We start from the raw sequence: 115,343 nt of genomic DNA on the forward strand, positions 1-115,343 counted from the left end.
GAGAATAAATTATTAGGCGTTGGCTACTAAACAAAAAAGCTGTGCATTGCACAGCTTTTTTGTTTTTTATTATTAAGGGATTGTGCATTGCACAATCCCTGTTTCTGTAAACTTAGACATCGCGACGACGGAAACGACCACGACGCTTAGCATTTTCGGCTTTACGCTTACGTTTTTCGCCTGCTGTTTCATGATACTGACAGCGACGAATATCTGCTAGTAAGCCAGCTTTTTGGATTTTTTTCTTAAATCGGCGTAGTGCCGACTCAATCCCTTCATTTTCACCAACGATTATTTGAGTCATGCTTATTTTGGGAGCAAAGTATTGTTCTTATTATGCTTTAGTTTGGCGCATTTTAATTTAGGCGGCGACTATCTAGGTTAGCAAATCTAAGCCTATGTTGTAAAGTTTATTTTTGTATAGCGGCGATCGCCTACTTACATCTAGAGAAACCCAAAAGATTAGAGTCGGCACAAAGTGCCGACTCTAATCTTTTGGGTTTCTCAAAAAAGATTGCTCTCGCACGATCATTTTCAGTCAAGATATTTAGTTGCTAAGGTTATCCAGCAAAAGGTTTTTCAAGAAACATGAGTCCCCATCCTTCTACAGAAGTTTACGATGCGATCGTAGTTGGCTCTGGAGCCAATGGCGGCGTGGCTGCCAAGGAATTAAGCGAACGTGGTTTAAAAGTCCTTGTCTTAGAAGCAGGTCGGACTCCCGCAGCAACTGATCTCGGAAATCAGGCAAGGGATATGGCAAAGCGAGTATATAACCTTGCGATCGCGAAGCGTCAGTCCTATCAGTCCATGCATCCTGGATATTGGAAGGCAAATCCTGACCTGTTTATTGATGAAAAAGACAATCCTTATACTACGCCACCCGATCAGCCCTTTTATTGGATTCGGGGTCGTCAGGTGGGCGGCAAAAGCTTAACTTGGGGCGGGATCACTTTACGCTTATCCGATTATGAATTTAAGGCAGCGAGTCGTGATGGACATGAGCAGGACTGGCCGATCGCCTATAACGATCTCGCGCCCTACTACAGTAAGTTAGAAAAATTCTTTCAGGTGCGGGGTAGCCAAGAAGGTTTAGCGCAATTGCCCGATGGTGACTATCAGCCAACTTTGCCGCTAACGCCTGCGGAGGAGCATCTCAAGCAAATAGTCGAAAGTAAATGGTCAGATCGGCGGCTGATCCCTTCACGGGGTTTTGGGTTGCATCGACGCACACCAGAACAGCCTTGGCCCGCGTATTCCAGTTTGGGTTCTTCGCTAAAGGCGGCGATCGCGACGGGAAATGTGACTTTGCGATCGGATGCAATGGTGAGCCATGTGATTTTTGATCCTGACACCCATCTGGCGCGTGGGGTGGGCTATATCGATCGCCAGACCAATCAAGCCTATGAAGCCTTCGGGCGGACAGTGGTTTTATGCGCCTCCACGATTGAATCGGTGCGGATTTTATTGCACTCTACTGAGAAATATCAAACTGCGGGCTTAACTAATCCTTCGGGAATGCTCGGTAGATTTTTGATGGATCATGTGTCCACCTCGACATTCTTTTTGTTACCTCAGATCAAGCAAACTAAAACCTTTGATCTTTCAGGATGTGACAGCTTTTTCATCCCTTGCTTCTGCAATTTAGAATCGCAACAGGAGAAATTTTTGCGCGGCTATGGTATCTGGGGCGGCGTACAGCGCTTTGATTTGCCCCATATTTTACGAAAAGTTGGCGATGGCTCAATTGGTTTCCTAATTGCCCACGGTGAGGTTTTGCCCCGCTATGACAATCGCGTGCAACTTAGTCAGGATGTTGTAGATGCGTGGGGGCTACCTGTACCGCACATTGAATGTGCATGGTCAGAGAATGAACATCTGATGCTCGATCATATGCACCGACAGATTGATGAAATCATCAAACTCGCAGGGGGCAAGAATATGCAATTGACAGAGATGTTCCATGTACCTGTGTTTTCAGAATTTGTCAGTCGCATGGAGGAAACCATGTCATATTCTGCGCCCCCCGGCTATTACATCCATGAAGTCGGTGGTGCGAGAATGGGCAACTCCCCCGATCATTCAGTTGTCAATGCCCATAACCAAATATGGGAAGCGCCAAATCTCTTTGTCACCGATGGGGCTTGTTGGACTTCCTCTGGTTGGCAAAGTCCGACCTTAACGGAGATGGCGATTACGGCGAGAGCTAGTGAGTTTATTGCCGAAGAAATGCGAAAAGGTAATTTGTAATTAAAAGCCATTGCTTCGCAATGGCTTTTAATTACATGACAAAGGTAGCTTTTAACATGCCTTCATCGGGATCGGGTTGGAGTTTGAATCCTAATCTGCGACAAATGCTTTGCATGGGGTCATTGCTATTGAGGATATAGCCAACGATCGCTTCTAGATTTTGTTCCTTACCAATTTCTAAAATGCGGCGTAGTAGCTCAGTGCCTAGTCCCTGATGATGATAGCGATCGCTCACAATCAGCGCAAATTCGGCTTCGTTAGTGCCATGTAACTTACTCAGCCTTGCTACGCCTAAAATCTCATGTTCAGAGGTTTCAGGATTTTTGTAATCGGCGGCTAAGACCATTTCGCGATCGTAATCAATAAAGCAAATGCGGGTCAAACGTTCATGGGCGATCCGCTTTGTCAATTTCACCGTATGGGCATAACGCAAATAGACGCTCTCTTCCGAGAGACTCTGATGGAACTGCACCATTAATGGTTCATCTTCAGGGCGAATGGGGCGAATGGTAACGCGATCGCCTTTAAGCGATTGCCAGCACTGCACATATTTGGTGGGATAGGGCGTAATCGCAGGGATCGGACGTTGCGCGATATCTTCATCCGTATGTAATACAACTCTGGCATCAAGGGCGATCATGCCATCTGCCGAAACTAGCAAAGGATTAATATCGATTTCGCGAATTTGGGGCTGCTCAACCACTAGCTGACTGAAGTTCACCAGTAATTGCTCAAGTTTTGCCATATCGATCGCTTTTCGACCTCGGACTCCCTGCAAGGCTTTGTAAATGCGGGTTTGTTCCATCATCCGCCTTGCAAGGGTTGTATTGAGTGGTGGTAAGGCAAGCGCCCGATCTTTAAATACTTCCACCAATTGACCACCCATCCCAAAGAGCATCACTTCTCCAAATTGCGGATCAAGACTACTGCCGAGAATCAGTTCATAACCTTCCATTTTCACCATTGGCTGTACCGTGACACCCAAAAAGGCTTCAGGATCAATGGCGCGAACTTTGGCTGCGATCGCCATAAAAGCACGGGTAACGGCCGCCGCATCTTCTAAATTCAAACGCACACCACCCACATCGGTTTTATGGGTGATCTTTTCCGAATGCAGTTTGAGAACTACGGGATAGCCAAAGCGATCGGCGATTTCTACGGCTTCAATATCACTAGTAGCGATTTCGGTCGGGACGGTGGGAATACCATAGGCGGCGAGTAAATTTTTCGATTCGTATTCAGTCAAGAGATTGCGATCGCTTTTTGTGGCTTGGGCGAGAATGCGTTCGGCTAACTGGCGATCGGGCGCATGTAAATCTGAATCCACAGGCAGGGAAGGCGTTTCATAGATTCCCTTCAGATTGTAGGTATACCGCCACATGTAGTTAAACAAGCGCACAGCCGTATCGGGATAGGGAAATGTGGGAATCTTCGCTTGATTGAGAATTTCCGTTCCTGCGGCGATTTCCGCGCCACCCATCCAACTCGATAAAATGGGCTTGCCTAATTTGCTGTAGGACTTGAGCTTCTCTGCGGTTTGGGTGGGATTGGTCATCGCCTGTGGAGTCAAGATCACCAACATCGCGTCACTATTGGGATCATCAGCAACTACTTCAAGGGTTTGGGCATAGCGATCGCTGCTGGCATCGCCGAGAATATCAATAGGATTGTGATGACTCCATTGCGCGGGTAAAAACTGATTTAATTTCTGGACTGTCTCTGGTGCGAGTTCCGACAATGCACCACCACCACTGATCAGCGCATCGGTAGCGATCGCCCCAGGACCTCCCGCATTGGTGACAATCGAGAGACGATTGCCCTTGGGTCTCGGTTGTTTTGCTAGAGTTTCCGCCATATCAAATAGATCGGAAATGGTATGTACTCGCAATACCCCACAGCGCCGAAAAGCCGCGTTTAAAACTTCATCACTACCCGTCAAAGCTCCTGTATGTGAAGCCGCCGCCTTTGCTGCTGCCTCCGTATGTCCAACTTTCAAGACAATAATCGGTTTATCCATCGCGACCTCGCGGGCTGCCGAGAGAAAAGCATGGGCATCACCAATGGATTCCATATAGAGAACGATGCTGTGGGTATGGGGATCATCCCCAAGATATTCAATCAAATCACCCCAACCCACATCTAGCATCGAACCAATGGAGACGAAGGCACTAAAGCCAACATTCTCACCTAAGCTCCAATCTAAAATCGAAGTACAGAGCGCTCCACTTTGACTGATGAACGCAACATTGCCAGACCGAGCACTTGTACCCGCAAAAGTGGCATTTAGTCCTGCAAGGGGATTCATTAAACCTAAACAATTGGGACCAATAATTCGCATTCCCCCCTTACGTGCTTCTGCTAAAACTTCCTTCTCTAGTGCTGCCCCCTGTTCTCCAATTTCCTTAAAGCCTGCGGAAATAATAATTGCCCCCTTTACTCCTGCGGCTACACATTCACGAATTACCTGTGGAACGGTTGCCGCAGGAGTAGCTATCACTGCTAAATCCACTACATCAGGGACGCTCGCAATATCAGCATAGGACTTAATTCCTAAGACGCTATGGCGCTGGGGATTGACGGGAAAGACAGTACCACCAAAGGGACTACGAATCAAGTTCCACAATAATGTGCGTCCGACACTTCCTTCTCTTTCGCTTGCGCCAATCACAGCAACAGAACGTGGACGAAAAATGCAATCAAGAGGATGACGTTGCTTTTTCCAAATATCATGGGCGGGATCGCTAGCACACACTTGGTTTATGAGAATTTTCTCCATGCTAACCTCCTGTTCTAAGCCACCAATTTTTATATCTTGTATGGTGTATTAACTTCCACAGTAACTCTTTCTCCGTTGATAGCTGCAAAATTTAATCTAATTAAACTTAATTTAAGGAATATTCTTCTCAAATAAATAATGCGGCAATACAGCGCTTTGCGCTGTAAAGGAATATTCAAGATCATTACCTCAATCTACAAGATGAAGCTTTGCTTCATCTTGTAGATTGAGGTACAGCGCGTTGCGCTGTATTAAAAACCAGAGAAATTTTTGAAAGCGCGGCGAATCCGCGCTTTCAAAAATTTCTCTGTACTACTTTAAGCTGCAACAGGCTCTATAAGTGAACCTAAAGCCCAAATTGTTGTTTTGCAGGCTATGCGTGCAAAACAACAATTTGGGCTTGGTTGATAACTATGCTGATCTACTTAGTTTTAAGATGTTAAATTTAAATCCACAAAAATATTTGACGATTATACTTATTTAAAGTTATTATAGTGAGTTCGGAATTCTAAAACTGTAAAGCCATGCCGCTACCGATTGTTGCCGTTGTCGGTCGCCCCAATGTGGGCAAATCTACCCTTGTAAACCGCCTATCAGGAGAACAATATGCGATCGTCTACGATCAACCAGGTGTAACCCGCGATCGCGTTTATCGCGAATGTTTTTGGGGAGCCCATGAATTTCAAGTTGTGGATACAGGCGGATTAGTATTTGACGACGAGACTGAGTTTTTACCGATGATTCGTGAACAGGCTGAGATTGCCATCCGTGAATCGGCAGCAGTAATTTTTGTAGTGGATGGACAGGCAGGAATCACCGATGCTGATGAGCAACTAGGTGGCTGGTTACGTCGGCAAAATATTCCCGTGCTATTGGCAGTGAACAAATGTGAAGGTTCCAAATATGGACTCTCCTTGGCAGCAGAATTTTGGAATTTGGGGCTAGGCGAGCCAATCCCCATGTCTGGCATTCATGGTAACGGCACAGGCGAATTACTTGATGAGTTGATCAAACATTTGCCACCTCCTGACGAAGTAGTTAAGGAAAGCGACGAAATTAAAGTGGCGATTATTGGTCGTCCCAACGTTGGCAAGTCCAGCTTACTCAATTCTTTCATTGGTGAAAATCGGAGCATTGTTAGTCCAATTTCTGGGACAACTCGTGATGCGATTGATATGTCGGTGGAACGCGATGGCAAGAAATATCGATTGATTGATACCGCAGGAGTCCGTCGTAAAAAAAATATTGATTACGGCATCGAATTTTTTAGTATTAACCGTGCTTTTAAAGCGATCGGACGTTCTGATGTCGTTTTGTTAGTAATTGATGCCCTTGATGGTGTTACCGATCAAGATCAAAAGCTTGCGGGTCGCATCAATGATGAAGGCAAAGCTTGTGTAATCGTGGTCAATAAGTGGGATGCGATCGAAAAAGATTCCTACACCATCTATGACTACACCGCAGAAGTAAAAAGTCGCTTGATGTTTGTGGAATATGCGCCAATTATTTTTGTCAGTGCATTGACTGGTCAGCGGGTCACTCAAATTCTCGATCGCGTCGATATTGCTGCCGAGCAGCATAAACGTCGCGTCCCCACGGCAGTACTGAATGAAGCCCTCACGGAAGCAGTCACATGGCACGCACCACCGACCAGTCGTGGGGGTAAACAGGGCAAGGTTTATTACTGCACTCAAATTTCCGATAGCCCTCCAACCATCATTTTGTTCGTCAATGATCCTCATCGCTTTAACGATAACTACAAGCGTTATATCGAAAATCAATTCCGTAAGAGCCTTGGCTTTGAAGGTACTCCCGTAAGGTTTATCTTCCGAGGCAAAAAAGACCGCGAAGTTGAAAAATCAAAAAATTCAGCCCTTAGATAAATTTATATCTGTCGCCAGTCTTGTTAGGACACAAAACCAGAAGACGAGTGGCGGCGCGAAGCGCCGCCACTCGTCTTCTGGTTTTGATTTTAATGCAAGTGACTACAGATATAAATTTATCTAAGCCTGATGACGGTTGCTATGATGACTTTGCTATTTGGTACGATTGAATAATTTAAGTAGCATGAAGCTCTTACTGAAGCGCGATCGCTTGCTACCAAAACTATGACAGCCTTAGAAGAAAACAAATTTGAGACTTACACCCTTGGGGCTGCTACTTTTGACTTAAGTGGACTGCCCAAGGAATACTACACCCTTGTTGACGGTAGCAAGAGCATTATCTGGGTACAGCCAATTTTCCAATCGTTGGGCTTAAAATCTTTGCTAGCAGCTTCTTTACCTGTGGAAAATTTTACCCATGCTGTTATTCATGGAAGTGACTATACTGCCATAGTGATCAAGCAGCAGGGCAACTATCTGGCACTATTGATCGATCCTAAAAGTGAAATTCTGAGCGAGAAATTTTTAAGCTGGGCGCAATCCTTTGATGCCACATCTCTCAGGAATAATCCGAAATTCCAAGTAATTTAATAAAAATAGAGGGATGCTTTGCATCCCTCTATTTTTTAGGTAAGGATAGTCTGCGCTGTAGGCAGACTGTCCTTACTGATGTATGGGAATACTCTATTTTTTTGTAGTAAATCGCGATCGCTCAAAATTTTATGCAAGACTTTAAAGCAAGACTTTACGCAAAACTTTAATAAATACTTAACAAGCCCATTTTTATGAAACGTATTACTCTGCTTGGCTCTACTGGCTCAATTGGTACACAGACCCTCGATATTGTTGCGGAATATCCTGAAAAATTTCAAGTCGTAGGTATGACCGCAGGAGGAAATATTGAGCTTTTTGCCCAGCAGATCCGTAAGTTTCAGCCCGAAATTGTGGCGATCGCTAGTGAAACTAAACTTGCCGACCTAAAAGAGGCGATCGCCGATCTTGCCGTCAAGCCGATCATGTTAGCAGGAGCCGAAGGTGTAGAAACTGTCGCTGCCTATGGAGATTCGGAAGCAGTGGTCACAGGGATTGTTGGTTGTGCGGGACTATTGCCCACCATCGCCGCCATCAAAGCAGGAAAAAATATTGCCCTAGCCAACAAAGAAACCCTGATAGCTGGTGGTGAAGTAGTCGTGCCATTGGTGAAAAAGCATGGCGTGAAATTATTGCCAGCCGATTCGGAACATTCCGCAATTTTCCAATGTTTGCAAGGAGTTCCCGAAGGCGGACTACGGCGGATTATTCTCACGGCTTCGGGTGGTGCTTTTCGCGATCGCCCCACGGAGGAACTCGCCTCTGTCACTGTCGCCGATGCCTTAAAACATCCCAATTGGGCGATGGGTAAAAAGATTACGATTGATTCCGCCACCTTAATGAATAAGGGATTAGAAGTAATCGAAGCCCATTATCTCTTTGGTGTGGATTACGACAAAATCGAAATCGTCATTCATCCCCAAAGTATCATCCATTCACTCATTGAATTAGAAGATACTTCCGTATTAGCGCAACTGGGAATTCCCGATATGCGTTTGCCTCTGCTCTATTCCCTCTCCTATCCCGATCGCATTCCCACCCAATGGGAACGCCTCGATCTCGTCAAGTGTGGCACACTCACCTTCCGCGCCCCCGATCATCAGAAATATCCCTGTATGGAACTAGCCTATGCCGCGGGTCGCGCAGGTGGCACTATGCCTGCGGTGCTGAATGCTGCTAATGAGCAAGTAGTAGAACTATTCCTCCAAGAGCGTGTGCGGTATGTGCAGATTGCCGATCTGATTAAGCACGTATGCGATCGGCACAATCTCATCTCGAAGCCAGAACTCGAAGATATTCTCGAAGCCGATAAATGGGCAAGAAATGCAGTGATTGAGCAAGTTATGGCTACAATTTAGCTATTAAAAATCATGTAGGAGATGGCAATGATTAACAATTTAACGGCTGAAGAAGAAGATATTCTTGATAGTTATGAGCGTGGTGAGTGGCAATCAATTGATAATCTTCAGGAAGAACTGAATGCTTATCGGCAAGCTGCTGCTACTTGGATGAAAAAAATCATACAATTAGTTTGACTTTGCCTGAGCAGGAGTTTGAGCAGTTTCAAGAGAAAGCACTCAGCACAGGAGCATCTTCGCAAACGGTCTTGATCAATTTAATTCGGCAATTTATTGCTTCCTAAAAAAGAGACTCGCTTAGCGAGTCTCTTTTTGGTTTGAGATTATTTGGCGATCGCTGGAGGCATGATTACCTTTGTTGCTAAGCCCAAAGCTCTGAGTACTTGAATCGCCCACCAAGTCACATCAACTTCCCACCAACGCCAGCCCGCCTTTGCCACATTAGGATAAGCATGGTGATTATTGTGCCAACCTTCGCCATAGGTAACGATTGCTGCCCACCAAAGATTGCGCGAATTATCATTAGTCTCAAAGGTGCGATAGCCCCACATATGGGTAACAGAATTAATAAACCAAGTGCTATGCCATAAAAATACTGAACGTACACACATTCCCCAAATGACGTAAGACCAACCGCCCAGCAAATATAAACCAACACCTACAGGAATTTGCAGTAAGAGAAAGTACTTATCTAACCAAAGATAGAAGGGGTCACGCGCCAAATCAGGAGCATATCTGAAATACTTATCCGCATCGAAAAAGTCTGATTTAGGGTAAAGAATCCACAACATGTGACTCCACCAAAAACCTTTACGTGCCGAGTAGGGATCTTTCTCTTCATCTTCAGTATGGGCATGATGTAAGCGGTGTCCTGCAATCCAAAAGATGGGACCTCCTTGTAAAGCTGCCGCACCAATCAAGGCAATCATATATTCCAACCACTTTGGCACTTGGAAACTGCGATGACTCAGCAAGCGATGGTAGCCCAAGCAAATACCAATGCTGCCTAAAAACCAATGCAGTAGGATTGTGATTCCTAAAGCTGACCATGAAAAGAACCAAGGGGCTAAAAGGGCTAGAGCATGAACAATAGTAAAGAAACCTACCGATACCCAACTCAGTTTTAGTTGTTCAGGTTGAGGATCAGGAATGATATCTGAAAATAGTCTTGTCATATTTTAAGCGTCTATATCTAAATGGCAGTGCTAAAGGTTTTGAGAAGAAGAGAAGAATCGCTAATTCTCAATCTAAAAATTTGGATAAGTTTGTGATCAAAAATTGTAAGCACAACCCTTTCCCATCATGCTCAGGAAGGATATCCAGCACAAAGCGCCGCCTATCCTATGCAAAACTTGCGTTAGCAAATGATGGCTATTTGAATTTGATGAACTTATGAAATTATTTTTTAGTGAGCTATAAATACAAGGCTAGCCACTGAGCGATCGCCTATGAAACCTTAACCCGCAGAGGCTCAGTGGTGTGTGAAGTAAAAACTGCCAATCAATTCACAGCTAAAACCTGTTCTTCAGATTTAGCAAGCCCTTGCCAAGAACTACAAGCTTTCTGAAAGTCATGACGAGGATCATCTGATACTGCGCAAGATTCTTTGGGACTGGAACAATCTTGGCACTCAATATTTTGATGACAGTGATTAATGAGGGGATGAAGTTCATCCAGTAAGATTTGTAGTTGCTGAATGGTTTCCTCGATCGCTCTTGCTTTTTTTGACAAACAATCATGCACTGTTTGACAAGTCGGCGATTTGCTATCCTTAGCAGCCAAGATTTCTCTGATGTCATCTAAGCTCAATCCCATCGATTTGGTATGGGTAATGAAAGATAGACGATCTACATCTTCTTGACTAAACAAGCGATAGCCAGATTCAGTCCTATGAGGAGGAGGAATTAGCCCAATCCGCTCATAAAAATAAAGTGTCTGAGGATTAAGACCTAATTTGCGAGAGACTTCACCAACTTGCAGCATTGCCATCTTTGTTTTCACATCCAACAATTACAAGCTTAGACCTTATACTATGGTATAAGGTCAAGGGTTTTAGTCAAGTTTCTGGATTGTAAAGAGTTTTCTGTAAATAAAATTCACATATAAAGTTTTGAAAGCGTGGCTTTGCCGCGCTTTCAAAACTTTATAGCGCAACGCACTGAAGGCGATCGCTATATCATTAAGATCATGAAGATATTAACTAAGAGGGCGTTATGGTAACGACAACGAAACTCGCTGCAATATCTACACCAGCAAAATATCGCCTTTCGGTGGAGCAGTATTACAAAATGGCAGAGGCGGGCATTTTGGGAATAGAACAGCGTACAGAATTAATCGAAGGAGAAATCATTGAAATGTCGGCAATTGGCACAAAACATGCGATTTGTGTTTCTAATCTTGCAGAATTACTGACTGTCCAAACTATCCAAATTGCCCATGTGCGCCAGCAAAATCCTATACATTTAAGCGATCGCTCTGAGCCACAACCTGACATTGTTCTAGTGAAACGCCCTAGTAGTCGCTATGCTGATTGCCATCCCCAACCTGAAGATATCTTTTTATTGATCGAGGTATCCGATTCCACATTGAAATACGATCGCGAGGTTAAACTTCCCCTGTATGCCAAGGCTGGAATTGCTGAAGTATGGATTGTGAATATCGACGAGCAAGTATTTGAAGTTTATAGATCGCCTAATCAAGACAGATATGAGCAGGTCAAGATTTATGGCAAAGGTGAATTGGTTCAGATTAAAAATTTAGGAGTATCAATCCTTGTTAATGAAGTTTTTCAAATTTAAGATCAATACAGTCCATTGAGGGATTAAGTAGTACAGTAACAACACTTAGTAAACCAATTTTTGAAGAAATCTTTTTCTAACAAGTAAGGGAAAACGTTGATTAAATGCTGAAGTAGTTTTTGAGAATGAGGTCTAAGCAATCTAATAAAATATTTGAGAACCGACCACATCATCTCAATTGGATTAAAATCAGGAGAATAGGTGGGTAAGTACAAAATCTTAGCACCTGTCGCTGTAATTGCTTTTGCGACCCCCTCAACTTTATGGCAGTTGAGGTTATCCATGATGATCCTATGCTCAGGACGTAATTTAGGTACTAGGTCATCTTGGACAAAGGTGAGAAAATCTGCTCCTTTCATAGAACCCTGAATCGTTTTCAGGCAAACAATCCCATCAACTGAAATAGCGCCAATTATTGTGTATTTCTGACCTTTGTAAAAGGGACGAAGACTGAATACTCTTTTGCCACATTCACTTCTTGCCACAGAGCGTTCCATCCCCTGCCATACTCCCGTTTCATCAATACAAATCAGATCTTCAGCTTTCACTTCATTCAATGCTTCCCAAAATTCACATCTTTGCTGTTGTACTGCCTCACTTTTTACCTTTTCATGGCGATAGGTCTTTTTTTTAGAGTGATGTTATGCCTCTGGAAAAATCGGCACATGCTGCCTGTGGTCACTGATACTCCTGTTTGTTCTGCTACTTCTTCACAGTACTGCCATAGTGTCCAATCTGGATGCTCTGAGACAATTTCGAGGATTTTCTCCTGATGCGCTTCGAGGGGACTTTTGATTGGACTACCTAATGGTTTGTGGTTTAGTTCTCCTGTCTCTCGGTATTGATTCAGTAGTTTTTGCACTGTTTTCGTCGCGACTTGAAATTGCTTCGCTACTTCCCGAATCGATGTATTTCCTGCTTCGTAGTTTGCTACGATCTTTTCTCTGAGATCTAGTGAGTAAGGTGCCATTTTTTACTCTCTTTTGGGTTTTGCTATCCTAGCTTATCTTGTACTACTCTTTCCCTCAATAGGCTGTAATCGTAATTGTGTACATAAATATATAAACTGTATTTTTAGATAATTCCTAAAAATTATATGTAATTTTCTTGGATTGATCTAAGGATATTTTTTTGTCGCTGATTAACTGTTGATAAATTTTATTAACTACAGGTGTTAAATCTTTTAGCCCGAGCTGCGATTTAATATGATTTTTTAAGGATTCTTCTGATTTAGGTCTTTTGATCTTGTTGACGACAGTAAGCTTTTTAATTACTAAGTCGTACTGATTAATTTGTTTGTTTTTAGATTGTGATTCTTTATCTTTTGCTGTGGAAGATTGATTGACTGAAGAAGGATTTGATTGAGGGATTAGTCCACTTTGCAAGCTTGTTTGTATAGCTTCTATGAGTAATACAATATCATCGCTACGCTTACAGAATATTTTCTGAGATTTCATATAACTAATCAAGGGATCATATCCTGTATCTTTAGAAATTATATGAAAAAATGATTTTGTCTCTTTCCCAACTAACTTGCCTAATTCAAAGGCAATATGAAAATCAAGAGCATTTTTACCATTACCATTAATTTGAATCCATTCAATTTGACTACCTAGTTTTTGAGATTTGATAACTAAGTCAGTTGGTATATTATTTTGCTTACTACCAATAAACATTTTAATGTAAATATTTTTATCCTTGATACAGGTGAGATCTATATTTTGGATGTTTTCATAATCTACTAGGATGTAATTGGTTAGCATTTATAAATAGATATACTTAAAGTGATTTGAAAGCGAGTATTTCGCGTAACAGATAAATTAGCACTACTGTGAAGAAAAGCAAAGTAACTTGCTATATCTCCGCCATGAATCATAAATTAAGTTGAATTATCGAAAGATTTGGCGATCGCAAGGATTAAGATCTGATGTATACAAACTGATATAGCGAGTTTGAGCTTACCAATGGCAAGTTTGAGCTTGATGTAGCTACTCAGGAATGGAGAAAAGATCATGGCGATCGCATCAATAAATCCTGTAACAGGAGAAGTGTTAAAGACCTTTGAGCCTTTGACGGATGAGCAACTTGAACATAAGCTAGCACTCGCCGATCGCACCTTTGTCACCTATAAACATACGAGTTTTCGCGATCGCGCCCAATGGATGCACCAAGCCGCCGATATTCTGGAAGCGAAGAAAACCGAATTCGGGATTATTATGACCCTTGAGATGGGGAAAACGCTCAAAAGTGCGATCGCCGAAATTGAGAAGTGCGCCAATCTTTGCCGTTTTTACGCCGAACATGCACCGAGTTTTTTAGCCGATACCCCTGCTCAAACCGATGCTAGTCGCACGATTATTTGCTATCAACCTTTAGGAATTATCCTCGCAGTCATGCCTTGGAACTTTCCTTTTTGGCAGGTGTTTCGCTTTGCTGTCCCTGCACTCATGGCAGGGAATGTGGGACTACTAAAGCACGCCTCAAATGTGCCGCAATGTGCCTTAGCGATCGCTGAAGTCTTCCATGCCGCAGGCATACCTGAAGGTGCATTTCAAACCCTTTTAGTGGGGGCGGATCGCGTAGCAGGAATAGTTGCCGACTCAAGGGTAAAAGCTGCCACATTGACGGGAAGTGAACCTGCGGGACAAAGCCTAGCTGCGATCGCAGGGCATCATCTCAAAAAAGTAGTATTGGAACTTGGGGGTAGCGATCCGTTTATTGTGCTTAAAAGTGCGGATTTGGAATTGGCTGTAAATACTGCGGTAACGGCGCGAGTCATGAACAATGGGCAGACCTGTATCGCAGCAAAGAGATTTATTATTGAAGAAGCGATCGCGGATCAGTTCATTTCTAAATTTGTTGATAAGTTCAAAGCATTGAAAGTAGGAGATCCGATGCAGCCTGAAACTGATGTGGGGCCTCTTGCCACGCCGCAAATCTTAAATGAACTGGATGCACAGGTAAAAACAACAGTGGATTTAGGGGCTAAGGTTTTAGTCGGGGGCTATCGACTCAAGGAAAAAGGGAATTTTTATGCACCAACGATTCTTGATCAGATTCCGCTTGGTGCGCCACCCTATCAAGAAGAATTTTTTGGTCCCGTGGCTTCAGTATTTCGGGTGCAGAATCTTGATGAGGCGATCGCGCTTGCAAATAGTACTAGTTTTGGTTTAGGGGCAAGCTTTTGGAGCAATGATCCACAGGAAATCGAACAGGCGATCGAACAAATTGAGGCGGGAGCAGTCTTTGTAAATGGGATGGTCAAATCCGATCCGCGTGTTCCCTTTGGTGGCATCAAGCGATCGGGCTTTGGACGTGAATTGGGAATTGAAGGTATTCGTGAATTCGTGAATATCAAAACTATTTGGATTAAGTAAACCCTGTTTGTCATCATCAGTGTAGTTTACGATTACAAGCTTATTTGTGAGGACTCTATGAACACCGCAGAACTATTAGTCAAATGTCTAGAGAATGAAGGAGTCGAATATATTTTCGGGCTTCCGGGGGAAGAGAATATGGCAGTTCTCAATGCCCTTGAGAATTCATCGATCAAATTTATTACCACTCGCCATGAGCAAGGGGCAGCCTTCATGGCAGATGTCTATGGTAGACTCACAGGCAAACCGGGCGTATGCCTCTCCACGCTAGGACCGGGAGCCACAAATTTAATGACAGGTGTTGCTGATGCGAACTTGGACTGCGCTCCCTTAATCGCGATCACAGGACAGGTGGGAACTGATCGAATGCACACTAATTCCCATCAATATCTCGATCTAGTTGCTATGTTTGAGCCTGTGACTAAATGGAATGCTCAAGTAGTCCGTCCTAGTATTACACCTGAAATTGTGCGTAAAGCCTTCAAACTGGCTAAGTCGGAGAAACCGGGGGCAGTACATATTGACCTACCCGAAAATATTGCTGATATGGAAGTTGATGCAAAACCCTTATTGATTAAGGACGATCGCCATCCCATGTATGCTTCCTATCGCAGTCTTTCCGAAGCTGCTATTCTCATTGCACAGGCAAAAAATCCTTTGATTTTAGTAGGTAATGGTGCAATTCGTTCCCATGCTAGCCAAGCTGTAACCGACTTTGCAACACGCTTAAATATCCCTGTCGCCAATACCTTCATGGGTAAAGGTGTCATTCCCTACCGCCATCCTCTAGCGCTGTGGTCATTGGGATTACAGCAAAGAGATATTATTAACTGTGCCTTTGATGAAACGGATTTGGTAATAGCTGTTGGCTATGACCTCATCGAATATTCGCCGAAGAAATGGAATCCCAATAGTACAATTCCCATTATTCACATTGCCGAATTATCGGCGGAAGTGGATAGTAGCTATATGCCACAGGTAGAAATCGTTGGCGATATTTCTGACTCGCTAGTGGAAATTATGCACCGTTGCGATCGCACAGGAATGCCCGACCCTCACGCGATCGCCTTACGTCCACAGATTCTAGCCGCCTATGAGCAGTATGCTCATGATGAAGGCTTCCCCATTAAACCGCAAAAGATCGTCTATGACCTGCGCCAAGTGATGGGAGCAGAGGATGTGGTGATTTCCGATGTGGGCGCACATAAAATGTGGATGGCGCGGCATTATCACTGCGATCGCCCCAATACCTGTATCATTTCCAATGGTTTCGCTGCGATGGGTATCGCGATTCCGGGGGCGATCGCGGCAAAATTAGTCAATCCTGATCGCAAGATTGTCGCGGTGACAGGCGATGGCGGCTTCATGATGAATATGCAGGAACTAGAAACGGCTACCCGCATTGGTACAAACTTTGTCACCTTGATCTTCAATGATGGCGGCTATGGACTCATCGAATGGAAACAACAAATCCATTACGGAAAATCCTCATTTATTAAATTTGGCAATCCTGACTTTGTGAAACTTGCCGAGAGTATGGGTCTAAAAGGCTATCGAGTTAATTCAGCGATCGATCTCATGCCAACACTTAAGGAGGCTCTCGAACAAAATGTTCCTGCTGTTATCGATTGTCTCGTTGATTACCGCGAAAATATGCGCTTCTCCCGCAAGGTTGGCGAATTATCTTGTCCCCTTTAAACAGAAAGAGGTCGCATAGCGACCTCTTTCTGTTTGGTGTCTGAAAAACACAAAATAGCAACGCTATTTTGTGTTTTGGTATTACTAGTCTTTAACGGATTGGTAATATACTCCAGTACCTGAATCGGGTACAAAAATACATTCCTTTTGAGAAGTAAAGAAAGCTTTCCAGATTGGCACATTAGACACTCGGTAATATTTACCTAAAACTGGTTTAATTGCTTCCGTAGCAGTTTTGAGGTGATAGTGAGGAATGCCAATAAAGATGTGATGGGCAACGTGAGTACCGATATTGTGATGAATATCGTTGAAAATGCCATAATCACGATCAATCGTCGAAAGCGCTCCCTTCAAGAAATACCAATCTTTGCCGCGATACCAAGGAATATCAGCTTCAGTGTGATGCAAGTAGGTGACAAGATCCAACCATACGACGAAGATTAGGTAAGGAACGATATAGAACTTGAATAGAAATAGGAACCCATAGGTAAAGCCTAAATATCCCAAAAAGCCTACCATTGCCAACCAAAGGCTAGTGCTAGTGATAATGTCTTGAGTTTCCGACTCGCGGAAAAGATCATTATTGGGCATGAAATGGGAAGCAGTAGGACGTGCAGGCGATCGCTTAAATAGGTAAAGAGGATAAGCCAACAACAGGGCATCAAAACGAATAAGTTTACCGAGCCAATCCATTTCTTTGTATTGAGTCTCGGTGACAGGATACCAACTTTCATCGGTGTCGATATTGCCTGTATTTTGGTGATGGGTGCGATGACTGATGCGCCAACCGTGATAAGGAACCAAAATCGGAATATGAGTTAGATGTCCAATCAGATTATTTAGCCATTTCAAACGCGAGAATGAACCATGTCCGCAGTCATGACCGACGACGAAGAAAGCCCAAAACATTGTCCCCGTGGCAAACCAGAAAATAGGATAAAACCACCAAGCATCTATATATACCGCCGCCGCATATAACCCCACAATAATCGCGGTATCGGCAAAAAAATAGGCGAGCGATCGCCATACATTAGGAGCAAAACATTCAGCAGGAATAGCAGACTTTACATCTTGAAAGGTAAACGGAAGTTCAGTTTGAGCTGTTGAAGATGTATCGGTAAGAGGGTTTTCTAGATTGATCCGATGAATAGTCGTAGACGACACGTATTATTTCCCTGTTGTTAAGAAAAATTAAGTTAATTTTTTGATTTTAGCAGTAACTTGGCTTCTTCCTCAAATCCAAAGTTATTCAGTAAAAAAGCCCAGCGATCGCCTTTTACACGAATATAGTCTTGCATTTGCGCGACTGCACTCTGTACCCCAACGGATTGTTTTAGTTTTTGTTGTTGCTGGGGCAAGTTATAAATTTCATATTCAAAGGGTGTCAACCATACTAAATTACCCGCACGGTGCAACAGTCCTAACGCGATCGCCGCATCGGAATGTAACTTTGCAACTTCCGTAAAATTACCTCGCCGAGGTAGTCGGGGTAGCAGCAATTGCGCTTGCTGTTGCAGTTTTTGTTGTTGCTGGAGGAAAAAATTTACCCTCTGGCGATCGCTATCATCGAGGAGTCCCGTTGGTTCACTCACCAACATCAATGCCTCCGCAGGTTTGTCATCACGCCCCGCCCGACCAATTTCTTGGATATATTCCGAAAGCGTCAAGGGCGGATGAAAATGTAAGACCCATCGGGTATCTGGTTTATTAATTCCGAGACCAAACGCCGAAGTGCAGATCACAAAAGGATATTGATTGTTGAGCCATTGCTGCTCAATATGTCGTCGCTCTTGGGGTGGTAAGCCTGCATGATAGGCAGCAGTCGCCAAGGAATTGTCCTGCAACCATGCGGCTAATTTCTCCGCATCGCCCCGACTGCGGACATAAATTAAGCCCGACTGCCCCTTGCGATCGCGAATAAATTTTAAAGTGCGCGATTTCCGTCCTGCGGGTGTCCATGCAATTTCCACCTTGAGACTTAAATGGGGACGATAGGGACTAGTTCTTACAATGTTGGGATGATCTAGCTGCAAACAAGATTTTAATTCGGCAGTCGTATCGCGATCGGCAGTTGCAGTAAATGCGGCTAGAGACATACGCGGATGATGATCAGGCTTATGTTGCATTAATGCTGATCTCACTGCCCCCAAGCGCCGATAACTCGGACGAAATGAATCTCCCCATTGCGCCAAACAATGTGCCTCATCCAGCATTAACCCTGTAATTTTTAACTGGCGATCGCATAGCCTTTCCCAGACAGGCTGACTTAATAGTGTTTCTGGTGAAACGTAAAGTAAACGAGTATTGGGGAGATTTCTCAATACTTCCCGCCGTTCTATTTGCGAGAGGTTACTATGCAGAGCCGCCGCAGGTAAATTGCGCGATCGTAAATCCCTCACCTGATCTTCCATCAAAGCTAGTAAGGGGGAAATAACCAAAGTTAAACCTTCATTAAGGATTGCTGGTAACTGAAAACAAATAGATTTTCCCCCACCCGTCGCCATAATCGCTAAACTATCTTTGCCTTGCAGTAAGCTAGAAACTACCTCACGCTGAGATTGGCGTAAATCTTTATATCCCCAGATCTTTTGAAATGTTTGCTGAACTTTTGTCCATTCCCCAGATATGTCGTCCATTAGCAACAACCATGAATGTTTTATTTCTAATTTTATCTACAGCACAAGTCAGTAATTAGATTGATGACTTTCTAGCTGTTTGTTGTTCATAATAATAACCTTAAAATAATATATTTTAGGGTTTGATATTAATAATTTGGTTGCAGATGACACCTACGCAGAAGATAAATATCATTAATATTAAGGATTTACGGATTGATACTACTGATTGATATATCTATAAATCTATACAAAAGTACAGAAGGTTAAGTAGCTGAGCATAATTAAAAAACATAGCAAAAACCTGTGACTTACCCTCAGTATGCGCCACAGGCTTTTGGATCTTATATTTAATTACGCCCAGTTCCTCAAAGGTAGATAAAAGAGGTATATCGCATATCCATCTTTTATTCCTCTTGTTTATCTTCATTCCCCAATAAATTAGCGGTATTGGCTTAAAAATACATGCCAAATCATCATCATAAGTACCTCCGCATAATTAAAAATAGAGCTAGAATCTGTGGTGCAAACTGTGTGTACATAACTAAGTCCTAGTCATCCCAGCCGTAAATGTATAATTTGCAATCTTCAAGTTTCAGTTCGGGCTTCAGAGTTTTAATGTATTGCCACATTGTCGAGGATTGGGCTAAGGTATCTACTAGGAGTGATAAATAACAGAACTAGATAGTACAAACTAAATAAATTTATATAATCTGATAGATCGCCCTTAAAAATAATGGTAGTCCTACAGAAGTGATGATTTTCTGCATAAAGGTTGGAATATCATCACACCAAAAAATAATACTCTTCTTTAGAACTACCAAAATAAGATAGTCATTGGATTCAAGAGTAAGTTTTAAGATAAATTGTTCAAAGCTCGTTGTAAAGGAAAATTATTCAGGTGAGATCACAGGAGTCATCTACTCTTGCAATGAAAGATATACTTCATCACGTACTGACGGTTGAAGACCCGAAGGGATTTCGCAATTTTCTTTTGCAGAACATGACTTACTCCTTAGGACGCAGTTTAGACAATCTAATTGTGCTGCGTTCCAATCTCGTATCTCGTCAGCACGCTACGATATTGGCAGTAAATATTCCAAACAGAAATTCATGCCTTTTTCGGATTATTGATGGCACGCTCGAAGGTACAAGGAGTACTAATGGCATTCTCATCAATGGCAAAAAGCGCTTCTCTCATATCCTGTCTCATGGGGATGAAATTCTCTTTAGTAAAGATACTAAAGCTGTATATCAAATTATTAGTTCACTTTCTCCACGATCTAAAAATAAGGTTTCTCCAAATCATGCTACCAATGAGGATAGTTTTGGAGAAAACAAGCAGAGTTTAGATTTTATCGGCACTATTAGATGCTCTAACTTACTATCTATTGCTGATAGTGACTTATCTACACATATTCGGGACACTATCAATCAGTTTGTTTCATCTCCTGAACTAAATCCTCAACCAATTATTGAGTTGAATTTAGTAGGCAAAATTTTATATCTCAATCCCGCAGCTTTATATCAATTCCCAGAAATTGATGATATGCAGCTTAATCATCCATTACTCCAAAACTTGTTAACTCAGTTAACACCTTTAGTTACTCCCGTTCGTAACTTTTTTACCCGCGAAGTAGAAATCAATAGCAAGGTATTTGAAGAAGTGATTCATTTTATGCCTTGGAATGAAGTAGTACGAGTACATATATCGGATATCACTAAGCAAAAGCAAGCTGAGGCAATTATTTCTTATCAGATGTATCATGACTCGCTTACTGGTCTACCTAATCGCAAATATCTACATCAATATTTAGTTGAGTTTGTCGAAAAGTTAGAGGATAAGAACCAAAAATTCGCAGTGTTATTCCTTGATATTGATCGATTTAAATTAATCAATGATTCTCTAGGTCATGTAATTGGGGATTTGCTATTAAAAGCAGTGGGCGATCGCTTAAAAACGCTATTGCGCCAAGGGGATTTGCTGGTGCGCTGGGGTGGTGATGAATTTGCAATCATAGCCAAGGCGATCGCCTCGCCAGACATTGTTGTGCAAATTGCAGAGACAATGATTCAATCTTTGACTGTGCCTTTTACCTGTAGTGGGCATGAGCTACATATCACCACCAGTATTGGTGCAAGCATCTATCCCGATCATAATACAGATGTGGAAGCATTAATTCGCAATGCCGATATGGCGATGTATCGCGCCAAGGTAGATGGACGCAATAGTTTCCAGTTTTATATTCCTAATATGCAGGAGCAAAGTTTCCAAAGATTGTTAATGGAAAATAATTTGCGAAGAGCGTTAGAGAATGAAGAACTAGAAACCTATTATCAACCACAGGTTGATTTAACCACAGGTAAAATTGTTGGTTTAGAGGTTTTACTACGTTGGAAACATGTTGCTTTAGGGTCTATCCCACCTAGCAAATTTATTCCCTTAGCCGAAGAAACTGGCTTAATTATCGCAATTGGGGCTTGGGTATTGCGACATACTTGTTTACAGGCGATCGCATGGAAAAGTATGGGTTTACCACCAATTCAGATTGGCGTAAATCTATCGATTATGCAGTTGCAGCAAAAAGATTTTCTACCTTCTTTACAACAGATTTTAGATGAGACAAATTTTGATCCTCACTATCTAGAGTTGGAAATCACTGAAGGAATTATGATGGATAATGTGGAAGAAAAAATTGTCCTATTAAATCAATTCCGTCAGATGGGGATTCAGCTATCGATCGATGATTTTGGGACGGGTTATTCAGCACTTAGTTATCTTAAAAATTTACCAATTGATACACTCAAAATTGATCGTACTTTTATTGAATATATTGATCATAATGAGCAAGATCAAGCCATTGTTGCTTCTTTAATTAATCTATCCCATAGCTTGAATTTAGTTGTCATTGCTGAAGGTGTAGAAACTCAAGAGCAAGCAGAACTATTACGATCGCTAGGTTGCGATCGCATTCAAGGACATTTTTTCTACAAAGCTTTACCCGCCGAAGATATTGAGTCTTTATTAAGGGCGCAAGCAATAACTAAACCAAGTTAATCAGCGCAAAGCGCTGTAATAATTGTTTGGAGCAGCGAAGCTGCTCCAAACAATTATTGGTTTAGATGCTTAACCATAATTTCAAGTTTGTCTCTTGACTGGGGGAAGCATTGGGTAACTGCACAATATCAAAATGGGTATAAATCGGTTCCTGCAAAACGACTTCTACAGTTTTTAGTAAATCTTGATGGAAGATGGTCAGAGCGATCGCCTCACCTACAGCAAAATCCTTAAGACGCTCATTAAAGTTTTCCGCAGTCACGCGAACCCCTGCGATCGCTAACAAACTATCTCCAGTGCTAATACCTGCTTTTTGAGCTGGCGAACCAAACTCAACCTTTTCTACTTCAGCAATTCCATTTTTTGATTTTAGGGTTAAGCCAATAAAGGGAATATCCTGACGTGCGCTGCGTAGCTCTAGTCCAAAGGGTTCTAGATAGTAGTTATAGTCTAGCTCCTTTGTACCATAGAGATAATTATTCCAGAAGTCTGATAGATCAACACCTGCCACCTTCTCGATTACCTCATGGAGTTCTGCTTCACTAAAGCCAATCTCCTCTTTACCAAAGCGTTCCCACATAATCTGTAAGACTCGATCAAGCGATCGCAAGTTATTGCTTTGCTTACGAATTAGTAAATCCAGCAGCATGGATACTAACTCGCCCTTAAGGTAGTAGGAAATCTGGTTATTATGAGTATTCGCATCAGGACGGTAGAGCTTGATCCATGTATCAAAACTGGAATCATAGAGCGATTGCACATGCCGCCCATAGGTTGTTTGTAATCTAGTAATGCTCTTGCTAACAAGCTTCAGGTAATGTTTCGCATCGTACAAGCCTGTCCTCAGAGGAAAGATTTGATCGTAATAGCTGGTAGTTCCTTCGCTAAACCAAAGGGAACCTGTGTAATTCTCATTGTCATAATCAAAGGTTTCTAGTGCTTTAGGGCGAAGTCGTTTCACATTCCAAGTATGGAAAAATTCATGGGCAACTAGATTCATAAATTGGAGATAGCTTTCTTCCTTGCGAAATCCTAAGCGGTTGTAAAGCAGTACGGTGCTATTTTTATGTTCTAAGCCGCCAAATCCATTACTAGCATGAAGGATAAAGTCATAGCGATCGTAGGGCAAACCACCAAATATGTCCGCTTCTACGGCAATGATTTCCGAGGTGTCTTTGATAATACGCTGTACATCGGCATTATGCTGTCCCCAAATGATCCAACGATGGGGTTTACCATGAACTGTAAACTCATGCTGTTCTTGAATGCCGATCTCGAAGGGGCTATCAACCAAAGTATCGAAATCCTTGGCGTAGAAACTATTAGAACTATTGGCATTAGGTAAGGCAGTAGCAATCCGCCAGTTCTCTTTAGGGATATCAATCTCAATTTGAAATGGATGATGCTGATATTCGGGAATATACATAAATACTGCCGCACCTGTAAAAAAGGCATGGGTACTATCAATGTGATTAGTCCGCACAGTTAATTCATTACAGAAAATGCGATAGCGGATTTTGATTAGTGAATTATTGCCAGTATTTACCCGCCAATGATTTTTACTGATTTTCTGCCATAACAGCTTTTCACCATTAGCAGTAGTCGCCTCGAAATTCTGGAGATGTTTGGCATATTCACGTACTAGATATGAGCCGGGTGTCCAAACTGGTAGCTTTAGATCGATAAATTCATTTTGCCAATTGGCGATCGCTAGTTCGACATGTAATAGATGATTTTCTGGCTCAGGTATTGATATGTGGTAGGTAAATTGATTGCTGAAAATATTACCTGCTTTTTGTGAATCAACCATTTTGTCTTGACCTTACTCAGCGATGCCTATAGATACTATATCAGTAAGATCTCATACAAGCAAAATTCGGACAATGCGCTTGAGCAAGCCATTTGCTCTATCACGGTAAATCATTCCTAAACTCAAAATCTCAAATTTCTTCCTTCAACGCATCACTCAATAAAGCGGATAAATTTAACTTGAGGATTTTCTAGATTTTGATACTCAGATGCTCTAGCCTCGATATCTTGTAACTGCCCGATCGCTAATCCACAGGGAAATCCATACTTAGCCTTAACGCGATCGCTAGCAATGTTAAGAGCCGTTCGCGCAGATTCTACGAACTCATCTAGTGCATATTCAACATTAGGTTCAAAGTATTCTTTAACGATCAGTGATGGAGAATAGCAGGTTTGTTCAGAACCATCGGGCCAGCTAATTTGAAAGTTGATTTGAGGCATAGGGTTAATGGTGATTGTTACAGCCTATTGAGGGAAAGAGTAGTACAAGATAAGCTAGGATAGCAAAACCCAAAAGAGAGTAAAAAATGGCACCTTACTCACTAGATCTCAGAGAAAAGATCGTAGCAAACTACGAAGCAGGAAATACATCGATTCGGGAAGTAGCGAAGCAATTTCAAGTCGCGACGAAAACAGTGCAAAAACTACTGAATCAATACCGAGAGACAGGAGAACTAAACCACAAACCATTAGGTAGTCCAATCAAAAGTCCCCTCGAAGCGCATCAGGAGAAAATCCTCGAAATTGTCTCAGAGCATCCAGATTGGACACTATGGCAGTACTGTGAAGAAGTAGCAGAACAAACAGGAGTATCAGTGACCACAGGCAGCATGTGCCGATTTTTCCAGAGGCATAACATCACTCTAAAAAAAAGACCTATCGCCATGAAAAGGTAAAAAGTGAGGCAGTACAACAGCAAAGATGTGAATTTTGGGAAGCATTGAATGAAGTGAAAGCTGAAGATCTGATTTGTATTGATGAAACGGGAGTATGGCAGGGGATGGAACGCTCTGTGGCAAGAAGTGAATGTGGCAAAAGAGTATTCAGTCTTCGTCCCTTTTACAAAGGTCAGAAATACACAATAATTGGCGCTATTTCAGTTGATGGGATTGTTTGCCTGAAAACGATTCAGGGTTCTATGAAAGGAGCAGATTTTCTCACCTTTGTCCAAGATGACCTAGTACCTAAATTACGTCCTGAGCATAGGATCATCATGGATAACCTCAACTGCCATAAAGTTGAGGGGGTCGCAAAAGCAATTACAGCGACAGGTGCTAAGATTTTGTACTTACCCACCTATTCTCCTGATTTTAATCCAATTGAGATGATGTGGTCGGTTCTCAAATATTTTATTAGATTGCTTAGACCTCATTCTCAAAAACTACTTCAGCATTTAATCAACGTTTTCCCTTACTTGTTAGAAAAAGATTTCTTCAAAAATTGGTTTACTAAGTGTTGTTACTGTACTACTTAATCCCTCAATGGACTGTAATTGCTAATCGGTGATTGAATTATAGCTTTTGTGGATAAAATAGGTTCTATAACAAAGGTTTTTGGATAGGTGTTAAGGTGTATTTTTGATGTGATTATTTCAGTGATCGCATGGCTACTAAATCTGAATATTCCAACATTCTCTAGCAATTTCCCAATCTTCTTGAGTATGAATCACTAAAACTCGCACGGCTGATTCAGGAGCTGCAATGTCCACATCGATCGCCCGTTGGTTATTTTTTTCTAGGTCTAGCTTTAATCCTAGAAATTCAAAACCCTCACAGGTGGCGGCTCTAATATCTGGAGCATTTTCGCCAATGCCTGCGGTGAAGACTAAGGCATCTAAGCCGCCAAGACTAGCTAACATTGCGCCAATATGCGATCGCAAACTATGCACATAAACATCAAAGGCAATCTGCGCTTGTGAGTTACCCTCCGCGATCGCTTGCAGGATTGGACGTAAATCCGCAGAAATTCCTGAGATGCCTAATAGCCCAGATTCGCGATTGAGTAGGCGATCGAGTTTCTCCACATCCATATTTGGTTGACGCAGTAAATGGATGAGAATCCCTGCATCAATGGAACCAGAACGGCTACCCATGACTAAACCTTCGAGGGGTGTAAATCCCATAGTTGTATCAATACTATGACCATTACGAATTGCGGCTAAGGAACATCCATTTCCTAAATGACAGGTAATTAAGCGTAAATCATTAACTGGGCGATTGAGGATTTGGGCGGCGCGATCGCGACAATATTGGTGGCTAATTCCATGAAAGCCATAACGCCGAATTCCTTGCTCTGCATATTTACTGGGAATTGCGTAGGTGTAGGCGGCAGGAGATAAATGAGCATGAAAGGCAGTATCAAATACCGCAACTTGAGGAATCTTCCCAAATACATTTTCCGTTGCGGCAATGCCTTCTAAATTCGCAGGATTATGGACAGGGGCAAAGACTGAGAGTTTTGCGATCGCCTCTTTTACTTCCGCATTAAGCATAGTACTTTGGCGATATTCTGCTCCGCCATGTACCACTCGATGCCCTATGATATCTACATCTGAAGGCTCTTTGATGACTGCGGTTTCTCCATTCCACAGAGTCTCTAACATATGCGCGATAATCTTTGGGCGCGAAGTTGCAGCAATTTCTTCTTGGAGAACTTTGCCCTGATGGGTTTTAACTTTGATTTCGGCAAATCCTGTATGGTGCGTCCAGTCTACCATCGCTTCCCAAATCGGTTCAGGTGGTGTGTCAGGCAATACATTCCCTAACTCATACAAACAACTTTTTTGGCTACTCGATCCTGCATTGAGAACTAATATTTTCATGTTTTTGGGGATGATTATTTTGAAATGGATGAGCGCAACTGAGCAGGTTTTGAAAATTGAGGTTAGGACTGCTATATATTTATAACAAGTCCTACTGACTCAGACTTGTTACTAATTACTCGTTTTACGGATGAAACTTTATTACGTTACCCTGAATACAGTAGATGAAGCCCGACAGATTGGGCGATCGCTACTAGAGCAGCAGTTAGCCGTATGTGTAAATTGGTTTCCGATTACCTGTGCCTACCGTTGGGAGGGGGAAATTACGGAAGAGCCTGAAGTTGTGTTAATGATCAAAACCCAATCAGGACTACAGACAGAAATCGAACAAGCCATTCGCGATCGCATTAGCTATACCAATTTCATTGCCGAGATTTCACCGAGCCATGTAAATGAATGCTTTTTAGGCTGGTTAAATCGCGAAGTCCCCTACGAAGTCACTAATAAAGAGGCGCAATGACTCGCATAGTATTCTGTGATTTCGATGGCACAATTACGGCGGTAGAAACCTTTGTCGCGATCTTGAAAGAATTTGCCCCAGAGATTTCGCAGCAGCTACTGCCACAAATTTATGATCAGACCTTAACGCTGCGGGAAGGAGTGCGCCAAATTTTGGAATCCATTCCTTCGAGACTCTATCCTGAAATTCTCGAATTTACGCGATCGCAACCGATGCGGGCTGGTTTTGTCGAACTTCTGGATTTTCTAGATGCTAAAAAAGTGCCTTTGATCGTGGTTTCGGGAGGATTACAAGGAATGGTAGAAGTAGTTCTAGGAGATCTAAAACAGCGCGTTCATGCCATCCATGCGATCGCTATTGATCCTAGTCAGGAATATTTACAACTTCATTCCGACTATGAATACGGGACAGAACTAGTTGCTAAGGTAAAGGTGATCGAGGCATATGGAGCAACGGAAGCGATCGCCATTGGTGACTCGATTACGGATTTGAATATGGCGCTCTATGCCCCGACCGTATTTGCTCGCGATCGCCTTGCGGTTTATCTTGATCAACACCAAAAAGCCTATATTCCTTGGAATGATTTCTTTGATGTGCGTGATTATTTAAAAGCATCATGGAAATGGAAATAGCGGCAGCCGCTAAAACCCATTAAAAGAAAGCGCGGCTTTGCCGCGCTTTCTTGTCATAGGAGCTGTCTATCTCCTTAGAGTTTGATTGCGATCAAGTTGTAAACTAGTAGCAATATAGAAAAAATTAAAAATAGAACCAACTAAGCAAGTTTTATGACAGAGGTTATTCTTTTCAACTCTTTCTTTTGGATTGCCGCAGCATTACTAGCGATCGCTACTGGTGGGGTGGGCTACCTTACTTATTTAGAATGGCAAGATCGTCGTCGCCGTGGTGGAAAAAGTTAAACCACTCATAAATGCGATCCGTTAGCCAAGGTGTATGCCATGCCAATCCAAGGTTAATTGTTTCCGCAAAACCTGTGGGTGTTTCAGCATCATTACTGGCTACGCAAAATTTAAAGTTTTTAACCTGTTCCCATTGTTTGAGATGCTTTAGCACACGGATGATTGCCTGACGATAGGGATGATTTGGCTCAGCATACCAATCATCAGAAATTTCGTTAGAGCTATCAAAGCCTAAATGCACAATTGTGAACTTATTAGCTAGATCCTTCTCGGACTCTTTATTTACCTCTTGCGTATCCGCATCCGCAAACAAACTTGCAAAGGCAGTAGAAGTTTCTTCCTGCAAAAGGAGATCGTTACTAGCAGCAGCTTCACGCAATTGGTCAAGCAATTCCGTTGATTTTTCGGTTGTCCAATGGATACCTAAAGTCACAAGCTTTGTTTGCAAGAGCAAATGCCCTAGTTTTTCGGCTTTAGTTTCTAGATAGCGCAAATTATATTCATTGGTTTCGATCAAGAGGGGCAAGCGTCCTACGATTTCAATATCAAAACCTTTGAGTCCTGCAAGTTTGCGAGGATTGTTGGTAATCAAGCGCATCTTTTTGATGCCGAGATCATGCAAAATTTGCGCCCCAACACCATAGGTACGCAGATCTGCGCCAAATCCCAGTTTTTCATTGGCTTCAACTGTATCAAGTCCCCCATCTTGGAGGGAATATGCCTTAATTTTATTAATCAAGCCGATGCCGCGACCCTCCTGACGCAGGTAGACAACTACGCCCCAATTGGCAAACTCGATCATTTTCAAGGCGCTTTGTAACTGTCCGCGACAGTCGCAACGCAAAGAACCGAGGGCATCTCCCGTCAGACATTCGGAATGAACGCGCACTAGGACTTCATTTTCTGGAAAATCCTGTAAATCACCTTTGACGATCGCCAAATGTTCGGTGTTATCCAAGGTATTGCGATAACCGTAAACGCGGAAATTACCAAATAACGATGGCAAACTGGCGATCGCCTCACGCTTGACAAAGCGATCGTGTTCCAGACGATAGCTGATTAAATCCGCAATGCTAATTAACTTGAGATTATGCAGCTTGGCATATTCGATTAGCTCAGGCAACCGTGCCATCGAGCCATCATCATTCTGAATTTCGCAAATAACACCTGCGGGATATAACCCTGACATCTGCGCTAGATCCACTGCGGCTTCGGTATGTCCTGCCCGCTTGAGGACACCACCATCCTTTGCTCTCAAGGGAAAAACATGACCCGGACGACGCAGATCATTAGGACGAGTATTAGGATTAATTGCTGCTTGAATGGTGCGCGAGCGATCCTCGGCGGAAATACCTGTAGATGTGCCTTCCACCGCATCAATGCTCACGGTAAAGGCAGTTTGTTGGCTATCGGTATTGCGATCGACCATTAAGGGTAAATCTAAGCGATCAAGGCGATCGCCTGTCATCGCTAAACAAATCAAACCCCGTGCCTTGACTGCCATAAAGTTCACCATTTCAGGTGTGGCAAATTGGGCTGCACCAATCAGATCGCCTTCATTTTCGCGGTTTTCATCATCGACAACGACAATGAGGCGACCAGATTTGAGATCGTTCAGGGCATCGGGAATGGAATCAAATTGAAACTTTGTCAAGGCTTACTATCAGGGATTCTAGCTATTTATATCCATCATATAGCAATCTCTAGGATGCTTGCTCCAGAAATAGATCCCATCAATCACTCTCTATGGTTCTGCAATTTAATAAACCATGAGTTTGATATAGCAATTTGCGCTGTACAAAGCACAGCACGAACATGGCAAATGGTAAAAATAGCTTGGCTATTTTTACCATTTGCCATGTTCGTCGAACTAGCGTTAATTGAAAGAACCAAATTTTTTGAGGTGTGGCTTTGCTGTATGACAAAAAATGGTACAGAGTTACCAAATTCATTAAGTAAGTAGTCAAGCGTAAGTAAACTTAAAACCTAGATTTCTGTACCGTCCGTGTAGCAGGCAGCACAGAAATCTAGGTTTTGTTTAGAACTATGCTGAGCTACCTAGATTTTTACAGAGGATTTTGTATAGAGCTTACTTGACATATTTTCAGAATTCTTCTGTTGAATAAGCAAAATATAGCAATCCTAAATCATTTGTAGATTTTTAGGTTTGTGGAAACGCACTCCTTTAGGGTGTGCTTCCACAAACCATTTAGGATTGCTATATCAGGCGATCGCGTCATGGAGGTATTCAGCTTTATGTACATTTATAAAGTCTCTCTAAAGGTTTTTAGATCAATAATCAAAATTTGTTGAAAATATCCAATGTTTGATTTGCTTGATTTGTTGAATTGACTTTATGCTTGATTGCTCTATTTCCATTCATGTCTGATTGATTTGTTTGATTTATAGAATTAGTGAGCAGAACTAGCAACAGATTTTGAGAGCTAGCATTGCTAAACTCCAAAATTTGTGAGGAACATTTGAGTTGGATATACAGTCGATAATTAGGATATGCACGAAAGTATATGGGAAAAATTAAAATGACAAATCAAACTAGACGTTCTGGCACAGCCTTACTGGTTGCTGTTAGTTTTATTGGTAGTTCTGCAATTCCTTTAATTAGTGCAACATCTGCTTTGGCTCAAACTACATTTAATGATGTGCCTACTAACTATTGGGCACAGCCTTTTATTCAAGAATTAGCTTCCAGAGATATTCTTAAAGGGTTTCCTGACGGGGGGTTCCGTCCAAATGATCCCGTAACTAGAGCGCAATTTGCGGCGATTCTTAGTAAAGCTACTAACAAATCACCAATTCGTGGGGATGTATCGTTTGTTGATGTTTCTTCCAACTATTGGGCAGCTTCAGCAATTCAGAAATCATACACAACTGGCTTTATGTCGGGATACCCCGGAAATATTTTTGAACCTACCCAAAATATTCCTCGTGTCCAGATTTTAGTGTCTCTCGCTAACGGACTAAATTATTCCGCTAGCCAAGCCCCTGAAACAATTCTACAGACTTATGCTGATGCTTCGGGCATTCCGAACTACGCTAGAAATAGTGTGGCAGCAGCTACCGAAAATCGCTTGGTCGTGAACTATCCCAATGTTCAATTTTTAAATCCCAATCAACCAGCAACTAGAGCCGAAGTCGCCGCCTTTATTTACCAAGCGTTAGTTCGCTCAGGTCAAGTAACTGCGATCGCTTCACCCTATATCGTTGGTCAAACCACCACGACACCTCCAGTCCAAAATCAAGTCCGAATCCCCGCAGGCAATACAATTGCAGTGCAGTATTCCAAGGATAAAATCTTGTTAGGTCCTGATGAAAAAGTACCTTTGACTTTGACTGTATCGCAAAATATTGCGAATCCCCAAGGCATGATCTTGATTCCTTCTGGTACGCAAGTGGTGGGTGAATTGCGAACTGTATCAGGGGGCGCTCAGTTCTTTGCCAGTGAACTTGTCTTTAGTAATGGTAGACGTGTAGCCATCAATGGTACTTCCAAAGTAGTGACTACTACTGAGAAAGTTGATAAGGGTATTAGCGTTGGCAAAGTTGTCCAAAATGCCGCTCTCGGTGCTGCTGCCGCCGCTGCGATCGCTGCTGTAACTGGTGATCGAGCGATCGCTACTGAAGAAGTTCTTGGTGGTGCAGGTATTGCGACATTACTTGGTCTATTTTTAGGACGAGACAGCGTCACCCTCGCTTCTGTGAATCCAAATACGGATTTGGCTGTAACTTTAAATTCCGATCTATTGCTACAGTAGAACCTTTTATTTTTCCCTGTTTTTGTCATATTTAGAAAATAGAAGCTAATTCTAGTTTTCTATTCTCTAGAAGATGTCACAAAAATTTATTCCTAAAAGATCAAACTTAAAGAGTCTTGCTTAGCAAGGCTCTTTAGGTTTTTGTAACCTACGATAAAACTATGAGCGATCGCACAGAGATATTACGTCAATATATGCAGCTAGCTGGTATATCTAGCTTTCAATTACTAAGTGAGCGTACGGGGGTATCACGACGCATGATCGATACCCTTCGCAAAGGGAATGCGAAAACTTTAAAATATGTAGACCTAGCTAAGCTAGCGGAAGTCTTACAGATTGAATTAATAGAACTGATTGCCAAATTTATTAATCCAGATTTATCTAGCAATGATGAATCTACAGGTTCAGAGATCGCATCTTTGCGTGAGGAATATCAACGTTTACAGCAGACTTTAGCCAATCAACAACAAGAATTGCGATCGCAATTTGAAAGAGAAACAATTCAGCAATTAGAATCTCTGCTGCTGCAATTACCCTCAGCTGCCTATGCCGCGCAAAACAATCCTGATATGCTAGCAAAAAATATTTTGCCTTTATTGCGTCCTATCGATGCGCTCTTACAAAAATGGGGCATTACAGCGATCGGTTCCGTTGGAGAGGAAGTTGCCTACGATCCACAAAGGCATCAGTTAATGGAAGGAAGTGATGAGGTTGAAGAAGGTAGTTCTGTAATCATTCGCTATATCGGTTATATACAAGGGGAAAAGCTATTGTATCGAGCTAGAGTGGCAGTCAAGCAGTCTTAATAAACTCGCTGTTATCGCTGTAGCCAGTTATGTTAGGAGTCCAGAAAAGAGTTGTGACCCAAAGCGTCATAACTCTTTTCTAGGTTATCCAAAATCAGAGCTTAGCTACTTACTTTTGTTGTTACGTGGAAGGTTAGGTTCTACAGCCCTCACCCCTAGCCCCTCTCCCGCAGGAGAGGGGAACAAGAAAATAATATGGGTTCTGCTCCCCTTCTCCTGCGGGAAAAGGGGTTGGGGGATGAGAGTTCCATGTAACATCAGTTACAGCCTATTGAGGGAAAGAGTAGTACAAGATAAGCTAGGATAGCAAAACCCAAAAGAGAGTAAAAAATGGCACCTTACTCACTAGATCTCAGAGAAAAGATCGTAGCAAACTACGAAGCAGGAAATACATCGATTCGGGAAGTAGCGAAGCAATTTCAAGTCGCGACGAAAACAGTGCAAAAACTACTGAATCAATACCGAGAGACAGGAGAACTAAACCACAAACCATTAGGTAGTCCAATCAAAAGTCCCCTCGAAGCGCATCAGGAGAAAATCCTCGAAATTGTCTCAGAGCATCCAGATTGGACACTATGGCAGTACTGTGAAGAAGTAGCAGAACAAACAGGAGTATCAGTGACCACAGGCAGCATGTGCCGATTTTTCCAGAGGCATAACATCACTCTAAAAAAAAGACCTATCGCCATGAAAAGGTAAAAAGTGAGGCAGTACAACAGCAAAGATGTGAATTTTGGGAAGCATTGAATGAAGTGAAAGCTGAAGATCTGATTTGTATTGATGAAACGGGAGTATGGCAGGGGATGGAACGCTCTGTGGCAAGAAGTGAATGTGGCAAAAGAGTATTCAGTCTTCGTCCCTTTTACAAAGGTCAGAAATACACAATAATTGGCGCTATTTCAGTTGATGGGATTGTTTGCCTGAAAACGATTCAGGGTTCTATGAAAGGAGCAGATTTTCTCACCTTTGTCCAAGATGACCTAGTACCTAAATTACGTCCTGAGCATAGGATCATCATGGATAACCTCAACTGCCATAAAGTTGAGGGGGTCGCAAAAGCAATTACAGCGACAGGTGCTAAGATTTTGTACTTACCCACCTATTCTCCTGATTTTAATCCAATTGAGATGATGTGGTCGGTTCTCAAATATTTTATTAGATTGCTTAGACCTCATTCTCAAAAACTACTTCAGCATTTAATCAACGTTTTCCCTTACTTGTTAGAAAAAGATTTCTTCAAAAATTGGTTTACTAAGTGTTGTTACTGTACTACTTAATCCCTCAATGGACTGTACTTGATAAATGCTTTGATTATATTGAGTGCAATCACAACTATTCCAAATATCCAAACAGGAAGAAAAAAAAGCATTCCACCAAAGTTTTTTTGAAGTAGCCAACCTACAGATGGACGAAAACGCAAGCGGAATAGTAAATCTATCAGACTTAGAGAGCCGCCAATACAGCTCATAGTCACAGGATCGGCTAATTTGAGAACAAAAGCACCGATGAAGGCAATGGGATTGACTGCTACAAACATCATTAATCCCAGAATATTTCCGCGAATCATCTAAATCCCCATAGCTTCTTATAGGTAAAAAAATAAGAGGTGATGCCAAGCATCACCTCTTATTTTTAGCGAAATGGAATGATTTCCGCAATGACTCCAGCTTGGGTTAATTTCTGGACTAACTGAGTAGCCGCAGGGCGATCGCTATAGGCTCCTACTTGTAGCATTACTCTTCCGCTACGGGATAGACGAAATGCATCAGGAACAATGGTTCTTACCTTCTGCATCACAGATGGAGCAGTGCTAGGTACAATCACTCGATATTGGAATGGTTTGCCTGTCGTGGGATCAAGCGTTGCTGGTGGTAGAGCCGCCACGCGAGGGGAAGCATTGGAAGATGTAGGAGAGCTATATTCGCGTTCAATCGTGATCGTTGTTGGCGAATTATTACTAGAACTAGGATTGGTCGCAATAACGGGACTGGGGAGTATTTGGCTAGAGCTAGGAGGTTTTGCGGGGACAAATACCGTTGTTGGCGTAGGATTTGGTTTTGGTTGAATAGGAACAGCAACTGTTGGTGATACTGTTACTGGTTTCGTATTTGTAGGAACAGTAACTATAGGAATAGATGGAAGTGGTGAAGCATTTGTAATGGGATTAGTAACGGGCGATCGCGATGCTGTGAGATCGAGTAATCCCTTAACCTTGGTGCGATTGACTTGATTTCCGACAGCCACTATGGGAATAGTGGTGGCATTGTTAATGTCAAATTCACGATTGTTAAAGAAAGTATTATTTCCCTGCGAAGCTGTTGTACCTAGATCAGGACGTGGTGAACCATTACTACTACTGAGAATGACTAACCCATTACGTTGATTATCCGCGATCGCATTGCCGCGCAAAGTTGGCTGAGCTGTATTAGAAATGACGATACCATCGACATTACGCGAGATTTGATTATTAATCAGACTTACTTGAGAGGATTGTCCAATGGATAAACCAAAGCCTGTATTCTCAAAGCGGTTATCCCGAATTTCCCCTGTACTTGTACCGAGAGCCGAGATTCCACTACCCGTATTGCCAGTAAAGACATTTTTACTAATATAGGCATTAGCTGCCCCCGTTAAGAAGATGCCATCATGGGTATTGCGAATGAAATTACTATTGGTGATGACGACATTACGGCTTGACTCTAGCCATAGTCCATAACCGCGTGGATTACTATTTGTGACGGTAATTCCCTCAATGCGAGAGTTATTTGCGGCGACGATCGCAATATTTTGACTAGCAAAGGTGGAACTGACAAAACGCCCCCCGCCACTAATTACGACATTGTTGCCATTAACATTGGGATTACCCCGTAAAACTGCTCCTTTGGGTAATCGAATCGGAAAACTTTCACCAGTGGTTGCACTATAAGTACCTGCACCTAATTGGAAGATCGTGCCTTCTTGAGGATTGGCAGCGATCGCGGCGGTGAGGGTGCGGAAAGTTTGGGTTTCTGTACCTGCGCCAACGGTGTCAGCGCCTTGGGGTGAGACAAAAACTATTTTTTGAGGAGCATTTTGGGCAAAGGCGATCGATGGTGCGCCTAGGGCGATCGCTAGGGAGATACTAGAAGTGAGAGTAATAAGACAGGGAAACTTATTCATGGATCGATATCCTCAAGACATCTTGCAAACATGCATCCTTAGACTAGCAGGAAGTTGGTTTTGTTTCTAGAATTCGTCAGAATGTGAGGCTCACCCAGACGGGTGAGCCTCACATGAACCAGAATTTTTAGGATAGTCGCTCTGCAACTATCCTAAAAATAGAACTTAAATTGCTGTGCCCAGCAAATACAACAAACTCATCCGAATGGCTACTCCATTTGTGACCTGTTTATCGATTAAGCTCAGGCGCGGATCGTCCATCAAGTCAGAACTGATTTCTACACCACGATTTACGGGACCAGGGTGCAAGACTTGGACATTGGGCGCACATTTGGCAAGGCGATCGCGAGTGATGCCATACTTCGCATGATATTCGCGCAAACTGGGAATCAGGAATTGTCCCATCCGTTCCATTTGTAAGCGCAGAGTCATCACAAAATCGGCATCCTCAAGGGCTGGCTCTAGGGAATAATGGATTTTCGCGCCATATTCGGCAAATTCTGGTGGTAGTAAAGTCGGTGGAGCAGCAAGGTGGACATCTGCGCCATTGGTGAGCAGACTCCAGAGATTAGATCGCGCTACCCGTGAATGCAGAATATCGCCAACGATCGCTACTTTTTTGCCCTTAAGATCCTTTGCCGTGGGAGCCGTGGGATTGAGATACATGCAGAAGGTCAGCAAATCGAGCAAGGCTTGAGATGGATGTTCATGCTTGCCATCCCCTGCATTGAGAATTGCGACCTTGCCACTGAGGGCATCCATATCTTTGGCGATCGCTAAGGGTACACCCGCCGATTGATGGCGAATTACCATGATGTCCGTTCCCATCGCCAGAAATGTTCGTGCCGTATCGAGAATCGTTTCTCCTTTAGAAAGGGAGGAAGTTCCAGGAGCAAAATTGAGCGTATCCGCCGAGAGACGCTTGGCAGCAAGCTCAAAACTATTGCGTGTGCGCGTGGAGGACTCAAAAAATAAATTAGCAACAACTTTGCTCTGCAAGGTTGGTACTTTTTTGTTGCGGCGCGACAGAACTTCTAAGAAGCTAACGGCTGTCTGCAAAACCGTTTCGTAATCGTTCGGCGTAAAATCAGACAGCGAGATCACATGTCGTCGCTGCCAAGTAAGTTCAGTCATGGTGCGGTGCAGCTAGGAAATAAAGCGATGAGATAACATTGCGCCAACAGGGGCAGGGGCAACCATATCGTTAGGCAAGAAGGCGCGAGAGCTAACTAGTACTAGCGTAAATAGGAAGATTGCAAAAATAATAAATGGTGCAATGTACTGGCGAAAGAAAGGCACGGTTGTAGCGATGTATATGACTACTACATTGTAATCTGCGATTCTACCTTTGTAAGTAGCTGGTGATAATTAAAATTTTGGATGGCTCGGCTCTGCCGAGCCATCCAAAATTTGGTTAATTACTGATTTTACTTGGAACCCTCATCCCCCAACCCCTTCTCCCGCAGGAGAAGGGGAGCAAAACCCCTATTATTTTCTTGTTCCCCTCTCCTGCGGGAGAGGGGCTAGGGGTGAGGGCTTTACAGCCTTCCACGTAACACCAGTTAATTATGAATATTTGGCATGATCTTTTGCAAAGCCTCATCGGTGGAATTAAAGCTATTGTCATGTCCAATTTCCTGAAGTAGTCCACTGCGATCTAAAAGTTGTTCGACTTCAGGACGCAATCCACTCAAAATTAGTTGGCAATTATGACGCTGCAAATCGTGATAAATCTCTTCGAGGGCAACTAAGCCCGTTGTGTCCATACTCGGTACATAGCGCATTCTCAAAATTAAGAACTTGACTTCAGGAGCATCACGCAAGAAACTGACAAATCTCTCGGCTGCACCGAAGAACATTGGCCCGTCAATCCGATAGATGGCGATTTGTTTGCCAAATTCTAGGGGGATACCAGAGAGAAACGCACTATCTTCAGGCATTTTCACGAGGCTAAGTTCGCTCATGCGCTTGATAAAGAGAATTCCTGCGGCAATCAATCCCACTTCTACGGCTAGGACGAGGTCAAAGCAGACGGTTACTAACCAAGTCAGCAGCATCACCCCAAAATCAGCATAGGTGGTATGAATCAATAACCCGATCGCTTTCCATTCCATCATGCGGATACTGGTAATCATCAGGATACCTGCAAGGGCGGCGAGGGGAACCTGTGAAGCGAGGGGCGCAAATATTAAGACGATTAGGGCGAGGGCGATTCCATGAATCACTCCCGATAGCCGAGTTTTGCCGCCAGCACGGACATTGACCGCAGTACGCGCGATCGCACCCGTTGCAGGAATCCCGCCAAAGAACGGCACGACCATATTCGCTAAGCCTTGACCGATTAATTCCCGATCGCTATTGTGGCGATCGCTGACACTCATTCCATCGGCAACTACTGCGGCTAATAGTGATTCGATACTGCCTAGAGCGGCTAGGGCGATCGCAGGATTAATGAGTTCTCTGATTAATTTAAAGTCATTCCAGTGGGGAATCCCTTGCAGCATCGGCAAAGATTGGGGAATGATGCCAATGGTTGGTACTTCGAGCTGCCATTGGGATTTGGCAAAGACGGCGGCGAGGGTGGCGACGATTAGCCCAACTAAGGAACCGGGGATCGATTGATTAATGCGATTCCATAATAGTTTTGTACCAATGGTGAGCAGGGCTAAGGTGATCGCTAACCATTTATAGGCTTCTAAATTCGTGACGGTTTGCCAGAGGGCTTGGAGAAAATGCTCTTGATTTGGTAAATGTAACCCGAAGAAATTATTTAACTGACCACAGAAAATAATTACTGCGATCCCGTTGGTAAAGCCTGCGGTGACGGGGTAGGGAATGAATTTAACTAAGCGTCCTAATTTGGCAACACCGAGGGCAATTTGGATGATCCCCGCCATCACACCCGCGATCCAAACTTTTTCAAGCCCGTACTTAGCGACAATGCCCACTAAAACTACCGCCATTGCTCCTGTGGGGCCTGTAATCTGCACAGGTGATCCCCCAAAGATGGCAGCGACTACTCCTGCCACGATCGCTGTATAAAGTCCTGCTTTTGGCTCTACGCCACTGGCGACCGCAAAGGCAAGGGCTAAGGGCAGTGCTACGACTGCGGCGGTCAATCCTCCCGTCAAGTCTCCACGAAAGTTCGTAAATAGTCCCTTGAATGGATTATTGAAGGGATTATTTTTAGGACTTTGGATGTGATCTAAGCTGCCTACTTGTGTCATGAAATTTTCGTTACTCCAATTTTTGCAGTGATTCCCGCATTTCAATGACGTGATTGTGAAAAAGCTCTAGGGCTGCATCCAATACCTTAAAAATCGTGGCATCGCCGACGGAATAGTAGACAAAGTTGCCTTGCTTTCGCGATCGCACCAAGTTATAACGGCGCATTACGGCAAGCTGTTGGGAAACTGCCGATGGTTCTGCCTCAATTTGTTGGGCGATCGAGTTAACGCTTTGTTCACCGACGCGGAGGGCATCGAGGATTTGGATTCTGACGGGGTTGGATAAAACTTTAAACAAATCAGCCTTGAAATAGCTTGGTTCAAATGCCATATAAATGACCTCTAAATGACCTCATATAGCGAAGGTTTGTGTCCCCGCCTTTGGCGGGGACACAAACTACAACCTCATCACTTTACGAGATTGGGTTACAAGGGCAAAGGTACATTAAGCAAATTCTATATACTTAAAGATGTAAGTATTATAACCTATATATATTCAAAGTATTGCAGATAGTTTTAAACGAATGAGCTTGATCACCCTGAAACTCTTAGCTAACGTCAGTTCGGTTTAAGCTAGCGAATTTTAAAAGCCTAAAAGTAAAATCTTTGCGTAGCAAGGCTTTTCTTTTTAGGCTTTGAGAGAGGGTTTGCGTAGCAAATCCTCTTTTAAAAAGTAAAATCTTTGCTTCTAGTTTTGTGAAACTTGTGAACTTAATCTGAACTGGTGTTAGTTCGTTTTGATTAACTCCTGCACCCAGAATACAGCCGTAGCACTGAGAGCGGCGATTGTCCATTCAACCCCATTGAGAGGGACGGTTGATATAATTTCGCCAAACCAAGGGATTTGGATAAACATAACTTGGCAAACAGTGATGAAGGATATGCCCAGTAACAATGGTAAGTTTCTTAAAACCCCCTGACGGGCGATCGCGCAGGCATGGAAAACTTGACTGAAGACAAGGGTGATAAAAGCCATCGATCTCGCTTGGGAAAACATCGCCGCCTGTCCTTGATACTTCAACCAAAAGACTAGGGAAATAGCCGTGATTGTGGCAGTGACCGCCAGCAAAATCCGTAGATAATTGCTAGGGCGTAACATCGTTTGAAAGCGTCGGGCAGGCTGGAATAATAGACTCTCATGGGTAGGTTCTAAGACTAGGGGAAAGGAGACAATCGGTGTAGCGATCGCACCAACCCAGATTAATTGCAACGGAGGAATCGAGAATCCTGCGGCAGTGTCCATTAAAGTCAAAACTGCCAAGGTAAAGGCACTAGAGGCAGTGATTAGGGCTGTGCGTTGAAGGCGATCAAAAATGGCACGTCCTTCAAGAATGGCAATTGGTAAATAATGAAATTCTTCTTTGGGTAAAATCAGTCCCGAACTATCTTGCAATTCTTTTCGACAGGTGCGATCGCAAATTCCTACATCTGCCAAGCGTAGTAGCGGAATATCTTCAATATCATTACCAATTACAGCAACTGCATCCATCGATTTGGGGCGATCGCCTTGCCATTGGCGGATTCTCTCTTGTGGCGCATCAAAGTAGCTATGGGTTTCCACACCGATGACTTCCCCAAAGGCTTGAGCATCTTCTTCAGAAGTTCTCAATAGACCTCGCCACTCTATCCCCGCTTGATGCAAATTATCAAAACTCAAGATCACATCTGATTCCAAAATTGGCACAATTGTTGTCACTCTCGCTAAAGCATCCAAAATCGATGGAAACCTCGCCCAGATCCTCTGTCTAGCGAGATCACGCATTCCTAACAACTGTACCTGAGTTGCCATCCGCAACAAATTTTGAGGATAGGTACTAACGATTAAGGCAGCAGCAGTCATGGCATTGATGATAATTCCCCTATGCCATGCAAACGCGATCGCGATAATTGTTACTAATCCCAATAGATAGAGCCAGACTTGGCGCAGTTGACGTAGCTCAGCATGAATTGCTGAAAATGAGCGTTCTTTAATTAGTGAGATCTGTTCATAGGTGAAGCGTCCTGTAGCGATCACCACGCCCTTAGCTGTTCCTGAGGAGATTTCTGTTCCTGCATAAATCATATTCCCTCGCTCAAGGGCTGGTGTATTCTCCTCAAAGCCCAGAACTTGCTTGGGACAAATTGCCTCACCCCCTAAATTAGTTTGATTAACTAGTAAGTCTTCTGATACCTCCAGCAGTCGGAGATCGACATTAGGGCGATCGCCTGCTTTTAAGATCAATACATCACCAAGGACTAAATCCCGTAATGGTAGTTCCATTTCTTCATGATCGCGTAAGACGATGACGGAATTAGAAGTCTCATATTGACGACGCTGGGGGCGATCGCGACTAACTTTCTCTCTGGTTTTCATAGACCATAAAGAGATGCCAATTCCAATGCTTCCATGCAGGACTCCTACAAGGATCAATGCCCATCCTTCCGCTCCATTCCATTGTAAATAAGTTGCTGACCCCAGTAGCAAATAGGTCAAAGGATCGAGTAAAGGCTGTAAGAGAATTTTGCTAATAGGGCGCGATCGCGGTAGTTTATTTGCTCCCAAATGCCTTAATCTTTGCCTTGCATTGACATAGGATAAACCTTCTATCGAAGACTCTAAGGATGCCAATACCTGCTCAACATCCATATGATGCCAAGATTTTTGAGTGTCTGATAGAAAGTCAAATTTTGTCATGGTTTAATGCGTGGAACTTGCTATGGATAGCTATTGTTATAGCAATCCTAAATGGTTTGTGGAAGCGTACCCCTTCGAGGTACGCTTCCACAAACCTAAAAATCTACAAATGATTTAGGACTGTTATAGTTGATTGGTTGTCAGCAAATTAATAAAGCCAAAATCTTCTTTAGTTTATAGCAATAAGCAGCTCACATAGCTTAAACCGATTGTGATGCTGCCCAAGTAGTGGACGGCACAACAATTGTGGTTTTAAGCTTAATTTTGATGGTTGCAAATGAGCAAATAATTAGCTCAGGATAAATAACCTTGAAACCAAGAAATATGTTTCGCACGCGAAGCGTGCGAAACATATTTCTTGGTTCTCCCTTTGTGCTAGTATTGCCAACGCTTTGAGATGATTATGCTGAAATAAAAAATGACACAAGTCCATACTTATTCCGATTTACGCATAGGTCATCTAGTTAGTCGCTACAAGCGCTTTTTTGCAGATATAGAACTAGAAAATGGGGAGCTAATCACTGCCCATTGTGCAAATACAGGCCCAATGACGGGAGTATGTCAAATAGGAAGTCCTGTCTTGGTTTCCTATCACTCCAACCCTAAGCGCAAACTCGCCTATAGTTGGGAAGCAATTTATTTGGATAATGAATGGATTGGAGTGAATACGAGTCTTCCTAATCGGGTGATTGGACATATGCTCGATCGCCATTTGCTCCCAGAGCTAGAACCTTATACAACCGTGAAGAGTGAAGTGGCTTACGGTAATGAAAAGAGCCGTATTGATTTTCTCCTCACAGATGCTGCTAATGGAAAAAGAACCTATGTGGAAGTTAAAAATACTACTTGGTGTATGGGAAATTTAGCTTTATTTCCTGATACTGTGACGACACGCGGACAAAAGCACCTGCGCGAACTCATGTCGGTAATTTCGGAAGATACTGCTGCCGCTCTGATCTTCTTTATTAATCGTGGAGATTGCGATCGCTTTGCCGCAGGAGCAGAAGCCGATCCTGAATATACGAAACTACTCGCAGAGGCACTCACCCGAGGCGTTAAGGTATTAGCCTGTCGATTTAAGATCGAACCGACAAAAATCACTTATTTGGGCTTAGCAGATCTATAAACTCAAAGCTTAAGATCCTGAAATTCCAAAAAGTATGGAGTTGTATCACATACTTTTTGGATTATTGGAGTTCTAAGAATCTGTAAAGGGTCTCACAATTGTCCAGAATGTGTAAGGCACTCCGACGCTCAAAACAAAATAGACTGCTAATTCTGCCATAGGTCAATAGATGCGTACTATGTAAAAGTCTTTGTTTGCTGCGAGTATTACTCGATAGTTACCTACTATACAACTTTGTCCAAACTTTGGCTATCTCCATTTGGGGGATTTCATTTTGCTAAGAAGGTGCTGCCTAATTCTTGTAACTTCTTGTATTTGGTTGTAAAATTTTTCGCCAATTTATCCAACTTATGCTAGTCTGTCTGCCTGAAGGGGTTATTCCTAAAGATAAATCAATAAATTGTTTCTTATATAAGGAAGGGATATCTGTGAAAAATTTGACTAATTTAAGTAAGATACTGCTTGGCTTAACTGCCCTAGGTTGTGTATCCGCGATCGCCGTCCCCTCAGCCAATGCCCAGCCTGCCTATGGTAGCTACTTAGGGGCAGGGGCTAGTTTTGGGTTTACCAGTGGTAATTCTGCGGCGGGTGAAAGTTCTCGTACATCTGGTCTTATCGCTGCCCGTTATAAGTTTCTTGAATTTCCTGTTTCTATTCGCACGCAAATTTTAATTGGCAACAGTACCGCAGTTGTACCTACTGTTTCCTTTGATGTACCACTCAACTTTGATACAGATGTTTACATCGGTGCAGGGGTATCACTTTCTAATACCGTTGATACCACTCCCGTCGGCAACAAAAATAGTTTTGTTGTGCAACCAGGGATTGATTACACCGTACCTAATAGCAATCTAGTATTATTTGGTAACGTCATTTTTGCCTTTGATGCCTATCGTAATTCTCCAGGTACATCTGCAACTTCGTTGCAAACTGGTTTAGGTCTACGATTCTAGAAAGGTCGCGTTAAATGCTTTTGATACCTCTAAAAACTTCTTCATGCAAGATCTCGTAGCTGCGTTTGAGAGTCAGTTCGCTCATCAACAGTTCTCCGCCGCTTCAGCAACGCTTCAGCAATTGCTGTCAGATTTTCCTGACGATCCGCAGTTACGGATTTTGCAGGGTCGCCTCTATGATGCTATGGGCAAACCCAATGAAGCTGAGGAGATTTTTCGCCGTCTGCTTAAGGCTCAGTTACCTGCTAAGTTAATCGCACAGGCGCGTCAAGGCTTGCTGGCGATCGAGATGGCTGAGGTAAATGCTCGTCAAGGCAGGATTGATGAGTTATTAGCACTTGAGGGTGGTTCTAGTCTTGCCTATCTTGCGCTATTGCCAGTGACACCAGAGCGCAAAGACTGGGCGATCGCCAAAATTGCCCGCATTTTTCGTACTGATCCCTATACCGCAAGATTTAAAATCCCTAATCGCCATCCCAAAATTATTCGCACGGGGACATTGGCGGAGATGCGCGCCTATGGTGAAGATTTACAAAATTATGGCATTGCGGCGATTTGGTTAAGTATTGACGTGATCGCCAAGATTCCTGTTTACCAAGTTGAATATTTTAGTGAGTTTCAAGTTCACCCAAAAGCTGATCTTCAAATAAAGGCGATCGCAGGTATTGATGAAATTACTTTTGCTCCTCAAGATGTGATTGTGAAAGTAGAGGGGATTTTGCCAACCTTTGGTGATGTGGTGGTGGTCGATGCTAAGCACAAACTTGCCCGTAAGGAACAAATTTTAGATCGTGTCCATATTTGCGATTTACATCTGCGGAGTTACAAAGTGAATGGCAAAACTAGCGATCGCGCAGGGATTCTCCGCTTTCATGACAATCAGTACCGCTTTGAGTTTGGTTTGCAATTGCCTGTGGAGCGATCGCTCAAGCATATTGCCCCAACCGTTCAAGAACATTGGACAGAATTAAGTAAGTGGCTTACTCGAACGATGCCCAAGGCAAAAACTGCCAATGATTTTCAAAGTTTCGCGGAAATGGCAATTGTTTATCCAGAATTTTTAAATGCGATCGAGGTAACGCATATTAACCTTGATCGACCTAAGCCCAGTTTGTGGGACAACAGTTTTCAGCTATATAGCAGCACTATTTTTAGTTATGTCGATCTGGCAACTTAAATTAGGGACATGAGTAAGGAGCCGATTTTTGTGGTGCGGCGAAGCCGCACCACAAAAATCGGCTCCTTGTTAAATAGCTTTGACCCAAGAATTTAAGTTCTTGGCTTGTTTCCGTAAGTTTTATTAATTAATTTTCAGTACTGTAATCGCTGAAAAATAAAATTGGTTTTGATGATAATATTCGTAAAACTGTCTCAGGTAAGACGATGAGCGCACCAACAGCAACCAAAATCGGACTCAACACCTCTCTACCAAGTATTCGTCGGATTCATGGCATTATTCGCGACAAGCATGAAGTTGAAATTAAACTGCTTACAGGCGATCAATTGCGGGGCAAAATTAGCTGGATTGATGATCAATGTATTTGCCTAGACACATCTGGTCATAAAGTGGTGATTTGGCAACATGCGATCGCCTTTATCAAGGGCTAAGGCAGAAAAATTAGCTAACTATTTGCGATCGCAGGGCATTAATCTCGATGATTTGTCACAATTAGAATAGGCGGTGCAATGTGCTGTCTATTCTCTGATGCTAATTTCTACTGCTAAAAATAGCGATCGCAATAACGCAATATGAAAGCGGAGTTTTACTATAGCCAGCGTAAATATGAATGTAGTGTGGTTTCGCTTTCTAGCGATCAGGGCGAGATTAAGGAATTAAGAATCCGCAATCCTGAAGGTGAAATTCTCGCAGTGCAGCAGGGACAAAAAATTGCTTTGCGGGGCAAGAGTCGTGCTACCTCCCAAGAAGTTGATATTTTAAAGAGTAATTACTACAACTTAGTCAAGGCAGCAGTTACTGCACTAGACCTAGAGGAAAAACAAAAGTTAATCAAAGATAAAGACGAGCAAATCCGCTTGCTAAATGCAGAGATATCGATCTTTAAAGAAAAGGCTGATTTGTCAGATACGGAAAGAGAAGAAATACTCCATCTGCGCGATCAAATTAAAGCTTTATCTGAGCAACAAACTACATCCGTCTTTAACTATGATGAGCAAGAAATTGAGGCGAAATTACTCAAAAGGTTAGGGAAAAATGCTTGGCATCAGCTAGAAACGGCAAGTCGTAAAGACCTTTTTAGTGCCTACAAGCATAAATATTTAGTAGAGTCAGATATTTTTACGGAGAACTTTTCTGACTATAAGCCTTCGTGTTTGTACATTGCTAGTGTGGTTGAACGCGAGATTGTGCATAGCTTCTTTAAAAGTTTTTATCGGTTTATGTGTCAGCAATATTCGCAGCAAAAAGAATTTGTAATTGCGGGAGTGACATTGAGAAATCGAGGCAAATATACAATTGGGAGTTTGCCCTATTTGATTGCGAAGGAATGGGACACTTTTCGTGAAGAAGTTTTAAATCAAGAGTATTTATCTAGTGACGATCACGATCGCCTGTATTACCAAAAGTTTAATGATCAGAAAATATCCTCCAGCGATCGCCAATTAGTAAATGAATTTCTCGAACAATGGCAACATCCACTTTCGCAATGGTTGCGCTCTAATCGCAAAGCCGCCAGCAAAATCGATCAAGTTGCCAAATTACGGAATTTGACTGCCCATCCTATGCCAATATACAAATGGCAATTCACGGAATTATGGCTACTAGTAATTGGTGGCAAAACTAAAAGTGGTCGTACTCAAAAAGGACTGCTTAAAGAAATCTATGAAACAGTGGTTCTTTGATCAGTACATCACGCACTGTAAAGGAACGTCCTGCATAACAGCAAATGGCAACCATTATAAATAATCTATGTTTTTAGGGATTACGCAATCCTTAAATTAATGCTTAGTTTTAAATATGATTTCTAGAAATCCCAAATAATTAAAAATTAGTTAAAACCTTGAAGTTTATGCCCAATTCTGTTCATACCTCGCAGGTACAACAATTCAATAGTCTCTGGCAAATATGGGAGCAAGGAGCAGAATCACATCCTGATGCGATCGCTCTCTACGATCCCCATGCTAAGCCACCTGTGCGAATTTCTTATAAAGATACCTTTGAACAAATTAATGCGTTCGGGGCAGGTTTGCGATCGCTGGGTGTGAACTTTGGCGACAAGGTAGCACTCATTGCCGATAACTCACCAAGGTGGTTGATTGCCGATCAGGGGATTTTAGCGATCGGGGCAGCCAATGCTACGCGAAGTTCGCAAGCTGAGCGGAGTGAACTGCTCTACATCATTGAGCATAGTGATAGCGTGGCGATCGTGGTCGAAAATCTGGCGACCCTCAAAAAGCTCGAACCAGAATTGCATAGCCTGCCAGTCAAACAAATTATTTTGCTGTCGGACGAAACGCCACCCGAAGGAGCCTATAACTTTCAACAATTATTAGATAAAGGTAGCAGCAAGGATTTAGGTAATCCAACTATCAAACGCGACACCCTTGCAACGCTGATCTACACTTCTGGGACAACTGCCAGACCCAAGGGGGTCATGCTCACCCACGGCAATTTTCTCTACGAAGTGGAAGGGGCGCAGTCAGTTTTAAAATTGCAAGTTAACGAAAAAGTTCTCAGTATTCTCCCCACATGGCATTCCTACGAGCGCACCTTTGAATATTTTATCTTTTCCCAAGGCTGCACGCAGATTTACACCAATCTCCGCACCATCAAAAAGGATCTAAAAGAACATAAACCCCATTACATGGTTGCTGTGCCACGTCTGTGGGAATCAATCTATGAAGGTGTGCAAAAAAACTTTCGTGATCAACCTGAGAGCAAACAGCGCTTAGTCAAATTTTTCCTCACAGCTAGCCAAAAATACATCACTGCCAAACGGGTTGTCCAAGGCTTAAATGTCGAAAATCTCTATCCTTCTCTAGGTGACAAATTTAAAGCATCACTGGTAGTTTTGGGACTATGGGCAGTTCACAAACTTGGTCATAAATTGGTTTATCAAAAAGTACGCGAAGCAACGGGTGGCAACTTTAAATACATTGTTAGCGGTGGTGGCTCGATCGCTGAACACCTCGAAGACTTCTATGAAATTGTCGGCATCGAAATTTTGGGGGGATATGGCTTGACCGAAACCTCACCGATTACCCATGTGCGCCGTCCACATCGCAATATTCGTGGTGGAGATGGGCAGCCCTTGCCCCAGACCGAAACCCGCATCGTCGATATGTCTACCAGAGCCGATGTGCCAATTGGTCATCAAGGATTAGTCCTCATTCGTGGTCCCCAAGTGATGCAGGGCTACTACAAAAATCCTGAAGCGACAGCTAAGGCGATCGATCCAGAGGGGTGGTTTGATACAGGCGATTTGGGCTATGTCAGCAAGTGGCAAGATCTAGTAATTACAGGTCGCGCCAAAGATACGATTGTCTTGACTAATGGCGAGAATATTGAACCTCAGCCTATTGAAGATGCCTGTATTCGCAGTCCTTATATTGATCAGGTCGTCTTAGTGGGGCAAGACCAGAAACAATTGGGTGTTTTAATCGTTCCTAACCTTTCAGCACTGGAATCTGCGGGTTTAATTCCCCCCGATTCAACATTATCAAGCGTTTTGCCAGAGTTGAATCAGCCTAAAATTCGTAATCTTTATCGCGAAGAACTGAATCGTGAAGTGCAAAACCGCCCCGGCTATAGCATTAACGATCGCATTGGTGTTTTTGAGTTCTTGCCTGAACCCTTTACAATCGAAAATGGGTTCCTCACGCAGACATTCAAAATCCGACGTAACATCGTATTTGAGCGTTATCAAGATATTATTGTCAAAATGTTTACTTCATGATGTGAAAGTGGCTTTGCCTCTTTCACATCAACATAAATTATTAGCCAACTGGAGATAACTGTGAGTTTCGATTTTTCTAATCAGCTTTTATTACGTCGCACTGCAAATATTCAAGTGATTGTGACGCAACGCTGGAAAGAGGAAATGCAGCAACAACTGCAACAACAAATTGCTCAAATCGATGCCCAAGTACAGCAAGTTGATGCCCAAGGCTCTCGCCAAATCAATGAAATTGAGCGCCAAAGTATCAAGCCATTTTCTGCAGAAGTATCCAATGCTCTTGAAGGCATTCGGGCAGAAATGAATCGCGTTAAAGCCGAATTATTAGAACAAAAGAATCAATTGCTAACCCAATTGACCCAAGTGCAAAATTTGGAACTAGAACAAGAAGTTTCTCAAGGACAACTTGATAGCTACTTCCCTGCTGCCAAAGGCGATAACTTGATTGCTCAGATGCGTGTGGAAATAGTCCTCCGCGATGGCGTAATCGAAGATATCCGTACTGGTTTCCCTGCTGTCTAAAGCTTAAGGACATCTCCTCTTAAGGGATGTCCTTAAGCATATCCGCCCACTTAAACCCCAAAAGGTATGAACGTTCTACTGGTTTACCCACTTTTTCCAAAAACATTTTGGTCTTATGAAAAAATCCTAGAGCTAGTAAATCGCAAGGTGCTACTACCTCCTCTAGGATTGATTACTGTTGCGGCGATCTTGCCCCAAGAATGGAATTTTAAATTGGTCGATCGCAATGTTCGCACAATTACGGAGGCGGAATGGCAATGGGCGGATATGGTTATTCTGTCGGCAATGATCGTGCAGAAAGATGACCTGCTATCCCTGATTAAAGAAGCGAAACGCCGTGGCAAAAAAGTTGCCTGCGGTGGTCCTTACCCCACCTCAATGCCCGAAGAACCCCAAGCCGCAGGTGTTGATTACCTGATTTTGGATGAGGGTGAAATTACGCTACCGATGTTTGTCGAGGCGATCGCTAAGGGTGAACCCAGTGGCATTTTCCGCACCAATGAAAAGCCCGATGTCACGACTACGCCCGTCCCCCGCTTTGACCTCTTAGAATTTGATGCCTACGACTCAATGTCGGTGCAGTTCTCCCGTGGTTGCCCCTTCCAATGCGAATTTTGCGACATCATCGTTTTGTACGGACGCAAGCCGCGTACCAAGAGTCCTGCTCAGTTATTAGCCGAACTCGACTATTTATATAGCCTTGGCTGGCGACGGGGTGTATTTATGGTCGATGACAACTTCATCGGCAACAAACGCAATGTGCGCTTACTCCTGCTTGAACTGAAGGAATGGCAAAAAGCCCATGGCTATCCCTTCCGCTTCAACACCGAAGCCTCAATCGATCTCGCCGCCGATCAAGAACTCATGGATCTGATGGTGGAATGTTATTTCGATGCCGTATTCCTTGGCATTGAAACTCCCGATGAAGATAGCTTGCAGATGACCAAGAAGTTTCAAAATACAAGGTCATCACTACTAGATTCGGTGGAAGCCATCACCAAAACAGGGATTCGCGTCATGGCGGGCTTCATCATCGGCTTTGATGGTGAGAAAAAAGGAGCAGGCGATCGCATTGTGAGATTTGCCGAACTAACAGGCATCCCCACCACCACCTTCGCAATGTTGCAAGCATTGCCCCATACTGCCCTCTGGCATCGTCTCGAAAAAGAAGGACGATTACGCAGTCAGAATGGCAACTTGAATCAGACCACCTTGATGAACTTTGTGCCAACGCGCCCCGTCGAGGAAATTGCCCGCGAATATGTGGAAGCTTTCTGTGCTTTGTATGAGCCTCATGCCTACCTCGATCGCGTTTACAGCTATTTCTTAAAGCTTGGCGCACCAAGGGTTAAGGTGGAAGCCAAACTTCCCACCCTTACCGACCTGAAGGCATTAGCCATTATCGTCTGGCGGCAAGGCATCAAGCGCGATACCCGTTGGAAGTTCTGGCATCATCTATTTAGCATGATCAAGAAGAATCCTGCGGTGTGGGAGCATTACCTGATCGTCTGCGCCCACAATGAACATTTCATGGAGTACCGCGATATTGTCCGTCGTGAAATTGAAGGACAATTAGCCGCCTATTGGCAAGAGGAAGAGCGTCTAAAGCTTGTAACTCCCACTCCAGCCAGAGAATTAGATCTAGCAAGCTAGTCTATGTAGCGAAATCTTTTATCTATTGAAAGATTTTATTTTCTAATAACCCTTTTTAATTCTTGTTAATAAGCAAGTCTTATTAATAGGAATTGAGAAGGGTTTTGTTTTATCAATTAACCCCAAAATATAATGCGTGTTTTACTCGTCTATCCGTTATTTCCGAAAAGCTTCTGGTCATTTGAGAAAACACTAGAATTAGTTGGTTATAAGGCTCAGCTTCCACCCCTTGGGATGGTCACGGTTGCCGCGATCTTGCCCCAAACTTGGGAATTTAAACTCGTCGATCGCAATGTGCGCGATATCACTGAAGCCGAATGGGAATGGGCGGAAGTGGTGATTCTCTCGGCGATGATTGTGCAGAAGGATGACTTTCTCGCGCAAATTCAAGAGGCGAAAAAACGCGGCAAATTAGTTGCTGTGGGCGGTCCCTATCCCACCGCTTTACCTGAAGAAGCAAAGGTTTCGGGCGCAGATTTCTTGATTCTCGATGAGGGGGAAATTACGTTACCGATGTTTGTCGAGGCGATCAAAAGAGGCGATCGCAGTGGTATTTTGCGAGCCAATGGCGAAAAGCCTGCGGTGACAGATACGCCGATTCCTCGGTTTGATCTCCTAGAAATGAATCGTTATGCGGAAATGTCGGTACAGTTCTCTCGCGGTTGCCCCTTCCAATGCGAATTTTGCGACATCATCGTTCTCTATGGACGGAAGCCACGCACTAAGACTCCTGCTCAGATTCTGGCGGAATTGCAATGTCTCTATGATCTTGGTTGGAGACGCAGCATTTTCATGGTCGATGATAATTTCATCGGCAACAAGCGCAACGTGAAAGTGATGCTGCAAGAACTGAAGCCTTGGATGAAGGAGCGCAATTATCCCTTCTCCTTTGCTACGGAAGCCTCAGTGGATCTTGCTCAAGATCCTGAAATGATGCAGATGATGGTGGAATGTAATTTTGGATCGGTATTCCTTGGCATTGAAACCCCTGACACTGATAGTCTTGCGCTCACCAAGAAGTTCCAAAACAATCGTGATCCGCTTTCAGAATCGGTGATCAATATCGCCAGAGCAGGGATTCGGGTGATGGCAGGATTTATCATCGGCTTTGATGGTGAAAAGAAAGGAGCAGGCGATCGCATTGTTCAATTTGTCGAACTCACGGCAGTTCCTACGGCGCTATTCAGTATGCTGCAAGCCTTGCCTGATACAGGTCTATGGCATCGTTTGAATAAGGAAGGACGGATGATTACCCAGAATAGCAATGGGCATCAAACCACCTTGATGAACTTCATGCCTACTCGTCCTTTGGAAGACATTGCAACGGAATATGTTCATGCCTTTTGGACTCTTTACGATCCCCTTGTCTTTCTCAATCGCACCTACCGCCATTTCTTGATTTTGGGTGAGTCGCCATACAAGCGCATCAAGCGTGAGAAGACTGATCAGAAGAAGAAAACTGATTGGACTGCGATTAAAGCTTTACTAATTCTCTGCTGGCGACAAGGTTTTGTTCGCAAAACCCGTTTCCAATTCTGGATTAATCTCTTTGACTTGATGAAGCGCTATCCCAATGTCGTCACCAGCTACCTATCAGTCTGCGCTCAGGGTGAGCATTTCCTCGAATATCGCTCGATTGTGCGTGAACAGATTGAAGCTCAATTGGCAGATTATCTCGCTAATCCTCCTGTGCTTCAACCCAAGGTTGTACCTGTGGAGAAAAAGTTGGATTTACAAGAAGTGAAGTAGCAATCTCAACATAAGCAAAAGAGTCACAAAGCGACTCTTTTGCTTTATTCAAAAATCTGGGATAGGGGACAAGAAAATTCTGGTAATAATGGGGAAGTGAGGGTGTCGGTTACAAATAGGGTCATCGCTAATTTGAGAACTCCATTTTCACGTCGATAGATTTGGAGTTTCTTTTCTCGCCAATCAGCGATCCAATATTCCAAAACTCCCTGTGATGAATAGAGCTTTAACTTAACTTCGCGATCGCGCTTTTCATTATCAGTTCCTGCCGATAGCACCTCGATCGCTAGATCAGGCGCACCAAGTAGGTGTCCAGATTGATCAATCAAAGCTTCATATTTTTCTTTACTGAGCCACACCACATCAGGAATCACATCATCCTTATTGCCAAAGATTACACCTGCACCCACTGCGGCATAGCCCAATCCTGTGATTTTTGACCAAGCTTTTAGCTCGAAGTAAAAATTGCCGCAAGTGGTTTGATGTTTCCAGTGGGGCGCTCTCGTCACGTAAAGTTCTCCTTCAATAATTTCATAACGGTTGCCGTTGTCAGGTAACAATTCGAGGTCAGCACTTGTCCAGAGCAGTTTGTCCTCTGGGGCATTGGCTGAGAGATTTGGAGGTGCGATCGCTTGAGTCATGATGTTTTCCTAAGCAGAGCGATATGGTGATTATAGCAATCATCCTCTTTTGTCAGAATTTTGGATTGACAAAGATTTTGTAGGGACAAAGCATTCCCACACAGATTTATAAATCCTCAGATTCCCTTGATTTGGGAATGCTCTGTCCTAAATCTCATAACGCAGGGACAATTATTATTGTAGTTTTTCATTTTGCCGTAGGCAAAATGAAAAACCACGATGCAGGGATAGTTTATCGGTGAAAGGGGAGAGGGTTAAGCATTTGCGGATTGAGATTTTGGTGAGGAGTTTTGGAATTGTGGCGCAAATGCTTAACCCCTACTTTTTCTTAAAAATTTTATCTGTATTTCAAAATCTATTTATCACCCGATGTCATCGCTTAAATTTGTTAGCAATTTTGAAGCGTGAAATATTGTCAGAAGATAGATTGTGTCATTCTCTAAGGAATAGACAATACGGTAATTGAGAAAAATCACTTCTTTATTTGTGCCATGTTTTTAAACTAAGCATGGCTTGTGAGTGGGTAAGCGTGTCTCCTGCCTGAACTTGTTGCAATCCTGTCTCTACTTTGTAGAGAAAATAAATACGCTCTAATATATCCTCAAAGTCAACATTTTGAAGGAGTTCGGTGACTGCATTTAGAACTTGTTCTTTAATAGTCATCTTTTTGGATTTCTCGTTAGATGATTTCAAGTATATTGTAAAAAATTTTTGATCATCAGAGTCGAAAGGGGAAAAGATAAAAGGCAAAAGAGAAAAAAGCAAAGAACAGATGATTTTCTTTCGCTTAAAAAGTGACAATAACCCGAAAGCTAGTATAGTCGTTCTGCAAGCGTGCGCGCCCCCTGAACCGATTAGCCGACCGACAATAGATTGCATAGTTGAGCCAAGAGCCACCACGAAGTAAGCGATAACGATTGTCATTATCATTTATGTTGATATTGCCCCAAGCTTGATTTCCCTGCTTCTTGAGATTCTCTGGTTTATCAGCATAGTTATCGTGCCACTCATCTAAACACCATTCCCAGACATTGCCGTGCATTTGATAAATACCCCATGCATTCGGCTGAAAACTATCCACATTTACTGTTACTTCTCGATATTTGCCATTGGGTGCATCACCATAGGGATAGTTACCATTATAGTTAACTTGATCAGTGGTAACTACTTTACCAAAAGCAAAGGACGTAGTCGTACCTGCGCGACAGGCATATTCCCATTCCGCTTCAGTGGGTAGTCTTGCTGACTTTCCTATCTGCTCTGATAGCTTTTTACAGAATGCCCTAGCCTGATGCCAAGACACTCCCACTACAGGCTGTTGAAAATCACGTTGAAACTTTTTGTCATACATTTCACCACTTTTAGTTTTCATCACCACTTGCCATTGAGCATTTGTCACTGCATATTTGCCAATTAGAAATTCCTGTAACTGTACCTCATGAATAGGTTTCTCACTGTCAAGCTCATAACTCCCCATAATGAATTTTCCTGTGGGAACCTTTACTAATTCTAGCTTTACGCCATTGAGATCTAAGGTCAAGCCCTCATTGGAAGCATAGGGAATGGGGATATCTGTTTTATTCGCTGAGATCGTAAGTGTATCGACTGCCTTAGAAGCATAGAGGCTATAAACTTCTAGTCTATCCATAGTGATCGCAGGCACTTCAATCTCAGTGATTGACTCAAGTTTTAAATCCAGAAAATCACAAATATTTCCTAAACATTCAGAAATTGTCACTCCATTACCAGTTCCCATCATCCGAGCATCAAATTCCGACTCTGATCGCACATTACCCATTCGCTCTAGAGCATCCTGTAGTCGATCTTTTTTCATTTCACCAGTTGCTAAGAAATTGGCAATACGTTGAGATTCGAGATCAGACTCAATACTGCGAAACTGCTGTGCTTCTAGCAAGTTCGCAATATTCTGAATCTCATCCATTGCCTTAGATAGCTCTTTGTCTACCCTTGAGACATTAGTCAATAAATCCTGAAAACTGCCCATAAATGGCTTCATGTATTCCTCAAAATTCAGAGCAATATCCACAAACTCCGCAGTTTTAGCTTGCAGTGCATTAATTTCTAATTGCAACTCATAGAGATCCTTTTGTGACCTAATCTCTTCCAGTACTTGTGCCAATAACTGCTTTTGAGAATCCTGATCACTAGCAATACGTTTTAAGCTCTCACTCATCAAATCTAATTTTTTGAGCATCAGTACCGCCGCATAGCCCGTTGATTTGGCAATTTCAAAAAGTTGAGACTGCATGTTGCCCAGCATCGCTAAAGCTTGGGGATTAGGATTCGCTTTCTGGCGTTCTTGCTGTTCTTTGAGCAGGCGCTTTTGTTCTTTTTCAGCGATCTCATTACAATTTTCGCCAATGGTTTCCTTAATCTCTTTCGCTAATTCCTGAAAGAACCTTTGATAGTCATACTGATGGTGCTTGAGAACCTGCACCATTTCATCATAATTTTGCACGATCTCATTTAGCTCTCGATAGCGTTCTTCAAAGCTAAGAGCCTGACGAGTTTTATGCTCAATGACCTTTTTACTAAATATGCCTCGTTTTTCTTCCTTTTTGATAACTAATCGCCCCTTGCTCAAATGCTCATTACGCTGACGAATTTGCTTTTGCAATTGATCGAGTTTACCCCCCGACAGTGCTGGCAAGCGATAGGTTTTCTTGTAAATCTTGATCTCGCGCTTGCCGTCATTGTTATTGGTCATATTTAGCAGATTTTTGAGCGATTATTGACTGACTATTATCATACAAAAAACAAAGGTGGTGGAAGCTCTGTTGCTAATTACTGGGTTATTGCTGCTCTTGCTGAAGTAAATACTCTAATTGTTTTCTTAAAATCTCAAAATCTTCAATGTAAGTATCCCAAACAATTTCTAAACTTACACGAAAGTATTCATGAGCTACCCTATTTCTCATTGAGATAATTGCATCCCAAGGAATTTCAGGATATTTTTGTTGTAAGTCATCTGGAAGATTAGCCGAAGCCTCACCAATAATTACAAAGTCATACAAAACTGCCTTAGCTATAGTTTCATTAGCCACCAGATCTTCAAAAGTTAAATCCTCCAAACGTTTTGCGATCGCGTTTATTGAGTCTAAAATATCTTGAATTCTTAGATTCCAAGCTCTAGAAGACACTGACAACCTCTTTAAGTACAATTTCACGAATAGAATTTTTTAGCATTTCTCGCGTTCCTAAGTCCACTTTACAGCCTAGCAAATCCTGTAAATAGTGCTGAATCCCAATAAATTTTATTAACCCAGTTGGACGCGATAAATCTACTAAGACATCGACATCACTACCTAAATGCGCCTCATCCCTTGCAACAGAGCCAAATAAATCAAGCGATCGCACACCCAGTTTTTGCAACTCTTCCTTATGTTCATCAATGATTCTTAATACTTCACTGCGCCTTAAAATATTACTCATTTGTATTTATTTTAGTTAGCTATAAATGCATCATATAGCAATCCTAAAAAGTGATGGGAAATGTTCCCATTTGAGAAAGAACTTGTAGTAGAAATCACGATTGCTATAGCAGTCTTAAATCATTTGTAGATTTTGGGTTTGTGGAGGCATACCCCAGAGGGGTGTGCCTGCATTAGGGTGAAGAATTATTGAGAACCCTCAACGGATTTTGTTGACTGCTGTAGGCTAACCATTATTAAAAAAATTTCTAAGGGTCGGTATTTTATAAAATGTACAATAAATCAACTAAAGATCCTGTAGTTGCCGCAGTTACAGCAGGTTTGGGTGCAGGCGCAGTTGCTTGCTTTAGTGTGAGTCAAGGTCAAAATGTTTTTGTAGCGATTGGGGTAACAGCTTTCGCCACAGCCGTTGCTTTGATCATCGATCGCTTGTTTTTCAACTAAAATTAAATAATCAAAAAGACTGCTCAGCAGTCTTTTTGATTATTTAATTTATTTTTTGGGATTTTTAGGAAATTGAGTACCGAATTAAAGAAATTTGTGGTGTGGGGCAGCTATTGCGAAAATGTCCTCGAAAAACGCGCTCCCTTTCGCCAAGCACATCTAGATAATCTGAAAGCTTTGCACGAAGCTGGGAAGTTATTAACCATTGGCCCGACTCAAGATGTCACTAAAGTATTTGCGGTATATGCTGCTCCTGACTTAGATTCCGCCAAGCAACTAGTAGAAGCCGATCCGTATTGGCAAAATGGGATTTGGACAGACTACGAAGTTCATGAATGGATTCAGGTTTACTAATAATTACTAAATAAAAGGGCGCTTTGCGCCCTTTTATTCTTCCGAATCAGTTGTAGCAGGACTAGCAAAGTGATTGAAGAGTATTCTGCCCGTGCCTGCGATCGGTGGAGCGATGATTGCGCCGACTACTCCAAATAGCTCTGCACCGACAATGATGGAAAGTAGAAGTTCAAAGGGATCGAGGTTGAGATAGGGGGCGACGAGCCACGGTTGGAGAATAAAAGCTTCAATCTGTTGCAGACTAAAGCAGATAAAAAGAGCGATCGCCCCTCGATTAAAATCTACACCCCATGCAGCAATAAACATCGCACCTAGGGCAACTAAACCACCGATATAGGGCACAAGATTAGCGATCGCTACTAATAACCCTAATGCTCCTGAATAGGGAATGCCAAATAGAGAGAGGGTTAAGTAAGTACAGAATCCCAACAAAGTCGAAGTACCGATGCGACCGACCACATAGGCTCCCAGACATCGGGTAATGGGTGGAATCAGAAATTCGATTTCATGGCGAACTCTTTTAGAAAAAGGGCTTAAACATCGCCGCATTAAACTACTGGAATTGATCACCATATAGGCAGTAATCAAGAGACTTAAAATGCCCACACCGATCGCATTAAAAATTTGGAGAGTAAACCCAAAGGTCTGGCTCACAATTTCCTTACCAAAATTTTGAGCTTGATCTATGAGTGGTTGAGTTTGGAGAATGCGATTGAGCTGTTCTTGACTGAGATTGAATAGTCCTCCTTTGGGAAGTTGAATTTGCTCTAGTAGATTGGGAAGCTTAATAAAAAATTGACCAAGTTCTAAAATAATCTGCGGTGCTGGGGCGATCGCTAAGACCACGATGATTAATAAAACTAGATAAAGTAATACAACTGCCCAGACTCGATTTAAACCAATGCGCCAGTTGCGAATATTGATCCGCACGCTGGTAATCTTTTCAATAATGGGGGAAATTGCTCCAGCTAAAAATAAGCTGGTCAGTAATAATTGCAAAGTCTGACGCAAGCGAAAGGCAAGATAAATCGCGATCGCTGCAATTAAAAAGCGTTTGAGGTATTTGCTAAAGATAGTTTTGCCATCTAACACAATTATGCTTCTATCTTAGGATTTTGATCTTTGTCTGATTTACATTACTTGGTCGTCAGGTAAATCACAATATTTTTATTAAAAATTTTGTTTTGCAATATTTTCAATAAAAACATAAAGCCCCAAAAGCGGTGGCGCACGCTGCGCGTGCGCCACCGCTTTTGGGGCTTTATTAGGTAAAATGCAACCTGTTATGACTGGAAAGCTGATCCTACTTTTACAATTACTATACAAGTAATCAATCACTGCAAAGCTCACATGAACTATGGGTATGAAGCGATCGCGATCGGGCGACGTATTTTATTAGAACTATTTCGGACATACCGCACCTTGCTCCTGTGGGTAATCTTCCCCATTTCGATGCTCTTGCTCAATGGCTTTGTCTTGGCGGAAGGCTCAAAAATTACAACTGCCGAATCTTTCAAACTGGCTGCTCCTGCCTCATTAATTGGCTCAGCCCTATTTTTTAGCTGTCTCGGCGGCACGATGTCCACCATTGTCGCTGAGCGGGAAAGTCTGACCATTAAACGTTTATTAATTTCCCCAATTAACGGAATTTCTTATTTCTTAGGTATTTTCTTTGCCTATGCCGCGATTGGCGTGGGGCAAACCCTGATTATCTATACCGTAGCTGCCTTTTGGGAAGTGCGCTTTAGTGGATCGATCGCGGTGGGAGCCTTAGTGATCTTGGCGAGCATTGGTTCCTATGTGGGAATGGGATTTGTCCTTGCCACTAAATTTGCGCGTAAGGTCGAAGATGTGAATTCGCTAGTGGCAGGTTTTGGCGTACCGCTATTGATGTTAGGTGGTGCGTTTTTCCCTACCACCTTTTTATCGAAGGATTTACTGTTAATCACCCAATTCAATCCTGTCTATCACATGAGCGAAGCTTTTACAGCCCTCTCAACCGATAGCAAATCTTTAACCAGTACAGACATGCTGATCCACTTGCGATTTTTAGTAGGATTTTTTATTGTGGCGATCGCCTCAGGATGGCTTGCCTATAAACGGATGTTACGAAAAGAAAGTCATTTATAAGAAATATAAAGAAAGAAAGGGTCGCTTTGCGACCCTTTCTTTCTTTTGGCGCTATATTTAGCATTTCCATAATTTACCGAGCTATAAATTCTTGCTTTCTATGCGCGAACTATATCCAGCGATCGAGCCATATCACCAAGGATTCCTCCAAGTCTCAGATTTACACACAATTTATTTTGAAGAATCAGGCAATCCTCAAGGTCAACCCGTCGTAATTTTGCATGGCGGACCTGGAGGTGGTAGTCAACCGATTTATCGACAGTATTTTGATGCTAATTGGTGGCGAATTGTCCAATTTGATCAACGTGGCTGTGGTCAAAGTACACCCCATGCAGAACTTCGTGAAAACACCACATGGCATTTGGTGGAGGATATTGAAACTTTACGGAAATATCTGAACATCGATCGCTGGACTGTGTCAGGAGGCAGTTGGGGCAGTACCCTTGCGCTTTCCTATAGCCAAACCTATCCCGAATATTGCAAGGCTCTAATTTTGAGGGGTATCTTTCTGCTGCGAAAAAAAGAACTGGATTGGTTTTATCAAGAGGGAGCTAGTTACTTTTTCCCAGATGCTTGGGAAGAATACCTGCAACCGATCCCTATCGATGAACGTGACGATATGATTTCCGCTTACTATCGTCGTCTTACCAGTGATGACCAACAAGTGCGATCACAAGCTGCCCGTGCTTGGTCAATTTGGGAGGCAAGCACTAGTAAGTTGATTCCTGACGCATCATTAATTGAGCGCTTTGGGACAGAAGATTTTGCTGATGCCTTTTCCCGACTTGAGTGCCATTATTTTATGAATAAAGGCTTTTTCACATCTGAACAGCAGCTATTGCAAAACATTGATCGCATTCGCCATATTCCAACGGTGATTGTCCAAGGTCGTTATGACGTAGTGTGCCCCATGTTTACGGCTTGGGAATTACATCAAGCTTTTCCCGAAGCAGAATTTGTAATTGTTCCTGATGCGGGACACTCCATGACTGAGGTGGGTATCAGGAGTGCATTGATCGAGGCTGGTGATCGTATGTCAGACGGTAAATCCAGACAAAGTAGCGCTAAATCATAACTCTAAATCAAATTTACGTTATAGTTACGCAGACATTTATGTAATGCTGTCAAACCTTGACTTAAAGGTTTAGGAATCAAACTCGATCGCCGTGGTAAGCCACTCGACACAACCTGATACGTAGCTAGTTGTAACAGGTACGGAAGAATAACTAATGAGTAAAATAATGGCAGGTAAAAAGCGCTTAAAAACTAGCATTAGTATAATTACTCAGTTTTATCCACCTGATTATGCAGCGACTGGACAATTTATATATGACTTAGCTACTGCGCTAGTGCAAGAGGGCTTTGATGTCAGTGTGTTTACGGGAATGCCAGGATACGCCTTTAGACAAATGGATGTAGAACACCAAGAGCAGATTAATGGTGTATTTGTAAGGCGGACTGGTTCGATCCATCTGATGTCTAAGCGTATTCGCAATAAAGTTGTTAGTAGTGTGTTGTTCCTCCTCCGATGTGTAATTAAATTTCGGCGTAAAAGTATACGCGGTTCGCATTTAGTTTTAACTTCAGCTCCACCGTTTTTGGGATTAATTGGTTGGTTTTATAACAAGATTTTTGGGCATACCTATAGCTGCATTATTTATGATGTTTATCCTGAAGTAGCTGTGCGCTTGCGGGTCGTTGCTCCCGATCATTGGATCATCAAATTTTGGGAATTTGTAAATCTTAAGGTTTGGGAGAGGGCGGAATCTTTAATTGTGTTAAGTGAGCCAATGAAGCAGCTCTTAGTCAAAAAAAACAAATATTTGGCTGACAAAATTCATGTGATTCATAGCTGGGCAGATCCTAAATTTATTCGTCCCCTTGCTAAGTCGGAGAATTGGTTTGCTCGACAATATGGACTAACTGATTGTTTTGTAGTGCTGTACTCAGGCAACTTAGGGCGCTGTCATGATAGTCGGACAATTCTCAAATGTATGCAGTTGCTGAGCGATCGCCCTGATATTAAATTTTTGTTCATAGGCAATGGTGTTGGCTCACAGGTTGTGGCTAAAGCGATCGCCGCAGGTGAACTGCCAAATGTGCTGCAATTGCCTTACCAAGATCGGGAAGTTCTGCCCTTTTCTCTTACAGCCTGTGATCTCTCTTTAGTAAGCATTTTGCCGAATGTTGGTGACACGATCGCCCCATCGAAAATCTATGGCATCTTAGCGGCGGAGCGACCCGTTGCCGTAATCTGTCCTCCCAATAACTATTTACGTGAAATGGTGGATCAAGGAGACTGTGGCAGTTACTTTGATAATGGTGATGCACAGGGTTTGGCGGATTACATTTGTTGGCTAGCGGCAAATCCCCAGATTCAAGAAAGACTTGGCAAAAATGCCCGTAGATTTCTGGAGCTTTATTACACGATTGATCAAGCTATCCCTAGATATATTGAAGCTCTGGGGCTAAAAAAGCATTATGAGACTGGAAATACCCGACCACAATCTCCTCAATCTCCTATTTGCCATTAACGTTAGTTCGGGTTAAGCTGGCAAATTTTAAACACCCAAAAGTAAAAGCCTTGCTACGCAAGGCTTTTACTTTTGGGTGTTGAGAGAGGGTTTGCGTAGCAAACCCTCTCTCACTCTCAATACCAGTTTCAAATTATCTCGAACTCACGTTTCATTAACGTCAGTTCGACAAAAGTACAAAATGGTCGGTCATATATCATGTTTGTCATTAACGTCAGTTCGACGAAGGCGGAAAATGGTAAAAATCGCTAAGTGATTTTTACCATTTTCCGCCATTTGCGCGCCGCGAAGCGCCGCGCAAATGCGTTACGAACTCACGTGTCATTAAGGTCTATGGACGTTATCAGTGTCATTGCCTTTAGGTTATAAAAGCTTGCTCTATATAGGTCTGTAAGCAAAATTCTGATAGGACTTGAGGCTGTTGCTTGTTGAGATCCTGTGACATCTGGTAACTGCGATCGCGATTGATGCGGCGTACTAGAGCAACATCAAACCGACAAGCCAATGTCGCTAGCTCTGGATGTTGACATAAAAATAGCGAGGCAGCTTGAATCAGTTTGGTTTGTTTTTGCGGTGTAATTGCCAAAATGCCATCACCATCCCAGTTGCGATCGCTACGAGTTTTAACCTCAACAAAGATTAACCATTGGCGATCGCAAGCGATCAAATCTAATTCTCCCCACCGACACCGCCATTGCGTCGCTAAGATTTCCCAACCCTGCGCTTGCAAAAGTTGTGCCACCAACATTTCCCCGCGATCGCCTACTTTCTTGGTCATAGGTCTTTCCCTAACAGAAATTGATGGTATGCAGCTACCGTATCAAGAAAGTACAGGTGGAACTGAGTAGTGCTTTTACTTTCGCCCGCTTGTGATAGTCTCAATAACATACAGAATTAAGATTATGAAAATCACAGATTTTAGCTTACGCAATTTTATCTTCAAAGCCATCAATTTATTGTTGTGCTTAGCTCTGATCGTAATTGGGGCTAAACCTGTTGCGGCAGATGTATACGTAAAAGCCTTTCTCGAAGGAGCTGATTTTTCTGGGCGATCGCTTCAAGGCTATCAATTCAACGAATCCGATCTACGGAATGCCTCCTTTGTCAATGCTGATGCCCAAGGAGTTAGTTTCTTCGCTGCCAATATGAAAGAGGCAAACTTGACAGGAGCAAATCTAAGCAATAGCACTCTTGATAATGCGCGGCTTGACAAAGCAGACTTAACTAACGTGGTTTTAGAGGGTTCCTTTGCCTATGGCACTTCTTTTAATAACGTGATTATAGATGGTGCTGATTTTACTGATGTAGATTTAAGACCACCAATTCGCAAAAAGCTGTGTCAATTTGCTAAGGGTCAAAACCCTAAAACTGGCAGACTAACTCGTGAAACCCTTGAATGTAACTAGACCTATTGCGCTCTTCATCGATAGAACTACGATATTTGTATTAAAAGTACTGGTAAGTCGTAATTTTAATACAAATATTGGTTGTGGTTTCAGTCCAAAGCGTTGTAATAGTTAAGTTACTATTGTGTCTGACACATCAATTTTTAACGATTTAAAAATTATGAAAAGGCAAAACAAACTTAGTAATAATCTTTGCAGTTTTCTTTTGATAGATAATGTGGATTATGGCTAATCTATCAAAATTAAAATTAAGATTTTACTTGTATTAATTTATTCTATTTTAGAGGTTATGATGCTCTGTGTGCATAGCGTCACAATTTTTGAAAATAGCCTGTAGTGAATGATTTGACTATTCAAAATACAGAAGATTCGTGTTGCTAGTAGAAGATTCGTGTTGCTAGTATTTGTTCTGAGAATCGCTCTGCCTATCAGTATATGCAGTTAAATGAAACTTCCAATGACCTATCAAGTGGCAGATTGCTTCAAAGAAGCTTATTGCCACAGAGCTTGCCTTCTTATCCTGGGCTAGATATTGCTGCGGAAGTTTGGACAGCAGTAGATCTTGGTGGGGACTATTACCAATTCTTAGAGCAATCAGGGACATTGGCAGTAGCGATCGCTGATTCTTCAGGTAAATCCGTTGCAGGCGCGATTCATGCCGCTTTGTTTAAAGGTCAGCTTGATGCCTATGCGCAGCAGGGTAGGTTACAAAATCCTGCGTCAATGCTGAATTCTTTAAATCAACTACTCTGTAAAAGTGGGACTGATGATGCGATCGCCTTTTGTTATGGAGCGATCGATCTGCTCACCTATGACCTGCATTTAGGGAATGCGGGTATTCCAGGTCCTTTGATTTATCGGGCGGAAACTAATACTTGCGAAGAAGTCGTTAATCCTGCGATCGCCCTTGGTCGTTTTGACAGTGCTACTTACAGAGCCACAGCTCGGGCGCTGCATGAAGGCGATATTGCAATCTTTTTCAGTGATGGGCTATTTGAAGCCACTAATGAGCAGGGCGAAGAATTTGGCAGATCGAAGGGGCAAATGATCTCGCCACTGCGTCAAACGGTTATTAAACTAGCACAACGACCAGCGATCGAGATCTTACATGGCTTAAAAAAAGCACTGGATGTATTTTCAGGGCTAGATATTCCTGAAGACGATGTTTCGATCGTAGTGATCAAACTCAAGCAAAAGGTACATTTTTCGGAGCTGCGTAACTGCCCATATCTGGAAGCATTGCAGGCATGGGAGCGATCTGAAGAAACGGATGAGTCAGCTCTATTGCGGGGTACACGTTTAGCTGAGGCACTGGCTTGGGCAGAGGGGCAGACTGATCTATCGCGCATTGATCGTAATTTTTTAGAAGCATCGGCGAGGATTAATGAACGCGAGCAATTGATGGCAGCCCGTGCCGCCGATGCTGATCGTCTTGAAAAGCTGAGTCAAGAACTCGAAAAAAGCCTTGATGCCGAACGTCGCCAGCGTGTAATTGCGGAGATGGGCGAGATCAATGAAAAAATTGTGGCGCTAACCATTTCTTCGGAAGCCCTCTATTTATCTAACAATCATATTGAAGCGATGATTGCAGGCGTAATTGGTGGTGTCCAGCTAAAACGCCTAACTACTCAAGTTGATGCCAGTACTCTCGACAATCTCCGTGCTAATACCCAAATTCGAGCGATCACAGCTTTAGAGCAAGTTGTCTATGGAACCCATGAATATAATCGTCTCGAAGGACATGGATTCTGGGTTAACAAAGTTTGCTATTCTCGCGATGGTAAGTTTATTGCCTCTGCAAGTAGCGATCGCACGATCAAAATCTGGAATATTTCAGGAATTTTGCTCCAAACATTAGTGGGGCATACGAACTGGGTCACTAGTGTTGCCTTTAGCCCCGATGGAAATCTACTAGTTTCAGGTAGTCGGGACAATATGGTCAAAATTTGGCAACGTAATGCCGAAACAGGGGATTTTGAACCACAACCGATCGCTACTTTGCGGGGGCATGAAGGCCCTGTGTTGGATGTCTGCTTTAGTAATGATGGCGAAATGATTGCCTCAGCTAGTGAAGATACGACGATTAGGCTGTGGAAAAGTGATGGCACGGTGATTCGGACTTTGCGTGGTGGTCATGATCGCTGGGTAACTTGCGTTGCTTTTCACCCCAACAGTAAGTCCCTCGTGTCAGGAAGCGCCGATCGCAATCTGATTATTTGGAATATACAGGGTGTACCGATCAGGCATTTACGGGGACATGATAGCTTTGTCGAAAGTGTTGCCTACGCCCCTAACGGTCTTGCGATTGTTTCTGGAAGTCGCGATCGCACTGTCAAAATGTGGGGTTCCGATGGCATTTTACTTAAAAGTTTTTATGGACATTCCGACAAGGTATGGAGTGTCGCTTTTAGTAATGACAATCACACCATTGCTTCTAGTGGCTTTGATCGCACTATCCGTGTCTGGGATATTGAGCAAGGCTTAATATCGACATTTCAAGGACATGGGGATGTCGTGCATAGTATTGCCTTTAGTCCTGACGGAAAAACTCTTGCTTCTGCCAGCAGAGACACCACGGTCAAGCTTTGGGTAATTCGTGGTACACCCTTAAGAACCTTGATGGGACATACAGATGAAGTTTCTTGCGTTGTCGTTAGCCCCAACTCCAAATTCCTCGCCTCTGCTTGTAAAGATAAAACAGTTAATCTGTGGAATGCTAATGGCACATTAGAGGCAGTACTTGAAGGTCATAACGACAAAGTCAACTGTGTGACCTTTAGCCCAGACAGTTCCACCATTCTCACCGCAGGAGCGGATGCCTGCATTAAAATTTGGCACACCGATGGAACCCTAATTGATACACTTAGTGCCCACCGAGCCGAAATTTATAGTGTGGTCTATCGTTGTGATGGACAAGTTTTTGCATCCTGTAGTGCCGATGGTACAGTCAGAGTCTGGAGTGCTGATGGTAAATGGTTACAAACTCTTACTGGTCACTCAGGTGAGGTCTATAGTATTGACTTTAGTCCCGACGGCAGTATGCTTGCTTCCGCCAGCAAAGATAAATTGATTAACCTCTGGAGTTGGGATGGTACTCTCCTGAAAACCCTAGATGGGCATAGTGCTGAAGTCTATACAGTTTCCTTTAACCCCAATGGCAAAATGCTGGCTAGTGGCAGTATGGATCAGAGTGTAAAACTATGGAGCATTGAAGGAGAATTAATTAAAACTCTAAATGGACATAGCGCGGAAGTAACCAGCATATGTTTTAGCCCCGATGGTAAGTCGATAGTCTCTGCTAGTGAAGATTCTACAATCCAGTTTTGGAGTGGAGATGGGACACTCTTACGCACCTTTAATGGTCATCAAGGACGGGTCAGGAGTGTTTGCTTTAGCCCCAATGGCAAAATCTTAGTATCAACTGGTGAAGATCGGAAAATCATTATGTGGAATCTTGATCTGGAAAACCTATTAATGCGAGGCTGCCAATGGTTACAAGAATATCTAAGAACAAATATAAATGAGACTGTCAAGTAAAATGTGTAAAGTCTAGAAGCTAGACGTGGAGACGATCCTCGAAGAGGATGGCAAAGCGATTAAGAGCAGGTTTCCAATCACGAATCGGCATCGTCCACTTCTTCGAGATATTCCGCATTGCTAAATAAACGAGCTTGAAAGCAGCATCATCAGAGGGAAAAATCTGTTGGGATTTAATCACCTTCCGCAAACTACTGTTCATCGACTCAATCGCATTGGTGGTATAAATCGCCCTGCGAATCTCGGTCGGGAAAGCAAAGAAGGGGATAATGTTTGCCCAATGACTGCGCCAAGACTTGGAGATTGATGGATATTGCTTGTCCCACTTTTCAGCAAAGAGTTCGAGATTAAACTCAGCCTCCGATTCCGTCGCCGCGCTATAAATAGCCTTGAGGTCAGCACAAACTTGCTTGCGTTGTTGCCAAGGTACAAAAGCGACCGAGTTTCTGACCATGTGGACAATGCATAACTGCACCTGAGTTTTAGGAAATACCGTCTCAATCGCATTAGGGAAACCAGTCAAGCCATCGACACAGGCAATCAAAATATCTTTGACCCCACGGTTGTGAATTTCGGTGAGTACTGACAACCAGAATTTCGCACCTTCATTCGGAGAAATCCACATACCCAGTAATTCCTTGTACCCGTCCATATTCACGCCCAAGGCAAAGTACAAGGATTTGTTAATCACTCTGCCATTGTCTCGGACTTTGATGACTAGACAGTCCAGAAAGACGATTGGATAGACTGCTTCAAGGGGACGGTTTTGCCATTGCTTCACCTCGTCAATTACTGCATCTGTAACATTGGAAATAAGTGTTGGTGATACTTCAACACCATACATTTCTTGCAACTGGGCTTGAATATCCCTGACACTCATACCTCGTGCGTAGAGAGCAATGATCTTTTCATCTAGTCCTGACAAGCGACTTTGTCCTTTCTTCACCATCTGCGGTTCAAACTCCCCTTGCCGATCTCGGGGGACTGCGATTTCGGCTACGCCAAAGTCACCTTGCACTTTTTTCTGGCTATAACCGTTGCGACTGTTGGTTTGTCCTTCTGGTCTAGGTTCGTGCTTACCGTATCCCAGATGGGTTGATAGTTCTGCTTCCAATGCTCGCTCCACTAATGCGGTCGTCAGTTGTTTCAGAATGCCTCCTTCTCCGAATAGGTCAGGTGGTGTTTTACATTCTTGCAGCAATTCGTCGAGCAATTCTTTGCGTATATTCATCAGTTTTAGTGTTGGTAATTGTGTGTCTAGATCATCTCTCTGTATATATCCCAGACTTTACACACTTCACTTTACACTCTCATATAAATGTTTCTGAAGAGGACAAACGTACTTGTTTAGGTGGCTGCTCTTGGCTCTACAAGCATCTTAGATCTACCCCTCCCAAATAAAAATAAAAATATTGGTTTTATGTTAGCGATTCCTTTAGCATGGCTACAACTTACCTATCAAAAGGGACGCTTAGCGATCGCGATCGCAGGGATTATGTTTGCGGTAATTCTAATTGCGATGCAGTTAGGTTTTCAGGAGGCTTTATTTAAAAGTGCAGTGCTACTACACCTGAACTTACGTAGCGACCTAATCTTAATTCATCCCAGCTCTAATAACTTGCTCAATCTCAGGCAGTTCCCTCGTCGTCGTCTGTACCAAGCGGAAGGATTTGCAGGTGTTAAGTCAGTGCATCCTGTATATATTGGCTTAGCTGTATGGAATGCTCCTGAATTGGGGGTCAAAGAGGATATTTTAGCGATCGGAGTTTCTCCTCAAGCTCATCCTTTCCTATTTCCCAATATTCAACCAGATTTAGAGAAAACGCTACTCCCCGATGTCGTTCTATTCGATCGCGGTTCAAGAGAAGATTTTTATGGTGCTGTGGCTGCTCAATATGAAGCAGCGATCGCCCAAGGCAAAATTCTCACGAAAGAAGTTACTAACCGTGCCATTACTATTGGTGGGTTATTTACCATGGGAGTCTCTTTTGCTTCCAATGGCACGTTGATTACAAGTGAACAAAATTTCCTACGCATTTTCCCTGATCGTCCTATAGGCAATATTAATTTGGGCTTAGTGCAATTGGAAAAAAGTGCACAGGCGATCTCCATTCGAGATGCCATGCGATCGCAGCTAGATCAGGATGTGAAAATATTAACTAGGCAAGAATTTATCGATCTAGAGCTAAATTATTGGTCAGAAGCCACCCCGATTGGTTTTATCTTTGGCTTAGGCGTGATTATGGGCTTTATCGTTGGTGTCGTTATTGTCTATCAAGTTTTATACAAAGATGTTTCTGATCATCTTGCGGAATATGCCACGCTCAAAGCTATGGGCTATAGCAACTTCTTTCTATTCAGGCTGATTTTGCAAGAGTCATTGCTTTTATCTTTATGTGGATTTTTACCCGCCCTATCAATTTGTGCCGTTCTCTATAGCATTACTCAAAATGCAACGGGCTTATTAATGGATTTAAATAGCGATCGCATTGTGCAATTATTTTTGTTAACGGTGGCGATGTGTGCAATTTCTGGAACACTATCCCTGCGCAAAGTCCAAACTGCTGATCCTGCGGAAATATTTGACTAACAACACATCATCTCGACAAAGGCGAAAAATGGTAAAAATCGCTAAGCGATTTTTACCATTTTTCGCCATTTGCGCGCCGCGCAAATGGCGTTATCAAACTCAAGTTAACAACAAAAAAGCCTCGCTAAGCGAGGCTTTTTTGTTAGAAAACCTAGAATTTTACTTCAAGATATTGGTAACAACGCCAGATCCAACGGTGCGACCACCTTCACGGATTGCGAAGCGCATTTCTTGCTCGATCGCGATGGGGTTGATCAACTCAACAGTTACCTTGATGCGATCGCCAGGCATGACCATTTCTGCATCGCTGCCATCATCAGCAGTGAAGCTAACAATGGTTCCAGTTACGTCAGTTGTACGTACATAGAACTGAGGACGATAGCCAGGGAAGAAAGGAGTCTTACGACCGCCTTCTTTTTCAGTCAAAATGTAAACTTGACCTTCAAATTGAGTGTGAGGATTAATTGACTTAGGTTTAGCCAATACAATACCGCGTTCGATATCATTCTTTTGAATACCACGGAGCAAGAGACCTGCATTGTCGCCAGCCAGACCTTCTTCCAAGCTCTTTTTGAACATTTCAATACCAGTAACGGTAGTGGAACGGGTTTCTCTGATACCAACGAGTTCAACGGTATCGCCAACCTTGACAGTACCACGCTCAATACGACCAGTTGCAACAGTACCACGACCAGTAATCGAGAATACGTCTTCAACAGCCATCAAGAAGGGCTTGTCAACAGCACGCTCAGGAGTAGGAATGTAGGAGTCAACGGAATCCATCAAAGCCCAGATCTTGTCAACCCAAGGATTTTCGCCACGTTGGGTCTTAGGATTAGCGGTCATTTGCTCAACTGCTTTCAATGCAGAACCACGAGTGATGGGAATATTATCGCCATCAAAGTCGTAGGAGGAGAGCAATTCACGAACTTCGAGTTCAACTAGTTCAACTAGTTCTTCTTCGCCTTCCATTTGGTCTTCTTTATTCAAGAAAACTACTAGGTTAGGTACACCTACTTGACGAGCAAGCAAGATGTGTTCACGGGTTTGAGGCTCAGGACCATCAGCCGCAGATACGAGCAAAATAGCTCCGTCCATCTGAGCAGCCCCAGTGATCATGTTCTTAACATAGTCAGCGTGACCGGGACAGTCAACGTGAGCATAGTGGCGTTCAGTGGTTTGATACTCAACGTGAGCAGTATTAATCGTAATACCACGAGCTTTTTCTTCAGGAGCAGCATCGATTTGGTCGTATGCTTTTGCGGTTGCTTGTCCTGCTGCTGCTAAGGACATGGTGATTGCAGCAGTTAAAGTGGTCTTACCGTGGTCAACGTGACCGATAGTACCGATATTAACGTGGGGTTTAGTTCTCTCAAATTTAGCGCGTGCCATTTTTTCGTAATTATCCTTACTTTTGTAGTTGTTACTCTAGTTTATAGAGCATTTTCGGTAATTATTACTCTAGTTTATAGAGTATTGGTTGAGTATTTTATAAGGACTACTCTTTTTTGCCCTTGTTTTTAGCAATGATGGCTTCAGCCACATTTTTCGGTACTTCTTCGTAATGGCTGAATTCCATTGAGAAGCTTGCTCTGCCTTGAGTGGCTGAGCGCAGGTCAGTGGAGTAACCAAACATTTCCGACAAAGGAACTCTGGACTCAACCTTCTTGCCAGAAGGAGTATCATCCATGCCTGCAATGTTGCCACGACGACGACTAAGGTCACCGATGACATCACCCATGTAGTCCTCAGGGGTTTCTACTTCAACCTTCATTACAGGTTCAAGCAGGACAGGTTGAGCTTTCATTACAGCTTCCTTAATTGCCATAGAGCCAGCAATTTTGAAAGCCATTTCTGAAGAGTCCACATCATGGAAAGAACCATGTACGAGGGTTGCTCTAACGTCAATCAAAGGATAGCCCGCAAGAATTCCTGATTCACAGGCTTCTTTCATACCTTGTTCAGAAGGTTTGATGAATTCCTTAGGAATGACACCACCAACGATCTTCGATACGAATTCAAATCCTGTACCTGGCTCAGTAGGCTCTAAGTTGATCACAACGTGACCATACTGACCCTTACCACCACTCTGACGTGCAAACTTACCTTCAATATCGGTGACAGTCTTGCGAATGGTTTCACGATAAGCAACTTGAGGTGCGCCCACGTTAGCTTCAACGTTAAACTCACGCTTCATCCGATCAACGAGAATTTCTAGGTGTAGCTCACCCATGCCAGAGATAATTGTTTGATTGGTTTCTGAATCTGTTGCTACACGGAAGGTAGGATCTTCCTCAGACAGAGACTGTAGCGCCTTGGATAATTTTTCCATATCCTGTTTTGTTTTTGGCTCAACAGCAACGGAAATAACAGGTTCAGGAATGAATAGAGTTTCAAGAACAATTGGCGATTCAATATCGCAAAGAGTATCACCTGTGAATGTATCTTTCAGTCCTAAAACTGCTCCAAGATCACCTGCTCTGAGTTCATCAACTTCTTGGCGATCGTCAGCCTTTAATACGATCAAACGAGAAATACGCTCTTTCTTGTTCTTAACAGGATTAAGCGCGTAGGAGCCTTTCTTCAAGATGCCAGAATAAACCCGCACGAAGGTAAGACGACCATAGGGATCAGACATGATTTTGAAGGCAAGTGCTGACATGGGCGCGTCATCCTTGGCTTCACGAATCGCTTCTTCGCCATTAGCAAGTAAACCTTGAACTGGTTTAACATCGCTAGGAGCAGGAAGATAGTCGATAACGGCATCAAGTAATAGCTGTACGCCTTTATTTTTGAAAGCAGAACCACAAGTCATTGGTACGATCTTGCCGTTCAAGGTTCCTTTGCGTAGACCTGTTCTAACTTCATCTTCGGTGAGTTCTTCACCTTCAAGATATTTTTCCATTAAAACATCATCAGAATCTGCCACTGATTCAAGTAACTTACCGCGCCAATCGTTGGCGAGATCAGCTAAATCATCAGGAATATCTACTTCGTCAATATCCTTACCTATTTCATCTTTATAGATATAGGCTTTCATTTTGACGAGATCAATGATACCTACGAGTTCTGCTTCGCTACCGATGGGTAGTTGGATTGGAACTGCATTAGAACCGAAACGAGCGCGAATTTGCTCTCTTACTCGCAAAAAGTTCGCGCCCATGCGATCCATTTTGTTAACGAATACGAGGCGAGGTACTTTATAACGATCTGCTTGTCTCCATACGGTTTCAGACTGAGGTTGGACACCACCTACAGCACAGAAAACTGCAACTACGCCATCAAGTACACGCATGGAACGTTCCACTTCAATAGTGAAGTCTACGTGTCCAGGAGTATCAATGATGTTAATGCGGTGATCTTTCCAACTGGTACTGATCGCTGCGGCAGTAATGGTAATACCACGCTCACGTTCTTGTGCCATCCAGTCTGTCGTTGCGGTTCCATCATGGACTTCACCTATTTTGTGAACAACGCCAGAATAAAATAGAATCCGTTCTGTAGTTGTGGTTTTACCAGCGTCAATATGCGCCGCAATACCTATATTGCGTACCTTATCTAAGGCAATAGTGCGTTCCACAATGGTTTCCTCGTGTTTGTCAGGAATTGAGAATTTATATTAAGAATAGTATAGCGAGGTAAGCTACGGTTTAATAGCGTTAGTAACGGTAGTGGGCGAAGGCTTTGTTTGCTTCTGCCATTTTGTGGGTTTCTTCGCGTTTACGGATGGTTTGACCAGTTTCGTTGGCAGCATCCATTAATTCATTAGCCAGCTTAGTTACCATGCTACGTCCAGCACGAGCGCGGGAGTATTGGACTAACCAGCGAAGAGCAAGTGCTACACCGCGATCTGTACGAACTTCCATGGGTACTTGATAGGTAGCACCACCAACACGACGAGCCTTAACTTCAACTAATGGGGTTGCATTACGAATTGCACGATCAAACACCTCTAGAGGTGGGTTGCCTGTACGCTCGCCGATGGTGTCGAGAGCCTTATAAACAATGTGGGAAGCTACAGAGTGCTTACCGCGTGACATTACACGACGGATCAGCATACTAATGAGGCGGCTGTTATAAACCGAGTCAGGGGGAGTTATGCGCTTTGACGCTTTCGTTCTACGGGACATTACGGTACTAAATTCACCTTATAAAATGAATTGCTAATTTTACTTAAATGGCTGAATTAATTACTGGCTGTTATTTTTTCTTCTTGCCAGTGCTTGCGGCTGGAGCTTGACCGGGCTTGGGTCTCTTTGCGCCATACTTGGAGCGTCCTTGCTTGCGATCCTTTACGCCTGAAGTATCGAGAGTGCCACGGATAATGTGGTAACGCACACCTGGTAAATCTTTTACACGACCGCCTCTAATCATCACAACGGAGTGCTCTTGGAGGTTATGCCCAATGCCAGGGATGTATGCGGTGACTTCAAATCCAGAAGTCAAGCGTACCCGTGCCACTTTTCTAAGTGCAGAGTTAGGCTTTTTGGGTGTTGTAGTGTAGACGCGCGTACATACTCCCCTGCGTTGAGGACAACTTTTTAGGGCAGGAGACTTTGTCTTTGTATTTATGGTTTGGCGCTCACTGCGGATGAGCTGTTGGATCGTGGGCATAAGTGATGATTTGGTATATCTGCGGCTGTGTATTCTAATCAACAGCACATAATTATAACAAAGTTGATCTCACAAAGTCAATTTTTATAACTTAATAAGCTTTGTTATGTTATGTCGGCTGTGGCGATCGCTGTTTTTATATGTTTGTATATGGACAGCGTTATAAACAAAAAGGGAATATTAACGATAATTCACAATTCTGGCAAAGCCTGCTGGGTCAAGACTGGCCCCACCAACTAGCACACCATCGATTTCAGGTTGCGCCATGATTTCGTCGATATTATCTGGTTTGACGGAACCACCATATTGAATTGTAACGTCGCGATTTGTTAGTTTACTACGAATTAGACCAATTACGCGATTAGCTTCGCTGGATGCACAGGTATCACCTGTACCGATCGCCCAAATTGGTTCGTAGGCAATGATCAAATTATTTTGGTCAACATCGACAAGATCTGCTGCAAGTTGCGCGAAAATCCAAGCCTCAGTTTCGTTGGCATCACGTTGCTGTTTGCTTTCACCGACGCAGAGGATAGGGGTAAGCCCATGAGCCTGAGCTGCTTTAAGACGCTTGTTTACAGTTTCATCGGTTTCACCAAAAAACTGACGACGCTCACTATGTCCAATGATCACATGCTTGATACCAAGCTCAACTAGCATTGGTGCAGAAATCTCACCTGTAAATGCGCCATTTTCTGACCAATGGACATTTTGAGCACCAATACTGAGGTTGGCTTGACCAAGAGATGGCACAACTGTTTGTAAGATGCCTAGATTTGTATAAGGGACGCAAATAAGGATTTGCTGATCAGCGATCGCCGCTTGGGATGCGGTGGCTTTGAGTTGGGCGGGAAATTCTGAGAAAAATGCTTTGGCTTCGGACTGGGTTTTATACATTTTCCAGTTGCCAGCAATAACGATTTTAGGCAAGGCTCGTTTACCCCTGAGTTAGGATTATGAAAATAATGAATTGTTGTTTATTTTACCGAAAGATGGAACATTCACAGCAAAGGTATTGTGTTGCGACATCTTTTAGATATCCCCCTAAAAACTCAATGAGTCTAGCAGAAGGCTGCCAGACTCATGTCTTAAAATAATTCAATTAGTTATCTACTAGAGGTTTAACTGGACGTGTTCGGTATTGATTAACTGTACGCTGTAGCCCTTATTTTTAAGCTAAATCAGTTTGTCTCACTTGTTACAATGCTAGGTCAAAACCTACAGATACATCGAACAAAAAACTTAAGAGACCCTAATCACAATACAGGCTATCGAAGCTATCAAAACTACACCGATCTTTGGAACAAGCACTACCCTGTAAAGATCGAAGAATCGTGGGGAGCAACAAAGCGCCAATCCGATTTTGACTTTTAACTCTTTCTATTTGCTTATCCTCCTTTTTTAATGAAAAGGTTGCTTAAAATTCAAGCTGGGTTTGCGTTTGGATTGAGTTGCTTTGTCTCTTGTGCTATGAATACAGATTAACTCAGATGGTGTTGCAAGATACTATTTCTTTACATAAATTCATAGATTTCTTGATTGTAAAAATACCTATCAAAAGTCCTTAAAGATAACATCTAAATCTAATATCTAAATCTATCAAATTTATTGAGTACAAATACTTGGTTGGTAGCATGAAAATTTATCCCCTAAAAACTCAATGAGTCTAGCAGAAGGCTGCTAGACTCATGTTTTAATATAATTCAATTGGTTGTCGTACTAGAGGTTTGCTAATGCGTGTTAGATATTGATTAACTATGCGCTGTAGCCTTTATTTTTTCAACTACATAAGCTTGTCTCATTTACTCGTAGTACTAGGTCAAAACCTAAACAGGTACTAGAAAAATTTAAGAGACCCTAATTACAACGTAGGCTATCGAAGCTATCAAAACTACACCGATCTTTGGAATAAGCACTGCCCCGTAAAGATCGAAGAATCGTGGGGAGCAATAAAGCGTCAATCCGATTTGACTTTTAACTCTTTCTTTTGCTTCCTCCTCCTATTGAAAGCTTAATTTCAATATGTAAGCTGGAACTGCGTTTGGATTGAGTTGCCTTATCTCTTGTGCTATGTATATACATTAACTCAGAAGGTATTCCACAACACTATTTCTTTACATAAATTTATGAGTTTCTGAGTTGGGGAAAAAGTAAAACTCTGGAAGATTGGCGAATTGTCGTTATGACTTTTGTTATTGGCTTTTGTTAAGCTATGTATACTAAATACTTTACTTAGCATTGCCAAGACTTTTACTATGCTGCAACAGGCTTCCCGTTATACGACGACTTGGGTAGATACAGTTAACAAGGTCAAGGCTGAAGTATGGAATATTCTTGCAAAACCTTTGGCGACTCCTTTTTTTGAATGGGAATGGCTCTCGAATTTAGAATCTTCAGGCTGTGCGATCGCGCAGCAGGGATGGCTACCGAGTCATTTATTGGTGTGGCAAGGTGATGTATTGGTAGCGGCTGCACCTTTGTATATGAAGGGACATAGCCAAGGCGAGTTTGTTTTTGACCATCAATGGGCGGATTTGTCCTATCGGTTAGGAATTGAGTATTATCCCAAATTATTAGGGATGGCTCCCTTTACGCCTGCGGTGGGCTATCGGTTTTTAGTACATCCAGATCTAAGCGATCGCCCTGATGAATTATCCAAAATATATGACTTGATGCTAGCGGAGATTGACAAACTTTGCGATCGCTACCAGATGTCAGGCTGTAACTTTCTCTATGTTGATCCTAGTTGGAAGCATGAGTTGGAGTCGCGAGGTTTCACAACTTGGATGCACCATAGTTATGTTTGGGAAAATCAAGAATTTAAGGATTTTGATGATTACCTCAAGAATTTCAATGCGAATCAACGCCGCAATATTAAGCGCGAGCGCAAGTCGGTAGAAAGTACGGGGATCAAGATGCGGGTATATACAGGTGAAGAGATTCCCCATTATTTCTATAGCTATATGTATGAGCTATATAACGATCATTGCAATAAATTTTGGGGTGGAAGTAAATACTTAAATCGGAAGTTTTTTGAACATTTAGCCCATAGTTTCCGCGATCGCCTTGTGTTTGTAGCTGGGGAAATCGCAGATTATCCGCAACCTGTGGGAATGTCTTTCTGTATTCGTAAGGATGATCAGTTATTTGGGCGCTATTGGGGTTGTGTTCAGGAAATTGATTGCTTGCATTTTAATGCTTGCTACTACACGCCGATTGAGTGGGCGATTTCTCAAGGGATTAAGCGCTTTGACCCCGGAGCAGGTGGACAACACAAAAAGCGGCGCGGATTTCCTGCAACTCCAAATTACAGCTTGCATCGCTTTTATCGCGATCGGCTCAAGCAAATTCTGGTTCCCTATATCAATGAGGTCAATGCTTACGAGGCAAAACAAATTCAAGCAATTAACAACGAACTACCCTTTGATTTTGCTCCACCTGATCTTCATGTTTAAATTGCATTATTGATTGTTTACTCAACAGACCATTTGGTCAAAAAAACAATAGTTTTACTTAATATTTTATGATAGATGCGATTAACTTAATTGATTGCATCTAAGTTTTTTGTTATATTTCAATATAACAAGTTGTCTTTATCCACAAATAGCCATGAGACTATTACAGAGTATTTTTAATGTTATTTGGGTTTTAGGCTATCTAGGTAATGGAGTCCTATTTATCTATACTGAGTGGATTATTTTACAGAAAAATTTTATTCAAATACTTAATCCATATATCCATTTTCAAGTTTTGTTAATACTACTTTCTACTCCCTTGTTTTGGATATTCTTATCTATGGCAGTAGTTGGTTATTATACCGTAGTAAATATAGAAAAGAATTTACTCAAGAATGTTAAGCAAAGCCAAGTTGAGACTAAAGAAACACCATCTCCCATAACTGATGTATTACCTCAAAAATATTCTAATCGTTTTTCTTTTTTTTCAAGAGAACTAAACACCCATACATCTGTAACGCCTAAATTAGATACAGATGGGATTGCAAAACAAATTGAGTTACTTGAATGGGCAATACAAAGTAGTCAAAAAATAAGATTTAACTACGAAGACAAAAATGGAAACAATAGTAATCGCACTTTCATTCCACAGAATTTTAAGACGATTCGTCAGACTTTATGTGTAGAGGGATACTGTTATTTAAGACGTGCTAAACGTACTTTTACAATTAGACGTATGCGAGATATTAAAATTATCTCTGCTAACGAATTAAATCACAATGTTAAAGAGAAAGTAAACTCCTCTTCATTATCTTCTTTCTCTAGTATTTCTTCTGTAAAAGATAAAGACTCTCACCCTAAAGAACGTCCCTACATCAATTTAATTATTGATAATCTTGAAGCACTTACAAATTCAGAATGGAACAACATAGAAATTCTAACAAAGATTTATTATGAACTAGAGTTTCGATCTCGTCCAAGATCTCGTGATTTGAGTGAGCGTATCAAGAAAAGGTTGATTCAGTTAAAAGATCAACCTTTTTTACTCTCAAAAGCTGGATCTGAAACTAATAGTTTTTCGGATGACTCTTTTAACTATGAACAAGGTCTACTTAGTTTTTATGGATATAAAGTTGGTATAAAAGGTTTGCCAGAATCAGAAAGACACAAAATTCTTGATGCAGTTTTTGCACTTCCATTATTGTCAGTGAATAGTGAAGCTTACTTAAGAGAGTGGGGAGAGCCTAATAGTGCAGAAAGATTACAAAAACTATCTAGATCCATCGCAGCATTTGTTCGTACCGCCAAAGGTCGTACTAACGGTGATTTTAGAAAAGCAATTCAAGATTGGGAATCCGACTTAATATACTTGAAAAAGACTTATTACAATACAAATCATTTCTCATTTCAGTATCCAATCACATAGTGATATTGTTATTGCCTTTGAGTGGTAGATGATACTGTGAGTCTGTATATATTTATTAAATATTTTTAACTGACTGAAGCGAAGGATCACTTTAGTCAACTGGTATTAATTGGTTATACTTAAAACACTCAGCAGCGAGGGTAAAGTGATGATCCAAACTTTAGCTAAGGCAGAAAACCAATATCTCGTTAAATGGGCTGTCACTTGGGAGCAGTTTAAAGCTTTGCAATCCGCCTTTGAGGAAATCGGGGGAGTGCGGATGACTTATTGTGAAGGAGAACTAGAAATTATGGGTATTGGTTTGCAGCATGAAATGATATCCAGTCTGCTAGGACTCTTGTTAGGCTATTACTTTGTACTCAAACGCATCCGCTTTACCTCAACAGGTGCTTATACCCAAAAAATTGAACCTAGTCTTGAGTTTCAGGCTGATTTGTCCTTTGCTTTTGGTAATGATCCTGCAAAGACTGACCTATGTATCGAAATTGTGGTTACTAGCGGAAGCGTTAAAACGTTAAGGAAATATCAACTAAGGGGTATTCCAGAGGTTTGGTTTTGGGTAGATGGCAAAATTAGTATTTATCGCTTAGTTGAAGATGAGTATGTAAAACGCGATCGCAGTGAATGGCTGCCTGAATTGGACGTTGAACATTTAGAAAAATGTTTGTTAATAGATTCGCAGTTGGATGCGATGACAGCTTTTGCAGAAAAATATGCTTAAAGCAAACAAACGATGCTTTTTGAGATTTGCCAGAGTTTAGCTAAGTTTTTGCAAATCTGTCTTTAAGTATGTATTTAGGCGATCGCATATCCCGTATATTGTCTTAGATAAGCAGGTTGTAAGCCAATCACAATATCTTCTTTGGGGACTCCTTGAGCAACTAAAGCCTCAGCAATATCTATTTCTGTATTGTTAGCTTGAATCCAGATTTTTCCTGCTTTAATGTCGAGATGCATTGAGCAACCATAGATACGTTTTTCTTGATCCCAACCAATTGCCAGTACTTGATAGCGATCCTGTTCCGTATCAAATAGGGTTTGCATTTCGATCTCGCCATGTGAAGGTTTATAAGAGGCATATTGGCGAAGAAACTGTTTGATAATGTTGCGGTAGTTGTTGCTTTTTTCTAGATTTTCCATTGGACAATCACCTCATTCTTTACATCATAAACGAAGATATCAAGCTGACATTCTTGAATCACCATGCGTGGAAATTCCTTCTTGAAGAAAGTTTCATAGGCATTATTGGGAATTGCTAAAAATAGTTTACGGTCTGGATATGTGGATTTTAGACCTATTCTATAGTTAATAAATTGTCCGACTGCTAAATGAAAGTCACTGAGAGATGAGTTACCAATAAAGCTTTTAATTTCTACGGCAATTTTTTCATTGTTGCGCTCGGCGGCGATGAGCCTTTCTGCACCAAGGTCAATATAAAGTTCAGAATCTCCTACTTTTAAGGAAAATGGATCATCAGTAATCCGCCAACCATCTTTGATTAGTGCATTTTTTACTGCATCATGGAATAAATCTCTAGCCATTGCATTTTAATTGTAATAACCACATTGTTAATAAACAAATAGACTCGCAATGCGAGTCTATTTGTTTAGGCAAACTTAGCTGTGTAACTACGAGCGATCGCATCGCATCGCTCGTTATCAGGATCACCAGAATGCCCCTCTACCCAATGCCATCGGATATTAGAAGTATTGAGGGGATCGAGTTGTTGCCAGAATTCTTGATTTTTGACAGGCTTATTATCTTTGGTTTTCCAGCCATTCTTTTTCCAGCCTTTAATCCATTTGGTAATGCCATCTAGGACATATTTGCTATCGGTATAGAGATCGACGGTCGTGGATTGCTTGTGACTGGCGAGAAATTCTAGAGCTGCGATCGCACCCTGTAATTCCATTTGGTTATTAGTGGTTTCGCGCAGACCACCACCAAGCTCTTTAGTACTACCATCAGAGAAGTGAACAACTACACCCCAGCCTCCCGGACCTGGATTTTTAGAACAGGCTCCGTCAGTATGGATGCTGATGATTTTGGACTCGGCTGAATTGGTGATGGTTGATGGGGAATCACTGGTAGTCTTTGTTGATTTAGGGCTAATTTTTTTTGCTTGCGGTTCAGGAATTGCTTCTAGGTTGGTTGCGGTATTTGTAGAGGTGATTTGATCTCGCGATCGCACAATCTCGACAGCAACGGAACCTAAGAAATTGGGAATTGGGGGATGCTTGATAATTTTTACTTCAGCCTGAGTAATTTTCTCATCTTCAAGGAGACTGTCAGCGATCGCCCCAGCTAAGCGTTCAATCAACTTAAATTTTTGAGTCTGGATTAGATTCTCGATTTTCCGAATACAAGAAATATAGTTAACCGTATCTTCAATATCATCGCTATAGCTGGCTTTTTCAAAATCGACCCATAGGGTTGCATCAACCTCAAACCATTGTCCTAATACATTCTCCTCAGGTAGATATCCTATGTATCCGTATGCTTTTACGCCTTTTAAGTAGATTTTGCTTGTCATAATTGCTTGAACTTCTTTTCAGACAATCATTATGACTTAAGCGATCGCCATCACCAGATCTCTTCATGTAAAGTTCACAGATCTAGGATGGCGGTAATTCCAAGGCGATCGCGCCCAATTTGCCTTTACGGAAATCGTACAAAATTAGCCTTGCAACTTTATCGAGATCCCCTTGAAATTTGTTTAAAGCTGCGACTTCATGAATATATTCAATCCCTGACGTTACTGTTGCGGGATCAATCACATAGCGGCTACTCAACTTTGCATTTAGCTGAATTAACAGCTCTACGGCTTCAGCCGCAACTAAGACATTGTCATAGGCAGCTTGTCCGATGTCATCACATATCGCCAACTTCAGTGCCGCATCTTGATCATGTAACAAAGGTGGAATTACCCCTGGGGTATCTAATAACTCAATTTCATCGGAAATCCTGATCCAACGTAATTGGCGTGTCACCCCCGGTTTATTGGCACTTGCTACTACTTTTTTCTTGAGTAAACGGTTGATTAGAGCTGATTTGCCCACATTAGGAAATCCGACTACTACGGCACGCACAGGGCGCGGTAACATTCCCCGACTACGTCGTCTTTCGTTGACTTTTTCGCCAGCAACTTGGGCAGCCTTGAGTAAATCAACCATTCCCTTACCTGCTTGAGCGTCGGTAAAGTATGCCATGCGCTCTTGTTCTGTAAACCAGCGTGTCCACTGCGATTTTGCCGTTGAGGAGATGGCATCAATGCGATTGCACACGAGAATATGTGATTTTCCTTCTACCCATTTTTCGATTTTGGGATGTCTACTAGACATCAAGATGCGTGAATCACGCACCTCAATGACCACATCAACCAATTTTAGTTGTTCTAACAACTGCTTTTCAGCTTTGGCGATATGACCTGGATACCACTGAATTGGGCTTGCCATAGGAAATAATACGGAGAAGGAGTATTTTTAACTATATACTCTTGTTAAGATATTAAGAAATATTAAGATTAGCCGTTAGTTTAACTTTTAATAAAAATCATGATTAAGCCCACCCTACAGAGATTTGTCCAGAAATTGACGCGGAGATTTGGCGCGATCGCGATCGCCATAATTCTACCCTTAGCGCTTGTCTTTACCCATGTTCCTGCGGCTCAAGCCTATGATGCACCAGAGCTATTGCCAGAAAAATATACTAATGTGATTGATCTGGGGCGATTTTTGACAGATTCTGAAGAGTTGGCGCTTGATCAAAAGTTAACGAGATTTGAGGAATTAACAGGTTGGAAATTGCGAGTGCTGACTCAGGTAGATCGCACCCCCGGTCGTGCAGTTAAGGATTTTTGGGGACTTGACGATCGCAGTGTGATGTTGGTTGCAGACTCACGGGGGCGCAATTTACTGAATTTTAGTGTTGGTGATGAGGTTTATCCTTTGCTATCCCGTGGTTTCTGGATTGAATTGCAATCACGCTATGGCAATCAATTCTATGTGCGAGAGCAGGGCTACGATCAAGCAATTTTGTCTTCCATTGATGCTATTACTACTTGTCTTGATCAAGATGGTTGTGCGGTCGTCCCCGGGATTCCCCAAGAGCAATGGATTCTAACCTTGATTACTTCTATTGTGGGTGGTGTTGTTTTTGGCTTTGCAGGACATCCACGGAAGGAAGGCGAAATTTTTGCTTGGAAATGGGCCTTGATTTTCACACCCTTGTGGGGCATGTTGTTTATTTCCTTTGGTCTAGGTCCTGTCCTCACTCGGACTAGTGAATGGGTTCCTATTGTGCGGAATGTTGCAGGATTTGTAGGTGGTGCAGTGATTGCTTATCTAATTCCTTCGCCAAAGCGGGCTATCCCCAAGCCAGAGGCACGATAAACCCAGACAAGAATAGCGGCGTGCGCCGCTATTCTTGTCTATAGGTCTTTGCTGATGCTTTTGTTCGTTTTGCTTGTTTTTGTTGGTACATGAGCCGATCGCCATCTTGCAGGAGATCATCAACGGATTGATGTCTGTTGGCATCAAACTCAATTGTGCCGATGCTGCAAAGAATATCGTAACCACGAGACTCCTGTTTATTAAAGCTTTCCCGTATTTGATCCAGACGATGGAGAATTAATTGACTCTCTGTTAGATCCGCATTGGTTAATAAAGCAACAAACTCGTCTCCGCCAAGCCTACCGATAACATCTGACTCCCGAAAAGTCTCTTGTAAAATTTTACTGAAACCAACTAAGGCGCGATCGCCTTCTGCATGTCCATAGCGATCATTAATTTCTTTAAATAAATCAAGATCAAAGAAGAAGAGTGAGGCGGGTTTATTCATCCGCTTACAGAGATTTAGGGCATGGGTTGCCAAGGATTTAAACCCACGCCGATTAGAAATTTGGGTTAATTCATCGATGGTGGCAAGTCGGATTGCGGCTAACTCTTGCTCTGCTAACTGTCCTAAATCGCGGAGTAATTCTTGCTCCTCTTCACTGAGTGTCCGAGGTTGGTGATCAATCAAACAGAGAGTACCAACGATAATACTATCTCCAACAACGAGGGGAACTCCAGCATAGAAACGGATTTTTGGTTCATCTGTCACCAGAGGATTATCATAAAAGCGTTGATCAAGAGTGGCATCAGGAATAATTAAAATGTCATTGCCTAGGATCGCGTGACCACAAAAGGAGATGTTTCTTGGCGTTTCTTTGAAATTTGCTCCTATGCAAGACTTGAACCATTGACGATTCACATCAATTAAGCTAACCATCGCGATTGGTACTGCAAATAGCCGTTTAGCTAATCTCGTTAGGCGATCAAAACGTTCTTCTGAAGGGGTATCGAGAATATTTAGCGATCGCAAGGTCTCAATCCGAATAGATTCGTTTTCTGGGTAGCTTGGTTCTTGCATAGAAACCCTAATAACTTTTTATACCGTCGTGAATTCACCGTGCTAACCTTATAGCAAAATTTTGATCCTGCTGACCTCTCAATATCCAATGGAAATAACATCCTTAGATGCGAAAGATGCACCCCCTATATCCACGGAAGCAAGTCCAGATTTAGCTAGCTTAACCTCAGATTTTGTGACAAGTCGATTGAGTAAAGTTGCTGATAAAAATCCAGCATCAGATCTTGCATCATTTCCAAGGGCAGAAGCTCCAAGCACTTTGCCAGAAGGTCTATCAGGGCTGAAAATTTCGCATACTAAGCAAAAGGGGGATTGCTTATATATTTATAGTAAAGATCGAGAGGTTGGTTGTGCTACTCAAATTTTAGAAGCGATCGCTCCTAGTACACAGGATCTAGAGAGTTCAGTTTTATTTGCCGAAGGGATTCGTCGCCTCAAATTACATGGAAATGCTTGGGCGTTAGGTGTGGACTTGCCGATCGCCCCATCAGCGATTATTGCCGCAGAAATCATTGCCGCCTTACTCATCAGTTTTCAGCAAGATCCAAAACTAGCCCAAACTAAGCTGAAGTTGCTGTTACAAAACAATTGCCTCAATTTGCTGTGCGAAACAAGTACCAAGATCTTGCAAGCAGAGATGGCAATACCGATGTTAAATACTTTGCGAACTGTCAAGTCATCGGAATATTTTCAGGCGGTGACCGTCTCCAATCGTGTTATTGGCGAAAAAAAGCCTAATTGGTCTTTTGAGATCGATCTGCTGGCGATCGGCATTCAAAGCCCTAACCTTGAAATATCCGAGTCATCGGAAGAATCTCATCACGAAGTAGCCGAAATTAGCAGTCCCGAATCCGTTGAACTTCAACCTTGGCAGCAGGTGCTTGCTTATGCGGACAATTGCTTGGGTTTCTGCGCGCAAACTTGGAAATTAATTGGTCAAACTTCTCCCCAAATACCTTCCGTGACGATGTGTGTGGCAAGTTTAGCGATAGGTTTAGGGGCAACTGTAATGCTCGATCGCACCCTCAATCATTACGCCCAACCCCATGAGCAAACTAAGTTGGTAATCGCTGACCCCAAAATCAACCTGCAAGAAAATACTCCTGATAAAGGGATTGCCAATAAACCTGCACTAAATTTTAATATCGCGTTATTTAACGAAAAATTGGCACTGCTAGATTGGCAAATCACTAATAAAAAGCGATCGCCCGATGTGTTGATCGTTGGTAGTTCTAGAGCATTGCGGGGTATCGAACCCAGTGTATTAGAAACAGCCTTGATCAATAAGGGATACAAAGGCGCTAGTGTTTTCAATCTAGGTATTGATGGTGCTACTGCCAAGGTTGTGAATTTACAAGTCACGCAAATTCTGTCACGTCCCCAACTCCCAAGGATGATCATTTGGGCAGATGGATTGCGGGCTTTTAATAGTAGCCGTAGCGATATTACCTATGATGAAATTACGGCTTCTACAGGCTATAAGCAATTGCAGGAAACGTTAAAAAACAATGGGATTAATCCCGATCCTCTCTCTCCCAACATTGCCACCAAACCTGAAAATCCGATCGCCCAAGCGTTCAGTACAATTTTTGCCACTTCTACCAAACGTCAAGAGGTAAGGACTTCTGTTGTTAAAGGTTTTGATCGTAATACCCATCTGCTCAGTAATAGTGAAGCTTTAATTGCAGCGACGATGCCTAGCACTGCTACTGCCCTTGATTCCAAAGGATTTGTTGCCTTTGACGTTACCTTCGATCCCAATACCTATTTCCAAAAATATCCCCAAGTCCCTGGAGATTATGATCTTGACTATCGTAACTTTGACACCACTGGATCTCAGTTCGATGCCTTTGCTAATGTGGTCGATTTTTGCCGCCGTAATAATGTTGAGCTTTTGGTGGTGAATATGCCCTTACATAACACCTATCTTGATGCTATTCGCACTCGCTATGAGGCTAGTTTTAATAGCAGAATGCAGGAGCTTTCCCTGCGAGAAGGATTTACCTATCTTGATATTTCCCAAGCAATCCCCAATCAAGCTGAGTTATTTTCTGATCCTAGCCACTTGAATCAAAAAGGCGCGATCTCAATCTCCCAAATGCTTGCCCAAAGCCCCAAAATTCCTTGGCAATCTCTCAAAAAACGTTAGCAAAATTTTTAAGAGAATGGCGGCGCTTTGCGCCGCCATTCTCTTAAAAATACACTTAACAACAGCTATAAATATCGATATTTTGTAAAAACTATGAAACAGTTATGGTATTTTTGCCCCATATAGTTATGTAAACAGTTATGATCGCTTTGCTATCGATCCAGAACTGGGAAGTTTTTTGCAATATTTCTTTACGATCCTTTAACTAAATATCTAAAGAAATCATCAAATAAGTATCTACAATTCTAGGCGATCGTAAACTAATTACAAAAACGTCCAAAACATTAAAACCACTATAAAAGTACAGACATGGCTTAGGCAAATCTCTACCATATTATGGTTTCATATGTTTGCAAATTACTTGGGTAATGAAATCTTAGGAACTCTTGGGCTATGAATACATCAGATCAAGCGCCAAATACTGCCGCAAGCAGAAACAGAACCAAAGCTCTTGCCAAACGAGGAGGTCGTACTCCCTTTGAGAGCAAACTAATTCAAGAAGGACATGCTACCTCCGACCAGTTCGATCGCGCTGTCAAGGATAGTCAAGAACAGAATGTTCCATTTCTCATGGCCCTAGAGCAAATTTTGGGTCAACAACTTGCCCCAGACATTACCCGCTATTACAAGCGCCAACAGCTTTTTGAACTGCGTGTCCTTTACGGCATTGAACCGATCGACCCCGATGTCGAAGTTGACAAATTTGACATCCCTACCCTCAGTGCCTTACTTGACTCCAATATTGTCCCCGTTGCTAGTTGCCGCGACTGTGAGATCCTCCCTCTCATCAAAACCGAAAACAGTATTACCATTGCCGTAGTTTCACCCGACAGTTATAAAGTCCAAAACGAGATTGCGCGACTGCTCAAAAATATAACGGTGATTAAGCGAGTGATTGCTCGTGAGGATTTTCATCGCACATTTGATAATATTGTGCAGTTTCAAATCAACAAGAGTTCTAAAGCTGAAGGTGCAATCAGTGACGAAGATCTTCAAGTTAAAGATGATGTCTTTGGTGAAGATATAGCTGATACGGATCAAGGTGATGAACTTATGGTTGGTGGCGAAAACTCCGCCCCAATCATTAGCCTTGTAGATAAAATCTTAGTCAGAGCGCTCAAAGAAGGTTGCTCAGATATTCACATCGAGCCACAGGAAAAAGATCTTTGCATTCGTCTGCGTAAGGATGGTGTATTGCGCGAGTACTTCTTCCTCAGCGAAAACAAGCGTTTACCCAAGAACATTATCAACGCTGTCATCTCTCGCTTCAAGATTATTTCTAACCTCAATATCGCTGAGAAAAGGGTTCCCCAAGATGGCAAGCTGAAGCGTAACTTCCAAGGTCGTCGCGTAGATTTCCGCGTAAATACCTGCCCCACTCAAAATGGTGAAAAAGTATGTCTACGGATTCTCGATAACTCCAATACCCAACTCGGACTGAATAAACTGATCAGTGATCCCGAAAGCTTGGAACTGATGCAAAGTTTTGCCAAACGTCCCTATGGACTGATTCTAGTTACAGGTCCTACGGGGTCAGGTAAAACCACCACTCTATACTCAACCCTCGCTGAATGTAACGATCCCGGTATTAACATTAGTACCGCCGAAGATCCTGTCGAATATAATCTCCCTGGTCTGACCCAATGCCAAGTCCTACGGGAAAAAGGCATGACTTTCGCCAGTATTCTCCGCGCCTTCCTCCGTCAAGATCCCGACGTAATCCTTGTGGGTGAGACCCGTGATGCAGAAACCGCTAAAACTGCGATCGAAGCGGCGCTGACAGGTCACTTAGTCTTAACCACGCTACATACCAACGATGCTCCTAGTTGTATTGCCCGTCTTGAAGAAATGGGTGTCGAACCATTCATGGCAAGTACAGCGATTATTGGTGTACTTGCTCAGCGTCTACTCCGCCGAGTCTGTGACAACTGTCGCATCCCCTACAATCCATCGCAGGAAGAACTTGATCGCTTTGGCTTGCCCAGTAGCGATCTTGAAAAGACCTTCTACCGAGCTAATATCGTTAACCGTGAAGCTATGCTCCCTGGGCAGCGCGTATGTCCAAAATGTAACGGCTCTGGATACAAGGGTCGGGCAGGGGTTTACGAAATCATGAAAATGACCGAGCGTCTGCAAAGTGCGATTAACAAGGGGGCAACCACCGAAGTGATCAAAGAAATTGCCGTCCAAGAAGGGATGAAAACCTTAATGGCATATGCCTTTGACTTAGTCAGGCAGGGTGCAACTACTCTTGATGAAGTGCTGCGTGTAGTTTACACAGACAAAGGAAGAGAAGCCGAAGAACGTGCGCGTCGAGGCAAAGGACTTGAATGCGACAACTGTGATGCTATGCTCACACCTGAAACCGTCGAATGTCCTTACTGCACCACACCGAGAACCTTCTAAAATTTGTAGCGTTTAAAACTTGCCTTAGTTGTAGGTTTTAAACGCTACAAATTTATCTATCTAGTTGATCTAGAGATCTGCTCTTCTAGATAACGTTTTTGAGATAACTTGTGCGAAACAATTTTTATAAACCGCAAGTTTCAACCGAGATACAGGGAAATATGCAACTTATTAGGATTTGATCAGGAGAATTGCCCACTATGGTAATGGACTATATCATCGAGGACTTGATGGAAGAAGTGGTAGAGCGTAAGGGGTCTGACTTGCACCTCTCCGCAGGTCTTCCACCCTATATTCGCATCAATGGTCATCTCACCCGTACCGATCGCGACCCTCTTACACCTGAAGAATGTCAGCGTTTAATTTTCGCAATGTTGAATAACAACCAGCGCAAAACCCTCGAACAAAGCTGGGAACTAGACTGCTCCTATGGGGTAAAGGGATTAGCAAGATTTCGGGTCAATGTGTACAAGGATCGCGGAACCTATGCAGCTTGCTTACGTGCGCTTTCTTCCAAAATTCCTGATATGGACGATCTCAATTTGCCGCCGATCGTCCGTGAACTGAGTGAAAAACCACGGGGATTAGTACTGGTGACAGGTCCTACTGGATCAGGCAAAACCACAACTCTGGCGGCGATGATTCAAACTATCAACAAAACCCGTGCTGAACATATCCTCACCGTAGAAGATCCCATTGAGTTTGTCTACGAATCCGTAAAAAGTGTGATTCACCAACGGCAAGTTGGAGAAGATACCAAAACCTTTGCCAATGCACTTAAGGCTGCTCTGAGAGAAGATCCAGACGTAATCCTTGTTGGGGAAATGCGTGACTTGGAAACAATTCAGCTTGCGGTATCTGCCGCCGAAACAGGACACCTCGTATTTGGGACATTGCATACTAGTTCCGCTTCTCAGACTGTCGATCGCATGGTGGATGTATTTCCTCCTGAGCAGCAAGGACAAATTCGCGTACAACTTTCTAACTCCCTCGTAGCAGTATTGAGTCAAACCCTTGTCCCTCGTCATAATCCTCAACCGGGGCAGTTTGGACGGGTAATGGCACAGGAAATTATGGTAGTTACACCTGCGATCTCTAACCTCATTCGTGAAGGTAAGACTGCCCAAATGTATGGCTTTATCCAAACAGGTGGTAAAGATTCTATGCAGACCCTTGAATCGGTTTTAGCCAAGCTATATCTAGATGGAGATATTACCTTTGAAGCGGCGATGTCTAAAACTTCACGTCCTGAAGAATTACTACGAGTAGTTGGTCCTAACCCTGCACCTGTAATGAAACGTAAAGCCGCAGGAGATCTGCGATCGCCAGATATGGTTCGCTCAAGATCAATTAGTGGTTAGATTTTGGTTTTTGCTCTGTTCTTACCTATTTCAACCTGTAATTTCTTTATAAAAGAGGTGCAATTATGGCAAAGTTTCAAGCCAATCTAAAGGACATTAAGGGTAAATCTGTACAGCAAACAATGGTTGCCGAAACCCTCAAAGAGGCTCGTGATACTTGGCGACAAAAGGGTTTTGTTATTCAAGATATCAAAGAAGTGAAGAGCGGGTTTAGTTTTTCCGCTATCACAATGAAGAAAGTAACGGTCAAGGATTTGGCGTTATTTTCCCGACAATTAGCAACCTTGGTCAATGCAGGGGTATCAATGGTGCGTGGTTTGGGGGTCATGGTTGATCAGTGTTCCAATCCCCGACTGAAAATCGCCCTCACCGAAGTTCTTGATGATGTGCAGCAAGGTACTAACTTCTCTGATGCGCTACGGAAGCACCCCAAGGTATTTGACAAACTGTATTGTGCGATGGTGCAAGCAGGGGAAACGGGTGGTGTGTTAGATGATGTCTTAGCTCGTCTAGCGACATTGCTCGAAGATTCAGCACGTTTAACTAACCAGATTAAGTCAGCGATGACCTACCCGATCGTAGTTACGTCGATCGCCGTAATCATCTTCTTAGCCATGTGTATTTTCATCATTCCGATCTTTGATGGTGTATTTAAGAGCTTAGGTGGTGAGTTACCTGCATTTACACAAATATTGGTCAATATCAGTAACTTCTTAAAGAGTCCCTCGGTCTTGATTTTGCCGATTACTTTCTTTGGATTGGGTATTGTTTACAATCGTGTGTATGCAACCCCTGCGGGTAAGCTCTATTTTGATGGATTGTTCTTGAAATTGCCTTTGTTTGGTGATCTCGTTGTCAAAACTGCGGTTGCTCGATTTGCACGGACATTTGGTTCACTCTCCCGTGCAGGTGTACCAATTTTGGCTTCACTGGAAATTACTGCCGAGACCGCAGGTAATCTGGTGATCTCGAATGCGATCGAGTCTGCCAGAAATGCGGTGCGAGAAGGTGGTCAGATTGCACCTGCAATGGAAAAAACGGAAGTATTTCCTGTGATGGCTTTGCAAATGGTCAGCATTGGTGAAGAAACTGGGGAAATCGACAAGATGTTGATGAAGGTGGCTGACTTTTACGAAAATGAAGTTGAGGAAGCGGTCAAAGCACTGACAAGTTTAATGGAACCTTTGATGATCGTTGTATTAGGCGGCATGGTTGGTTCGATTATCGTCGGGATGTACTTACCGATCTTCTCGATTATGGACAAAATCAAATAATAAAAAGCCCTGCATAGCAGCGCTTTTTTAATATGGACAAAATCAAATGACAAAAAAGCCTTGCATATAGCAATCCTAGAGGGTTTGTGAAAGCGCACCCTAGGGGTGCACTTCCACAAATCCAGAAATTTACAAATAAAAAGCCCTGCATAGCAGGGCTTTTTTATAGCATTGCGATCGCATCTTCCCAATTACTTCCCGTCGGCAACCAATGAATTGGTAAATCGCCATTACCCGAACCGCGAAACCATGTTCTTTGGCGTTTGGCAAATTGGCAGGTATGGATAATCGTGAGTTCTTTTGCCGTTGCTAAATCAGTTTTATTGGCTAAATAGTCCGACATTTCACCATAGCCAAGGGTTTTTAAAAGGGGTAGATCCACACCATAGCGCTGTTGCAAATCACGAATTTCATCAAGCCAACCCTGTGCCAACATTTGCTCAGTGCGATCGCCTACTAATTTCCGATAAGCATCGAGATCGGCGCAATCCAATCCAATCTGGACAATGGGATAACTTGGCGGTTGCTCGTATTGCTGAGATGAGAGAGGCTGACCCGTTACATAAAACACCTCTAGCGATCGCAAGGTTCTAACTTGATCGTTAGCATGGATTTTCGTTGCACCGACAGGATCGACCTGTTGTAAGACTTGATAGCAATAGTGTTGTCCTAATTCCTCAAGTTGCGATCGCAGATGTGGTTGCGGTGGCACACGGGGAATCTTTAGCCCTGCGGTAATTGCCTTAATATATAGCCCCGACCCACCAACTAAGATGGGTGTAACTCCCTCCGCATGGAACTTGGCAATTAAAGTTTGGGCTTGATCTTGATAGTCAGCAAGGGTCAAGGTTTGGTCAGGTTCAATAATATCGATCAAGTAATGGGGAATCCCTTGACGTTCCTTGATGCTTGGCTTGGCTGTACCAATGTCGAGATAGCGATAAACTTGGCGCGAGTCAGCACTCAAAATTGGCGCATTGAGATGTTTCGCTAGAGCGATCGCCAGACTTGTCTTTCCCGTTGCCGTTGCCCCTAAGATTACAATTAAACCAATAGAATTCATTATTATTTCAGCATATTTCTTGATCAATCCATTTGCTGGAGCGCCCCAGATACTGTAGCAGTTTTAACCTCAAGCTATAACTCTCATTACCTAAAAAGCTAGGCGCAATTAAATATAAAACTCCAAAAGCTGTGACACATGCAGAGCGATCACCACAGCTTTTTGGGTTTTATTATGTCCAGCTACTTAGCCATTTATATGACATTACAAATCTCCATACACTTTGGGGGTTTATGAATCTTTAGAACCTATTTATACAGTTGATTAAATCATGATTTAGGATGGTTTCCTAAAGATATCTCAATAGTATTTTTGCTTATATGAATTGCTATAAAAAAGTGTTATTTGCTTTTTTGCTGATGATCTACAAAACCTCTTTAACAATATATTTCAGTCTGTTTGTACACTGAGAAGACATGATTTTATGATTATTGCGATCGCTTATATCTTTTATAAATAGATAGTCTGGCAAAAATAAAAAACAGAAGAGAGTTGTATCACTTTGCGCCACAACTCTCTTCTGTTTTTTATGTCTTAATTTAGTACATATGGATGAAGACATAAATATTAGTTAAACCGATAATATATGTAAGGCATTCCTCAGAGAGAGGAGGGCAAAATGAAAACTAAATTAATTGCAATGTTAGCTATATTGGGCAGCATTTGGTGGGTAAAACCTGTAGCAGCTTATGATCCTGTGCAACTTCAGCAACTGCTCCAAACTAAGCAATGTGGAGGTTGTGATCTAACTAATGCCAACCTTACAGGGGCAAATCTAAGCCAAGCCCATTTGATCGGTGCAGATCTCACAGGTGCAAACCTCAGGGGTTCCAATCTCACAGGTGCAAACCTTGAAGGTGCAGATCTCACAGGTGCAAACCTTGAAAAAGCTAATCTCACTAGAGCTTTTGCCACCAATGCTATTTTCAATGAAAGTAATTTAACGGGAGCCAATTTAACTAACGCTTCGCTGTTACATGCCAATTTACGCAGAGCAAATGTGAGCAACACTATTTTTAAAAATGCCAATCTAGCTGGCGCTGACTTTACTGGCTCAAATTACAACCTCGCGATCGCTGATTAAATTAAATACACTGTTCTGCGATGTATTTAATTCCCTAATTGACGGCGAAAGTCTCTAGGACTGAGCCGTAGAGGGTTTTGTGTGTCCCAAATGCCTAACTCTTGCAATCTTGCCTTTGATTGGGCGCGGCTAATCCTTGCGTCATACTTTACATTGGGTGGATAGGGGTCAGCGATCGCTAAGCCCTCCGAGACTAAATATTGATTTACTAATAAATTATCTTTCCAAATATAGGCAAGCAGGCGATCAGAATTATCCTTTTGCTTCACATCAAATTCGAGGATGACCTTCTGCTCCTTGATCAAGTCTGATAGGCGTTGACGAGAGCGATCGCCCCAAGGGGACTGTTCTTTGAGTGGCGCACTGATACCGAGCAATCGTACTCGCTGCACAGTCATATTCGGATTGCTCAAAATAGAAGCTTCGACGGTTTGCCCACTCACCACGCGATTAATTAGCCATAGCTCACCATTCACCTTTTCCTTAGGCTGCATCATCGCGATCGCAATATTGGCGATGATTAGGAAGGCAAGTAACAAGGCAACTAAAATTAATGGACGGGTCAAAGAATTATCAAGCGATCGCTTCTGCCCAGTTTTAGAATTCATCAACTTTTGCATATTCGCAGCAGTCATATTAAAGCCTAAAAATCGATAAAGAGGTTTGCTTAGCAAACCTCTTTATCGATTAATCAGCCTCAATCGGTAAACTAAACTCAAACCACCGCCGTTTCCGCTGAGCAAAAAAGTTACCAAACTGTAAGCGGTAGACCTCATCTTCGTCCTGAGTTTCTAGATCTAGATCTGAGAGCGCATATCCAGAGCAAATCAGCGCATATCCCTCATCCTGCAAGGTCTTAGACAAACCAATGACTTCATGCTGATCGATTTGTCCAGACTTAACCCGCATGGCACAGGCGGTACAAGCACCATTCAAACAGGAAAAAGGGAGGTTAATCCCTTGATCTTCTAGGGATTCCAGAATATAGCGATCGCCTTCGATGTCAGCTTCGTAGAGCTTGTCATTTTGGCGATCGTGAATGCGAATGTGATAAGACATAGTTTTTTATCTTTAAAAAGATGTTCAATACTTCGCTCTGGGGCGCAATATTTAAACGCGAGTAGGAATCATGCCCGTTTGACGTGCATAGTCAAATAAGCCACCAGCATCAATCACAGGACGGACATCACCTAAGGATTTCAAAGTAAAGGTTTCGCCCGTTGTCTCATTAATAATGACATTGTTATCAAAATCAATCGTCGCTTCTTCACCAGTCTTAAAATGCTCAACTAAGCGTGCCTCGGATTCCCAAGGATATAGCTCACCTGTTGCCGTGCAGTTACGGAAGAAAATCCGCGCATAGGACTGAGCAACTACTGCTTCGAGTCCCGCCGCACCAAGCGCGATCGGCGCATGTTCACGGGAGGAGCCACAACCGAAATTTTCGCCAGCCACAATAATCGAGTAAATTGTCTTGCTTTCGCCTTCGGCAATAAAGCGATCGTAGCGATCGGGTAGACCAATCAAGGCATAGCTACCAAGCTTCTCGTATTCATCGGGCTTGGATGGTACAAGGGTCAGATATTCCGCAGGAATAATTTGGTCGGTATCAATATTGTCATCCAAGACAAATACTTTGCCTTTAATTGTCGTACTCATAATTTAGGTTGTTGGAACTAAACGTAGGATGGGTTAGCGATCGCGTAATCCATCATCTTTAAATCAATGGATGTGTTGCGTTGCACTAACACATCCTACAAATAATTAAGACTTATTACTTAATCAAAATAGAATAAGGTTACTACCTTGCGCTGTTCTTCGGCATCACGACAGGTCTGTAGCAAAGTCTCACTGCCATGAAAAGCAAAGCAAATCAGTTGCTGACATTTAGAAATAATTTCTTGGTTGCATCGGCTACTTGCTTCGGCAAGAGACAGCGTGTCATTCTCGCTATGTTCAATTAGATGAATGACATTTTCTAGCTGCTCGCGAGACTCATAGGGCTGTCTATCGAGACTTTGTGGCAAAATCACAGTCAATAGATTGGGATCGGCACGCAAAGCGCCCCGAATAGCAGCAAAATTTGTACCTGTTGCCCCAGAGGTAATAATACTGTTCCCAGATAGCGCCAAGGCATAGCTGAGCAGTTCGATCAGCAATTGGTGAGTCAATGGCACATGGCGGGAACCTAAAAACGCGATCCGCTTCGAGCCTTGCTGCTGGATCGTCGCAAGCTCCTGCAAAAAGTCGTCTAGCTTGGGTAGATTAATTGACTGAGTCAAACAAATCCCTCTCGTTTACTTACTGAACGAATAACTACACAATATCATTAAATCCCAGTTGGTAAACCATCGATGCTCTGGCGATTCTTGTTCTGACGATATTCGTGAACCCCCTCTTCACCTTTTGTTTCTGCCCATTCCTTGAGTGTGGGGCGATCGCCTAGAAATTCATAAAAGGGAACCGCAAACCCACAGGAGGTTTGCACTGATTCGACATTGACGCGCACGATTTGTCTTGTACCTGCGATCGCGGGAAATAGGGATAGATATTCCTGCCATTGGGCATCTTTAGAGCGGATGGATACGCCTTGACCATAGAGACGCAGGATTAGCGGCTTTTCGGTAAAGCTACAGAGCATGATCGTAATTCTGCCATTTTCCAGCAGATGGGCGGCGGTTTCATTGCCACTGCCTGTGAGGTCGAGATAGGCAATTTCTGATTCACTAATAATTCGTAGCGCATCCATCCCTTTGGGAGAAAGATTAACACGTCCATCATTAGGAGCTGTTGCCACAAAGAAAATGTGCTGAGCTTCGATGAATGTTTGTAACTCAGTCGTCAGGCGGTCATAAAATTTAGCCATCCGTTTAACTGTCCAATCTTTGTGAAGTACTATTTCTGTAATTCGTCAGTATTTTCAATAACTCCTCATTCAGCATTGTATAACCTTGTTTATTGAGGTGCAGAAGATCGCGGCTATAAATTTGGCGAACTTTACCACGCTCATCTGCTAACAAAGCCGCCGCGTCTAAAATAATAACGCGATCGCTTTTGAGTGATTTGATAAATTGATTAACCTCAATAATTGCGCGATCAGCTTCTTCTGACCATTGGAAGGATTGCGACTCACCTGTCGGGAAAATCGTAGTGAGAATGACAGTTGCCTTTACTTCTTTGGCTAATTTATCAACAATTTTTTGAATATTTTGTTTGCAGTTATTGATGATATTACGTGGCGCATTGGGCAATGTCGTCAAATCTGCTAGGTCGTTTACGCCGACTTGGACAACGACGATTTGGGGTGATAATGATGCAACATGAGCTGATAGCCTCCCTAATACTTGTTCAGAAGTTTGTCCATTAATGCCGCGGTTGATAAATTCAAAGGGGATATTAGGGATCTCTGTCCAATCTACTGTACGGGAGTCTCCAAAAAATACAACTAAGGGTTTGTTGAGATCGCGTTTTGTCAAATCTGGATTAACAGGATAGGTTTTTAATTCGTAGGGATCTGAGCCTAGAATTTCATTGATGTTGTTTCTGAGAGTACGATCATCTAGAAGCCCCAAATTTAGACCTAAATATCCACAAATCAAAATCGCAATGATTGCTATAGGGAAATAAATTTTGTTCATAATTAAGGCTAATAACAAGAAAAGGCGGCACACTGCGCCGCCTTTTCTTGTTATTTTATTTAGAAACTAAAAATTTTTTTCGATAAATTGGCGAATGCGATCGCAACCTTCGTGAATTGTTTTTAAGTCGGTCGCGTAGGAAAGACGAATGGCATGATCGATACCAAAAGCTATCCCTGGGATTACGGCAACTTGAAAGCCATCTAGGAGTTTGTCACAAAATTCTAAAGAAGGGATACCAAAGGCTTTGATGCTAGGGAATAGATAGAATGCGCCATCGGGTTTAGGGCAGGTAATGCCTGAAATGGAAGTTAGCAGGTCATACATCACATCACGGCGTTCCTCAAAGGCTTTCCGCATTGTTTCCACACAGTCTTGAGAACTGTTGAGAGCTGTGACTGCACCATACTGGGCAAAGGTACAGACGTTCGAGGTGCTATGTCCTTGGATGGTAGTGGCAGCTTTAATAATGTCTAACGCGCCTGCGAGATAACCAATCCGCCAACCCGTCATCGAGTAGCCCTTGGCAAAGCCATTACTAATGATCGTGCGATCGTACATAGTCTGGCTAACCGTGGCGATGCTGAGATGGGTTGCACCATCGTAGAGAATCTTTTCGTAAATCTCATCGGAGACGATATAAACCTGAGGATGTCGCTCTAGGACATCCGCCAGAGCTTTAATTTCCTCAGGCGAATAGACCATGCCTGTGGGATTAGAGGGAGAATTGAGAACAAATAGCTTGGTCTTAGGAGTGATCGCCGCTTCTAATTGCTCAGGAGTAATTTTGTAGCCATTGTCTTCAGAGGTGACGACAAATACGGGTGTTGCCTCGGCAAGTTTTGCCATTTCGGGATAGCTCACCCAGAAAGGCACAGGAATAATGACTTCGTCGCCCTCATCCAAGATCGCCATCATCAGATTGTAGAGCGAGTGCTTGCCGCCATTGGTGACGATGATTTGTTCGGGCTTGTAAGTTAGGTGATTTTCGCGCAGGAGTTTGGCGGCGATCGCTTGTTTGAGTTCGGGTATACCTGAGGCAGCAGTATAGCGAGTCTTGCCTTGATCGAGTGCTAATTTAGCAGCAGCCTTGATGTGATCGGGGGTATCAAAGTCGGGTTCGCCAGCACTAAAGCTACAAACATCAATTCCACTAGCCTTCATTGCCTTAGCTTTTGCGTCGATCGCTAAAGTTAAGGAAGGCTGAATATTACGAAGTCGTTTTGCCAGTTGCATTTTTTCTGGAGGAGCGGAGGCATCTTTACGGGATTCACTTGGCATTGTATCAAAGCATACTTGTTTGAGTTTGCTAGATTTATAACAAAGTAACAAAAGTACGTTTATTAACGGCATGTATTTGTGACACACCGTGCAAATTTTCACCCCCCTCAGTCCCCCCTTGAAAGGTGGGGAAGTATAAATTCTCCACCTTTCAAGGGGGAGTGAGAGGGGGTGAAAAGTATGTTAGTGCCTTATTGATAAGCACGAATCATTGCTTGTGTGCCCTGTTCTGCACCTTGACCATCATCAAGTTGACTCACCTTTTGGAAATTCTCAATGGCGAGGGCGATCGCGGGTAAATTGGTGGCAAAATCTTGGGGATCTGAATCTTGAGCAATTCCCTGACTAATTTCTTGGACGAGGCGCAAGTCCTTGAGCATATGTTTAATTGCAAATCCCGGTTGATAATCGCCTGTGGCAACTTTCATCCCAAGATTAGTTAAAGCCCATGAACCAGCCGCCCCACTTCCACAAACATCGACGACCAACTGTGGATCGATACCCATTTTTTTCGCCATCTGCATCGTTTCGCAAAGGGCAAGCATATATACAGATACAAGGGTTTGGTTGCAGAGTTTTACAGCTTGACCACTGCCGATCGCTCCACAATGTTTAATATTGCTGCCCATCGCCTCAAAGAGTGGTCTACATTCTTGTAAATCCTCAGGATTGCCACCGACCATAAAGGTTAATGTGCCATTGCGTGCGCCCACATCTCCACCCGATACTGGCGCATCCAAAAAGCGTAAACCATCGTGCATTAAAGCATTGGCAATAACTTTGGCGGCATCACTGCCGATGGTGCTGGTATCGATAAATAGGGCATTGGCTTTAGCAAAATTCATGGCTCCCTGCTCGCCAATTAGTACCTCGGTGACATCAGGTACATCACCGAGACAGGAAAATATGACATCGGCATCGCTGACTGCTTCTTGTAAAGTCTGGGCTAATGTACCACCTGCATTGGTAAATGGGGCGATCGTGGGGCGACCTTTAGTACGATTCCATCCGATGACTGAATACCCCCGTTTCACCAGATTGGCAGCCATTGCCCCACCCATTAAGCCCAAACCAAGAAATGCAATCTTCTGAGTCATGTTGAAATAACTTGCAAATATTGAATTTAAAGATACAACAATTTGTGTGTGTAGTACTTTTCCAGTAAGCGATGGAAATAGAAGAGAAAGGGGGCGCTTTGCGCCCCCTTTCTCTTCTTTAATTTACAAATTGTTGAATGGTGGCGGCGAGTTGCTTGAGTTTAATTGGCTTACTCAGATAATCATTAGCACCTACTTCTAGACATCTCTCGCGATCGCCTGTCATCGCGAGAGCCGTAATCGCAATGATCGGTAAATCAGTAGAATGATTGCTGCGAATCCATTTGATTGCGTCTAATCCATCTACCTTGGGCATCTGGATATCCATGAGTACCAAGTCAGGATTTTGCGATCGCACTAAATTAATCGCTTGTTGTCCGTCCCTCGCGACGATTAGCCGATATCCCTTTGCCTCTAGATAGCTGGATATGGTAACAATATTGGCTTCGTTATCTTCAGCTAATAAAATAAGTGGTGATTTGTTAATATCAGCATTCTCTATAGAACTTCCAGTAAAGGGTAGGATATTTACTGATTTTCTAGAGAATTGGTGTTTTCTCTCAGGACAGGGAAGTTCAATTGTAAAGCGACTGCCAACACCTATCTCACTAGTCACACTCACATGACCTCCATGTAGTTTGACAATACGTTTGACTAATGCTAAACCCAATCCAGTACCTTCATATTTGCGGTTGAGAGCACTATCGATTTGGATAAAGGGCTGGAATAGGCTTTTTAAGCCTTCAGCTTCAATACCAATGCCTGTATCGATTACGGAAAATCTTACCCATTGGGCAGATATAGATGCGTCGTCGTTATCAGTCCCATTTTCTAAAGTTACTTCGAGGTTAATGCGACCTCCCTCTGGTGTGAATTTCACCGCATTATTGAGTAGGTTGATGAGGACTTGGCGAATACGACGCTCATCGATCTCTAGATCGGGTATAGGTTGAGATATCTGCATCTCCAGTTGTATCTGCTTTTGCATTGCTTGTTGTTTGACAAACATGATACTGGACTGACAAAGCTGATTGATATTAGTATCTGTGGATTCTAAAGTCAGTTTGCCTGCTTCGATTTTGGATAGATCGAGGATATCGTTGATTAACTCCAATAGGTGATTGCTGCTCTTCTCAACAATTTGCAACATATTATTCTGTTGTTGATTGATCGAGCCAAAGACTTCTTCGATTAGACCTTCAGTAATGCCTAAGATCGCATTGAGGGGAGTGCGAAGTTCATGACTCATGTTAGCGAGAAATTCATCTTTGAGACGGGTCGCACGGGCGAGTTCACGATTAGAGATTAAGAGTTGTTGATTGATTTGTATCAATTGTTGTTGGGCAAGTTTACGTTCCACAATTTCCTGCTGAGCTTTCTCAAAAATCGTGGCTTGTTGAATGGCGATCGCTAATTGATTTGCTACCTGTTGCAGGAGCTTAGCTTCTGACTCTTGCCATATTCGGCGTTCTGCACAGGCATGGACAACCAAAACCCCCCATAGTTTTTTAGTTCCTGCGGTTGTAACCCAGCGATGGGATTTGTCGATATGAGTGTCTTGGATAATTGGTGCAACAATTTTGGACTGAATCCGACCTTCGATGGAATATTCTACTAAGCATTCTGTCCAGACATCATTCATTACATCAGGGACGATGCGGGGAATGCCTTGCCAATAGCTATCGAGAATTTCCTGTGACCAAATTTCATCTTCCCAACTAAGGGCTTTGAGTGTAGGGAAGTCGCTATGCACAGATTCTTCGACAATTTGGCTTTTGCCATCCGCAAATAACTGGAAGATGATCGCGCGATCGCAATCCAGCACATTTCGGATTTTTCGAGTTACTGTCGCAAGGATTTCTTGAATATCCAGTGATTCACGAATTTGTTGGGTGATTTCCTCCAAAATTTGTTGCCGTCGCAATTGTATTGATATTTTTGCTTCGGCTTGCTGACGTATTAATAGCTCTGCATGGAGTTGTTCGTAGAGATCAGATTGTTGAATAGCGATCGTTAATTGGTTGGCAATTTGTTGAATTAAATCAACTTCATGCTCTTGCCATTGGCGAGTATGAGCGCATTGATGGATGCATAGCAATCCCCACAGTGTTTTGTCACAGAGTAATGGAATTACTAGATTTGCTTTTACCTGAAACTGTGCCAAGACATCACGATGACAGTCAGCTAGTCCAGCATGATCAATATCATTTACAACTTGCACTCGACCTTGGGCATAGGCGGCGGCATAGTTTTCGCCAAAGCAATGGTCGTGAATGTGAACTTCCACGGCTGAGCTAAATCCATCGACAACGGCTTCGGCAACAAATTCACCATCATCAAAATTAGATTCAGGATAGAACTTAAAAATACCGACGCGATCGCATTGCAGTAATTGCTGAATTTCTTGACAAGCGGTATCAAAAATTATTGGGAGATCGAGGGATTGACGGATACGTTGAGTAATTACAACCTGAAGTTCTAACTCAATATTGCGATTTTCTAGCAGAGCTACTTTTTCTGATTCTAGTTGTTCTACTTTTGCCTCTAAAACCTTGGCTAAATTATACATTTCAATCGGATTTAAGGCTTGGAGCAAACTGGTCTGTGTGACGATTCCTAATAGTTCGCCAAATTCACCTGTCACCGCTAAGCGCCGAACCAACCTCTGCTCCATAATTTGCTGCACTGTCAACAGGTTATCCTCTGGCTTGACCGCAAAAATCGGCGTGCTCATCACCGTATGCGCGATACAGGTTTCAAGGTTTAAGCCTAGAGCTTGAAACTGCACAACATCACGCTCGGTCACTATTCCCACTGGAATCTGGAGGGAGTCATCTGTTCTGCATGTCTCAACAATCATCACCGAACTAATTTTCTGCCCTGCCATCATTTGCGCGATCGCCAGCATCGAGCAATCGGGAGCAGCACACACTACATCAGAAGTCATCACCTCAGACACCAATCGCAGCCGCATGAGATCGATGGGACGAGAAATTTGTCGTAAACTTTCGTGAGTTACCATTCCCACAAGCAGACCATGATCATCGAGGAGTGGCAAATGGCGAATATGGTATTGCTGAAGTAAATTGACTGCTAACAATAAATCTGTAAGGTCAGACTCGCGCAAAGTAATTACAGGATGTGTCATCACTTCTCGCACCAGTAGACGATTGAGGTCTTGCTGCTGAGCGCTGAGGCGAACCACATCGCGCTCAGTCATTATGCCGATTAACTTTTCACCTTCTAATACCAAGACACAGCTAGAGCTTGCCTCTTGCTGAAATTGTTGCTGATGATTGTCGCTATGATTTTCCGCATCACATTGCGATCGCCCACTACTCATTAAGGCGATCGTCTCCATGACAGTTACATCAGCAGAAACTACTAACGGCTCACGAATAATTGCTAATTTCAGTTCAAATAATGTAGATGTGAGCACAACTTTTTCCGACCATATTTAAGAGTTTTAAGAGGTTCGCCTAAAACTTGATTTTAGATGAATCTATTAGTGTTTTTTATCTCAAAAAGTAATTCTTAAATTTTGTGATTATAGGATTACAAGCCCCCTAAATCATCGTAGCAGTCTATACTTCAATAGGCACAATAATCAGCAATGTTACACATAAAAATCATTCAAAATGGTAGTCCTAAAAAGGAAAGGTTTTATTGTGGTAAGGATGGGCGGCGCGAAGCGCCGCCCATCCTTACCTATTTAGCACTACCTTCAAAATCACTGTAAAAGTTGTTGAATTGTGGCGGAAAGTTGATTGAGTTTAATCGGTTGGGTTAAAAATGCCGTCGCACCTGCTTCTAGATATTGTTCGCGATCGCCTGCCATGCCTAAACCCGTTAGGACAATAACTGGTACATTAACTAAGTTAAGTTCGCGTCGAATTTGTTTAAGTACTTCTAGTCCATTCGTGACTGGCATTTGGATATCCATCAACAGCAGATCGGGTTGATAAATTTTGGCAAGTGCGATCGTCTCCTGAGTATTCTTTGCTAAGAAAATACGATAATTTTTAGCCTCTAAATAGTTAGAAATTGTATTGATATAAGCTTCATTATCATCTATGAGAAAGATCAATCGAGATGTATTGATGACTTGATCTGGAGATCTAGACTTAATATTTGTGTTTTCTGCTGACGTTGATGGTAAAGGAACAGTAGGCGTACAGGGTAAATCAATGGAAAAGCAACTACCCACTCCCAGTTCGCTAGTTAGTCCTACCCTACCAGAATGAAGTTCGACAATACGTTTTACTAGTGCTAGACCCAATCCAGTTCCTTGATATTGACGGTTGAGCGCACTATCGATTTGGATAAAAGGATGAAATAGCTTCTGCATATTTTCTAGTGCAATACCTATGCCTGTATCGATTACAGAAATTCGTAAGAAGTGTTGTTGGGCAGAAGTCGTGGTTACTAATTCGGGAGGTAGTATTTTAACTTCTATGGTGATGCGTCCACTCTCTGGGGTAAATTTCACTGCATTGTTGAGTAGATTGATTAAAACTTGACGGATGCGCCTTTCGTCTGCGATGAGGCTGGGTAAGTTAGGTTGTAGTTTCGTCTCTATCTGGATATTTTTTTTCAGCGCTTGCTGTTTGATAAAAATGAGACTAGCTTTACAGAGCGTTTCTACAGAAATAGGAGCATATTCGAGTTCGATCCGCCCCGATTCGATCTTGGCAATATCGAGAATGTCATTAATCAGTTCTAGTAAATGAGCACCACTGCTCTCAATCGTTTGCAAAGCCCTAATTTGCAGCTCATTTACTTCCCCAAACACCTTGGTTTGCATCCCCTCAGCCATTCCTAAGATCGCATTGAGCGGTGTGCGGAACTCGTGGCTCATGCTGGCAAGAAATTCATCTTTAAGTCGAGTTGCACGGGCAAGTTCGGCATTGGTTCTTTCGAGTTGGGCATTGGCGGCGATCAGGTTAACTTCAGTCTGTTTTAAAGCTTCTGTGCGTTGGGAAACTCGGTCTTCGAGTTCTTTGTTAAGTTGATAGAGAGATATTTCAGCTTGCTTGCGATCGCTAATATTTTGCATTTGCGCGATCAGATACATGGGATGCTGACTAATATCACGGACTAGGGAAACACTCAACAAGATCCAGACTATATATCCGTCTTTATGCAAAAAACGCTTCTCTAGTTTAAAGGAACTAATTTCTCCTGCTAATAAGCTGTTGGTAGCATCTAGGTCTGCTTGCTTATCCTCTTCATGGGTGATTTCTTGGTGAGTTAGAGATAATAACTCTGATTCGGAATAGCCAAGTATCTCACATAGAGCTTGATTAACCTTGAAGAATTTGCCATCGATCATATTTAACGCCATACCGATCGCCGCATTCTCAAAGGCATTACGAAAGCGCAATTCCGATTCGCGTAGGGCGGCTTCGGTTCTTTTGCGATCGCTCATATCCCAAAGCACCATCACCGCGCCATCGATTTCTCCTGACGGTAAATAGATGGGGGATGCACTGTCACAAACTGGTTTTTGCGTCCCGTAGCGATCGATCATCGTAGTAGAATCATTAAGATAGGTTACTTGTCCAGAGCGCAGGACTTGGGGAACAGGATTAGCAATTTCTTCACCGCTATATTCATCGACCAGACGAAAAATTTCGGTTACTTCTTTCCCTAGAGCTTCGTCAAAATGCCATCCTGTCAAGTTTTCGGCAGCAGTGTTCATATAAATAACTTCAGCAACCCGATCTGTCGCGATCACAGCATCATGGGTTGACTTGAGAATTGCGGAGAGTTGTGCTTCGCGTAAGGCAAGTTGCCTTTCCATGCTGTGCTTGTACGAAGCTGTTTCGATCGCTACCCGTAAGTCCCTCTCATCAAAGGGTTTAACGAGATAGCCATAGGGTTCAGATCTTCTTGCTCGCTCTAGGGTCGTATCATCGGTATGGGCAGTGATATAGATTACAGGAAGGTGATATTCCTGCCGTAGGATCGTAGCAATCTCAATGCCATCTCTGCTCGATCCTTTCAAAAGGATATCCATTAACACGATGTCAGGTTTATTTTCGGATATGCTGGCAAATGTCTCTTCATCGGAGGTCGCTAGATCGGTGACAGCATATCCAATCAGGGTTAACTCTTCTGAAATCACTCTTCCAGTAATCACCTCATCTTCAACAACTAAAACTTTGATTGGTGGCATGGATAATCAATTCTCTCTTTTTCAATTTTGAATGCTTGGATATGGGAATGCCCTGAAGTCTCCTGAAGCAAACTAATCTATATCAACATCTGCTTAGGTTTCTGCGACTTATCGCTGTCGCTAGTCTTGTGAGGATACAAATCCAGAAGATGAGTGGAGACATGAAGCGCCGCCTAAGTTCACATTACACTATAGTTTGAGTGTTTTTAGTGAGATTAAGATTTGATTGTAAAGGAAATCTGGAATGCCATCCCACCACGATGATCTAACGTAATTTGTCCTTTTAGCTGTTGGACAGCAAGAGAATAAACAAGCTGTAGTCCAAGGCTTTTAGCATGTTTGAGATCGAGCGCTTCGGGCATACCAATCCCATTATCTCGAACGATTAACATGTAGCGATTATCAGCATCCTGATTAAACTCAATTATAACCTCACCAGTACGACCTTCAGGAAATGCATATTTTAAAGAGTTAGATACTAGCTCATTAATAATTAAGCCACAGTACATGGCGGTGTCGATATCCACCTTAACGGTTTCAGCTTGGATATTTAAAGTGATAGATATTGATGGTGATGCGTAGGAACCTTCCAAATTTAGGGTCAGACTGCGGATATAACCGATAAAATCAATATTTTCTAAATCCTGCGATCGATAGAGCCTTTCGTGGAGCAATGCCATTGATAAGATGCGATTACGGCAGCTTTGGATAACGGTTTTAATTTGCTCGTCTTGGACTTGCCTAGATTGTAGATATAGTAAGCCTGAGATAATCTGCAAATTGTTTTTTACCCGATGGTGGATCTCCTTGATCAGTACAACTTCGCGATCGTAGGCGGCTCTCAATTGGATTTCCGCCTGTTTGCGATTGGTGATATCTCGTGCAATTTTTGACGCATGGGAGATTTTGCCAGATCTGTCCCGTACTGGTGAAATAGTTACGGAAATATCGATGAGTTGACCATCTTTTCGGCGACGGACAGTCTCAAAATGCTCGACTCGCTCACCTTGAGCAATTTTGGCGAGAATTTGCGGTTCTTCTGCTGCTCTGTCTGGGGGAATGATGATCGCCATCGGTTGTCCGATCGCTTCCTCTGCGGAATATCCAAAAATTTTCTCTGCTCCAGAATTCCAACTGGTGATGATGCCTTCTAGGGTTTTACTAATAATGGCATCATCGGAGGATTCAACAATGGCTGCAATTTGTTCACGGGCAATTTCTAAAACCTTGCGATCGGTAATATCATTCCGAATTGCCATGTATTGATAGGGATGACCCTTCTCATTTAAAAAAGGAACGATGGTGGTATCTACCCAATAGAACGAACCATCCTTGGCACGATTTTTGATTTCAGATCGCCAAGTTTGTCCAAGAGCGATCGCTTGCCACATTTCTATAAAAAACTGACGAGGATGATAGCCAGAATTGAGGATGCGATGGTTCTGCCCAATTAGCTCTTCACGACTATATTTAGAGATCTCGCAAAATTTGTCATTGACAAAAATAATGGAGCCTTGAGGATCGGTAATGGCGATGATCGCTGTTTGATTGAGGGCATAGACAACCCTTTCAAGCCAAGCTTGCTTACCGTGAGGTTCATCAATACTTAAGATGTCATGGGTATTCAATAAAGAAGATGCCCTATTTCTATTGAGGTCATTGCGGTTGGGGTCATTTAGGTCAAAATTGGGGGATTCCATACACCTAAACCCTTGAGATTAAAAGATCTTGAATCACATTGTCCAATTGCTTCAGCTTGATAGGCTTGGGAATGTATTCATTCGCACCAGCTTCTAAACATCTCTGGCGATCATTGGACATATTTAGCGCTGTCACTGCGATGATTGGTAAATTATGGAAATTTTGACTGCGGATCTGTTTAATCGCTTCTAGCCCATTCATTCGCGGCATTTGGATATCCATCAGGACTAGGTCTGGTGACTCTGATAACACCATATCCACTGCCTCTTTACCATCTTTGGCTATGAGTATCCGATAACCTTTGCTCTTGAGATACTTGGAAATTGCCATGATATTGATGTCGTTGTCTTCTGCTATCAGAATTAGGGGGGAAGCGTTAGTCTTACTTTGGGTTGTGCCAGAAGTTATTTCAGAATTGATCGCTTTTGTAGATGCTGGTGCAATTTCTGGAGATATTGGTGGTGCTGGTTGGATATAGGGCAATGCGATCGTAAAGCGACTACCTACACCCAACTCACTCGTTAACTCTACCCAACCTTCATGTAACTCAATGATGCGCTTAGTTAAGGCGAGTCCTAGCCCAGTACCATTATATTGACGATTGAGAGCGCTATCGATTTGGACAAAGGGCTGAAATAGTTTTTTGATATTTTCGGGAGAAATGCCAATCCCTGTATCGCTCACAGTAATACGCAGAAATTTTTGCCTCGATGGAGCATCGATCGCACCTTGAGAATCGAGATAAAAGCTCGTAACTTCTAAGGCGATTTTTCCGCCTTCTGGGGTGAATTTGACGGCATTATTGAGCAAATTGATTAATACCTGACGGATGCGGCGTTCATCAACAACAATATTAGCTAGATCTTGTTCGAGCTGCGTTTCAAGCTGAATCCGTCTTTGCATTGCCTGTTGTTTGACAAATGCCATACTCGACTTGCATAGATCGGTAATAGCAATAGGAGTTAAATTTAAAACAATTTGTCCCGCTTCGATTTTTGATAAATCGAGAATGTCGTCAATCAGCGATAAGAGATGGGTTCCACTCTCTTCAATGACTTGCATTGCTGTAATTTGTTCTGGAGTTACTGCCCCAAAGATCTCTTCTTGCAAGCTTTCGGTCATGCCTAAAATCGCATTTAACGGTGTCCGCAATTCATGACTCATGTTGGCGAGAAATTCATCCTTGAGTCGGGTTGCCCGCATTAGCTGCTCATTGCTTTGTTGCAGTTTCTCTTCTGCATATTTGCGATCGCTAATATCTTGATAGGTTCCCAATACCCCTATTATTTCACCTTGGAGATCTCTCAAGGGCAATTTGTTTGTCTCTAACCAGATCATCTGTCCATCGGGGCGATGTTGGGGTTCGATAATGCCTAGTTTGGGGCTACCACTTTCGATCACTGAGCTATCATCATTACGATAAAGCTCCGCTTCCGTCTCTCCCCAAGGCATTTCATAGTCTGTTTTACCAATAATTGCTGTAGAATCCTCCATGCCTGCGGATAGGGCAAAGTTTTGATTGCAACCTAAATAAGCCAATTCGCGATCTTTCCAAAATACAAATAGCGGGAAGGTATCTAGTACCGTTTTCAGGAATTGTTCGCGCTCTTGTAGCTCTTTGGTGCGTTGTTGCACACGCATTTCTAAATCTTGGTTCCAGCGTTGGAGCTTCTCATTAGCTATTTTGCGTTGCAATTCGGCAGAGGCTCTTGCTGCAAATACCTGCAAAATGGAGATTGATTCAGTACGCTTACGTTCTGGTATGGGTTTGGTATCTAAAATACAAAGGTTGCCAATCCCATTACCATGTTCATCTTTGAGAGATATACCTAAATAGCCTTCAGCATTCATCGTCACAAGGTCAAAGTCCTCTGGGAAAAGGACTTGAACGCATTGCTCACAATGATATTCCCCTTCTTGCAAAGAAATTTCGCAGGGAGTACGTGCAGGTATATAGGAAATTGAAGGCTGTAAGCTTCCATTCGCCCAAAATCCTAGCGTATGGAGCCGATCTTCGACGAGTTCCGTAATTAAGGCATAGCTGATATCTAAGGCTTCGGCAATGTGACGTACTAGGGCAGGAAAAAAGTCTTCTCCAGTAACAGCAGCAGTTCCCGTGATGATTTTTTGCAGGGTCAACTCCGCTTTTTTGCGATCGCTAATATCCGTAATTGTCCCCACATAGCCAATGATTTCGCCGTGAATATTGCGTTCTGCCAAGGCTTGCGAAAATACCCAAGTCGTCACCCCATCTGGGCGCAAAAAACGACATTCGATCTTAAATGGACGATTCGCTTTCACGGCTTCATACCATGCGGCGGCAACCATCTCGTGATCGTCAGGATGCAAGGCTCTTGCCCAGTTACCGCCTGCAACTTCTTCGGGGCGGAGTCCTGCAATTTGACACCAGCGATCGTTAACGTAGATGCAATCACCTATTGTGTCCGTGCGGTAAATTCCCACAGGGGCAGCTTCGGCTAAAGATGCAAAAAGTTGCTGACTTTCCCGCAAGGAAATCTCGATCTTTTTGATCTCGTCAATACTAATTCCAACGCCTAAAACCCCGATGCGATCTGAATTAGGTAGCTTGATTGGTCGTTTTTGCCATTGCTGCCATTGCTCACCGACACCCTCACGATAGGCTTTTTCTTCGGGGAGAAGGAGATTTTGTTGAGTTTCAATTACTAGTTTATTTTCGCGGAGATAACGGGCGGCTTCTTCAGGATCTATATTAAGGTCAGCATCAGTTTTGCCTAGTATCTCGTCAACCGTGAGGCTATGTAAATCTGCGATCGCTTTATTGGCTAAAATAAAGCGACCTTCCCAGTCCTTGACAAAAATAAAGTTGGGATTGCTATCAATGACTAAACGAAAGAATTCTTGCTGTTGCTGAAGTAGGTCTCGACTCGATCGCAATGATGCTTCTGTCTGTAAGCGTTCTTGATTTTCCTGTCGCAAATCAGCGATCGCTTGCTCTAGCTGAATAGTTCGTTCTCGAACAACTTTCTCTAAATTATCCTGAGAATTTCTCAAAGCAATTTCAGTTTGCTTGAGGGATGTGATATCACGAATTACACCAACTCTGTTTGCACAGTAATTCTCTTGGATACAAGACTCTGAGATTAAGGCTGTGAAGGATGTACCATCGCTGCGATACATCTCAATTTGCCCTTCGATCGTGTTACCAATTACGGGACAAGCACTATAAGAGTTTAACCAGTTATTAAGGTGGGGCTGTCCTAAAATATTGACAGGCTGCCCGATCGCTTCTTGCTCAGAGATATTACTGAGTTTCGCAAGGGTGTTATTGATAAATTTTAAGCAACCCGCTTGATCAATAATGTAGATGCCATCCCCAATGCTCTGCATTGCCCGATTAAGCAAATTTAACCGTTCCTCGATTTGATGGCGATTCAGAGTCTTTTCGATTGTTATTGGTAAAACTTTGAGATAATTGCGATCGGCATCCTTAATTAAATAGTCAGCAGCCCCTTGATTGATCAGCCTGATGGCAGTTTCCTCATCACCTCTACCCGTCAAGATAATAAACGGACAATTTTGGGATTTCAGAATAGGAAATATTTCTGAAGAATAGCCATCACTCAATTGATAGTCTAAAACTACAATCTGAAAATTGGGGCTTTCGAGAAGCTCCTGTGCCTCAGCGATGGAGCTAGCTAGTACATAGTCATAGGGTAATGCAAATTGTTGTACATGTCGCTTGAAGGCAAGCCGATCAAGGAGGTCATCCTCTACATATAAAACCTTGACTCTAGATGCATTACTGACTGACAAGTTAGCTCTCATAAATCCCATCTGAATGAAGAAAAGAGAAGTTACTAAAGATAATAATCCGAATAAATTGAACGTTCTATATTCGTATAACTCTTGGATCAACTATAAATGGAGAGATGTATGTAAAGTTGTAGAAATTTGTACTTACTGCCTAATTAATACAGAACCATCGCTCCATAAGGTAATCGTGTGTACAGTAGGGGCGGGTTTTGCATATAGATCTTGCGTTAGCACAAGAATTATCAACTAAAACCGCCCCTACTTTAGAAACTTCCACGTAACATCAGTTATTAATAACTAGTGTTACGTGGAAGTTTTCTAAAGCCCTCACCCCTAGCCCCTCTCCCGCAGGAGAGGGGAACAAGACAAAATATGGGTTTTTCTCCCCTTCTCCTGCGGGAGAAGGGGTTGGGGGATGAGGGGCGATCCTAGTTCCACATAACATCAGTTATTAATAACCAACTATAGAAGCAATATAGAAGCAATTTAGTTATTCCTATGATTATAAAAATTGTTGAATTGTGGCGGCGAGTTGTTTGAGCTTAATCGGCTTACTTAGGTAGTCATTAGCTCCTGCCTCTATACACCTTTCGCGATCGCCTGTCATCGCAAGAGCTGTCACCGCAATAATCGGTAAATCTATGAAATTCTTGCTACGAATCTGTTTGATAGCTTCAATCCCGTCCATACCAGGCATTTGAATATCCATCAGTACGAGATCGGGCTGTTCGGATATGACTAAATCAACTGACTCCTTTCCATCTTTGGCGATGATCAGTCGATAGCCCTTTGCTTGCAAATAGCTAGAAATGGTGATGATATTGGCTTCGTTATCTTCTGCTAGTAAAATTAGAGGAGGAGCGATCTTATCTTCGTTGTTCACAGAAAGGGTCATAGATTCTATGGATGTGTTAGTTAATTCCGTAAAGCTGGGCGGTAGGTGATCGGAGTTACAGGGCAGAGCAATCGTAAAGCGACTACCAACACCAAACTCACTAGATGCGTAAACATAACCACCATGTAATTCGACGATGCGTTTGACTAGGGCGAGACCTAAGCCAGTACCTTCATACTTGCGATTGAGGGCGCTATCAACTTGGATAAAAGGCTGGAATAGTTTTTTGAGATTTTCAGGAGTAATACCGATTCCTGTATCCGTTACAGTAAAGGTTACCCAGTAATTAACATTGTCATTACTGTCATCACTAATATTGGGGTTAGCATTGGACTCTAGGGATACATCTAGGTTAATGCGTCCTCCTGATTGAGTAAATTTTACGGCATTGTTGAGCAGATTAATTAACACTTGGCGAATCCGTCGCTCGTCGATCATCAGGTCAGGGATTGTGGAGGCAAGATTTAGATTTAGTTGTATTTGTTTTTGGATTGCCTGTTGGGTGACAAATACCACACTGGACTGGCAAAGCTGATGAATATTTGTTGAGGCAACCTCTAGGATGACTTTCCCTGATTCGATTTTGGCAAGGTCGAGGATGTCATTAATTAGTTCTAGTAAATGGTTGCCACTTCGTTCAATTGTGTGCAGGACACTTTTTTGTTGATCATTGAGTATTCCGAAGACTTCCTCAACTAAGCCTTCGGTAATGCCTAAAATTGCATTGAGAGGTGTCCGTAGTTCATGGCTCATATTAGCGAGAAATTCGTCTTTGAGTCGGGTCGCACGGGCTAGTTCTTCGTTGGAGAGGGCTAATTGTTGATTGGTGCGCGTTAGTTGTTGTTGAGCTTTTTGCCGATCGCTTAATTCGCGTTGGACTTGCTCAAATAGGCTTGCTTGTTGGATGGCGATCGCTAATTGGTTGGCGATTTGTTGGAGTACTTGTGCTTCTGCATCCTGCCATACCCTTTTTTCTTGGCAAGCATGGACAACTAAAACCCCCCAAAGTTTATTGTCTTGGGAAGTATCAACCCAGCGATGATTTTCTTGCTCATGTAGCTCCTGTAGGATGGGGGCGACGATTTTCGACTGGATCTGACCTTCGCGGGAATAGTCCACTAAGCAATCTGTCCAGATATCATTCATCACATCAGGGACAATGCGAGGCTGACCTTGCCAGTAGCAATCGAGGATTTCTTGAGACCAAACTTCATCTTCCCAATGCTGATTTTTGAGACTGGCAAATTCACTGGATACTCTTTCTTCCACAATTTGACTGCGCCCATCGTGATAGAGACGGAAGACAATCACGCGATCGCATTGCAAGACATTTTTGACCTGTTGGGTCACGGTTGCAAGGATTTCATTGATATCGAGGGATTCGCGAATGCGTTGAGTAATTGCTCCTAAGGTACGTTGTTGGTTGAGTTGTTGGGCAATGGCAGCTTCAGCTTGTTGACGGATCTTTAGTTCTGTTTGGACTTGTTGATAGAGATTGGCTTGATAGATAGCGATCGCTAATTGATTAGCAATTTGTTCTAATAAGTCAATTTCCCATATTGTCCATTCATGGGGGGCGTTATTGTGGTACATCGCAAATAGTCCCCACAGGCTATCACCCACAAAAATTGGAGTGATCACATAGGCTCTGGCTTGAAATTGTTCTAAGAGGTCGATGTGGCAGAGTTGTAAGTCAGCTTGATAAATGTCATTAACCGTCATGGTTTCATGATTACGGAAGCGACCACCGTGGGTTTCTTGGAGATAGGTATCTTCCCAAATCTTGTTAACATCATCACTAACTAGTTCTACCCAACCATTAGCTCTAGATTCGATAATAAATTCACCACTCCAATCGGACTGAAAGCGATAGATAGCAACACGATCTACTTCTAATAGCTGTCTTACCTCAGTTACGGCTGTATGGAGAATGTCATCAATATCAAGAGATTGGCGAATTGATTGGGTAATCGTCAAAAGCAGTTGTTTTTGCTTTGCCTGCTGTTGGAGTTGCTCTTCTATTAGCTTGCGCTCGGTAATGTCTTGATTAATACCTGTCATTTTGACAAGCTGACCTTGGGCATCAAATTGTCCTAACGCCATCGACCTAATCCAGCGCAATGCCCCATCAGGTCGATGAATCCGAAATTCCATATCGACTTGCTGTTTGCCTACGACTACTTCCTGAAGTCTTTGGTTAATTAATGAAATATCATCAGGATGTAGCATTGTAAACCAATCCTGATATGTAGCAGGACGATCTAGATTTTGTAAGCCATGAATTTCATAGCTACGCTGATCCCAAACTACTTCGTTTCCTAAGCTCCATTCCCAAGAACCGATCGCTCCAGCCTGTAAAGATAGATTGAGCCGATGAGAGAGTTTGCGTAGTTGATCTTCGGTTTGCTTGCGATCGCTAATATCAATAATTACGCAGATAGCTTCATTATTGCTGCCTTGTAA

General features: G+C 42.8%; 94 protein-coding genes and 4 pseudogenes (2 of these 98 cut by a window edge). 45 read left to right on the forward strand and 53 right to left on the reverse strand.

Annotation, left to right across the window (positions count from 1 at the left end; genetic code table 11):
* Window positions 1-30: the final stretch of a thermonuclease family protein gene (locus tag NMG48_RS09540; protein WP_271255006.1), read on the forward strand. The gene continues 507 nt to the left of window position 1, outside the view; only the last 30 of its 537 coding nucleotides appear in the window; the start codon falls outside the window, past its left edge; it ends in the stop codon at window positions 28-30.
* A gap of 82 nt (window positions 31-112) precedes the next feature.
* Here NMG48_RS09540 and rpsU read toward each other — a convergent pair whose 3' ends face one another.
* Window positions 113-304: a 30S ribosomal protein S21 gene (gene rpsU, locus NMG48_RS09545; protein ID WP_009628553.1), complete on the reverse strand. Its 192-nt coding sequence runs from the start codon at window positions 302-304 to the stop codon at window positions 113-115.
* A gap of 284 nt (window positions 305-588) precedes the next feature.
* Between rpsU and NMG48_RS09550 the strand changes: the two genes are divergently transcribed.
* Window positions 589-2,247, forward strand: coding sequence for a GMC oxidoreductase (locus tag NMG48_RS09550; RefSeq protein WP_271255007.1), 1,659 nt, complete (start codon window positions 589-591; stop codon window positions 2,245-2,247).
* Window positions 2,248-2,278: 31 nt separating this feature from the next.
* On the opposite strand, the gene NMG48_RS09555 is transcribed toward NMG48_RS09550, so the two are convergent.
* On the reverse strand, window positions 2,279-5,023 hold the full coding sequence (locus tag NMG48_RS09555; RefSeq protein ID WP_271255008.1) for a bifunctional acetate--CoA ligase family protein/GNAT family N-acetyltransferase: 2,745 nt from the start codon (window positions 5,021-5,023) through the stop codon (window positions 2,279-2,281).
* Window positions 5,024-5,547: 524 nt separating this feature from the next.
* On the opposite strand from NMG48_RS09555, the gene der reads away from it, so the two are divergent.
* The 4 genes from der to NMG48_RS09575 all read left to right on the forward strand — a co-directional run bounded on the left by der (window position 5,548) and on the right by NMG48_RS09575 (window position 9,032).
* Window positions 5,548-6,906, forward strand: coding sequence for a ribosome biogenesis GTPase Der (gene der / locus NMG48_RS09560; RefSeq protein WP_126384705.1), 1,359 nt, complete (start codon window positions 5,548-5,550; stop codon window positions 6,904-6,906).
* A gap of 225 nt (window positions 6,907-7,131) precedes the next feature.
* Window positions 7,132-7,497: a hypothetical protein gene (locus tag NMG48_RS09565; RefSeq protein WP_271255009.1), complete on the forward strand. Its 366-nt coding sequence runs from the start codon at window positions 7,132-7,134 to the stop codon at window positions 7,495-7,497.
* Window positions 7,498-7,691: 194 nt separating this feature from the next.
* A complete protein-coding gene (locus NMG48_RS09570) occupies window positions 7,692-8,855 on the forward strand; it encodes a 1-deoxy-D-xylulose-5-phosphate reductoisomerase (RefSeq protein ID WP_271255010.1) in 1,164 nt (387 codons plus the stop codon).
* 27 nt (window positions 8,856-8,882) lie between these two features.
* Window positions 8,883-9,032 (forward strand): hypothetical protein, encoded by a 150-nt coding sequence (locus NMG48_RS09575; protein WP_271255011.1) that lies wholly within the window; start codon window positions 8,883-8,885, stop codon window positions 9,030-9,032.
* Window positions 9,033-9,178: 146 nt separating this feature from the next.
* On the opposite strand, the gene NMG48_RS09580 is transcribed toward NMG48_RS09575, so the two are convergent.
* Window positions 9,179-10,030 carry an acyl-CoA desaturase gene (locus tag NMG48_RS09580; protein WP_271255012.1) on the reverse strand — a complete coding sequence of 284 codons (852 nt, stop codon included), beginning with the start codon at window positions 10,028-10,030 and terminating at the stop codon, window positions 9,179-9,181.
* Between the two features lie 325 nt (window positions 10,031-10,355).
* On the reverse strand, window positions 10,356-10,844 hold the full coding sequence (locus NMG48_RS09585) for a heavy metal-responsive transcriptional regulator (RefSeq protein ID WP_225902946.1): 489 nt from the start codon (window positions 10,842-10,844) through the stop codon (window positions 10,356-10,358).
* A gap of 224 nt (window positions 10,845-11,068) precedes the next feature.
* Here NMG48_RS09585 and NMG48_RS09590 point away from each other — a divergent pair, with 224 nt between their 5' ends.
* Entirely contained in the window at window positions 11,069-11,653 is a 585-nt protein-coding gene (locus NMG48_RS09590; protein WP_271255013.1) for a Uma2 family endonuclease, read from the forward strand.
* Between the two features lie 23 nt (window positions 11,654-11,676).
* On the opposite strand, the pseudogene NMG48_RS09595 reads toward NMG48_RS09590, so the two are convergent.
* From NMG48_RS09595 to NMG48_RS09610, 4 genes and pseudogenes are all read right to left on the reverse strand, one after another.
* Window positions 11,677-12,225: pseudogene (locus NMG48_RS09595) on the reverse strand (transposase); the annotation flags it as partial.
* A 29-nt stretch (window positions 12,226-12,254) separates the two neighbouring features.
* Window positions 12,255-12,623 carry a helix-turn-helix domain-containing protein gene (locus NMG48_RS09600; protein ID WP_271251623.1) on the reverse strand — a complete coding sequence of 123 codons (369 nt, stop codon included), beginning with the start codon at window positions 12,621-12,623 and terminating at the stop codon, window positions 12,255-12,257.
* Between the two features lie 115 nt (window positions 12,624-12,738).
* Window positions 12,739-13,416 (reverse strand): PIN domain-containing protein, encoded by a 678-nt coding sequence (locus NMG48_RS09605; RefSeq protein ID WP_271255014.1) that lies wholly within the window; start codon window positions 13,414-13,416, stop codon window positions 12,739-12,741.
* A gap of 116 nt (window positions 13,417-13,532) precedes the next feature.
* Window positions 13,533-13,667 (reverse strand): hypothetical protein, encoded by a 135-nt coding sequence (locus NMG48_RS09610; protein ID WP_263972182.1) that lies wholly within the window; start codon window positions 13,665-13,667, stop codon window positions 13,533-13,535.
* On the opposite strand from NMG48_RS09610, the gene NMG48_RS09615 reads away from it, so the two are divergent.
* Both NMG48_RS09615 and NMG48_RS09620 read left to right on the forward strand, forming a co-directional pair.
* On the forward strand, window positions 13,666-15,030 hold the full coding sequence (locus NMG48_RS09615; protein WP_271255015.1) for an NAD-dependent succinate-semialdehyde dehydrogenase: 1,365 nt from the start codon (window positions 13,666-13,668) through the stop codon (window positions 15,028-15,030). The genes NMG48_RS09610 and NMG48_RS09615 overlap by 2 nt on opposite strands.
* A gap of 57 nt (window positions 15,031-15,087) precedes the next feature.
* Entirely contained in the window at window positions 15,088-16,728 is a 1,641-nt protein-coding gene (locus NMG48_RS09620; RefSeq protein ID WP_271255016.1) for an acetolactate synthase large subunit, read from the forward strand.
* An 84-nt stretch (window positions 16,729-16,812) separates the two neighbouring features.
* Here NMG48_RS09620 and NMG48_RS09625 read toward each other — a convergent pair whose 3' ends face one another.
* Both NMG48_RS09625 and NMG48_RS09630 read right to left on the reverse strand, forming a co-directional pair.
* Window positions 16,813-17,892, reverse strand: a complete 1,080-nt coding sequence (locus NMG48_RS09625; RefSeq protein ID WP_271255017.1) for a DUF3474 domain-containing protein — start codon at window positions 17,890-17,892, stop codon at window positions 16,813-16,815.
* 32 nt (window positions 17,893-17,924) lie between these two features.
* Window positions 17,925-19,364 (reverse strand): RecQ family ATP-dependent DNA helicase, encoded by a 1,440-nt coding sequence (locus NMG48_RS09630; RefSeq protein WP_271255018.1) that lies wholly within the window; start codon window positions 19,362-19,364, stop codon window positions 17,925-17,927.
* 910 nt (window positions 19,365-20,274) lie between these two features.
* On the opposite strand from NMG48_RS09630, the gene NMG48_RS09635 reads away from it, so the two are divergent.
* On the forward strand, window positions 20,275-22,401 hold the full coding sequence (locus NMG48_RS09635) for an EAL domain-containing protein (protein ID WP_271255019.1): 2,127 nt from the start codon (window positions 20,275-20,277) through the stop codon (window positions 22,399-22,401).
* Between the two features lie 61 nt (window positions 22,402-22,462).
* Here the strand turns inward: NMG48_RS09635 and NMG48_RS09640 are convergent, their stop codons facing one another.
* Complete coding sequence (locus tag NMG48_RS09640) at window positions 22,463-24,211, reverse strand: M61 family metallopeptidase (RefSeq protein WP_271255020.1); 1,749 nt, start codon at window positions 24,209-24,211, stop codon at window positions 22,463-22,465.
* Window positions 24,212-24,363: 152 nt separating this feature from the next.
* Complete coding sequence (locus tag NMG48_RS09645; RefSeq protein WP_271255021.1) at window positions 24,364-24,651, reverse strand: MSMEG_0570 family nitrogen starvation response protein; 288 nt, start codon at window positions 24,649-24,651, stop codon at window positions 24,364-24,366.
* Between the two features lie 86 nt (window positions 24,652-24,737).
* Here NMG48_RS09645 and NMG48_RS09650 point away from each other — a divergent pair, with 86 nt between their 5' ends.
* Together NMG48_RS09650 and NMG48_RS09655 are read left to right on the forward strand one after the other, a co-directional pair.
* Window positions 24,738-25,106, forward strand: a complete 369-nt coding sequence (locus tag NMG48_RS09650) for a helix-turn-helix domain-containing protein (RefSeq protein ID WP_271251623.1) — start codon at window positions 24,738-24,740, stop codon at window positions 25,104-25,106.
* Between the two features lie 29 nt (window positions 25,107-25,135).
* A pseudogene (locus NMG48_RS09655) lies at window positions 25,136-25,684 on the forward strand (transposase); the annotation flags it as partial.
* Between the two features lie 135 nt (window positions 25,685-25,819).
* Here NMG48_RS09655 and NMG48_RS09660 read toward each other — a convergent pair.
* Window positions 25,820-27,031: an acetate/propionate family kinase gene (locus NMG48_RS09660; protein WP_271255022.1), complete on the reverse strand. Its 1,212-nt coding sequence runs from the start codon at window positions 27,029-27,031 to the stop codon at window positions 25,820-25,822.
* 130 nt (window positions 27,032-27,161) lie between these two features.
* On the opposite strand from NMG48_RS09660, the gene cutA reads away from it, so the two are divergent.
* The 3 genes from cutA (at window position 27,162) to NMG48_RS09675 (ending at window position 28,408) form a co-directional block, all read left to right on the forward strand.
* The gene (cutA, locus tag NMG48_RS09665) at window positions 27,162-27,491 is read left to right on the forward strand and encodes a divalent-cation tolerance protein CutA (protein WP_271255023.1); all 330 of its coding nucleotides are present in this window, start codon (window positions 27,162-27,164) and stop codon (window positions 27,489-27,491) included.
* The gene (locus NMG48_RS09670; protein ID WP_271255024.1) at window positions 27,488-28,123 is read left to right on the forward strand and encodes an HAD-IB family phosphatase; all 636 of its coding nucleotides are present in this window, start codon (window positions 27,488-27,490) and stop codon (window positions 28,121-28,123) included. The genes cutA and NMG48_RS09670 overlap by 4 nt, the downstream gene beginning before the upstream one ends.
* Before the next feature lie 153 nt (window positions 28,124-28,276).
* Window positions 28,277-28,408 (forward strand): hypothetical protein, encoded by a 132-nt coding sequence (locus tag NMG48_RS09675; RefSeq protein ID WP_263972455.1) that lies wholly within the window; start codon window positions 28,277-28,279, stop codon window positions 28,406-28,408.
* On the opposite strand, the gene ribBA is transcribed toward NMG48_RS09675, so the two are convergent.
* Window positions 28,359-30,062: a bifunctional 3,4-dihydroxy-2-butanone-4-phosphate synthase/GTP cyclohydrolase II gene (ribBA, locus tag NMG48_RS09680; protein ID WP_271255025.1), complete on the reverse strand. Its 1,704-nt coding sequence runs from the start codon at window positions 30,060-30,062 to the stop codon at window positions 28,359-28,361. The genes NMG48_RS09675 and ribBA overlap by 50 nt on opposite strands.
* A gap of 886 nt (window positions 30,063-30,948) precedes the next feature.
* On the opposite strand from ribBA, the gene NMG48_RS09685 reads away from it, so the two are divergent.
* The 4 genes and pseudogenes from NMG48_RS09685 to NMG48_RS09700 all read left to right on the forward strand — a co-directional run.
* Window positions 30,949-32,181: an S-layer homology domain-containing protein gene (locus tag NMG48_RS09685; RefSeq protein ID WP_271255026.1), complete on the forward strand. Its 1,233-nt coding sequence runs from the start codon at window positions 30,949-30,951 to the stop codon at window positions 32,179-32,181.
* 161 nt (window positions 32,182-32,342) lie between these two features.
* The gene (gene grpE, locus NMG48_RS09690; RefSeq protein WP_271255027.1) at window positions 32,343-32,987 is read left to right on the forward strand and encodes a nucleotide exchange factor GrpE; all 645 of its coding nucleotides are present in this window, start codon (window positions 32,343-32,345) and stop codon (window positions 32,985-32,987) included.
* Between the two features lie 330 nt (window positions 32,988-33,317).
* Window positions 33,318-33,686 carry a helix-turn-helix domain-containing protein gene (locus NMG48_RS09695; protein WP_271251623.1) on the forward strand — a complete coding sequence of 123 codons (369 nt, stop codon included), beginning with the start codon at window positions 33,318-33,320 and terminating at the stop codon, window positions 33,684-33,686.
* A gap of 29 nt (window positions 33,687-33,715) precedes the next feature.
* Window positions 33,716-34,264, forward strand: a pseudogene (locus NMG48_RS09700) (transposase); the annotation flags it as partial.
* On the opposite strand, the gene NMG48_RS09705 reads toward NMG48_RS09700, so the two are convergent.
* From NMG48_RS09705 to NMG48_RS09730, 6 genes are all read right to left on the reverse strand, one after another.
* On the reverse strand, window positions 34,261-34,554 hold the full coding sequence (locus NMG48_RS09705; RefSeq protein ID WP_271255028.1) for a hypothetical protein: 294 nt from the start codon (window positions 34,552-34,554) through the stop codon (window positions 34,261-34,263). The pseudogene NMG48_RS09700 and the gene NMG48_RS09705 overlap by 4 nt on opposite strands.
* 65 nt (window positions 34,555-34,619) lie before the next feature.
* A complete protein-coding gene (locus NMG48_RS09710; RefSeq protein ID WP_271255029.1) occupies window positions 34,620-36,146 on the reverse strand; it encodes a DUF1565 domain-containing protein in 1,527 nt (508 codons plus the stop codon).
* A 165-nt stretch (window positions 36,147-36,311) separates the two neighbouring features.
* Window positions 36,312-37,280, reverse strand: a complete 969-nt coding sequence (locus tag NMG48_RS09715; protein ID WP_169363238.1) for an aspartate carbamoyltransferase catalytic subunit — start codon at window positions 37,278-37,280, stop codon at window positions 36,312-36,314.
* A gap of 428 nt (window positions 37,281-37,708) precedes the next feature.
* Window positions 37,709-39,373, reverse strand: coding sequence for a SulP family inorganic anion transporter (locus NMG48_RS09720; protein ID WP_271255030.1), 1,665 nt, complete (start codon window positions 39,371-39,373; stop codon window positions 37,709-37,711).
* Between the two features lie 10 nt (window positions 39,374-39,383).
* Window positions 39,384-39,704, reverse strand: a complete 321-nt coding sequence (locus tag NMG48_RS09725) for an ArsR/SmtB family transcription factor (RefSeq protein ID WP_271255031.1) — start codon at window positions 39,702-39,704, stop codon at window positions 39,384-39,386.
* Between the two features lie 396 nt (window positions 39,705-40,100).
* Entirely contained in the window at window positions 40,101-42,047 is a 1,947-nt protein-coding gene (locus NMG48_RS09730) for a P-type ATPase (RefSeq protein WP_271255032.1), read from the reverse strand.
* 418 nt (window positions 42,048-42,465) lie between these two features.
* Here NMG48_RS09730 and sfsA point away from each other — a divergent pair, with 418 nt between their 5' ends.
* From sfsA to NMG48_RS09775, 9 genes are all read left to right on the forward strand, one after another.
* Window positions 42,466-43,173: a DNA/RNA nuclease SfsA gene (gene sfsA, locus NMG48_RS09735; protein WP_271255033.1), complete on the forward strand. Its 708-nt coding sequence runs from the start codon at window positions 42,466-42,468 to the stop codon at window positions 43,171-43,173.
* A 428-nt stretch (window positions 43,174-43,601) separates the two neighbouring features.
* Window positions 43,602-44,126 carry a hypothetical protein gene (locus NMG48_RS09740; RefSeq protein WP_271255034.1) on the forward strand — a complete coding sequence of 175 codons (525 nt, stop codon included), beginning with the start codon at window positions 43,602-43,604 and terminating at the stop codon, window positions 44,124-44,126.
* A 43-nt stretch (window positions 44,127-44,169) separates the two neighbouring features.
* Window positions 44,170-45,303 carry a tetratricopeptide repeat protein gene (locus NMG48_RS09745; protein ID WP_271255035.1) on the forward strand — a complete coding sequence of 378 codons (1,134 nt, stop codon included), beginning with the start codon at window positions 44,170-44,172 and terminating at the stop codon, window positions 45,301-45,303.
* Between the two features lie 206 nt (window positions 45,304-45,509).
* Window positions 45,510-45,734, forward strand: a complete 225-nt coding sequence (locus tag NMG48_RS09750) for an Hfq-related RNA-binding protein (RefSeq protein ID WP_126384444.1) — start codon at window positions 45,510-45,512, stop codon at window positions 45,732-45,734.
* 141 nt (window positions 45,735-45,875) lie between these two features.
* Window positions 45,876-46,985, forward strand: a complete 1,110-nt coding sequence (locus NMG48_RS09755) for a hypothetical protein (RefSeq protein ID WP_271255036.1) — start codon at window positions 45,876-45,878, stop codon at window positions 46,983-46,985.
* Between the two features lie 167 nt (window positions 46,986-47,152).
* Window positions 47,153-49,039: an AMP-dependent synthetase/ligase gene (locus NMG48_RS09760; protein WP_271255037.1), complete on the forward strand. Its 1,887-nt coding sequence runs from the start codon at window positions 47,153-47,155 to the stop codon at window positions 49,037-49,039.
* Window positions 49,040-49,099: 60 nt separating this feature from the next.
* Window positions 49,100-49,561: a YlqD family protein gene (locus NMG48_RS09765; RefSeq protein WP_126384435.1), complete on the forward strand. Its 462-nt coding sequence runs from the start codon at window positions 49,100-49,102 to the stop codon at window positions 49,559-49,561.
* Between the two features lie 66 nt (window positions 49,562-49,627).
* Window positions 49,628-51,214 carry a B12-binding domain-containing radical SAM protein gene (locus NMG48_RS09770; protein WP_271255038.1) on the forward strand — a complete coding sequence of 529 codons (1,587 nt, stop codon included), beginning with the start codon at window positions 49,628-49,630 and terminating at the stop codon, window positions 51,212-51,214.
* Window positions 51,215-51,346: 132 nt separating this feature from the next.
* A complete protein-coding gene (locus tag NMG48_RS09775) occupies window positions 51,347-52,963 on the forward strand; it encodes a B12-binding domain-containing radical SAM protein (RefSeq protein ID WP_271255039.1) in 1,617 nt (538 codons plus the stop codon).
* A gap of 44 nt (window positions 52,964-53,007) precedes the next feature.
* Here the strand turns inward: NMG48_RS09775 and NMG48_RS09780 are convergent, their stop codons facing one another.
* From NMG48_RS09780 to NMG48_RS09800, 5 genes are all read right to left on the reverse strand, one after another.
* Window positions 53,008-53,604, reverse strand: coding sequence for a Uma2 family endonuclease (locus NMG48_RS09780; protein ID WP_271255040.1), 597 nt, complete (start codon window positions 53,602-53,604; stop codon window positions 53,008-53,010).
* A 480-nt stretch (window positions 53,605-54,084) separates the two neighbouring features.
* The gene (locus tag NMG48_RS09785; protein ID WP_271255041.1) at window positions 54,085-54,267 is read right to left on the reverse strand and encodes a hypothetical protein; all 183 of its coding nucleotides are present in this window, start codon (window positions 54,265-54,267) and stop codon (window positions 54,085-54,087) included.
* 124 nt (window positions 54,268-54,391) lie between these two features.
* A complete protein-coding gene (locus NMG48_RS09790) occupies window positions 54,392-56,332 on the reverse strand; it encodes an SUMF1/EgtB/PvdO family nonheme iron enzyme (RefSeq protein ID WP_271255042.1) in 1,941 nt (646 codons plus the stop codon).
* Between the two features lie 85 nt (window positions 56,333-56,417).
* Window positions 56,418-56,765, reverse strand: a complete 348-nt coding sequence (locus NMG48_RS09795) for a HepT-like ribonuclease domain-containing protein (protein ID WP_271255043.1) — start codon at window positions 56,763-56,765, stop codon at window positions 56,418-56,420.
* A complete protein-coding gene (locus NMG48_RS09800) occupies window positions 56,755-57,057 on the reverse strand; it encodes a nucleotidyltransferase family protein (RefSeq protein ID WP_271255044.1) in 303 nt (100 codons plus the stop codon). The genes NMG48_RS09795 and NMG48_RS09800 overlap by 11 nt, the downstream gene beginning before the upstream one ends.
* Window positions 57,058-57,326: 269 nt before the next feature.
* On the opposite strand from NMG48_RS09800, the gene NMG48_RS09805 reads away from it, so the two are divergent.
* Complete coding sequence (locus NMG48_RS09805; protein WP_169362710.1) at window positions 57,327-57,500, forward strand: hypothetical protein; 174 nt, start codon at window positions 57,327-57,329, stop codon at window positions 57,498-57,500.
* Window positions 57,501-57,572: 72 nt separating this feature from the next.
* A complete protein-coding gene (locus NMG48_RS09810) occupies window positions 57,573-57,854 on the forward strand; it encodes a YciI family protein (RefSeq protein ID WP_271255045.1) in 282 nt (93 codons plus the stop codon).
* A gap of 33 nt (window positions 57,855-57,887) precedes the next feature.
* Here NMG48_RS09810 and NMG48_RS09815 read toward each other — a convergent pair whose 3' ends face one another.
* Window positions 57,888-58,946 carry an AI-2E family transporter gene (locus NMG48_RS09815; RefSeq protein ID WP_271255046.1) on the reverse strand — a complete coding sequence of 353 codons (1,059 nt, stop codon included), beginning with the start codon at window positions 58,944-58,946 and terminating at the stop codon, window positions 57,888-57,890.
* Window positions 58,947-59,204: 258 nt separating this feature from the next.
* Here NMG48_RS09815 and NMG48_RS09820 point away from each other — a divergent pair, with 258 nt between their 5' ends.
* The 3 genes from NMG48_RS09820 to NMG48_RS09830 all read left to right on the forward strand — a co-directional run bounded on the left by NMG48_RS09820 (window position 59,205) and on the right by NMG48_RS09830 (window position 62,518).
* Complete coding sequence (locus tag NMG48_RS09820) at window positions 59,205-59,984, forward strand: ABC transporter permease (protein ID WP_271255047.1); 780 nt, start codon at window positions 59,205-59,207, stop codon at window positions 59,982-59,984.
* A 100-nt stretch (window positions 59,985-60,084) separates the two neighbouring features.
* On the forward strand, window positions 60,085-61,059 hold the full coding sequence (gene pip, locus NMG48_RS09825; RefSeq protein ID WP_271255048.1) for a prolyl aminopeptidase: 975 nt from the start codon (window positions 60,085-60,087) through the stop codon (window positions 61,057-61,059).
* 154 nt (window positions 61,060-61,213) lie between these two features.
* Window positions 61,214-62,518 (forward strand): glycosyltransferase family 4 protein, encoded by a 1,305-nt coding sequence (locus NMG48_RS09830; RefSeq protein WP_271255049.1) that lies wholly within the window; start codon window positions 61,214-61,216, stop codon window positions 62,516-62,518.
* A 358-nt stretch (window positions 62,519-62,876) separates the two neighbouring features.
* On the opposite strand, the gene NMG48_RS09835 is transcribed toward NMG48_RS09830, so the two are convergent.
* The gene (locus NMG48_RS09835; RefSeq protein ID WP_271255050.1) at window positions 62,877-63,296 is read right to left on the reverse strand and encodes a YraN family protein; all 420 of its coding nucleotides are present in this window, start codon (window positions 63,294-63,296) and stop codon (window positions 62,877-62,879) included.
* Between the two features lie 124 nt (window positions 63,297-63,420).
* Here NMG48_RS09835 and NMG48_RS09840 point away from each other — a divergent pair, with 124 nt between their 5' ends.
* Together NMG48_RS09840 and NMG48_RS09845 are read left to right on the forward strand one after the other, a co-directional pair.
* Window positions 63,421-63,924 (forward strand): pentapeptide repeat-containing protein, encoded by a 504-nt coding sequence (locus tag NMG48_RS09840; protein ID WP_271255051.1) that lies wholly within the window; start codon window positions 63,421-63,423, stop codon window positions 63,922-63,924.
* Between the two features lie 435 nt (window positions 63,925-64,359).
* The gene (locus tag NMG48_RS09845; RefSeq protein WP_271255052.1) at window positions 64,360-67,461 is read left to right on the forward strand and encodes a SpoIIE family protein phosphatase; all 3,102 of its coding nucleotides are present in this window, start codon (window positions 64,360-64,362) and stop codon (window positions 67,459-67,461) included.
* Between the two features lie 19 nt (window positions 67,462-67,480).
* Here NMG48_RS09845 and NMG48_RS09850 read toward each other — a convergent pair whose 3' ends face one another.
* The gene (locus NMG48_RS09850; RefSeq protein WP_271251743.1) at window positions 67,481-68,692 is read right to left on the reverse strand and encodes an IS256 family transposase; all 1,212 of its coding nucleotides are present in this window, start codon (window positions 68,690-68,692) and stop codon (window positions 67,481-67,483) included.
* Window positions 68,693-68,881: 189 nt separating this feature from the next.
* Between NMG48_RS09850 and devC the strand changes: the two genes are divergently transcribed.
* Window positions 68,882-70,051 carry an ABC transporter permease DevC gene (gene devC, locus NMG48_RS09855; RefSeq protein ID WP_271255053.1) on the forward strand — a complete coding sequence of 390 codons (1,170 nt, stop codon included), beginning with the start codon at window positions 68,882-68,884 and terminating at the stop codon, window positions 70,049-70,051.
* 159 nt (window positions 70,052-70,210) lie between these two features.
* Here devC and tuf read toward each other — a convergent pair whose 3' ends face one another.
* The 5 genes from tuf to tpiA form a co-directional block, all read right to left on the reverse strand.
* Complete coding sequence (gene tuf / locus NMG48_RS09860) at window positions 70,211-71,443, reverse strand: elongation factor Tu (RefSeq protein ID WP_126384384.1); 1,233 nt, start codon at window positions 71,441-71,443, stop codon at window positions 70,211-70,213.
* 106 nt (window positions 71,444-71,549) lie between these two features.
* The gene (gene fusA, locus NMG48_RS09865) at window positions 71,550-73,631 is read right to left on the reverse strand and encodes an elongation factor G (protein WP_271255054.1); all 2,082 of its coding nucleotides are present in this window, start codon (window positions 73,629-73,631) and stop codon (window positions 71,550-71,552) included.
* Window positions 73,632-73,710: 79 nt separating this feature from the next.
* Window positions 73,711-74,181: a 30S ribosomal protein S7 gene (rpsG, locus tag NMG48_RS09870; protein WP_126384378.1), complete on the reverse strand. Its 471-nt coding sequence runs from the start codon at window positions 74,179-74,181 to the stop codon at window positions 73,711-73,713.
* Window positions 74,182-74,251: 70 nt separating this feature from the next.
* Window positions 74,252-74,665 (reverse strand): 30S ribosomal protein S12, encoded by a 414-nt coding sequence (gene rpsL, locus NMG48_RS09875; RefSeq protein WP_126384375.1) that lies wholly within the window; start codon window positions 74,663-74,665, stop codon window positions 74,252-74,254.
* A 180-nt stretch (window positions 74,666-74,845) separates the two neighbouring features.
* Complete coding sequence (gene tpiA, locus NMG48_RS09880) at window positions 74,846-75,595, reverse strand: triose-phosphate isomerase (protein WP_271255055.1); 750 nt, start codon at window positions 75,593-75,595, stop codon at window positions 74,846-74,848.
* 1,325 nt (window positions 75,596-76,920) lie between these two features.
* Here tpiA and NMG48_RS09885 point away from each other — a divergent pair.
* The 3 genes from NMG48_RS09885 (at window position 76,921) to NMG48_RS09895 (ending at window position 80,267) form a co-directional block, all read left to right on the forward strand.
* Window positions 76,921-78,120, forward strand: a complete 1,200-nt coding sequence (locus NMG48_RS09885) for a GNAT family N-acetyltransferase (RefSeq protein WP_271255056.1) — start codon at window positions 76,921-76,923, stop codon at window positions 78,118-78,120.
* Between the two features lie 154 nt (window positions 78,121-78,274).
* Window positions 78,275-79,546, forward strand: a complete 1,272-nt coding sequence (locus NMG48_RS09890) for a WYL domain-containing protein (RefSeq protein WP_271255057.1) — start codon at window positions 78,275-78,277, stop codon at window positions 79,544-79,546.
* A 148-nt stretch (window positions 79,547-79,694) separates the two neighbouring features.
* The gene (locus tag NMG48_RS09895; RefSeq protein WP_271255058.1) at window positions 79,695-80,267 is read left to right on the forward strand and encodes a Uma2 family endonuclease; all 573 of its coding nucleotides are present in this window, start codon (window positions 79,695-79,697) and stop codon (window positions 80,265-80,267) included.
* A gap of 74 nt (window positions 80,268-80,341) precedes the next feature.
* On the opposite strand, the gene NMG48_RS09900 is transcribed toward NMG48_RS09895, so the two are convergent.
* The 4 genes from NMG48_RS09900 to ylqF form a co-directional block, all read right to left on the reverse strand.
* Entirely contained in the window at window positions 80,342-80,686 is a 345-nt protein-coding gene (locus tag NMG48_RS09900; RefSeq protein WP_271255059.1) for a XisI protein, read from the reverse strand.
* Entirely contained in the window at window positions 80,674-81,087 is a 414-nt protein-coding gene (locus tag NMG48_RS09905) for an element excision factor XisH family protein (RefSeq protein WP_271255060.1), read from the reverse strand. The genes NMG48_RS09900 and NMG48_RS09905 overlap by 13 nt, the downstream gene beginning before the upstream one ends.
* A 65-nt stretch (window positions 81,088-81,152) precedes the next feature.
* Window positions 81,153-82,079 carry a ribonuclease HI gene (rnhA, locus tag NMG48_RS09910; RefSeq protein ID WP_271255061.1) on the reverse strand — a complete coding sequence of 309 codons (927 nt, stop codon included), beginning with the start codon at window positions 82,077-82,079 and terminating at the stop codon, window positions 81,153-81,155.
* An 82-nt stretch (window positions 82,080-82,161) separates the two neighbouring features.
* A complete protein-coding gene (gene ylqF, locus NMG48_RS09915; RefSeq protein ID WP_271255062.1) occupies window positions 82,162-83,001 on the reverse strand; it encodes a ribosome biogenesis GTPase YlqF in 840 nt (279 codons plus the stop codon).
* 99 nt (window positions 83,002-83,100) lie between these two features.
* Between ylqF and NMG48_RS09920 the strand changes: the two genes are divergently transcribed.
* Window positions 83,101-83,937, forward strand: a complete 837-nt coding sequence (locus NMG48_RS09920) for a TPM domain-containing protein (protein WP_271255063.1) — start codon at window positions 83,101-83,103, stop codon at window positions 83,935-83,937.
* 28 nt (window positions 83,938-83,965) lie between these two features.
* Here the strand turns inward: NMG48_RS09920 and NMG48_RS09925 are convergent, their stop codons facing one another.
* Window positions 83,966-84,958, reverse strand: coding sequence for a sensor domain-containing diguanylate cyclase (locus NMG48_RS09925; protein WP_271255064.1), 993 nt, complete (start codon window positions 84,956-84,958; stop codon window positions 83,966-83,968).
* A gap of 88 nt (window positions 84,959-85,046) precedes the next feature.
* Between NMG48_RS09925 and NMG48_RS09930 the strand changes: the two genes are divergently transcribed.
* From NMG48_RS09930 to NMG48_RS09945, 4 genes are all read left to right on the forward strand, one after another.
* The gene (locus NMG48_RS09930; protein ID WP_271255065.1) at window positions 85,047-87,107 is read left to right on the forward strand and encodes a D-alanyl-lipoteichoic acid biosynthesis protein DltD; all 2,061 of its coding nucleotides are present in this window, start codon (window positions 85,047-85,049) and stop codon (window positions 87,105-87,107) included.
* 393 nt (window positions 87,108-87,500) lie between these two features.
* Entirely contained in the window at window positions 87,501-89,513 is a 2,013-nt protein-coding gene (locus tag NMG48_RS09935) for a GspE/PulE family protein (protein WP_271255066.1), read from the forward strand.
* Window positions 89,514-89,719: 206 nt separating this feature from the next.
* Window positions 89,720-90,874: a type IV pilus twitching motility protein PilT gene (locus tag NMG48_RS09940; protein WP_271255264.1), complete on the forward strand. Its 1,155-nt coding sequence runs from the start codon at window positions 89,720-89,722 to the stop codon at window positions 90,872-90,874.
* A gap of 65 nt (window positions 90,875-90,939) precedes the next feature.
* Entirely contained in the window at window positions 90,940-92,148 is a 1,209-nt protein-coding gene (locus NMG48_RS09945; RefSeq protein ID WP_271255067.1) for a type II secretion system F family protein, read from the forward strand.
* Between the two features lie 163 nt (window positions 92,149-92,311).
* Here the strand turns inward: NMG48_RS09945 and miaA are convergent, their stop codons facing one another.
* Window positions 92,312-93,211: a tRNA (adenosine(37)-N6)-dimethylallyltransferase MiaA gene (miaA, locus tag NMG48_RS09950; RefSeq protein WP_271255068.1), complete on the reverse strand. Its 900-nt coding sequence runs from the start codon at window positions 93,209-93,211 to the stop codon at window positions 92,312-92,314.
* A 619-nt stretch (window positions 93,212-93,830) separates the two neighbouring features.
* Here miaA and NMG48_RS09955 point away from each other — a divergent pair.
* On the forward strand, window positions 93,831-94,295 hold the full coding sequence (locus NMG48_RS09955) for a pentapeptide repeat-containing protein (protein WP_271255069.1): 465 nt from the start codon (window positions 93,831-93,833) through the stop codon (window positions 94,293-94,295).
* Between the two features lie 26 nt (window positions 94,296-94,321).
* On the opposite strand, the gene NMG48_RS09960 is transcribed toward NMG48_RS09955, so the two are convergent.
* The 14 genes and pseudogenes from NMG48_RS09960 to NMG48_RS10020 form a co-directional block, all read right to left on the reverse strand.
* Entirely contained in the window at window positions 94,322-94,930 is a 609-nt protein-coding gene (locus NMG48_RS09960; RefSeq protein ID WP_271255070.1) for a thermonuclease family protein, read from the reverse strand.
* 52 nt (window positions 94,931-94,982) lie between these two features.
* Window positions 94,983-95,354 (reverse strand): 2Fe-2S iron-sulfur cluster-binding protein, encoded by a 372-nt coding sequence (locus NMG48_RS09965; RefSeq protein WP_169362849.1) that lies wholly within the window; start codon window positions 95,352-95,354, stop codon window positions 94,983-94,985.
* Between the two features lie 51 nt (window positions 95,355-95,405).
* Complete coding sequence (locus tag NMG48_RS09970) at window positions 95,406-95,954, reverse strand: LeuD/DmdB family oxidoreductase small subunit (RefSeq protein ID WP_271255071.1); 549 nt, start codon at window positions 95,952-95,954, stop codon at window positions 95,406-95,408.
* 119 nt (window positions 95,955-96,073) lie between these two features.
* Entirely contained in the window at window positions 96,074-96,577 is a 504-nt protein-coding gene (locus NMG48_RS09975) for a DNA recombination-mediator protein A (protein WP_271255072.1), read from the reverse strand.
* 47 nt (window positions 96,578-96,624) lie between these two features.
* On the reverse strand, window positions 96,625-97,161 hold the full coding sequence (locus tag NMG48_RS09980; RefSeq protein WP_271255073.1) for a pyridoxamine 5'-phosphate oxidase family protein: 537 nt from the start codon (window positions 97,159-97,161) through the stop codon (window positions 96,625-96,627).
* Between the two features lie 4 nt (window positions 97,162-97,165).
* Window positions 97,166-97,933: an SGNH/GDSL hydrolase family protein gene (locus NMG48_RS09985; protein WP_271255074.1), complete on the reverse strand. Its 768-nt coding sequence runs from the start codon at window positions 97,931-97,933 to the stop codon at window positions 97,166-97,168.
* A 66-nt stretch (window positions 97,934-97,999) separates the two neighbouring features.
* Entirely contained in the window at window positions 98,000-99,169 is a 1,170-nt protein-coding gene (locus tag NMG48_RS09990; RefSeq protein ID WP_271255265.1) for a pyridoxal phosphate-dependent aminotransferase, read from the reverse strand.
* A gap of 236 nt (window positions 99,170-99,405) precedes the next feature.
* Window positions 99,406-100,311, reverse strand: coding sequence for an NAD(P)-dependent oxidoreductase (locus NMG48_RS09995; RefSeq protein ID WP_271255075.1), 906 nt, complete (start codon window positions 100,309-100,311; stop codon window positions 99,406-99,408).
* Window positions 100,312-100,429: 118 nt separating this feature from the next.
* Complete coding sequence (locus tag NMG48_RS10000; RefSeq protein WP_271255076.1) at window positions 100,430-103,750, reverse strand: GAF domain-containing protein; 3,321 nt, start codon at window positions 103,748-103,750, stop codon at window positions 100,430-100,432.
* A gap of 291 nt (window positions 103,751-104,041) precedes the next feature.
* Entirely contained in the window at window positions 104,042-106,489 is a 2,448-nt protein-coding gene (locus NMG48_RS10005; protein ID WP_271255077.1) for a response regulator, read from the reverse strand.
* Window positions 106,490-106,704: 215 nt separating this feature from the next.
* Window positions 106,705-108,189 carry a PAS domain S-box protein gene (locus NMG48_RS10010; RefSeq protein ID WP_271255078.1) on the reverse strand — a complete coding sequence of 495 codons (1,485 nt, stop codon included), beginning with the start codon at window positions 108,187-108,189 and terminating at the stop codon, window positions 106,705-106,707.
* 4 nt (window positions 108,190-108,193) lie between these two features.
* Complete coding sequence (locus tag NMG48_RS21800; RefSeq protein WP_441339189.1) at window positions 108,194-110,041, reverse strand: response regulator; 1,848 nt, start codon at window positions 110,039-110,041, stop codon at window positions 108,194-108,196.
* A gap of 297 nt (window positions 110,042-110,338) precedes the next feature.
* Window positions 110,339-112,006, reverse strand: a pseudogene (locus NMG48_RS21805) (PAS domain S-box protein); the annotation flags it as partial.
* A 481-nt stretch (window positions 112,007-112,487) separates the two neighbouring features.
* On the reverse strand, window positions 112,488-115,343 hold the 3' end of the coding sequence (locus tag NMG48_RS10020) for a PAS domain S-box protein (protein WP_271255080.1). It continues 3,783 nt past the right edge of the window; only the last 2,856 of its 6,639 coding nucleotides appear in the window; its start codon lies beyond the right edge, outside the window; its stop codon occupies window positions 112,488-112,490.

The sequence above is a fragment of the Pseudanabaena sp. Chao 1811 genome, from assembly GCF_027942295.1.
Taxonomy (GTDB): Bacteria; Cyanobacteriota; Cyanobacteriia; order Pseudanabaenales; family Pseudanabaenaceae; genus Pseudanabaena.

Bases quoted from the DNA above. Each gene is read 5' to 3' on its own strand.
- rpsU (WP_009628553.1), bottom strand. From the start codon at position 304: ATGACTCAAATAATCGTTGGTGAAAATGAAGGGATTGAGTCGGCACTA.
- NMG48_RS09550 (WP_271255007.1), top strand. From the start codon at position 589: ATGAGTCCCCATCCTTCTACAGAAGTTTACGATGCGATCGTAGTTGGC.
- NMG48_RS09555 (WP_271255008.1), bottom strand. From the start codon at position 5,023: ATGGAGAAAATTCTCATAAACCAAGTGTGTGCTAGCGATCCCGCCCAT.
- der (WP_126384705.1), top strand. From the start codon at position 5,548: ATGCCGCTACCGATTGTTGCCGTTGTCGGTCGCCCCAATGTGGGCAAA.
- NMG48_RS09565 (WP_271255009.1), top strand. From the start codon at position 7,132: ATGACAGCCTTAGAAGAAAACAAATTTGAGACTTACACCCTTGGGGCT.
- NMG48_RS09570 (WP_271255010.1), top strand. From the start codon at position 7,692: ATGAAACGTATTACTCTGCTTGGCTCTACTGGCTCAATTGGTACACAG.
- NMG48_RS09575 (WP_271255011.1), top strand. From the start codon at position 8,883: ATGATTAACAATTTAACGGCTGAAGAAGAAGATATTCTTGATAGTTAT.
- NMG48_RS09580 (WP_271255012.1), bottom strand. From the start codon at position 10,030: ATGACAAGACTATTTTCAGATATCATTCCTGATCCTCAACCTGAACAA.
- NMG48_RS09585 (WP_225902946.1), bottom strand. From the start codon at position 10,844: ATGGCAATGCTGCAAGTTGGTGAAGTCTCTCGCAAATTAGGTCTTAAT.
- NMG48_RS09590 (WP_271255013.1), top strand. From the start codon at position 11,069: ATGGTAACGACAACGAAACTCGCTGCAATATCTACACCAGCAAAATAT.
- NMG48_RS09600 (WP_271251623.1), bottom strand. From the start codon at position 12,623: ATGGCACCTTACTCACTAGATCTCAGAGAAAAGATCGTAGCAAACTAC.
- NMG48_RS09605 (WP_271255014.1), bottom strand. From the start codon at position 13,416: ATGCTAACCAATTACATCCTAGTAGATTATGAAAACATCCAAAATATA.
- NMG48_RS09615 (WP_271255015.1), top strand. From the start codon at position 13,666: ATGGCGATCGCATCAATAAATCCTGTAACAGGAGAAGTGTTAAAGACC.
- NMG48_RS09610 (WP_263972182.1), bottom strand. From the start codon at position 13,667: ATGATCTTTTCTCCATTCCTGAGTAGCTACATCAAGCTCAAACTTGCC.
- NMG48_RS09620 (WP_271255016.1), top strand. From the start codon at position 15,088: ATGAACACCGCAGAACTATTAGTCAAATGTCTAGAGAATGAAGGAGTC.
- NMG48_RS09630 (WP_271255018.1), bottom strand. From the start codon at position 19,364: ATGGACGACATATCTGGGGAATGGACAAAAGTTCAGCAAACATTTCAA.
- NMG48_RS09635 (WP_271255019.1), top strand. From the start codon at position 20,275: ATGAAAGATATACTTCATCACGTACTGACGGTTGAAGACCCGAAGGGA.
- NMG48_RS09640 (WP_271255020.1), bottom strand. From the start codon at position 24,211: ATGGTTGATTCACAAAAAGCAGGTAATATTTTCAGCAATCAATTTACC.
- NMG48_RS09645 (WP_271255021.1), bottom strand. From the start codon at position 24,651: ATGCCTCAAATCAACTTTCAAATTAGCTGGCCCGATGGTTCTGAACAA.
- NMG48_RS09650 (WP_271251623.1), top strand. From the start codon at position 24,738: ATGGCACCTTACTCACTAGATCTCAGAGAAAAGATCGTAGCAAACTAC.
- NMG48_RS09660 (WP_271255022.1), bottom strand. From the start codon at position 27,031: ATGAAAATATTAGTTCTCAATGCAGGATCGAGTAGCCAAAAAAGTTGT.
- cutA (WP_271255023.1), top strand. From the start codon at position 27,162: ATGAAACTTTATTACGTTACCCTGAATACAGTAGATGAAGCCCGACAG.
- NMG48_RS09670 (WP_271255024.1), top strand. From the start codon at position 27,488: ATGACTCGCATAGTATTCTGTGATTTCGATGGCACAATTACGGCGGTA.
- NMG48_RS09675 (WP_263972455.1), top strand. From the start codon at position 28,277: ATGACAGAGGTTATTCTTTTCAACTCTTTCTTTTGGATTGCCGCAGCA.
- NMG48_RS09685 (WP_271255026.1), top strand. From the start codon at position 30,949: ATGACAAATCAAACTAGACGTTCTGGCACAGCCTTACTGGTTGCTGTT.
- grpE (WP_271255027.1), top strand. From the start codon at position 32,343: ATGAGCGATCGCACAGAGATATTACGTCAATATATGCAGCTAGCTGGT.
- NMG48_RS09695 (WP_271251623.1), top strand. From the start codon at position 33,318: ATGGCACCTTACTCACTAGATCTCAGAGAAAAGATCGTAGCAAACTAC.
- NMG48_RS09705 (WP_271255028.1), bottom strand. From the start codon at position 34,554: ATGATTCGCGGAAATATTCTGGGATTAATGATGTTTGTAGCAGTCAAT.
- NMG48_RS09710 (WP_271255029.1), bottom strand. From the start codon at position 36,146: ATGAATAAGTTTCCCTGTCTTATTACTCTCACTTCTAGTATCTCCCTA.
- NMG48_RS09715 (WP_169363238.1), bottom strand. From the start codon at position 37,280: ATGACTGAACTTACTTGGCAGCGACGACATGTGATCTCGCTGTCTGAT.
- NMG48_RS09720 (WP_271255030.1), bottom strand. From the start codon at position 39,373: ATGACACAAGTAGGCAGCTTAGATCACATCCAAAGTCCTAAAAATAAT.
- NMG48_RS09725 (WP_271255031.1), bottom strand. From the start codon at position 39,704: ATGGCATTTGAACCAAGCTATTTCAAGGCTGATTTGTTTAAAGTTTTA.
- NMG48_RS09730 (WP_271255032.1), bottom strand. From the start codon at position 42,047: ATGACAAAATTTGACTTTCTATCAGACACTCAAAAATCTTGGCATCAT.
- sfsA (WP_271255033.1), top strand. From the start codon at position 42,466: ATGACACAAGTCCATACTTATTCCGATTTACGCATAGGTCATCTAGTT.
- NMG48_RS09745 (WP_271255035.1), top strand. From the start codon at position 44,170: ATGCAAGATCTCGTAGCTGCGTTTGAGAGTCAGTTCGCTCATCAACAG.
- NMG48_RS09750 (WP_126384444.1), top strand. From the start codon at position 45,510: ATGAGCGCACCAACAGCAACCAAAATCGGACTCAACACCTCTCTACCA.
- NMG48_RS09755 (WP_271255036.1), top strand. From the start codon at position 45,876: ATGAAAGCGGAGTTTTACTATAGCCAGCGTAAATATGAATGTAGTGTG.
- NMG48_RS09760 (WP_271255037.1), top strand. From the start codon at position 47,153: ATGCCCAATTCTGTTCATACCTCGCAGGTACAACAATTCAATAGTCTC.
- NMG48_RS09770 (WP_271255038.1), top strand. From the start codon at position 49,628: ATGAACGTTCTACTGGTTTACCCACTTTTTCCAAAAACATTTTGGTCT.
- NMG48_RS09775 (WP_271255039.1), top strand. From the start codon at position 51,347: ATGCGTGTTTTACTCGTCTATCCGTTATTTCCGAAAAGCTTCTGGTCA.
- NMG48_RS09780 (WP_271255040.1), bottom strand. From the start codon at position 53,604: ATGACTCAAGCGATCGCACCTCCAAATCTCTCAGCCAATGCCCCAGAG.
- NMG48_RS09785 (WP_271255041.1), bottom strand. From the start codon at position 54,267: ATGACTATTAAAGAACAAGTTCTAAATGCAGTCACCGAACTCCTTCAA.
- NMG48_RS09790 (WP_271255042.1), bottom strand. From the start codon at position 56,332: ATGACCAATAACAATGACGGCAAGCGCGAGATCAAGATTTACAAGAAA.
- NMG48_RS09800 (WP_271255044.1), bottom strand. From the start codon at position 57,057: ATGAGTAATATTTTAAGGCGCAGTGAAGTATTAAGAATCATTGATGAA.
- NMG48_RS09805 (WP_169362710.1), top strand. From the start codon at position 57,327: ATGTACAATAAATCAACTAAAGATCCTGTAGTTGCCGCAGTTACAGCA.
- NMG48_RS09820 (WP_271255047.1), top strand. From the start codon at position 59,205: ATGAACTATGGGTATGAAGCGATCGCGATCGGGCGACGTATTTTATTA.
- pip (WP_271255048.1), top strand. From the start codon at position 60,085: ATGCGCGAACTATATCCAGCGATCGAGCCATATCACCAAGGATTCCTC.
- NMG48_RS09830 (WP_271255049.1), top strand. From the start codon at position 61,214: ATGAGTAAAATAATGGCAGGTAAAAAGCGCTTAAAAACTAGCATTAGT.
- NMG48_RS09835 (WP_271255050.1), bottom strand. From the start codon at position 63,296: ATGACCAAGAAAGTAGGCGATCGCGGGGAAATGTTGGTGGCACAACTT.
- NMG48_RS09840 (WP_271255051.1), top strand. From the start codon at position 63,421: ATGAAAATCACAGATTTTAGCTTACGCAATTTTATCTTCAAAGCCATC.
- NMG48_RS09845 (WP_271255052.1), top strand. From the start codon at position 64,360: ATGCAGTTAAATGAAACTTCCAATGACCTATCAAGTGGCAGATTGCTT.
- NMG48_RS09850 (WP_271251743.1), bottom strand. From the start codon at position 68,692: ATGAATATACGCAAAGAATTGCTCGACGAATTGCTGCAAGAATGTAAA.
- devC (WP_271255053.1), top strand. From the start codon at position 68,882: ATGTTAGCGATTCCTTTAGCATGGCTACAACTTACCTATCAAAAGGGA.
- tuf (WP_126384384.1), bottom strand. From the start codon at position 71,443: ATGGCACGCGCTAAATTTGAGAGAACTAAACCCCACGTTAATATCGGT.
- rpsG (WP_126384378.1), bottom strand. From the start codon at position 74,181: ATGTCCCGTAGAACGAAAGCGTCAAAGCGCATAACTCCCCCTGACTCG.
- rpsL (WP_126384375.1), bottom strand. From the start codon at position 74,665: ATGCCCACGATCCAACAGCTCATCCGCAGTGAGCGCCAAACCATAAAT.
- NMG48_RS09885 (WP_271255056.1), top strand. From the start codon at position 76,921: ATGCTGCAACAGGCTTCCCGTTATACGACGACTTGGGTAGATACAGTT.
- NMG48_RS09890 (WP_271255057.1), top strand. From the start codon at position 78,275: ATGAGACTATTACAGAGTATTTTTAATGTTATTTGGGTTTTAGGCTAT.
- NMG48_RS09895 (WP_271255058.1), top strand. From the start codon at position 79,695: ATGATCCAAACTTTAGCTAAGGCAGAAAACCAATATCTCGTTAAATGG.
- NMG48_RS09900 (WP_271255059.1), bottom strand. From the start codon at position 80,686: ATGGAAAATCTAGAAAAAAGCAACAACTACCGCAACATTATCAAACAG.
- NMG48_RS09905 (WP_271255060.1), bottom strand. From the start codon at position 81,087: ATGGCTAGAGATTTATTCCATGATGCAGTAAAAAATGCACTAATCAAA.
- rnhA (WP_271255061.1), bottom strand. From the start codon at position 82,079: ATGACAAGCAAAATCTACTTAAAAGGCGTAAAAGCATACGGATACATA.
- ylqF (WP_271255062.1), bottom strand. From the start codon at position 83,001: ATGGCAAGCCCAATTCAGTGGTATCCAGGTCATATCGCCAAAGCTGAA.
- NMG48_RS09920 (WP_271255063.1), top strand. From the start codon at position 83,101: ATGATTAAGCCCACCCTACAGAGATTTGTCCAGAAATTGACGCGGAGA.
- NMG48_RS09925 (WP_271255064.1), bottom strand. From the start codon at position 84,958: ATGCAAGAACCAAGCTACCCAGAAAACGAATCTATTCGGATTGAGACC.
- NMG48_RS09930 (WP_271255065.1), top strand. From the start codon at position 85,047: ATGGAAATAACATCCTTAGATGCGAAAGATGCACCCCCTATATCCACG.
- NMG48_RS09935 (WP_271255066.1), top strand. From the start codon at position 87,501: ATGAATACATCAGATCAAGCGCCAAATACTGCCGCAAGCAGAAACAGA.
- NMG48_RS09940 (WP_271255264.1), top strand. From the start codon at position 89,720: ATGGACTATATCATCGAGGACTTGATGGAAGAAGTGGTAGAGCGTAAG.
- NMG48_RS09945 (WP_271255067.1), top strand. From the start codon at position 90,940: ATGGCAAAGTTTCAAGCCAATCTAAAGGACATTAAGGGTAAATCTGTA.
- miaA (WP_271255068.1), bottom strand. From the start codon at position 93,211: ATGAATTCTATTGGTTTAATTGTAATCTTAGGGGCAACGGCAACGGGA.
- NMG48_RS09955 (WP_271255069.1), top strand. From the start codon at position 93,831: ATGAAAACTAAATTAATTGCAATGTTAGCTATATTGGGCAGCATTTGG.
- NMG48_RS09960 (WP_271255070.1), bottom strand. From the start codon at position 94,930: ATGACTGCTGCGAATATGCAAAAGTTGATGAATTCTAAAACTGGGCAG.
- NMG48_RS09965 (WP_169362849.1), bottom strand. From the start codon at position 95,354: ATGTCTTATCACATTCGCATTCACGATCGCCAAAATGACAAGCTCTAC.
- NMG48_RS09970 (WP_271255071.1), bottom strand. From the start codon at position 95,954: ATGAGTACGACAATTAAAGGCAAAGTATTTGTCTTGGATGACAATATT.
- NMG48_RS09980 (WP_271255073.1), bottom strand. From the start codon at position 97,161: ATGGCTAAATTTTATGACCGCCTGACGACTGAGTTACAAACATTCATC.
- NMG48_RS09985 (WP_271255074.1), bottom strand. From the start codon at position 97,933: ATGAACAAAATTTATTTCCCTATAGCAATCATTGCGATTTTGATTTGT.
- NMG48_RS09990 (WP_271255265.1), bottom strand. From the start codon at position 99,169: ATGCAACTGGCAAAACGACTTCGTAATATTCAGCCTTCCTTAACTTTA.
- NMG48_RS09995 (WP_271255075.1), bottom strand. From the start codon at position 100,311: ATGACTCAGAAGATTGCATTTCTTGGTTTGGGCTTAATGGGTGGGGCA.
- NMG48_RS10005 (WP_271255077.1), bottom strand. From the start codon at position 106,489: ATGCCACCAATCAAAGTTTTAGTTGTTGAAGATGAGGTGATTACTGGA.
- NMG48_RS10010 (WP_271255078.1), bottom strand. From the start codon at position 108,189: ATGGAATCCCCCAATTTTGACCTAAATGACCCCAACCGCAATGACCTC.
- NMG48_RS21800 (WP_441339189.1), bottom strand. From the start codon at position 110,041: ATGAATGCTGAAGGCTATTTAGGTATATCTCTCAAAGATGAACATGGT.